At 35.8% G+C, this 108800-nt stretch carries 108 protein-coding genes, 1 tRNA gene and 1 pseudogene; 26 read left to right on the top strand and 84 right to left on the bottom strand.

All coding sequences use genetic code 11. From position 1 onward, the window contains the following. From BCI01S_RS16245 to BCI01S_RS16230, 4 genes are all read right to left on the bottom strand, one after another. Window positions 1–373: putative RNA methyltransferase (locus tag BCI01S_RS16245; RefSeq protein WP_369691033.1), on the bottom strand; the 373-nt coding region annotated here is incomplete at its 3' end. A gap of 431 nt (window positions 374–804) precedes the next feature. Further along, a complete protein-coding gene (gene bglX, locus BCI01S_RS16240) occupies window positions 805–3048 on the bottom strand; it encodes a beta-glucosidase BglX (RefSeq protein ID WP_061800060.1) in 2244 nt (747 codons plus the stop codon). A 16-nt stretch (window positions 3049–3064) separates the two neighbouring features. After that, entirely contained in the window at window positions 3065–4468 is a 1404-nt protein-coding gene (locus BCI01S_RS16235; protein WP_047942829.1) for a sucrose-specific PTS transporter subunit IIBC, read from the bottom strand. A 110-nt stretch (window positions 4469–4578) separates the two neighbouring features. After that, window positions 4579–5415 carry an AraC family transcriptional regulator gene (locus tag BCI01S_RS16230; RefSeq protein WP_047942830.1) on the bottom strand — a complete coding sequence of 279 codons (837 nt, stop codon included), beginning with the start codon at window positions 5413–5415 and terminating at the stop codon, window positions 4579–4581. Between the two features lie 364 nt (window positions 5416–5779). On the opposite strand from BCI01S_RS16230, the gene BCI01S_RS16225 reads away from it, so the two are divergent. Continuing rightward, window positions 5780–6760 carry an aldo/keto reductase gene (locus BCI01S_RS16225; RefSeq protein WP_047942832.1) on the top strand — a complete coding sequence of 327 codons (981 nt, stop codon included), beginning with the start codon at window positions 5780–5782 and terminating at the stop codon, window positions 6758–6760. Window positions 6761–6820: 60 nt separating this feature from the next. Here BCI01S_RS16225 and BCI01S_RS16220 read toward each other — a convergent pair whose 3' ends face one another. From BCI01S_RS16220 to BCI01S_RS16205, 5 genes are all read right to left on the bottom strand, one after another. Beyond that, the gene (locus BCI01S_RS16220) at window positions 6821–7726 is read right to left on the bottom strand and encodes a phosphotransferase (protein WP_047942833.1); all 906 of its coding nucleotides are present in this window, start codon (window positions 7724–7726) and stop codon (window positions 6821–6823) included. Between the two features lie 356 nt (window positions 7727–8082). Beyond that, window positions 8083–8598 carry a hypothetical protein gene (locus BCI01S_RS16215; RefSeq protein ID WP_047942835.1) on the bottom strand — a complete coding sequence of 172 codons (516 nt, stop codon included), beginning with the start codon at window positions 8596–8598 and terminating at the stop codon, window positions 8083–8085. Window positions 8599–8764: 166 nt separating this feature from the next. Further along, entirely contained in the window at window positions 8765–9157 is a 393-nt protein-coding gene (locus BCI01S_RS16210; RefSeq protein WP_047942837.1) for a DUF454 family protein, read from the bottom strand. Between the two features lie 58 nt (window positions 9158–9215). Continuing rightward, window positions 9216–9389 (bottom strand): hypothetical protein, encoded by a 174-nt coding sequence (locus BCI01S_RS25325; RefSeq protein ID WP_156485448.1) that lies wholly within the window; start codon window positions 9387–9389, stop codon window positions 9216–9218. A gap of 223 nt (window positions 9390–9612) precedes the next feature. Then, window positions 9613–10101: a CBO0543 family protein gene (locus tag BCI01S_RS16205; RefSeq protein WP_047942838.1), complete on the bottom strand. Its 489-nt coding sequence runs from the start codon at window positions 10099–10101 to the stop codon at window positions 9613–9615. Window positions 10102–10216: 115 nt separating this feature from the next. Here BCI01S_RS16205 and BCI01S_RS16200 point away from each other — a divergent pair, with 115 nt between their 5' ends. Continuing rightward, a complete protein-coding gene (locus BCI01S_RS16200; RefSeq protein WP_047942839.1) occupies window positions 10217–10510 on the top strand; it encodes a hypothetical protein in 294 nt (97 codons plus the stop codon). A 93-nt stretch (window positions 10511–10603) separates the two neighbouring features. On the opposite strand, the gene BCI01S_RS16195 is transcribed toward BCI01S_RS16200, so the two are convergent. The 8 genes from BCI01S_RS16195 to queG form a co-directional block, all read right to left on the bottom strand. Next, window positions 10604–11005: a hypothetical protein gene (locus BCI01S_RS16195; protein WP_047942841.1), complete on the bottom strand. Its 402-nt coding sequence runs from the start codon at window positions 11003–11005 to the stop codon at window positions 10604–10606. A 634-nt stretch (window positions 11006–11639) separates the two neighbouring features. Further along, complete coding sequence (yhbH, locus tag BCI01S_RS16190; protein WP_047942843.1) at window positions 11640–12815, bottom strand: sporulation protein YhbH; 1176 nt, start codon at window positions 12813–12815, stop codon at window positions 11640–11642. Between the two features lie 259 nt (window positions 12816–13074). Further along, window positions 13075–14970 carry a PrkA family serine protein kinase gene (locus BCI01S_RS16185; RefSeq protein ID WP_047942845.1) on the bottom strand — a complete coding sequence of 632 codons (1896 nt, stop codon included), beginning with the start codon at window positions 14968–14970 and terminating at the stop codon, window positions 13075–13077. A gap of 215 nt (window positions 14971–15185) precedes the next feature. Further along, window positions 15186–15941, bottom strand: coding sequence for an oxygen-insensitive NADPH nitroreductase (gene nfsA / locus BCI01S_RS16180; RefSeq protein ID WP_047942847.1), 756 nt, complete (start codon window positions 15939–15941; stop codon window positions 15186–15188). Window positions 15942–16151: 210 nt separating this feature from the next. Next, entirely contained in the window at window positions 16152–16625 is a 474-nt protein-coding gene (gene trmL, locus BCI01S_RS16175; RefSeq protein WP_047942893.1) for a tRNA (uridine(34)/cytosine(34)/5-carboxymethylaminomethyluridine(34)-2'-O)-methyltransferase TrmL, read from the bottom strand. An 80-nt stretch (window positions 16626–16705) separates the two neighbouring features. Further along, window positions 16706–17584 (bottom strand): amidase domain-containing protein, encoded by an 879-nt coding sequence (locus tag BCI01S_RS16170; RefSeq protein ID WP_047942848.1) that lies wholly within the window; start codon window positions 17582–17584, stop codon window positions 16706–16708. 217 nt (window positions 17585–17801) lie between these two features. Then, the gene (locus tag BCI01S_RS26240; RefSeq protein WP_268874859.1) at window positions 17802–17924 is read right to left on the bottom strand and encodes a hypothetical protein; all 123 of its coding nucleotides are present in this window, start codon (window positions 17922–17924) and stop codon (window positions 17802–17804) included. Between the two features lie 254 nt (window positions 17925–18178). Next, entirely contained in the window at window positions 18179–19312 is a 1134-nt protein-coding gene (gene queG, locus BCI01S_RS16165) for a tRNA epoxyqueuosine(34) reductase QueG (RefSeq protein ID WP_047942849.1), read from the bottom strand. 92 nt (window positions 19313–19404) lie between these two features. Here queG and BCI01S_RS16160 point away from each other — a divergent pair, with 92 nt between their 5' ends. Beyond that, the gene (locus tag BCI01S_RS16160; protein ID WP_047942850.1) at window positions 19405–20070 is read left to right on the top strand and encodes a B3/B4 domain-containing protein; all 666 of its coding nucleotides are present in this window, start codon (window positions 19405–19407) and stop codon (window positions 20068–20070) included. A gap of 117 nt (window positions 20071–20187) precedes the next feature. Here the strand turns inward: BCI01S_RS16160 and BCI01S_RS16155 are convergent. Continuing rightward, window positions 20188–20261: transfer RNA gene (locus BCI01S_RS16155), tRNA-Gly, on the bottom strand. Window positions 20262–20678: 417 nt separating this feature from the next. After that, window positions 20679–22166 (bottom strand): MFS transporter, encoded by a 1488-nt coding sequence (locus BCI01S_RS16150; RefSeq protein ID WP_061800057.1) that lies wholly within the window; start codon window positions 22164–22166, stop codon window positions 20679–20681. A gap of 404 nt (window positions 22167–22570) precedes the next feature. Here BCI01S_RS16150 and BCI01S_RS16145 point away from each other — a divergent pair, with 404 nt between their 5' ends. After that, a complete protein-coding gene (locus BCI01S_RS16145) occupies window positions 22571–23359 on the top strand; it encodes a formate/nitrite transporter family protein (protein WP_047942853.1) in 789 nt (262 codons plus the stop codon). Between the two features lie 245 nt (window positions 23360–23604). On the opposite strand, the gene BCI01S_RS16140 is transcribed toward BCI01S_RS16145, so the two are convergent. Together BCI01S_RS16140 and BCI01S_RS16135 are read right to left on the bottom strand one after the other, a co-directional pair. Continuing rightward, window positions 23605–24027: a NusG domain II-containing protein gene (locus BCI01S_RS16140; RefSeq protein ID WP_047942854.1), complete on the bottom strand. Its 423-nt coding sequence runs from the start codon at window positions 24025–24027 to the stop codon at window positions 23605–23607. A gap of 170 nt (window positions 24028–24197) precedes the next feature. Beyond that, window positions 24198–25340 (bottom strand): zinc-dependent alcohol dehydrogenase, encoded by a 1143-nt coding sequence (locus BCI01S_RS16135; protein ID WP_047942855.1) that lies wholly within the window; start codon window positions 25338–25340, stop codon window positions 24198–24200. 217 nt (window positions 25341–25557) lie between these two features. Here BCI01S_RS16135 and BCI01S_RS26020 point away from each other — a divergent pair. Beyond that, window positions 25558–25903: pseudogene (locus BCI01S_RS26020) on the top strand (IS1595 family transposase); the annotation flags it as partial. A 43-nt stretch (window positions 25904–25946) separates the two neighbouring features. Here BCI01S_RS26020 and BCI01S_RS16125 read toward each other — a convergent pair. The 3 genes from BCI01S_RS16125 to BCI01S_RS16115 all read right to left on the bottom strand — a co-directional run bounded on the left by BCI01S_RS16125 (window position 25947) and on the right by BCI01S_RS16115 (window position 28709). After that, a complete protein-coding gene (locus BCI01S_RS16125) occupies window positions 25947–26522 on the bottom strand; it encodes a nucleotidyltransferase family protein (protein ID WP_047942856.1) in 576 nt (191 codons plus the stop codon). Between the two features lie 215 nt (window positions 26523–26737). After that, window positions 26738–28396, bottom strand: a complete 1659-nt coding sequence (locus tag BCI01S_RS16120; RefSeq protein ID WP_047942857.1) for an ABC1 kinase family protein — start codon at window positions 28394–28396, stop codon at window positions 26738–26740. A gap of 13 nt (window positions 28397–28409) precedes the next feature. Next, the gene (locus BCI01S_RS16115; RefSeq protein WP_047942858.1) at window positions 28410–28709 is read right to left on the bottom strand and encodes a phasin family protein; all 300 of its coding nucleotides are present in this window, start codon (window positions 28707–28709) and stop codon (window positions 28410–28412) included. Window positions 28710–29382: 673 nt separating this feature from the next. Here BCI01S_RS16115 and BCI01S_RS16105 point away from each other — a divergent pair. Then, window positions 29383–29871: a DedA family protein gene (locus BCI01S_RS16105; RefSeq protein WP_047942860.1), complete on the top strand. Its 489-nt coding sequence runs from the start codon at window positions 29383–29385 to the stop codon at window positions 29869–29871. 407 nt (window positions 29872–30278) lie between these two features. Here BCI01S_RS16105 and BCI01S_RS16100 read toward each other — a convergent pair whose 3' ends face one another. Then, complete coding sequence (locus tag BCI01S_RS16100) at window positions 30279–30617, bottom strand: winged helix-turn-helix transcriptional regulator (protein WP_047942861.1); 339 nt, start codon at window positions 30615–30617, stop codon at window positions 30279–30281. Between the two features lie 106 nt (window positions 30618–30723). Here BCI01S_RS16100 and BCI01S_RS16095 point away from each other — a divergent pair, with 106 nt between their 5' ends. Beyond that, on the top strand, window positions 30724–31107 hold the full coding sequence (locus BCI01S_RS16095; protein ID WP_047942862.1) for a RidA family protein: 384 nt from the start codon (window positions 30724–30726) through the stop codon (window positions 31105–31107). A gap of 179 nt (window positions 31108–31286) precedes the next feature. Here BCI01S_RS16095 and BCI01S_RS16090 read toward each other — a convergent pair whose 3' ends face one another. Then, the gene (locus BCI01S_RS16090) at window positions 31287–31646 is read right to left on the bottom strand and encodes a MerR family transcriptional regulator (RefSeq protein WP_047942863.1); all 360 of its coding nucleotides are present in this window, start codon (window positions 31644–31646) and stop codon (window positions 31287–31289) included. A gap of 131 nt (window positions 31647–31777) precedes the next feature. On the opposite strand from BCI01S_RS16090, the gene BCI01S_RS16085 reads away from it, so the two are divergent. Beyond that, a complete protein-coding gene (locus BCI01S_RS16085; protein ID WP_061800050.1) occupies window positions 31778–32620 on the top strand; it encodes an SDR family NAD(P)-dependent oxidoreductase in 843 nt (280 codons plus the stop codon). Window positions 32621–32675: 55 nt separating this feature from the next. On the opposite strand, the gene BCI01S_RS16080 is transcribed toward BCI01S_RS16085, so the two are convergent. From BCI01S_RS16080 to BCI01S_RS16010, 15 genes are all read right to left on the bottom strand, one after another. Further along, window positions 32676–32954: a hypothetical protein gene (locus tag BCI01S_RS16080; RefSeq protein ID WP_061800045.1), complete on the bottom strand. Its 279-nt coding sequence runs from the start codon at window positions 32952–32954 to the stop codon at window positions 32676–32678. A gap of 150 nt (window positions 32955–33104) precedes the next feature. Further along, on the bottom strand, window positions 33105–33311 hold the full coding sequence (locus tag BCI01S_RS16075; RefSeq protein ID WP_047942894.1) for a DUF6980 family protein: 207 nt from the start codon (window positions 33309–33311) through the stop codon (window positions 33105–33107). 27 nt (window positions 33312–33338) lie between these two features. Next, complete coding sequence (locus tag BCI01S_RS16070) at window positions 33339–33947, bottom strand: transglutaminase domain-containing protein (protein WP_061800044.1); 609 nt, start codon at window positions 33945–33947, stop codon at window positions 33339–33341. Window positions 33948–34167: 220 nt separating this feature from the next. Then, window positions 34168–35088 (bottom strand): cysteine synthase A, encoded by a 921-nt coding sequence (gene cysK, locus BCI01S_RS16065; protein WP_061800041.1) that lies wholly within the window; start codon window positions 35086–35088, stop codon window positions 34168–34170. Window positions 35089–35103: 15 nt separating this feature from the next. Next, window positions 35104–35727 carry a lysozyme family protein gene (locus BCI01S_RS16060; RefSeq protein ID WP_053215709.1) on the bottom strand — a complete coding sequence of 208 codons (624 nt, stop codon included), beginning with the start codon at window positions 35725–35727 and terminating at the stop codon, window positions 35104–35106. 202 nt (window positions 35728–35929) lie between these two features. Then, a complete protein-coding gene (locus BCI01S_RS16055) occupies window positions 35930–37168 on the bottom strand; it encodes an MFS transporter (RefSeq protein WP_061800039.1) in 1239 nt (412 codons plus the stop codon). 614 nt (window positions 37169–37782) lie between these two features. Beyond that, entirely contained in the window at window positions 37783–38091 is a 309-nt protein-coding gene (locus BCI01S_RS16050; protein WP_061800037.1) for a hypothetical protein, read from the bottom strand. 72 nt (window positions 38092–38163) lie between these two features. Next, on the bottom strand, window positions 38164–38730 hold the full coding sequence (locus tag BCI01S_RS16045) for an NADPH-dependent FMN reductase (protein ID WP_047942875.1): 567 nt from the start codon (window positions 38728–38730) through the stop codon (window positions 38164–38166). Window positions 38731–38734: 4 nt separating this feature from the next. Continuing rightward, entirely contained in the window at window positions 38735–39799 is a 1065-nt protein-coding gene (locus BCI01S_RS16040; RefSeq protein WP_061800068.1) for an LLM class flavin-dependent oxidoreductase, read from the bottom strand. A 16-nt stretch (window positions 39800–39815) separates the two neighbouring features. After that, a complete protein-coding gene (locus BCI01S_RS16035; protein WP_047942876.1) occupies window positions 39816–40370 on the bottom strand; it encodes a YwhD family protein in 555 nt (184 codons plus the stop codon). 839 nt (window positions 40371–41209) lie between these two features. Continuing rightward, complete coding sequence (locus BCI01S_RS16030; protein WP_061800032.1) at window positions 41210–41734, bottom strand: YceI family protein; 525 nt, start codon at window positions 41732–41734, stop codon at window positions 41210–41212. A gap of 354 nt (window positions 41735–42088) precedes the next feature. Next, a complete protein-coding gene (locus tag BCI01S_RS16025; RefSeq protein ID WP_047942878.1) occupies window positions 42089–44185 on the bottom strand; it encodes a 5'-nucleotidase C-terminal domain-containing protein in 2097 nt (698 codons plus the stop codon). 655 nt (window positions 44186–44840) lie between these two features. Next, window positions 44841–46097, bottom strand: coding sequence for a YeeE/YedE family protein (locus BCI01S_RS16020; RefSeq protein WP_047945032.1), 1257 nt, complete (start codon window positions 46095–46097; stop codon window positions 44841–44843). A gap of 323 nt (window positions 46098–46420) precedes the next feature. After that, window positions 46421–46627 (bottom strand): hypothetical protein, encoded by a 207-nt coding sequence (locus BCI01S_RS16015; RefSeq protein WP_047945033.1) that lies wholly within the window; start codon window positions 46625–46627, stop codon window positions 46421–46423. A 41-nt stretch (window positions 46628–46668) separates the two neighbouring features. Continuing rightward, a complete protein-coding gene (locus BCI01S_RS16010) occupies window positions 46669–47496 on the bottom strand; it encodes a TrmB family transcriptional regulator (protein WP_047945034.1) in 828 nt (275 codons plus the stop codon). Between the two features lie 126 nt (window positions 47497–47622). Between BCI01S_RS16010 and BCI01S_RS16005 the strand changes: the two genes are divergently transcribed. After that, window positions 47623–48537, top strand: a complete 915-nt coding sequence (locus BCI01S_RS16005) for a DMT family transporter (protein ID WP_047945035.1) — start codon at window positions 47623–47625, stop codon at window positions 48535–48537. A gap of 54 nt (window positions 48538–48591) precedes the next feature. Here the strand turns inward: BCI01S_RS16005 and wrbA are convergent, their stop codons facing one another. The 9 genes from wrbA to BCI01S_RS25320 all read right to left on the bottom strand — a co-directional run bounded on the left by wrbA (window position 48592) and on the right by BCI01S_RS25320 (window position 56611). Beyond that, the gene (gene wrbA, locus BCI01S_RS16000) at window positions 48592–49203 is read right to left on the bottom strand and encodes an NAD(P)H:quinone oxidoreductase (RefSeq protein WP_047945041.1); all 612 of its coding nucleotides are present in this window, start codon (window positions 49201–49203) and stop codon (window positions 48592–48594) included. Window positions 49204–49383: 180 nt separating this feature from the next. Then, the gene (locus tag BCI01S_RS15995) at window positions 49384–49995 is read right to left on the bottom strand and encodes an alpha/beta hydrolase (protein WP_047945036.1); all 612 of its coding nucleotides are present in this window, start codon (window positions 49993–49995) and stop codon (window positions 49384–49386) included. Next, entirely contained in the window at window positions 49992–50939 is a 948-nt protein-coding gene (locus BCI01S_RS15990) for a ring-cleaving dioxygenase (protein WP_061800027.1), read from the bottom strand. Before BCI01S_RS15990 ends, BCI01S_RS15995 begins: the two co-directional genes overlap by 4 nt. A 23-nt stretch (window positions 50940–50962) precedes the next feature. After that, a complete protein-coding gene (locus tag BCI01S_RS15985) occupies window positions 50963–51574 on the bottom strand; it encodes a flavin reductase family protein (protein WP_047945038.1) in 612 nt (203 codons plus the stop codon). A gap of 18 nt (window positions 51575–51592) precedes the next feature. After that, window positions 51593–52531, bottom strand: a complete 939-nt coding sequence (locus tag BCI01S_RS15980) for a ring-cleaving dioxygenase (RefSeq protein ID WP_047945039.1) — start codon at window positions 52529–52531, stop codon at window positions 51593–51595. 146 nt (window positions 52532–52677) lie between these two features. Continuing rightward, on the bottom strand, window positions 52678–53133 hold the full coding sequence (locus BCI01S_RS15975; RefSeq protein ID WP_047945040.1) for a MarR family winged helix-turn-helix transcriptional regulator: 456 nt from the start codon (window positions 53131–53133) through the stop codon (window positions 52678–52680). A 700-nt stretch (window positions 53134–53833) separates the two neighbouring features. Further along, window positions 53834–55045, bottom strand: a complete 1212-nt coding sequence (locus BCI01S_RS15970) for a SpoIIE family protein phosphatase (protein WP_061800022.1) — start codon at window positions 55043–55045, stop codon at window positions 53834–53836. Next, the gene (locus BCI01S_RS15965; protein ID WP_061800018.1) at window positions 55042–55875 is read right to left on the bottom strand and encodes an alpha/beta fold hydrolase; all 834 of its coding nucleotides are present in this window, start codon (window positions 55873–55875) and stop codon (window positions 55042–55044) included. Before BCI01S_RS15965 ends, BCI01S_RS15970 begins: the two co-directional genes overlap by 4 nt. A 604-nt stretch (window positions 55876–56479) precedes the next feature. Beyond that, entirely contained in the window at window positions 56480–56611 is a 132-nt protein-coding gene (locus BCI01S_RS25320) for a YuzL family protein (protein ID WP_095259472.1), read from the bottom strand. A gap of 269 nt (window positions 56612–56880) precedes the next feature. Between BCI01S_RS25320 and BCI01S_RS15960 the strand changes: the two genes are divergently transcribed. Continuing rightward, entirely contained in the window at window positions 56881–57141 is a 261-nt protein-coding gene (locus BCI01S_RS15960) for a DUF4190 domain-containing protein (RefSeq protein WP_061800014.1), read from the top strand. A 149-nt stretch (window positions 57142–57290) separates the two neighbouring features. On the opposite strand, the gene BCI01S_RS15955 is transcribed toward BCI01S_RS15960, so the two are convergent. The 5 genes from BCI01S_RS15955 to BCI01S_RS15935 are packed head-to-tail and all read right to left on the bottom strand — an operon-like array spanning window position 57291 to window position 61838. Continuing rightward, entirely contained in the window at window positions 57291–58691 is a 1401-nt protein-coding gene (locus tag BCI01S_RS15955) for a sensor histidine kinase (RefSeq protein ID WP_061800013.1), read from the bottom strand. After that, a complete protein-coding gene (locus tag BCI01S_RS15950; protein ID WP_061800009.1) occupies window positions 58688–59413 on the bottom strand; it encodes a response regulator transcription factor in 726 nt (241 codons plus the stop codon). The genes BCI01S_RS15955 and BCI01S_RS15950 overlap by 4 nt, the downstream gene beginning before the upstream one ends. A gap of 32 nt (window positions 59414–59445) precedes the next feature. Next, entirely contained in the window at window positions 59446–60174 is a 729-nt protein-coding gene (locus BCI01S_RS15945) for an ABC transporter permease (RefSeq protein WP_061800004.1), read from the bottom strand. A 12-nt stretch (window positions 60175–60186) separates the two neighbouring features. Continuing rightward, entirely contained in the window at window positions 60187–60933 is a 747-nt protein-coding gene (locus BCI01S_RS15940) for an ABC transporter permease (RefSeq protein ID WP_047943248.1), read from the bottom strand. Next, window positions 60930–61838 carry an ABC transporter ATP-binding protein gene (locus BCI01S_RS15935; protein ID WP_047943249.1) on the bottom strand — a complete coding sequence of 303 codons (909 nt, stop codon included), beginning with the start codon at window positions 61836–61838 and terminating at the stop codon, window positions 60930–60932. The genes BCI01S_RS15940 and BCI01S_RS15935 overlap by 4 nt, the downstream gene beginning before the upstream one ends. A gap of 200 nt (window positions 61839–62038) precedes the next feature. Here BCI01S_RS15935 and BCI01S_RS15930 point away from each other — a divergent pair, with 200 nt between their 5' ends. The 4 genes from BCI01S_RS15930 to BCI01S_RS15920 all read left to right on the top strand — a co-directional run bounded on the left by BCI01S_RS15930 (window position 62039) and on the right by BCI01S_RS15920 (window position 64200). Then, window positions 62039–62674, top strand: coding sequence for a pentapeptide repeat-containing protein (locus tag BCI01S_RS15930; RefSeq protein WP_047943250.1), 636 nt, complete (start codon window positions 62039–62041; stop codon window positions 62672–62674). A 455-nt stretch (window positions 62675–63129) separates the two neighbouring features. Beyond that, window positions 63130–63429, top strand: coding sequence for a helix-turn-helix domain-containing protein (locus BCI01S_RS26370; protein WP_082810081.1), 300 nt, complete (start codon window positions 63130–63132; stop codon window positions 63427–63429). A 77-nt stretch (window positions 63430–63506) separates the two neighbouring features. Then, the gene (locus BCI01S_RS15925; RefSeq protein WP_061800002.1) at window positions 63507–63923 is read left to right on the top strand and encodes a hypothetical protein; all 417 of its coding nucleotides are present in this window, start codon (window positions 63507–63509) and stop codon (window positions 63921–63923) included. A 31-nt stretch (window positions 63924–63954) separates the two neighbouring features. Further along, complete coding sequence (locus BCI01S_RS15920) at window positions 63955–64200, top strand: ferredoxin family protein (protein WP_047943252.1); 246 nt, start codon at window positions 63955–63957, stop codon at window positions 64198–64200. Window positions 64201–64388: 188 nt separating this feature from the next. Here the strand turns inward: BCI01S_RS15920 and BCI01S_RS15915 are convergent, their stop codons facing one another. The 3 genes from BCI01S_RS15915 to BCI01S_RS15905 all read right to left on the bottom strand — a co-directional run bounded on the left by BCI01S_RS15915 (window position 64389) and on the right by BCI01S_RS15905 (window position 67432). Continuing rightward, complete coding sequence (locus BCI01S_RS15915; protein ID WP_047943253.1) at window positions 64389–64778, bottom strand: hypothetical protein; 390 nt, start codon at window positions 64776–64778, stop codon at window positions 64389–64391. A gap of 363 nt (window positions 64779–65141) precedes the next feature. Next, entirely contained in the window at window positions 65142–66596 is a 1455-nt protein-coding gene (locus BCI01S_RS15910; RefSeq protein WP_047943254.1) for a glycoside hydrolase family 1 protein, read from the bottom strand. A gap of 80 nt (window positions 66597–66676) precedes the next feature. Beyond that, complete coding sequence (locus BCI01S_RS15905; protein WP_061799998.1) at window positions 66677–67432, bottom strand: MurR/RpiR family transcriptional regulator; 756 nt, start codon at window positions 67430–67432, stop codon at window positions 66677–66679. 413 nt (window positions 67433–67845) lie between these two features. Between BCI01S_RS15905 and BCI01S_RS15900 the strand changes: the two genes are divergently transcribed. The 5 genes from BCI01S_RS15900 to BCI01S_RS15885 all read left to right on the top strand — a co-directional run bounded on the left by BCI01S_RS15900 (window position 67846) and on the right by BCI01S_RS15885 (window position 72197). After that, window positions 67846–69141, top strand: a complete 1296-nt coding sequence (locus BCI01S_RS15900; RefSeq protein ID WP_061799994.1) for a radical SAM/SPASM domain-containing protein — start codon at window positions 67846–67848, stop codon at window positions 69139–69141. 57 nt (window positions 69142–69198) lie between these two features. Beyond that, window positions 69199–70857, top strand: coding sequence for an ABC transporter ATP-binding protein (locus BCI01S_RS15895; protein ID WP_061799992.1), 1659 nt, complete (start codon window positions 69199–69201; stop codon window positions 70855–70857). Between the two features lie 202 nt (window positions 70858–71059). Beyond that, window positions 71060–71185, top strand: a complete 126-nt coding sequence (locus BCI01S_RS26015) for a MerR family DNA-binding transcriptional regulator (RefSeq protein WP_309325788.1) — start codon at window positions 71060–71062, stop codon at window positions 71183–71185. After that, complete coding sequence (locus BCI01S_RS15890) at window positions 71166–71396, top strand: MerR family transcriptional regulator (protein ID WP_235844524.1); 231 nt, start codon at window positions 71166–71168, stop codon at window positions 71394–71396. The genes BCI01S_RS26015 and BCI01S_RS15890 overlap by 20 nt, the downstream gene beginning before the upstream one ends. Window positions 71397–71435: 39 nt before the next feature. Continuing rightward, the gene (locus tag BCI01S_RS15885) at window positions 71436–72197 is read left to right on the top strand and encodes an SDR family oxidoreductase (RefSeq protein WP_061799991.1); all 762 of its coding nucleotides are present in this window, start codon (window positions 71436–71438) and stop codon (window positions 72195–72197) included. A gap of 159 nt (window positions 72198–72356) precedes the next feature. On the opposite strand, the gene BCI01S_RS15880 is transcribed toward BCI01S_RS15885, so the two are convergent. From BCI01S_RS15880 to licT, 10 genes are all read right to left on the bottom strand, one after another. Beyond that, entirely contained in the window at window positions 72357–73130 is a 774-nt protein-coding gene (locus tag BCI01S_RS15880; RefSeq protein ID WP_047943257.1) for a DeoR/GlpR family DNA-binding transcription regulator, read from the bottom strand. Between the two features lie 96 nt (window positions 73131–73226). Continuing rightward, window positions 73227–74087: a ketose-bisphosphate aldolase gene (locus tag BCI01S_RS15875; RefSeq protein ID WP_047943258.1), complete on the bottom strand. Its 861-nt coding sequence runs from the start codon at window positions 74085–74087 to the stop codon at window positions 73227–73229. 1 nt (window position 74088) lies between these two features. Continuing rightward, on the bottom strand, window positions 74089–75510 hold the full coding sequence (locus BCI01S_RS15870) for a PTS fructose transporter subunit IIC (RefSeq protein ID WP_061799989.1): 1422 nt from the start codon (window positions 75508–75510) through the stop codon (window positions 74089–74091). After that, complete coding sequence (locus BCI01S_RS15865; protein ID WP_061799987.1) at window positions 75507–75971, bottom strand: PTS sugar transporter subunit IIA; 465 nt, start codon at window positions 75969–75971, stop codon at window positions 75507–75509. The genes BCI01S_RS15870 and BCI01S_RS15865 overlap by 4 nt, the downstream gene beginning before the upstream one ends. Window positions 75972–76337: 366 nt before the next feature. Then, a complete protein-coding gene (locus BCI01S_RS15860) occupies window positions 76338–77561 on the bottom strand; it encodes a Bcr/CflA family multidrug efflux MFS transporter (RefSeq protein WP_047943261.1) in 1224 nt (407 codons plus the stop codon). A 232-nt stretch (window positions 77562–77793) separates the two neighbouring features. Then, a complete protein-coding gene (locus BCI01S_RS15855) occupies window positions 77794–78768 on the bottom strand; it encodes a 5-oxoprolinase subunit C family protein (protein WP_061799985.1) in 975 nt (324 codons plus the stop codon). Next, the gene (pxpB, locus tag BCI01S_RS15850) at window positions 78756–79496 is read right to left on the bottom strand and encodes a 5-oxoprolinase subunit PxpB (RefSeq protein ID WP_235844523.1); all 741 of its coding nucleotides are present in this window, start codon (window positions 79494–79496) and stop codon (window positions 78756–78758) included. Before pxpB ends, BCI01S_RS15855 begins: the two co-directional genes overlap by 13 nt. Window positions 79497–79800: 304 nt before the next feature. Next, window positions 79801–81234, bottom strand: a complete 1434-nt coding sequence (locus BCI01S_RS15845; protein WP_061799984.1) for a 6-phospho-beta-glucosidase — start codon at window positions 81232–81234, stop codon at window positions 79801–79803. A 12-nt stretch (window positions 81235–81246) separates the two neighbouring features. Beyond that, window positions 81247–83124, bottom strand: coding sequence for a beta-glucoside-specific PTS transporter subunit IIABC (locus BCI01S_RS15840; RefSeq protein ID WP_061799982.1), 1878 nt, complete (start codon window positions 83122–83124; stop codon window positions 81247–81249). Window positions 83125–83259: 135 nt separating this feature from the next. Beyond that, window positions 83260–84096 (bottom strand): BglG family transcription antiterminator LicT, encoded by an 837-nt coding sequence (licT, locus tag BCI01S_RS15835; RefSeq protein WP_047943265.1) that lies wholly within the window; start codon window positions 84094–84096, stop codon window positions 83260–83262. A gap of 258 nt (window positions 84097–84354) precedes the next feature. Here licT and BCI01S_RS15830 point away from each other — a divergent pair, with 258 nt between their 5' ends. Further along, window positions 84355–85470 (top strand): NADH-dependent flavin oxidoreductase, encoded by a 1116-nt coding sequence (locus BCI01S_RS15830; protein WP_061799980.1) that lies wholly within the window; start codon window positions 84355–84357, stop codon window positions 85468–85470. A 693-nt stretch (window positions 85471–86163) separates the two neighbouring features. On the opposite strand, the gene BCI01S_RS15825 is transcribed toward BCI01S_RS15830, so the two are convergent. The 5 genes from BCI01S_RS15825 to BCI01S_RS15805 all read right to left on the bottom strand — a co-directional run bounded on the left by BCI01S_RS15825 (window position 86164) and on the right by BCI01S_RS15805 (window position 91833). Further along, window positions 86164–88062, bottom strand: coding sequence for an ABC transporter permease (locus BCI01S_RS15825; RefSeq protein ID WP_061799978.1), 1899 nt, complete (start codon window positions 88060–88062; stop codon window positions 86164–86166). Continuing rightward, on the bottom strand, window positions 88037–88801 hold the full coding sequence (locus BCI01S_RS15820) for an ABC transporter ATP-binding protein (protein ID WP_047943268.1): 765 nt from the start codon (window positions 88799–88801) through the stop codon (window positions 88037–88039). Before BCI01S_RS15820 ends, BCI01S_RS15825 begins: the two co-directional genes overlap by 26 nt. An 82-nt stretch (window positions 88802–88883) precedes the next feature. Beyond that, window positions 88884–89885 (bottom strand): sensor histidine kinase, encoded by a 1002-nt coding sequence (locus BCI01S_RS15815; protein ID WP_047943269.1) that lies wholly within the window; start codon window positions 89883–89885, stop codon window positions 88884–88886. Beyond that, window positions 89882–90586, bottom strand: coding sequence for a response regulator transcription factor (locus BCI01S_RS15810; protein WP_047943270.1), 705 nt, complete (start codon window positions 90584–90586; stop codon window positions 89882–89884). The genes BCI01S_RS15815 and BCI01S_RS15810 overlap by 4 nt, the downstream gene beginning before the upstream one ends. 449 nt (window positions 90587–91035) lie before the next feature. Beyond that, window positions 91036–91833, bottom strand: coding sequence for a helix-turn-helix transcriptional regulator (locus BCI01S_RS15805; RefSeq protein ID WP_309325770.1), 798 nt, complete (start codon window positions 91831–91833; stop codon window positions 91036–91038). Window positions 91834–92020: 187 nt separating this feature from the next. Between BCI01S_RS15805 and BCI01S_RS15800 the strand changes: the two genes are divergently transcribed. After that, entirely contained in the window at window positions 92021–93154 is a 1134-nt protein-coding gene (locus BCI01S_RS15800) for a glycoside hydrolase family 88/105 protein (RefSeq protein WP_268874858.1), read from the top strand. 172 nt (window positions 93155–93326) lie between these two features. On the opposite strand, the gene BCI01S_RS15795 is transcribed toward BCI01S_RS15800, so the two are convergent. Beyond that, on the bottom strand, window positions 93327–94235 hold the full coding sequence (locus BCI01S_RS15795) for an AraC family transcriptional regulator (protein WP_061799977.1): 909 nt from the start codon (window positions 94233–94235) through the stop codon (window positions 93327–93329). Between the two features lie 174 nt (window positions 94236–94409). On the opposite strand from BCI01S_RS15795, the gene BCI01S_RS15790 reads away from it, so the two are divergent. Together BCI01S_RS15790 and BCI01S_RS15785 are read left to right on the top strand one after the other, a co-directional pair. Further along, on the top strand, window positions 94410–94679 hold the full coding sequence (locus BCI01S_RS15790) for an HPr family phosphocarrier protein (protein WP_061799975.1): 270 nt from the start codon (window positions 94410–94412) through the stop codon (window positions 94677–94679). Window positions 94680–94721: 42 nt separating this feature from the next. Further along, window positions 94722–95702 carry an aldo/keto reductase gene (locus tag BCI01S_RS15785; RefSeq protein WP_061799973.1) on the top strand — a complete coding sequence of 327 codons (981 nt, stop codon included), beginning with the start codon at window positions 94722–94724 and terminating at the stop codon, window positions 95700–95702. Between the two features lie 280 nt (window positions 95703–95982). On the opposite strand, the gene BCI01S_RS15780 is transcribed toward BCI01S_RS15785, so the two are convergent. The 3 genes from BCI01S_RS15780 to BCI01S_RS15770 are packed head-to-tail and all read right to left on the bottom strand — an operon-like array spanning window position 95983 to window position 98866. Further along, entirely contained in the window at window positions 95983–96792 is an 810-nt protein-coding gene (locus BCI01S_RS15780; RefSeq protein ID WP_061799971.1) for an ABC transporter ATP-binding protein, read from the bottom strand. A 17-nt stretch (window positions 96793–96809) separates the two neighbouring features. Next, window positions 96810–97865 (bottom strand): FecCD family ABC transporter permease, encoded by a 1056-nt coding sequence (locus tag BCI01S_RS15775; protein WP_061799969.1) that lies wholly within the window; start codon window positions 97863–97865, stop codon window positions 96810–96812. Next, the gene (locus BCI01S_RS15770) at window positions 97862–98866 is read right to left on the bottom strand and encodes a FecCD family ABC transporter permease (protein ID WP_061799967.1); all 1005 of its coding nucleotides are present in this window, start codon (window positions 98864–98866) and stop codon (window positions 97862–97864) included. The genes BCI01S_RS15775 and BCI01S_RS15770 overlap by 4 nt, the downstream gene beginning before the upstream one ends. A gap of 165 nt (window positions 98867–99031) precedes the next feature. On the opposite strand from BCI01S_RS15770, the gene BCI01S_RS15765 reads away from it, so the two are divergent. Then, the gene (locus BCI01S_RS15765; RefSeq protein ID WP_061799966.1) at window positions 99032–100051 is read left to right on the top strand and encodes an ABC transporter substrate-binding protein; all 1020 of its coding nucleotides are present in this window, start codon (window positions 99032–99034) and stop codon (window positions 100049–100051) included. A gap of 499 nt (window positions 100052–100550) precedes the next feature. Further along, window positions 100551–101054: a MepB family protein gene (locus BCI01S_RS15760; RefSeq protein WP_061799964.1), complete on the top strand. Its 504-nt coding sequence runs from the start codon at window positions 100551–100553 to the stop codon at window positions 101052–101054. Window positions 101055–101128: 74 nt separating this feature from the next. Here the strand turns inward: BCI01S_RS15760 and BCI01S_RS15755 are convergent, their stop codons facing one another. The 6 genes from BCI01S_RS15755 to BCI01S_RS15730 all read right to left on the bottom strand — a co-directional run bounded on the left by BCI01S_RS15755 (window position 101129) and on the right by BCI01S_RS15730 (window position 107162). Continuing rightward, a complete protein-coding gene (locus BCI01S_RS15755) occupies window positions 101129–101521 on the bottom strand; it encodes a hypothetical protein (protein WP_061799963.1) in 393 nt (130 codons plus the stop codon). 2 nt (window positions 101522–101523) lie between these two features. After that, window positions 101524–101721 carry a helix-turn-helix transcriptional regulator gene (locus tag BCI01S_RS15750; protein WP_061799961.1) on the bottom strand — a complete coding sequence of 66 codons (198 nt, stop codon included), beginning with the start codon at window positions 101719–101721 and terminating at the stop codon, window positions 101524–101526. Window positions 101722–102036: 315 nt separating this feature from the next. Next, on the bottom strand, window positions 102037–103659 hold the full coding sequence (locus BCI01S_RS15745) for a metal ABC transporter solute-binding protein, Zn/Mn family (protein WP_061799959.1): 1623 nt from the start codon (window positions 103657–103659) through the stop codon (window positions 102037–102039). 108 nt (window positions 103660–103767) lie between these two features. After that, window positions 103768–104730: a ZinT family metal-binding protein gene (locus BCI01S_RS15740; RefSeq protein ID WP_061799954.1), complete on the bottom strand. Its 963-nt coding sequence runs from the start codon at window positions 104728–104730 to the stop codon at window positions 103768–103770. A 143-nt stretch (window positions 104731–104873) separates the two neighbouring features. Further along, window positions 104874–106307, bottom strand: coding sequence for an MDR family MFS transporter (locus BCI01S_RS15735; protein ID WP_061799952.1), 1434 nt, complete (start codon window positions 106305–106307; stop codon window positions 104874–104876). Window positions 106308–106469: 162 nt separating this feature from the next. Continuing rightward, window positions 106470–107162 (bottom strand): TetR/AcrR family transcriptional regulator, encoded by a 693-nt coding sequence (locus BCI01S_RS15730; protein ID WP_061799949.1) that lies wholly within the window; start codon window positions 107160–107162, stop codon window positions 106470–106472. Window positions 107163–107475: 313 nt separating this feature from the next. Between BCI01S_RS15730 and BCI01S_RS15725 the strand changes: the two genes are divergently transcribed. Continuing rightward, window positions 107476–107850 (top strand): DoxX family protein, encoded by a 375-nt coding sequence (locus BCI01S_RS15725; RefSeq protein WP_061799944.1) that lies wholly within the window; start codon window positions 107476–107478, stop codon window positions 107848–107850. A gap of 151 nt (window positions 107851–108001) precedes the next feature. Here the strand turns inward: BCI01S_RS15725 and BCI01S_RS15720 are convergent, their stop codons facing one another. Further along, entirely contained in the window at window positions 108002–108496 is a 495-nt protein-coding gene (locus BCI01S_RS15720) for a MarR family transcriptional regulator (RefSeq protein WP_285850735.1), read from the bottom strand. Window positions 108497–108800: the final 304 nt, after the last annotated feature.

Here is a 108800-nt window from a genome sequence, read left to right as displayed (position 1 = left end):
AAATTTCACAAATATTAGAAAGATGTGAACCTTCGCCACATCCCGTATCAAGAATAGAAATTGTTTCTTTTGTCTTAACAAGATGTTCCATAATAAACTTTGCAATTGCATGGCTTAATGGTGTAAAAAATTCCCCTTGGGTAATAAGTTTTCTTCTTGCTTCAAAAAGAGCTTTGCTGTACTTAGTATTTACTGAGTGAGTCATCAAGTTCAGATATCCTTGCCTTGCAAAATCAAATGTATGGTGATTTAAGCAGATTAAACTTTTAAAATCGATAACCTGCATAGACGATCTACATATTGGACAAGCAAAAATGTTTTCAAAATTACTCACATATTTCGCACTCTTTATTCTTTTATTTTCTTTTAACAAAGAAGTCACCTCATTCATTCGTTTTTAGATAAATGAAAAAGGCATAGACAAATAAACCCTCATCAAATTTTTTTGAAAATTCGAGTTGGATTTTATCCAAGTCTATACCCTTTCTATCTATAGCGAATGAATTGAATAATCATGACACTAGCTCCTTTATCCATGTGCAGCATTAAGCCTCACAGTAAATAATAACGAGTCTTTCGAAAATTGGCAAGACTATAAAGCACATAAGAAAAAGCTATTTCTCATCTATAAGATTACCTTTAGTTTTAGAAGTGAAATTATAAAATAGATAACGAAATGGCTCTTTCTTAATAGCAGTGAATTTATACATAAAAATAAGGAAAGGTGAATTTGAGTACTTCAAATTCACCTTTCTCATTATTATATTCCAGCCTTAGACTCATTGCATTTCTATATAAATTCATTTAGCTTGTTTGAATTAATTCAAAACTTTCTTTTAAAGGTAAATCTTCACTACTAGAACCGATATAAACATCAAATTGACCAGGCTCGCTAGCAAAGCTTAAATCACTTCGATAAATATTCAATTGCTCCTCTGTAATTGTAAATGAGATTGTTTTCACTTCGCCTTTTCTAATAAATACCTTTTTGAAGTCTTTTAGTACCTTTACTGGTCTAGCAGTACTGCCAAACTGGTCTCTTATGTAAAGCTGCACAATCTCATAACCGTCATAATCCCCAGTATTTTCAACCTCAACTGTTATAATTAATTCATCATGGCTATTTTGCCTTATTAACTTTTTATTAAGTGAGACAGAGTTATACTGATAAGTTGTATAAGATAATCCATAGCCAAAAGAGAATAATGGTTTATTAGATTCATCAATATATCGTGAAGCAAAGCGATAAAAAGCATTTTCTGGCAGATCTGGTCTCCCTGTGTTTAACTCATTATAATAGATTGGTATTTGTCCAACACTCCTTGGGAAAGACATCGACAGCTTTCCTGATGGATTACTTATCCCATAGAGAATATTCGCTAAGGCCTTACCTCCCATAATACCAGGAAACCAAGCCTGTATAAGAGCATCTGAGTGTTTTTCTACATCAGTTAAAATTAAAGGACGCCCACTATAAATGATAGTAATTATTTGTTTATTTAATTTTTTTATAGCTTCGAATAATTTTTGTTGAGGTTTAGGTAATGTAATCTCTGTACGTGATCCACCTTCACCACTCTGAAAAATACTTTCACCTAATGCTAGTATTACAATTTCAGAGTCCTTTGCTAAGTTAACAGCTTCTTCTATTAATTCATCATTACTTATTCTTTCATTTGGAATTTTATCTTCAAATTTTCCAAGTAAGTGTGCAGTTTCCTTCTCTATTAAATGTGATCCTCTGCAAAAGGGATTCTTATTATTCCCTACAATCTCGTTTATCCCATCTTTCAGTGTAATAGTGTCATTTATATCGCCTTTTATAGCCCACATACCAAGTGTTGATTTTTCATCGTGATATGGTCCAATAATTGCAGCCTTTTTGCCCTTTTCTAATGGCAAGACACCATTATTCTTTAATAAAACAATCGATTCCTCACTTAACATTAAAGCAGTCTTTTTATGCTCAGAACATAAGATACTAGAGTTTTCTGCTGATCTTTCTTTTAATCCTCTATATGGATCTTCGAATAAGCCCAGATCATTTTTCAAGGATAAAATCCTATAAACTGCTTTATTTAGTAAATCCATCATTTGCTCATTGTTATTAACAATTGCACCTAATTCATTAGCAAAAACCGATGTTTTCATATCAATATCTACTGTTGCTTTTAATGCTAGCTGCGCTGCTTCTTTTGGTCCATTAGCATATCCATGAGTAATTAATTCCTCAACAGCTGCATAATCTGAAATAAGTACTCCCGCGAATTTAAATTCATCTCTTAATATCATTTTATTTAACCACTCGTTACCGGTTGAAGGTACGCCATTTAAAGTATTGAATGCCGTCATAACAAGCTTAACTTTTGCTTTTACTGCCGATAAGTAACTCGGTAAATATACCTCCCGCAATGTATGCTCAGACATATCTACTGCATTGTACTCACGCCCTGCTATAGGAGCTCCATATGCTGCAAAGTGTTTAACACATCCAGCAATTTTATCTTTCGGTATTTTTTGCTCGGAATTACCTTGAAGTCCTTTTATTACTCTTTCTGCAAATAATTCCGCCATAAGCGTATCTTCTCCAGGAGATTCCATAACACGGCCCCATCTTGGATCTCTTACAATATCAACCATAGGAGAAAATGTAACGTGTAATCCTTCTTCATAGGATTCCTTAGCACTAATGGAAGCTGCTTCTTCTATTAAATCAAAGTTCCAACTACAAGTTTGTGCCAATGGAATGGGAAAGATAGTTCTAAATCCATATATAATATCTGCCATAAAAAGCAAAGGGATTTTATGGCCTGAGTTTTCTAAATATTTCTCTTGAATTTTAATTATTTCATGAGCATTAGTAATATTTAAGATTGATCCTGTATGATAAATATTATAATTTTCATTTAATCCTAATTTTTTTATTGGACCAGTTATCGTTTCTTCCGTTTCATTAGTAAAAAAATCTCCAGTTAATTGCACAAGTTGACCGATTTTTTCCTCAACGGACAGAGAATCGATTAAAGCCATAACTTCATTTTTTTGCATCGATACTCCCTCCTTATTATTTTGTTTTTGGGTGATCTTTATATCCAAAAAGATAGGTAAGAATAAATGCCACACCAAACCCGATTAGGGATACTAATAAATATCCAAAAATTTGACTATTCAGAAATAGCAAAGTCCCTGGAATAGCTGTGATAGACATTCCTGTGGCTGATAAGTGCATTAACCCAGCTACAAATCCACCAGCAGCACCCCCTATTAATCCCATAATAAAAGGCTTCCCGTATCTTAATGTAACACCAAAAATAGCTGGCTCAGTAATTCCTAGTAATGCAGACATAGTGGAGGGATATGCAATAGCCTTAGTTTTCACATTTTTTGATTTAACCGCGACTGCAAATGCTGCTCCTGCTTGAGCACAGATCGAAGCAGTACTTATCGGGTTAACCAAATTTTTTCCTGTATCAGCAAGCATTTGGATTTCAATTAAATTAAGAGGATGGTGCAATCCTGTTATAACGATTATTTGATTAATCCCACCATAAATTAAACCACCAATACCAAATGGTAATTCTAAAACATATGTTACTGCATGTAATAATAATAATTCTACTTCATGAAAAACAGGGCCAATTAAGAAAAACGCTAAAACTATCATGATTAATAAAGTGAAGAACGGAGATAAAATTAAATCAAGAGCACTCGGCACTCTTTTTCTAATAAATCCTTCCACCTTTGCTCCCAAAGCCCCAACAATAAATGCAGGAAGAACAGAACCTTGATAGCCTGCAACTTTTATAATTCCGAAAAATTTTAAAGGCTCTGCTACATTTTGTGCAACATCCCATGATGTGGGCAGACTTGGATGTACAAGCATTAGCCCTAACAGAATTCCTAATAATTGCGAACCTCCAAATACTTTGAAAGCAGACCAACAAACTAATACAGGAAGAAATGCAAAAGCAGTATCTGTTAATATTTGAGTAAACTTAATAAAATTATCTGAAATATGGTCTGGCGTTAAACCAAATACTGCGAGGATATCAGGTTGTAAAATCAATCCTCTTACACCCATAAATAACCCAGTAGCTACCAATGCCGGTATAATTGGCACGAATACATCTCCGAACAAACGTATCATTCTTAAAAAGATATTATCATCTTTATCTGAAGCAATCTCTTTCAATTCAGACTTTGTTGTTCCCGATACGCCTTCTTGCAACATCGCATCATAAACATGATTTACTGTACCCGTTCCAAAAATAATTTGATATTGACCAGAAGTAAAGAAGAAACCTTTAGCAAAATCAATATTTTCAATCAATTCATCATCAATTATATCCCTATCTTTTACAATTAATCTTAGCCTAGTAGCACAATGAGCCATCGAAATAATGTTGTCAGTCCCACCAATACCACGTATTACTTCTTGAGCAATATTTTTATAATTTTTATTACTCATTTCTCCCCCTCATTTCTGTTTATTAATTATCAAAAACACGTGTAATTTAGCTAACCACACAAACAAGGATAACAGGAATACGTTTACATTACGTTGCATTTTCTTACTAATTAAGGGTCATTTTTTGACCTTTTATAGTATTTGGGATTAATATTCATGGTTGATCGAAAATAGTTTCTAAATGATTTTACATTTGAAAAACCTGATTCATAGGCAATTTGTGTAATGGTTTTATCTGTTGTATTCATAAGCTCAATTGCTTTTTCTAAACAAAGATTTCTTTTAAAATCTATGAAAGTCTGTCCAGTTATTGTATGAAATAATCGAGAGAGATACGCTTCAGAATATCCACAGGCATTGGCAATTTCTTTTAAGCTAGGATTATCTTTATAGTTATTTTTGAGATGCCTTATTACAATTTCAAGCTGCTTCAATTTTAATTGTTTGCGATTATTATCTTCACATTTCCCATTAGCTCCAGAGGAAAAATTTGTTACCAACAAATATTTTAGATGAAGTATTTTACTCTGTTCCAATAAGTAGTCATATTCGTTCGTCGATACATGGTATTCTATAATTTCAGTTATTATTTTCCTAGTATAGTCTATTACTTGCGCATCATATTTGTTTTCGCAAGTGCTTAAATGAATCGATTTATTTTCTTCTTCAAGAAAATTTCCAGGAAACTGAATGATGCATACATTATTATGAGTTATACTTTGGGTAGAATGTGGGGTATTAGAATTGATTAATAGCAAATCTCCCTTTCCCAGGGTAACAATTTTTCCTTCATACCAGACTTTTAGCTTTCCTTCTACACAATAAATTAGTTCAGGACTATCATGCCAATGCATAGGGATAATTCTTTCTGTATCTTTGGCTTTGAATGAGAAAAATTTTATTGTTTTTTTCTGATTTATTTCAATATATTCATATAGTTCACCCATCAGTAATTTATCCTTTCGCCCCTATTAAATATTTTCCATACATTATAGCAGATTAATAAAATGATGGAATTTAAAATAGTTAGTGCATTAATAAAATTTATTCATAGTTTTTTTATTTAAAATGGAATAAAATATATTTTTTGTTCGTATAGCTCATACCGTTTTTTATAAAAAAATATGTCATTTATAACCTTTATCCTTCTATTCCATAGTACAATTCATTACGAACCATATGGTAATTTTAACTAACCACTTTTCTAAATTATTAACTCCTCCACTAATGTATTCCCTTACAAACTAAATTCATTTCTCTCGCATAATGAATAGCCCCTCTTTTATAATAAAACAAAAGGAGGAGTAGCAAATGGATTATGTTAAATTAGGATCTACTGGTTTAGAAGTCTCTCGTCTTTGTCTTGGTTGTATGAGTTATGGGGAACCCGATCGTGGCGGCCATGCATGGACATTAACAGAAAATGATAGTCGTCCCTTTATCAAAAAGGCATTAGAGCTTGGCATTAACTTTTTTGACACAGCTAACGTCTACTCTGATGGTTCAAGTGAAGAAATAGTAGGAAGGGCATTGCGTGATTTTGCTAATCGTGATGAGGTCGTTCTTGCTACAAAGGTACACGGAAGAATGCGTCCAGGTGCTAATGGAGCTGGTCTTTCCCGCAAAGCAATTATGAGTGAAATTGATAATAGTTTAAAAAGGCTTGGCACCGACTATGTTGACCTCTACCAAATACATAGATGGGATTATGAAACACCTATTGAAGAAACAATGGAAGCATTACATGATGTTGTCAAAGCTGGCAAAGCCCGCTACATTGGTGCATCCTCCATGTTTGCATGGCAATTTTTAAAAGCAAATCATGTAGCAGAGAAAAATGGCTGGACTCGTTTTGTTTCCATGCAAAATTACTTAAATCTGCTCTACCGAGAAGAAGAACGAGAAATGCTGCCCCTCTGTAAAGAAGAAGGTATTGGAGTTATCCCTTGGAGCCCGATGGCACGCGGCCGCTTAACTAGAGATTGGGAAGACACAAGTACGCGTAAAGAAACGGATGCCTTTGCAAGAACATTATACTCCCAAACAGAAGCAGCAGACCGTCAAGTAGTCGAGCGAGTGAAAGCAATAGCAGAAAAACGCGGTGTGCCTCGTGCCCAAGTTGCCCTTGCATGGGTTTTACAAAAAGAGCCTGTTACTGCTCCAATTATTGGTGCAACGAAACTGCATCATCTAGAAGATGCGGTTGCTGCACTTTCTTTACAATTGTCACACGAAGAAATCGCTAGCTTAGAAGAACCATATGTCCCACATCCAGTTCTAGGGTTCAAATAATTTTTTTAACCGGGCGTAACCATTAATGTTCGTCCGGTTATTTTAAAAAAGGGAAAAAAATTAGTTTTCTCCCATTAAAGCGAAAGATAAGCTAATTTTCCCCTCTTGATAAAGTTCCCAATCTTTTTTATCTATACTGTAGATAAGCAAGGTTACTGTCGTAAATATTGCTTTAAACTGAGCGAGTTTCAACGTAGTATCATCTACTTCACCATAGTTAGTAAAAAATTGTTTTCTCCCTTCAGAAGGGCACAGACTGTAGGCAATCGATAAATCCACGGCAGGATGACCAATATGCGTATCTCCCCAATCAATAATTCCCGTTAGTTCCTTTTTTTCATTAATAAGCATATTGCGAATATGGAGATCACCATGTGTAAGGACATGAACAGTTGGGACTGCTATATGGGTTAATTTTTTCGCATAGTCTTCTACTAAATGGAATAAAGCTATATCTTCATGCATACGCAGCTTCTTAATCGAATCGATTAAGCGGGATTTTCTTTTATCAATATGAAGTCGATCAAATTCATCGTATGGAACAAGCTTGAATTGCTCGGTGGAGAAAGAATGCAATTTTTTCAAGAAGCGTGCTAATGGCTTTGCCATCTGAATTCTTTCCTTATTCGTTAAACCTTCTGGAGTATTTCCTGGTAAATGCTCATATCCTATAAAAATTCGCGGAAAGACCCTGCTCGCTGACCCTATATAAACCGGCTTAGGTATGGGGATAGGCAGCTGATCTGCAATAATCCGCAATAGCTCCCATTCACTTGTTAAAAGTTTCACCGCTATTTCTCTTCTTGGGAAGCGAAAAGTATAACAATCGTTAACGAGAAGGATTGTATTATCAAACCCTTCCCCTATTTCTCTAATAGAATACACACTGATTGGAAACTGTTCCTCCACTAATTGAGAAGCTTGCTCCTTTGTTATGGTGTATTCGGGGTCCCATATATTTGGCATTAGACTCCCTCCTTTCTAATCATTTTAATGATAAACAAAAATAAAGCCAACCAAAGAATAAAACTATTCTTTGATCGGCTTCGTCATAGAAGGATAAGAGGACTTAAATGGTCTTCAACCACCATTGCAATAATTGGTAAACGGTAAAGGGTAAACGAGTAATGGGTTAGTGGTCATTGGTTTAGCCAGCACCATGTAAACGTACCTTTGTACACAAAAAGAGAAATCCTTCTATCCTTGAATAGGAGTCTCACCTATTCAAGGCAATAATAGATAAGTAAGTTTGAGTTCCTTTCGCGCCTTTTCAAGATAGGAGCAGCAATTTTGCTGCCTGCCCGTTAAGCATGCTATAAAAATTAAAAATATTTTTCCCCATCAAATTCTAGCTCAATTTGATAGTTTTTACTGTTAATTAAATTGGATAAACGGTTTGCTTTTCGTTCGCATTCTAAGCTTTTTAAACGATAATCCTCTGGTTCAAAGGTGGCTACCTTCATTAGTTGGACTGTTTCACTATAAGAATAGACGTATTCTTCCTTTTCCGCTGCCGCAAACTCTTTATATTTTCGGGCTTTTGCGCGGAGCTGTGTCGCCAGTTCAATTGCTTCCACAATGGTGATATTTGTATTTTCAAAGCTTATTTCGTTTTCGATATTGGCACTATACATTAATTTATCAAGCAATCGATAATCAGTGCGTACTTCTTCTAGCTCTTGCTCAACATCAAGGATTGTTCGTGTTTGCTTCGGAATAGGCTTGCCTGCTTCTACTTGTACAAATGCAACTCTATCCATTTCCTCTTCTAGTTCATGAATTCGCTTAGAAAGGACACTTTTTAATTTAACTGCTTCTGCTTGTGAAATTTTATTCATCTTTACCTCCAATAGGAAATGTTAGTGTGACTGGGGAATTATCTTGAGGCTATTAATTGGAAATTACTAGAATCCTATTTTACTATTAAACAAGTATTTTTTTCAACTATTAACCTATAAGAACAAAAAAAGGATTCCTTAAAAAAGGTCATCCACTGTTTTTTTCTTATTCTTTTATGATTACTTCCGGTTCCTCTTTTTTCGTCTTTATGATAAACATTGAAATGGCTTGAACAATCGCAATACAGCCCAGCATGATTCGAGTATAAAAATGATCTACAAGAATAGCGCTGATAGCTAAGCAGCTATAGCACGTGATAATGATTTTGATTTTCTGCTTTTTCGTCAATGCGCCTTTACGAAATCCTTTCACATAGTCACGATAGAACGTTGTAGAACGAAACCATTTATTAATACGCTCAGAACCCCGTGTATAGAAAAAGGATGTTAATAATAAAAAAGGTGTAGTTGGCAGCAAAGGTAAAAAGGCTCCAATTATTCCTAAAACCAAAAAAACTGTCCCTAGAAAAATATAGATCCATCGATAAACAGGCTTCATCTTTTGCTCCCTTCCTACCCTTTTTAAGCAACATTCCATTTCATAAACGGCCAAATTCCTAACGTCTTTTTCTTTTCACCCCTCTAACAACATCTCTTAAACCAAACAGAAGCATAATTACACCAGAGGATAAAAACTCCACACGGAAGATATCCGTATCAAGTACTCCTGCTGCATAAAGAACAATTCCAATGACATTAATTAACAGAATGATATTTACGATTTTTGTCATTTGCTTTCCTTTCTTAGGATTAACTTCTATCCTAATCACGTACAGTATGTAATTACTATTATTGAATGAAACAATCTACGTTACACTATTCTACTTCGCCATTTTACAATAAAAAGAAGGAAATAACTATGTTTTCTTTTAAAATGGGATAGAAAGATTTAGTCTGTCTCCAATATTTTCCCCTTGTTTGTAAGTACATAAACTTTAGAGAAAGCAAATTAGCTCATTTTGTCAAAAAGTTCTTTTTCCTTAACATTTCGATAACGAATCTTGTTATTAATGACTTAAGAATTATGCTTAGAAAAGAATAGTACCATTTCCACCACTTATTCCATTCAATTAATTTTGTCTTATTTTCAGCCCATAATTCAATAATAAAAAAGGGAAGTGTAAAAAAAATCAATTTATAGAAAATAGCAAAGGGTTTATCTCTCTTCGTTAATTGATTATAGAAAACAGTAAATGTCGGATAAATTAAGAAATCAAATAATATATGTATATTAAATATCGTCGGCAGAAAGCGAACTGGATATCTAATTACTTTATGAGATGTTAAAAGCATATCAAGCAAACCATTGGTAATAGCATTATACACAAACACAATAATCCAATCTCTAATTGGGGGTTTTCTATATAAAATCGGCAGCAGGATCAATAAATTTCCGATAAGTAATCCATTTAAAAATCGTTTCTCCATTTTATATTTCTCCATTAAATACCACCTCAGCATTAATATGTGCTTCCTTGAGCGGTTTATTCGATACTTTTGAATTATGTATTAGTTACAAAGGTAAATGGAATACTAAACCGTAAAGGTGGTCGATGTAATGGATTTCCCAACAATACAAACAAACTTCTGGGATGCTGTCATCGCAGTCCCTGTAGTGATGATTATGACACAATTACTGAAAATGATGATAAAGATACCGAAAAAATATGTTCCGACCATCGCCCTAGCTTTGGGATTATTGATCTCTGTCTTTATTAGTCATAGACATAGTCTTGTTGCTGGTTTGTTTATGGGCTGGTTTTACGGCTATTCAGCCATTGGGTCCTATGCTTCTATGAAAACAACGATTTTAACTTTTCTTGAAAAGAGGAAGAAAAAGGAAGGCAAATGATAAGATACTCAATCGCAACCATATTTAATCGTATACAGTTTATTTGAGGAAGCATGGAAAGTTTCTCTGCCATTCGAATAATTTACTTCTTAGCTATATTTTCACAAATGTAGTGACACTTCTTTTAGAAGCAATGGTTCGGCTTGAAAGATCTTCCCGCCATCTTTTAGGATCCAATTGATATGCACCATATTGATCCTTATACGTTTTCTTCCAAAGATTAATGGTTCTTGCTTCTTCTGGAAAATTTTCAGAGAGCGTTATACCATTTCTTCCTTCTTCATAAATATAGTGTTCCACAACATCCCCTAATTGCATGAAGTCATCAAGAAAGATTATTAATTCTCTATCATCTTCCCCCCATTCATAGATGTATGGTAATGTAAAAGGTAATACCTCTTTATAAGCCTCACCACTTAGAAAAGAGTAATTATTGTCCCCTTCATGAAATTCAGGAATAGCTCGCATTGTAGCAATAAAATAATGACTCGTCATTTTTCCACTTCTTTCTCAAGAATTAATTTAATATCGAGTAAAATCTAATCTTTTTTAATATTTGCTAGTATTGTATTATATCAATTACCAAACGGTAAACTATCTACTTAGGAATAGGGGATGAAAATGAATAGATTTTCTCTTGCTACTATATTAACAATTTTTATTCTGATTTTATTTATGATGGATATGATTACCGATAGACTTTTTGTCATAGCCTTTATCCCTTTGAGTATTTGGATGCTATTTATCGGTGTCTCTGCATTAAAAAAAACATTAAAAAGTAGAAAACACTGTTGAAGAAGATACAAACAAGCTTAAATAAGAAAACGCAAAAATATTCCTTTTTACTCTTTCTTACTAGTCATGCTGTACAAAGAGAGTAGTTTCTCTAAGTTTTAATTTTTGTAAAAGTAAAGACTTGTATCCATCATTAAATTTTGTATCATTTAGGCTTGTTAAACCTACTTAAATACCACTTTGTCAAAAGTATCTAATATTTCACCCTGTATATAAGGGTCAAACGAGAGTGTGCTCTTAAGAAAATAAGTTGTTAAAACACGGACATCCTATTTCATCACACTTGTCCGATCAAAAAAAACACAACCCATTTAATGAGTTGTGCTTCTATTCTTTATGCGTACATCTGTCCCTCTTCCTCTTTCCGGAAGAAACTTGCCATAGCATTAAACACATCGGCTTTTTGTCTTAGTAAGTAGTAGCGGAATCTTTCATCTTGAATATTTTTGTAGGCAGACATGAGCGTACTGTGGCGATTGTATTGGTTCACTTCCCCATAGCCAAACATATTGGATACTTCCATCAGCTCTTCTACTAGCTTGACACATCGAGCATTATCAGACGTTAAATTGTCTCCGTCTGAAAAATGGAAGGGATAAATATTAAATCTGCCTGGGTCATACTTATCATTAATCAATTCCAATGCTTTTCGGTAAACAGAGGAACAAATCGTACCACCGCTTTCTCCTTTAGAAAAGAAATCTTCTTCCGACACAACTTTTGCCTCCGTGTGATGGGCAATAAATTCTATTTCTACTGTTTCATATTTGGTGCGAAGAAATCTCGTCATCCAGAAGAAAAAGCTTCTTGCCATATACTTTTCCCACAAGCCCATCGAGCCGCTCGTATCCATCATCGCAAGGACAACTGCTTTGGACTCTGGTTTTTGCACTTCGTTCCACGTCTTGAATTTTAAATCCTCGGGATAAATGGGATGAAATGCTGGTTTCCCAGACATGGCATTGCGCTTAAATGCTGAGATCATTGTTTTTTTCTTATCAATATTACCCATTAAGCCTACTTTTCTAATATCATTAAATTCAATATTTTCCACAACAATTTGATCTTGTTCTTTTCGTTTTAAATTCGGCAATTCTAATTGCTTAAATAGAGCTTCTTCTAATTCCATTAAAGAGACCTCTGCCTCAAAATAATCTTCTCCTGCTTGATCTCCTGCTCCTTGCCCTTTTCCTGGGCCTTTTTGATTTCCAGAACCATCGCGTGCGACCACATCGCCAACTTGACTGTCTCCATTCCCTTGCCCAATATGTTTGTTTTTATCGTAATTATATCGAATCTTGTATTCATCTAATGAACGAATAGGAATTTTCACTACTTCTCGCCCATTTGACATGACGATGTTTTCTTCTGTAATTAAATCAGGGAGGTTATTTTTAATGGCCTCCTGCACCTTTTCCTGATGTCGCTGTTGATCATCGTGGCCTTTGCGATGGAGGGACCAATTTTCTTGGGATATTACAAACTGATGTTTATTTTGCTTTTCGGTCATTTTACCCCTCCTAAAAAATTTTTTCTACGTTTTGTGCACATATAAAGTCCTCTGCGCATACACTAATTTGGGTATCACTCTATCTAAATAAAGTGATTACTCTATCATATGCAGTTGCCTTAAATAATTTACTAATAATTTCGATAATTTTACTTTTTTTAGAAATAGCTTTAGACATGCTCCATCTATTCACTTATTCTATCTTTAAGCCAAAAGAGGAACAGACGCCTTTTAGCCTGTTCCTCCTTGACCAATTTAATTAACGATTTAATAAGCTTCCTACATAACGCAGCAACTCGTTTGCTGATGTGGAATTATAGCCATGTTCATCGATAAGACGTGCAACCACTTCATTTACTTTCTTCAATTGCTGTTCATCTGGTGTCTTAGTAGATGTAGTAATTTTTACAACATCTTTCAGATCTGCGAATAACTTCTTCTGGATGGCTTCCCGTAAGCGATCATGAGAGTTATAATCAAATCGTTTTCCTTTTCTTGCATAGGCAGAAATGCGAATCAGGATTTCTTCACGGAAAGATTTCTTTGCATTTTCGGAGATACCAATTTGCTCTTCAATCGAACGCATTAGTTTTTCATCTGGATTGATCGGCTCACCAGTTAATGGGTCACGAAGCTTATTTTTATTGCAATAGGCTTCTACATTATCTAAATAGTTATCCATTAACGTTTTAGCTGACTCTTCATACGAATAAACAAATGCCTTTTGTACTTCTTTCTTCGCAATTTCATCATATTCCTTCCGTGCTAAGGAAATGCAATTTAAATACTTTTCTTTTAATTCATTCGTAATAGAAGAATGCTGATCCAAGCCTTCTTTTATGGATAAAAGCACATCTAATGCATTGATGCTTGTAACATCCTTGCGAATAATGGTAGAAGAAATCCGGTTAATCACATAACGCGGGTCAATGCCACTCATTCCTTCATCCCCATATTCATTTTGCAGTTCCTTTAAATCAGCCGAACTAAAGCCTTCTACACTTTCGCCATCATATAGACGCATTTTTTTCACTAGATCAATATCACCTTTTTTAGGCTCCTTTAATCTAGTTAAAATAGTAAAGATAGCGGCTATCTTTAAAGTGTGTGGGGCAATATGAACATCGGCAACATCACTTTCGCGAATCATTTTCTCATAGATTCTTTCCTCTTCTGATGCTTTTAAATTATATGGAACTGGCATGACAATAATCCGGGAATGCAGTGCTTCATTCTTTTTATTGGAAATAAAGGAGCGATATTCCGTTTCATTTGTATGGGCGACAATCAACTCATCAGCAGAAATGAGAGCAAACCTTCCCGCTTTAAAGTTTCCTTCTTGTGTTAAGGATAATAAATGCCATAAGAATTTCTCATCGCATTTTAACATCTCCTGGAACTCCATCATCCCTCGGTTTGCCTTATTCAGCTCGCCATCGAAACGATAGGCTCTTGGATCTGATTCAGATCCATATTCAGCAATTGTCGAGAAATCAATACTTCCCGTTAAGTCAGCAATATCTTGGGATTTCGGATCAGATGGACTAAAGGTTCCTATTCCAGTTCGCTTATCTTCTGAGAAAAATACTCTTTCGACGATTACATCTTCGATTTTTCCATTATATTCTTCCTGAAGTCTCATCATATTAAGTGGTGATAAGTTTCCTTCAATGCGGATTCCATATTCATCATAAAAATCTTTTCTTAGACTATGTGGGATCATATGAAGTGGATCTTCATGCATTGGGCAGCCTTTAATCGCATATACCGCTCCACGATCCGTGTACGTATAGGCTTCTAAGCCTCTTTTTAACATGGTTACCAATGTAGATTTTCCACCACTGACTGGACCCATTAATAATAAAATACGTTTCCTTACATCTAAACGCTTAGCAGCTGGATGGAAATATTCCTCTACTAATCTTTCTAACGGCTCTTCTAAACCAAAGAGCTGATCAGAGAAAAATTTATATTGTTTTTTTCCATTTACTTCATCAATACCTGCATCTTTAATCATGTTATAAACCCTTGAATGCGCGGATTGACCAACCCATGGCTTTTCCTTCAATATTTCTAGGTATTCTTCAAATGTCCCTTCCCACTTCAACAACTCTTCTTCTTGTCTATGCATCTCGATTTTCTTTAATATACTCATATGGACCTCCCCTGTCACTTTATCAGAGACGATTAATATAATCTATGCACCAGCGAATACGAACATGCTTAAAAGAGGGAATAGTTTTTTTAGTGAAGCGAACTAATTGGAGGAAAAACCTTTTCTTTGTAGGAAAAATGCTGTCTTATAATCACTAATTTCTTATTTTACTAATAAAAAACAGCATCGGTATACTTCCGACACTGTTTTTTTGTTTATTTCAAATCAAATTTTTTCTGCTGCACAAACTCCTTCATATACATACGCGATTTATGCTCAAAATGAGCAGCCATTTGCGCAGTCCACGTATCCGATCTTGCTCCATTTGTTCTTTCCTGATAATAAGCTGTGATTTCTTCATTATATTCCTGTAGTCCTTTTTTATATTGTGCATCATCCTGCTCATATTGATCTTCATGATAAATATGATGAAAAGGAGCTCTAGGCTTTTTCTCTGTTTGTTGGTCTGGATAACCTACAACTAAAGCAAATAATGGCAGTACATGATCAGGCGTTTTCAATAGCTGACTTACTTCCACTAAATTATTGCGAATACCACCTATATAACAAATACCAAGTCCTAATGATTCTGCAGCAATGGCCATATTTTGCGAAGCAAGCGCAGCATCAATAAGGCTTACCATAAACTTTTCCGTGCTTTCAATGGAGTCCTGAGCGGCTTCCTTCTTTCCTTCCATTTCAGCAGCAACTGTATGACGATATAAATCAGCACAGAAAATAAATAAATGACCATTATTCTCTACGTATTGCTGATTTCCAGCTAAGGATGCTAGTTTTTTCTTTTTCTCCTTATCCTTTACCCCAATAATACTATATGCTTGTACAAAGCTAGAGGTAGAAGCACTTTGCGCAGCTTCAACAAGGAGACGAATTTGCTCTTGTGTTAACTCCTCATCTGTAAATTTTCTAACAGAATGATGATTGAGTATGGTATCGATTGTTTGATTCATGAGATCTTCTCCTTTGTTTTTTCTTATTGTCTCCCAAAATTACTAATAGTAACTATATCCTATATGATATACCAATAATCTTTCTGACCAAAAGAATTAGCCTGCTTGCTAAACTAGATGCCTTTTCTCACTGTAATTCCCAAAAAATAAACAAGTATACGTAGAATCTTCGTATACTTGTTTCGATTTATCCAGTTTTCTAGTTTCATTTTATTTTAAATGAGCAAAGTTTTGCTGCCTTAAAGCCTCATAAATAAGGACAGCTGCTGTATTCGAAAGATTGTAGGAAAGAATATTGTCCGTCATTGGAATTCTTAACGTTTTATTTACATTATTCTGAATGACTTCTTCAGGGAGACCTGTTGTTTCACTTCCGAAAATAAAATAATGCTCTTTATTTAGCGTACTGAAATCGAAGGAGTCATAGGGAGATTCCCCTGCCTTCGTCACATAGTAAAAAGCTCCACCTTCATTTTTATCGTAAAATTCCTCTAAAGAGTCATAATAATAAATCTTAACAAACTCCCAATAATCTAAGCCGGCTCTCTTTAACGCTTTATCCTCCATAGAAAATCCAAATGGACGAATTAAATGAAGCACCGTGTCTGTTCCCGCACATGTTCTGGCAATATTGCCTGTATTGGAAGGGATTTGTGGTTGGTATAAAACAATATGTATTGCCAAGTTTGTCACCTCTAAACTGTTACTTTCCGTTCCATTATACACTTTGTGAAAAGGAAATGCGAAAGAGATATGTCTCCTTTTTATCCATCGATAATCGTAAAAAATTTGTATTTAATATTCGGTGTATAAGCTGTCGAATCTTCATATTTCCAGTAACGCATGCGACTATTATACGTATGCGCATTTACTAATGGCTCACCATTCGCATCTTTCCCTGTAACAATCGTTGTATGATTATATTTCCCATCACCTTCAAAATCATAGCAAATGACATCTCCAAGTTTTAACTCCATGGCTCTATCCACCCGCTTTGCCCGCAAGCCAGCAGTAGAGGTTTCTAAATATCTTGGGAACGCATTCGCTACGGCCCAGCTATAACTCCAATTATTATTTTGCATCCACCAGCCTTTATTTCGATTAGGATAGCCTCTCATTGGTGCCCCGCCTTCATGCACACACTGAGATATATAATTGGTGCAATCTACTTCAAATTGATGGTATTTCGGATTATAACTATTCCACCATTTTTCTGCATATTGAACAGCCTTTAAACGATTATACTTATAGCGGCTCTCTCTTTCTTTTGTTTCTCCCCATTCTTCCGCTAATGGCACCTCTCGATAGTCTTCTGGATAAGCTGGCAGAATCTCTGTATCTTCAATTATTATCCCCTTGAAAACAACAGCTTTTCGATTTTCCACCTCTTCTTCAATCAAAAAAAGCTCGCCCTGCTTGATAAAATATTGAAAATGAACAGAATACACTAATTCTTCTGTCTCATCCGCCTTTTTTTCCATATCTTCAATTTTCCCTTTCGCCTTCACATGAACAATTTCAGCCTTTCTTTTATGCATACTATTTCTTTTTCTCTCTAATTTTTCATCCACTACTGCTTCCCTATCCTTTGTAACACATTGCTGAATCCTTTTCTCGATTAACTCCATTAATTGTTGTCTCATTCCATCTACTCCCTTCATTAATAACTATGTTAAAGCAGAGTAGAAGTGTACAAAAAAAGAAGGCATTGCTAGCCTTCTTTTTTCATCTCGTATTAATTTGTTAAAATGATAAAGAGTATTTTCTAATGAACGCCTGTTTTCTGCTTGCTCTGTGGATTTTTACGTTCATCTGACTAATGAACACCACTTTTCCTCTTGCTCCACTAGATTTCGGCTTTCATCCAACTGATGAACACCACTTTTCCTCTTGCTCCACGGGATTTCGGCTTTCATCCAACTGATGAACGCCTCTTTTCCTCTTGCTCCACGGGATTTCGGCTTTCATCCGACTGATGAACACCACTTTTCCTCTTGCTCCACGGGATTTCGGCTTTCATCCAACTGATGAACGCCTCTTTTTCTCTTCCTCCACGGGATTTCGGCTTTCATCCAACTGATGAACACCACTTTTTCTCTTGCTCCACGAGATTTCGGCTTTCATCCAACTGATGAACGCCTCTTTTCCTCTTGCTCCACGAGATTTCGGCTTTCATCCAACTGATGAACGCCTCTTTTCCTCTTGCTCCGAAAAATTTCAGCGTTCATTCCTATTAATTATTTTGCCAACCGCTGTAATGCATCATCCATTTCTTTTAATACTTCGTGATCGGCTTCTTGTTGTCTTGCTAATTCTAGGGCTGTCTTTGATTCATCGCCGCCAATTTTCCCAAGTGCCCAAGCGGCTGTTCCTCTTATTACTGGTCTTGGATCTTTTTTCATGACTGTAATTAAATCACTGATTGCTCCTTCTTCTTTAAAATGAGCAAGTGCAATAATCGCATTACGCTGGATCGGCTTCTTCCCACGCCATGAACCAGAAATATGACCATATTTTTCTTTAAATTCTTTATTACTGATAAAAAGAAGTGGTTGAAGCAATGGTTTTGCTATTTCAGGGTCTGGTTCCATTTCTGGATGATTATGAAAATCAATGCCCTTATTTTTCGGACAAACCGTTTGACATGTATCACAGCCATAAATTCGATTTCCAAGCTTTTCTCTAAATTCTTCCGCTAAAAAGCCCTTTGTCTGTGTTTGAAACGCTATACATCTTTGTGCATTTAATTGGCCACCTTGAACAAGAGCACCTGTTGGACATACATCAATGCATTTATTACAAGTTCCACATTGATCCTCCATCGGTGTATCAGGCTCGATTGGAAGATTGGTAATCATCTCCCCTAAGTAAACATACGAACCAAATTCAGGAGTAATGATTGCACAGTTTTTTCCAGACCAACCAATTCCCGCTCGCTGGGCAACTGCTCGGTCTACCAATTCTCCGGTATCGACCATTGACTTACACAAAGCATCTGGAATTCGTTCTTTTATATAATCTTCAAGCTTCTGCAAGCGATCTTTTAAGACAACATGATAATCTGTTCCCCAGGAAGCACGACAAAAAATCCCTCTGCGCTCCCCTTTTTTGCTGACTACTCTTTCCTTCATTTTAGAAGGATAAGCTAATGCAATCGAAATAATGGACTTTGGCTGATGTAATAGAAGGGAGGGATTTACCCGCTTATCAATATCCTTTTCTTCAAAACCAGATTGATAGTTTAACTCCTGTTGGGTTATTAGTCGTACTTTCATTTCTTCAAAGGTGCTCGCACTTGTAAAGCCTATTTTATCGATTCCGATCGTTTTACTATATGCAATGATATCTTTCTTGAATTCACGGTAATCCATAGGACCCCCTCCTTCCTTTTCATTGGTTTTTTATAAAGATTACGCTAAAATATAGAATAACATAGACAACTATTATATTGGAGGTGTATATATTGGATATTTCAATCGCAAAAGAGATTAAAGAACGGATACCCAATTTTAAGATTGGCTACATTTATTACCAAGGTATGCAAGTAATGGACACGCCGCAAATGATTAAAGGGCGGATGCGACTTTTTCAAGAGTCTATTTTTTTTGATTTAGAAGATAGTAATGTAACGGATATCCCTTCTATAAAAGAATGGCGGGAAATCTTTAAAAAGACAGGCAAAGATCCAAATCGTTATCGCCATTCAGCCGAAAGCCTGCTGAGACGCATCAAAAAACAGAATTACTTAGAACCAATTAATAGTAGTATTGATATTAATAACTTCTTTTCCCTTCAATACGGTATTCCGATCGGTATTTATGATTGTGCCAATCTTCAAGGAAAAATAAACATACGTATCGGAAAAGAAGGCGAACAATACGCTGGCCTTAATGGAAGAATAAATTCCATTGAAAATTTGATTGTATCAGAAGATGAACTTGGTCCATTTGGCAGCCCCTTTGTCGATTCAGACAGAGCCCCTGTCCAATCATCTACGAAAAATGCCATTCAGATTATTTATCTCCCACCCTCTATTGCAAATGAAAAAGCCAAACAAATGGTAGAATCTCTACTAAAAATGTTTGTACAAGTTCATGGAGGAGAGGCCTCATTTTCTATTGTGGAATAATATGGTTGGAAGAAGAGCTTTTTATAGAACGCTTCTTCCAACTATTTTTTTCGTAAAATATAAAAAACGCAATGCTTCGTTCTTAATGAAACGAAACACTGCGTTGTGAGCTATGTATGGAGCGGGTGATGGGAATCGAACCCACGACATCAGCTTGGAAGGCTGAGGTTTTACCATTAAACTACACCCGCATTTATTAAGTTTTCTTTACTGTTTTTTAACATGTCCTTAACATGTTTTTTATTATATAATCATCATGTAAAAAAAGCAACCTCTTTTCGACAAATTTTTTAATTTTTCTTCAGCCTCTTTTTCTTACATGATTCTACTGCTTAAAGTTTTCATTGGTTAAGGGAATCTACTTATTTATTCAAACCTTCAAGCTAGGCTCCTAGATCGTCTCTGTCTCGGGGCCTTCCAATTCGTTTCTATGATATGTCATAGGTAGATTCCCTCGCCAAATCTTCTACATCAACATTCTATTCAATATCGAGATAATTATTAATACTTTTTTATTTCTTTACAATTCTTTTACTTTTAGTTGGCAGGGTTGAAAAAAGACCAGTTTACTTTTTATAAGTAAATCCGGCCTTTTAATTTACAACATCTCATTTAGGAAAAATGGATTTTCCCTCTTTCCACGCAAAGCCTGCAATTCCTACTAACAGTGCTCCCATAATGAGTACATAAGTCGTTACAGCCCCAGCTACCCCAAAAGACTGAGATAAATAGCCAAGACCAATAACTGGCAGGCTCACACCAAGATAAGTAATGACAAAGAAAGTAGATACAATATTCCCTTTCGTTTTACTTGGAGCTACTTCATTAACTAGTGCTAGACTTCCTGCATAAGCTGGTCCATTTCCCCCGCCAATCAATACAGCAGAAATCAACAATAAGGTCAGTGATTTCGTATCAATCGTAATAACTAGAAGGATAAGACCCAATGCAAGGAACACATATCCAATTGTCATTAATTTCATTAGTGATAATTGTTTTAATAAAATTTGATTAAAAGCAGCGGCGATTAATCCAAGTGCTACAACTACGCCTGATATCGTTAAACTACTTACAGTTGTAAAGCTAGACAGATTAGATGGAATTAACGACATAAACATACTAATAATCGACCATGCCACAAAAGAAGTAAAAGATGCTAGTAAGAATGGTTTCATTATCTCTTTTGGAACAAATGGCTTCTTCAATTGAACAGGCTTTAAACCTGGTCTAATATTTTCATTTAAGAAAAATAGGAAGATAAAGCAGGGAATGATAAATAATAAATGTACATAATAAGATAATCTCAATGGAATTGGAGCAAAATCACCAAGTAATCCGGAGAGAATGGGGCCGAACGCATTCCCAAGGGTAACAGCAAGAGCACATATTAACGCAGTCTTTTTTGTATTTTTATTCTCATCAAGCTCCGTTAAAGCAGCTACTGCTACCCCATTTAAAATTCCAACAGATAATCCTTGGAATAAGCGACCAATAAGCAGCATTCCCAGACCATTCGCTATGGTGAAGCAAAATGTTCCTATAAGGGAAAAGAAAATTCCCGGGATAAGTACTTTCTTTTTTCCAATCTGATCGGATAATTGCCCCGCAATCACAATTGCTGGAATAACCGTAAAAGCATAAATAGCAAATACAAGGGTAATCATTCCCGGTGTAAGTCCCCATTCTACACGGTAAAGAGAATAAAGGGAGGCAGGAATATTCGTACCGAATAATGTTAAGAACAAGCTGCAGGCAACTAGCCAGTAAGATACTTTCTTGCTTAGTGTTTTTTGCTCTCTTAGGGTCTGAATAGTATTTGTACGTTGAAGCAGTCGTTGCTGAAAAGCAGATTGATGAATGGCATCTGCATCTACCTCTACAACATCCATTAATCCCTGTAATCCTAGGATAAGGTTTTGTACTTGCTTCTCCTCTGCCGAACTAGAAATTTGTATTCTCGTCGTTGCTTCTCGTTTATATTTTTTCGTTTTGATATCTTCAATATTAACATGATGCGTTCCAAATAAACTGGATATACGAGCCAGAACTCCCGGCTGATCGTTTACAAGCATTGAAATGCGATATGCTGAAGTCATGAGCTCTTCACTCCCTTATTAGTTTCCATCTTCTATTTTATGATTGAATAAATATAAAGTCTATACATTTGTAAGAAAATATAACATGAATTCTTCGACAAATTATTCCAAGCTGATATTACGCGTTTTATTCTATTTTCCGATACATGAATCATCTTATATTAACAGTATTTTCAGAAAAATCTTGCATATTTTATGTATATTTTTAATTTAGTATTTCGGGAACTATAATAAGATCGTTAACTTTCGGTAGAAATGTGAACAAATTTCGAATATACATTATTATTGTGATTTTTTTCACATAATTTCATTGACCTCTTATGAAATCAACATGATAATAATAGAGTAAGAAACATTACTACAGTGTTAATCGAAGATAACCTTTTTTCAGGAGGATTAGGAATATGGAAGGCGCATCTCTTTATGAAGTAGAAAAATTAGCCTTAAAAAAATTAAAAATTTATAAACGCAGTAAGTTTCGCTTTTTTATGCGTGCCGTTGTCGCCAGCATGTTTATTGGATTTGGAGTAATTGTTGCATTTAAGACAGGGAATTTCTTCTATGCAGTGGAATCTCCTTTTGCCTATCCTATGGCTGCATTAGTATTCGGCGCAGCTATTATTCTTATCGCCTATGGTGGCGGAGATTTATTTACAGGAAACACCTTTTACTATACTTATGCTGCATTAAGAAAAAAAATCAAGTGGACCGATGTCTTTAAAGTTTGGGGAACTAGCTATGCAGGAAATATAGTCGGAGCAATTTTCTTTGCTGTTTTCATTTTATTAACCGGGCTGTTTAAGTCACCTAGTGTCAATGACTTTTTACTTCACGCTGCAGAAACTAAATTGCAGGCACCCATAAGTGAACTTTTCTTTCGAGGAATTTTATGTAACTGGCTTGTTTGTTTAGCATTCTTTATCCCTATGGCTTTAAAAGAAGATATCGCTAAAATAACGGTAATGATTTTATTCGTTTTCTGTTTTTTTATCTCAGGCTATGAACACAGCATTGCTAATATGGCAACATTCTCTATTTCTTATGTTTTAGATCAAAATCCAGCTGTCACTATCCCAGCCATTATTCGTAACTTAGTGCCCGTAACAATAGGGAATTTAATCGGCGGGGTTGGTTTTATGGGGGTTATGTATTATTACGTTAATAAGCCTTTTATGGAAGACGACGAAAAATAAACATTTTTATTAAAAAGAGCCGATTCTCCATGAGTATCAGAGTGTGGAATCGGTTTTTTATTATTTTTTGGACCATTTCCTTTTTTTATTTGCTGTAAGGAAGTATATTAAAGGCTAATTTTGCGGATATCAGCCAAACTCCATTCTTTATCAGCCAAAATTCACCCTTTTTCAGCCAAACCACAAACACCACAAAAACAAAAGAAAGCGGTGATTGAACACCGCTTTCCACACAAAACAATTAACTAATGCGACAAAATCAATCCATCCTCCTCTGCCTTTTCCGGTTTGTCTGCTACTATTTCGATTAAAACTTTATGGGGCAGACATATAATTGTTTGACCAGGTATGCCTTTCCATCCCATTTTGACGCCAATTTGGTCTGGACTATTATCTTCTTTAATTCTGATTTGTTCATTTTCCACTTCGATTAAATTATATTGTTTTCCTTTTCCTTTTATCATAAATTGTTCATTTTCTGTATGACCTGTTAGTTCTACTTCACGAATGACTTTCCCGTCCTGTGTAATGACTGCCATGACTTTATTCCCTTCTTCTTCCTTCCCTTGGTGCATCGCAAATACGACCATTGGGACAAATGAAATGATTAAGAGGAGAACAACCATAATAATATCAAAAGGCTTAATCATCTTGGAGTATTTTCTCATCGAAAACGTCCCTCTCTGTGTTAGCTGGTTTACACTTTTATTATAAAGGGTTAGATAGTAGAAACATATGGATAGCGTCAAATAGTCGATAAATTGCCATATGTTCGGAAGGGGTTGATAAAGAAGTGAAAAGCCATCGATCATCTTCCTTCGATGGCTTTTTCGAACAATTAAGGTTTAAGGACAACTTTAATTACTTCATCCTGGTGATCATTAAACATTTGATAAGCATTGCTCGCATCATCTAATGCAATGCGATGTGTAATAATTTCCGTTGGATCAATTTTTCCTGTAGTAATCCAATCAAATAACATGGGCATATAGTGTATTACTGGTGCTTGTCCTGTTTTAACTGTAATATTTCGTTCAAAAATATTTCCTAATGGGAACATATTATATTTAGATCCATAAACACCTGTTAAATGCATGGTACCAAACTTACGAACAGCATTCATACCAATTTCGATAGCACTGATTGTTCCGCCCTGAATCTTCAACTTTTGACCAATTGCTTCCATAGGTGTTTTCTTTCCGTCCATGCCTACACAATCGATTACTACATCGGCTCCACCAGAAGTCAGTTCCTTTATATAGTTGCCTGTATCTCCATGATTATCAAAATTAACAATTTCCACTTGGTTCATTTTTTGAGCGTGGTTTAAGCGATATGGAATATTATCAACTGCTATAACGCGCTTTGCCCCCTTCATCCAAGCAAATTTTTGAGTCATTAATCCAACAGGTCCACAACCTAAAACGACGACCGTATCGCCCTCTTTTACGCCTGAATTTTCGACACTCCAATATGCCGTTGGAAGGACGTCAGACATAAATAACAAGGCTTCATCCTCTAATTCACAGGACTCCGGGATAACAAAAGGAACAAAATTCCCGTATGGAACTCGTAACAATTCTGCTTGTCCCCCTTGATAATCTCCATACCGTTCTGTAAAGCCAAAATATGCTCCCGTATCTGCAATGTCCTTATTGGAATTAGCATTATCACATTGGCTTTCCATATCATGCTCGCAATAGTAACAATGTCCGCAAGCAATGTTAAATGGTAGTACAACACGATCTCCTTTTTTTACTCTTGTTACTTCAGGCCCTACTTCTTCCACAATTCCCATAGGTTCATGTCCTATGACATAGTCTTTTTCAGCCGGCAATGCCCCCTGATAAATATGTAAATCAGATCCACAAATAGCCGTGGAGGTAATGCGAACGACGATATCATCCTTTTTTTTAAGCTTCGCATTTTCCACTTCCTTTACTTGTACATCTTTCGTTCCTTGAAATGTAACAGCCTTCATCAGCAAACTCCTCCTGTTTTAGTTGATTGTTTATCTATACCATTTCAAGAAGAAGCTACAAACATCCAAATATTTCCGTTATTTACTGCAGGAATAGATTCGAAGTGCGGTTAATTTTAGGCGTAACTGCCGATAAAAGACTAGATTTGACGGTGACGGTTAGGGTAAAATTGGAAAAATATACTAATTCACTTGATATAGCTACACACCCCAAAGATTTCAAATTTTGAAAGGAATGCTGGAAAGTGATGAACCCTTTTTAACGAGTCTTTAAAAGGATGTAAGCCTTAGACAGAAAAACAAAGAAATGTGGGGGAAGAGACAGACTAGTAACCTTAAAATTGCTGTTGTGGTAGTTCAGAACCGTAGTTGCAGGTTATAATCAAGGCCGAGTGCGAGCGGAAGAAATAGATGCGGTTATAGGGAATGATAGTGAACCAGCTTCTTTGCTATGCGCTGATACTACAACCTATAAGAAATTCGCTCTGATAAAGACATTGAAACACGAGCCTATTAATCTTAGGAAAGAAGGATATGTTAAAAAAGGTATCCACCACCTTAGGTATAAAAAAGCCATTCTATAAAATGAAACGGCATATTTCCTAATTAGTTTTTTAATATGTGTTGGACTTTAATTTTATGCCAAATAGCCTTCCAATTCTTTTTTATAATTCGCTCCTCGTAAATTGCAGCAAGTTCTTTTATTTCAATAAAATAGGGAGTCGGTTTCAGTTCTAAATTAATGACATCATCAGTTCCACAAGGAGAAGTAAGAACCAGTTTATTATCCTTGTCTATCTTTACTCCGAGAGCAGTTGCAGTTTCTGGAAACTTTGAAATAGCATCTTCCGAAGAAGAATAAGGAGGAAGATTATTAATGACGTGCATTCTTGCTTCATTTTTAACAGACCAAGGTATATTAGGCATTATACTTTTCAACTTATTCTCTAATTTCTTTTCAAAATTCTCATCAATTTTTGCGTTATCAAAATAAATAACATCTACGTCTGGAGTCTCAGTTCTTTCCTTAAACCCGTGCAATGTGTCCCAGATTTTTGAACGTACAAATCCAGCACATATCCACCAATCAGGCAAATTCAATGAACTCGCAACCTTTATAATCTCCATCATTTTTTCATCGCTTTGGATTAGCTTTATTATATCTTCTCTATTCTTTAACATCTTAAAGTTATCCCCCTTTTTCACAATCGAACATACATTCTTATTCTAACACAACAAAGCGGGAAGGGATAATATTCCATAAGTTTTTTAAACACATTTAACCCTTAATATCTAAAAAAGCAACAATGTTTACGAAAAGACCATACAAAGGCGTGACCAAAAAAAGTGTCAAAAACTCGAATAGAGAGTTTTTGACACTTTTCATTCTCCTTATTCTAAAACCTGCCTGACCGAAAAATCGAGTAAATAAGCCAAGCAACCATCAACATGGCGATTGAAAAGCCAATTTCAATGATTGGAAATTTCCAGAGAACGGTTTGTACTCCGCTAAGTGCAACGCCAATAATGAGACCGACCATCACGATACTCAATGCCAGCAGCACAATACTAAACGCGATTTGATTACTGAATCGATCAATTTTTTTGATTAATAAATCTAACTGTGGGGAGGTAAATTCCACCTGCACTTTTCCCTTACGAAGAATTCCCATTAACTGTTTGGCGGTAATCGGAATATCTTTTAATGAAGCAAAGTATTCTGGTATTTCCTCTACTATATTTTTCACTATTTTCCACGGCTTGAGCTTATCAAGAAATAGCTTTCTTCCAAATGGCTCCGCCACATCAAATACACTAAAAGTAGGATCAAGTGCTACAACAACTCCCTCCATCGTCATAAGCGCCTTTCCTAAAAGGGTTAATTCGGAAGGAATTCTTATGTTATGACGGAAGGCAATGATAAATAAATCATTAATTGCTTCACCCACACTTACGTCTTTCAGCGGAATATTATAATATTTATCGCGTAACTCTTCCACATCAGCTGTTAATTTTTTTATATCAACATTTTCGGGAATCATGCCTAAATCAGAAATCGCGCGAATGATTCCTTTCGTGCTTTTATTACGAAGAGCCACAACGAAGGAAGCAAAACTCTTTTTCGTATAAGAAGAAAGCTGGCCTACCATCCCAAAATCTAATAAAACGATGCGCCCATCCTGTAGGGCAAGTACATTTCCCGGATGAGGATCGGCATGAAAATGACCAACCTCTAGAATTTGATAGAAAATCGTATAGGCTAATCTTTCTGCAAGCAGTTCGCGATCAATTCCAGCTTCATCTAATCGCTTATGGTCAGATAGCTTTATTCCCTCTATATAATCCATCGTCAATACCTTTTTTGTGGAATAATCCCAGTAAACTGACGGGATGACAACATATCCTATCGATTTATTCTGCTCTAGAAAACGCTCCATATTTCTGGCTTCGATTCCATAGTCTAATTCAATCAGCAGACCTTTTGCAAGTTCATCAACAATTTCGCGAAGGCCATACTGCTTTGCCCAACCCCATGTATTCTCCGCGATTCGGGCCAAATCGGCGATAATTTCTAAGTCTGTTTCGATGATAGCATGAATATTAGGACGTTGTATTTTGACAGCAACCTGCGTCCCGTCTTTAAGGATTGCTTTATGCACTTGCCCAATGGATGCTGCCGCCAATGGAGTTTCAGAAAAATGTTTGAACAGATGATCGACAGAATCACCTAATTCTTCTTCTAAAATCTGAACGGCTTCTCCATATGTAAAGGGAGGTACTTGGTCTTGCAGTTCTTTTAATTCATTAATTATTTCTGGCGGAATTATGTCAGGACGGGTACTGGCAATCTGCCCAAGTTTAATAAAAGTAGTTCCAAGTTCTTCGAGTATTAAGCGGATACGTCTTCCAGTGCTTTTAGGAGGATGTTCTTTATGAAAGAAAAACTTCTCCTCCAATCCGATCTTATTGGAAAAAAAGCCTATTCCGTTACGAGCGAGAATAGACGTTATTTTGCGATATCTTTTCATCTGTCTAATACGTTTACTTACACCCATTTACAAACCTACTTTATTCGTCGAGATTTTTTCTTTCTAATGCCTCTATTCTTTTTTCTAATTTCTTTACATCCTCTAAAGTAGCCAGCTTTAATTCTCCATAAGCAGCATTTACCTTTTCTTTTGCTACTGCTTCAAGCTGACCTTTCATTTCCTCTCCCTTTTGAATCAAATGATTGATTAAATCTTTTGATTCATTTTTGCTTACCTCTCCTTTTTTCACTAATTCTTCAACTGTTTTTTCTACTTGTTCTTTACCTGCAATCGCTAAACCTAAACCTAAGGAAAGTGCTTTTTCAATTGTTGTTCTCATCCTCAAAAAACCTCCTTATATTTTTCTAGCATGCTTCATTTTCCCAGTGACTACTTTTCTATTTGTCATTAAAGTAATGCAAATATGACTCAAAGTCAAATCATTCGAGTGTAATTTCTTTCTTTGTACCAACATACTTATGATATGCTTAATAATGTAAATAATGGTGACTTTTTCATAAGGAGGTGTCAAAATTATGGAGAATAAAAGAAGTCTGTATATCGAACTAGTCTGGGGTTCCATCGGCATGCTGATTATCTCTCTGGTTATTGCCAATGCCCTCTTGTCCTCCGAGCACTCCTTTTCTGTACCTACTCTTATTCTAGGGTTTGCTCTCATAAACAGTTATATCTTTTTCCTAGAAAAAAGAGCGGGACTCAGCCAAAAAGTAATCTGGACACGATCATTGATTCTTGTTTGCTTTATTATTATTTACATCGTTAACAACTCTTCATAAAATGATCTTAAAATTAACTTCTTAGAACTTCTCACTCCCATTTTTCTTTATTTCGCTGTATGATAGGAAAGTCGCATTATTTCTTGACTATTTTGTCATGGAATAGGCACATTTTACTTAACTACTATATACTGTGGATTTCTTTCAAAAGATAAATAAATCTTTTACAGTCATTATTTAGCTAGTTAACGAGAAATAAAGAACGGAGTAATATAGATGAGTACATCCATACATTTCATTTCCCAATTCGGCTACATTGCCATTTTTGTGCTTTTTGCATTAAGCGGTTTAGGCATTCCTGTTCCCGATGAAGCATTGCTAACCTTTGTAGGCTATCTTTCTTCCATTTCCATAATGAATTTTCTAGCTGCAGATATCATTTGCTTTATTGGTGCCCTTAGTGCCATGGTTATCAATTACACATTAGGCAAGAAAATTGGCAAACCCTTTCTGCTTACCCACGGAAAATGGATCAAGCTCACCCCTAGCAAATTAGAACGCGTGGAAAATTGGTTTGATAAATATGGCCCTTGGACAATAGTCATTGCTAATTTCATCCCAGGTGTCAGAAGATTAACGTCTTACTTTTCAGGCATTTCTGGTATGAATCTATCAAAATATATGTTATTTGCCGCAATCGGTTCTTTTCTTTGGTGTTTACTTTTTAATATTATTGGTTACTACATGGGAGTGCTTCCACTTTAAATGGGAACACTCCTTTTTTTTAGGGGAAATTCCAGCTCAAATACTGTATCTTCTAGCTTGCTAATAGTTTATTTCAGCCTAAATAATCAAGACTATGATGAAAGTAGTGGCGGAAATCCAGCTCGGCTACACAAACTGGAGTAAAGTGAAAAGGGACTTTATCCTTAGAATGAACGCAATTTTTACTGGAGTAAGGCGAAATCTAGCTTTCATCCATCGAATGAACACCATATTTCTATAGAGTACGAATAATAAGAACTTTCACCGCCTGCTAGTGAACATGCCCGCACACTAATGAAAACAGCTACCAGTTAGGTAACTGTTTTCTGTTTTCTGTTTTCTAATACAAGAGACTAAAGTTAGCTCATTCTGATTCAAATGAGTTCTGATTATCCTGCCAAAAGAAGTTAAATATTGCGGTTTTTTTCTCCCCATTCACATAACTGTTCTAAAATAGGCAGGATCGATTCTGCTTTATGTGTTAGACTGTATTCCACTTTAGGAGGAATTTGAGGATATTCCTTTCGTATAATCATCCCATCTGCTTCTAAATCTTTAAGCTGCGAACTTAATGTTTTAAAGGTAATTGTTCCTATTCTTCTTTTCATATCATTAAAGCGAACAGGTTGACTTTCTGAAAGGAGATACAGAATTAGCATTTTCCATTTACCTCCAACAACTGACAGTGTATATCCAAAAGGTGTCTCTTGGATATTACCCTTTTCTTTATAATCAGCCATACTCATATTGACACTTTCCTTTCTGATAGTAGCTATCTAAATAGTGCGTACTATTTTTTTCTTTATATTCATTTTATACTTTCCTTAATTCGAGATAAAGGAGAGAAAAAAAATGACTACTATTAAAACCTACAATCACAACCTATGGGACCACGGTATTACCCAAGGATATAGTGTCAACGGTACTATCTACATTTCAGGTCAATTTTCGCACGATAAGGATGGTATGTTCGTTGGCAAGGATAATATTGAGGCACAAACTCGCCAAACATTAGAAAACCTTGATCGAGTTTTGAATGAATTTGGTATTACGAAGTCCAACCTCGCTTATGTGGAAATCTTTCTAACAAATCCGCAGGAGCACACTGAGCCAGTCATCAGTCTGTTCAAAGAATACCTGGAAAAACACAGACCAGCCGGCAGCCTCATCGGTGTAACTTACCTGGCGTTTCCGGAGCAGTTGATTGAAGTCAAGGCTGTCGCACACTCTGATTAAGTAAGTTACAATTTCAAAATAAATAATGTACCTTGTAATGATATTGATTGAAATATCATTACAAGGGCATAGTTATTTTAAATTTCCTATTACTAATGTCACTTACCTTCCACTTTAGTTGTGATAAAATCAAAATCTGTTTGATTTAAGAAATATCCTTAAAAGAATGACATTCGTTTTTATACTTTTCTTTTTAACCATGTTCCTTCTGCTAACTTTTCATCGATAAAATCCAAAACGGTCTGTAATTGGGCCATCTGATTTTTTACTTTTTCCTTTTGCTGAAGCATACCTGCTATCATTTCAGGGGTCATCTTACTTGTTTCCGCAATACCAAGATATAATTTCACTTCTTCTAAACTAAGATTTGCCTTTTTCATACAAGTGATCATTTGAAGCCTATCCATATCAGCTTGCGTAAAGACTCGATGCTTATTCGGCAGCCGTTTAATGTTTGGAAGCAAACCAATTTTTTCATAATATCTGATTGTATCAATACTTAGTCTAGTAAGAGTACTTACCTGTTTAATGGTATACATTCGTTCGTCCTCCTTCTTATAAAGTCATTATAAGATATGGAGTTAACTCCAGGTCAAGGAGAATTCTTTTTATTGACATGGAGTTAACTTCATATTCTATACTTCCTTCATCACCAATAGGAGGTAATAAAATGATTATAGCAGAAAGAAAAACAGCTCTTGTTACGGGGGCGAACAGCGGAATAGGTCTTGAGCTGACTAAGAAATTAATCGAGAATGGGTGGGCAGTTGCAGCTTTAATTCGCTCTGAATTTCCAAAAGAAGAGCAAATGCTGCAGCAAAAAATCCGCGCAGGAGAAATCCGAGTTTATCATGCTGATATAGCTGATTTTAGGCAATTAAAGTCTGCTTTGAAGCTAATAAAAGAGAAAGAAACAAAGCTTGATGCTCTCTTCAATAATGCAGGAGGCAGTTTCTCGAAGCTCGTCTTTTCCCCACAAGGGCGTGAACTGCATTACGAAATTCAGACTGTGGTTCCCTTTATCATTACGATGGAACTACTTGATCTTTTAAAAAAAGGAAAGCCTGCTATTGTTATACAAACTAGTTCAGATGCATTTAAATTTAAAAAATCTTTCGTACCAGAGGAATTGGCAAACCCGCCTAAATTTCAGAAATTGATTGGTCCCTATGCATCGACGAAGTTGGCAATTACTTTGTGGACGCATGCTTTTGCGCAAGAATTAAAGCGAGAGGGTGTGACAATTATCAGTATAGATCCAGGCAATAACAATACAATGCGCAAAGGGAGAAATGGCGGGCTGCCACTAATTATACAACCATTCATCCATTTATTTGGTCCACATCCTAGTGTGGGGGCAGGTCGGTTGTTTGCTGGATTAGAAAAATCTCCGCATGAAGCTGGGCTATATTTTAGAAAAGGAAAGCCTGTGGAATTCAAATTTAAACAGCACGCAGCCCAAGTTTTACTGCAAGTGCAATATGTATATGAAAAGGAATATTTATCACTTTGAAAAAAACAAGGAGGCTGCCAAAACTCTCTTGACAGCCTTTTTTCCTGCAACTGCTTTAGGCAAAATTTCCATTTTGCAGGAGAACTTTATGTAATTTTTCTTGACACTTTTTTTGATAAGAATGCTTATTGAGTTTACTACTATTGAATTTCCCAATACATTGTCGGACATCCTTATCGTGAATAATTAGCCCTCTACACTCTTCATCATTAAGGTAATTTCGGAACCATTGATGTTTTTTTAGATGTTTTACATTTCTGCATACCTCTTCTTCATCAACCTTTAGAAAAGGTATATAAACTGCAAGATTTAATAAGTCGAGTAAAATTCCCAATGCTTTACCTCCCTAATAATTTGTTAATAAATGGTACGCTTATATGGAATAAAAAGTTTCACCTTATGCAATTTTTAGCTGTCCTAATTCTCATTCTTCCAACCGATATTTGGCCAATACGTATTCTGTGCTCCGGTAATTCTGCACAAACTATGCTAATTTTGACCCACACCACGGACAAAATTCAATTTCAATACTTGAAGTACCTCCATCATGTATAATCAATCCGTAGTCATGATCCTTTTCATCGAATAAAATTAATTTATCTGGACAGTCATAGGGATTTTCATGAATATCACACTTGAATGTTGCATGATACCCCATCTCCCCACAGCAATCCATATTCCTCTTTCTCATCTCCTTGTAAACCATTAAACACCTGTACTAAATGCTATCAGGCAAATGATGTTTGTACATTTCTAATGCATCATTATGGCCCTTTAGCACATTTATTGTTTTGGGATTTGGATGAACATAAATAACGGGATAGTCCTTTTCATCCATTTTTTCGTTAATTGTAAAAGCTAACTTTTCTTCCTCTAAGGAAAATTGTGCATCAATGCCAGCTTTGTTTCCACGAGCATCTAATCGTATCCATTTATTTAGAGATTTTAAATAAACGGCATTTAAAGCATGTAGACAATATCCTTTTTCTGGAGAGTCAAACAACATCAATCGCTGATAACAGAAGCCTGTTGGAATATGCTGAGAACGTAATAAAGCTGCTAATAAATTTGCTTTTGCATAACAAATTCCTTCTTTGTACTTCAAAACATCGGATGCCTTACAAGTCACACGTTTCCCTTGAATATCCCAGGAGTGACCTATTTCATCACGGACGAATTCAAAGGCTGCTTTGTTTTTTTCAATTTCTGTTTGAGTTGAATTAAATAGGTCCTCTCTTTTCTCTTTAATGATTGGATTAGAATAATCCACTTCCTTTTGTTCAGATAAGTAATCTGTTAATTGGCCGGACTCACAAATCAATTTCATTAACTCCATCTCCTTTAATCTATGTATAAAAATTTACATATACGTATTATTATACACTTGATTTAAAACAGAGTTAAAGATGTACTATAAAATCGCAACATTATTATGCCAATTGGAGAAAAAGAAAAGACCAAATCACAAATGATCTGGTCAGCTAAGAAGTATTAGTTGGAATATTTTCTCCCCAATAGGAACAGCTTATTCCAATGTTTCCATTCTTTTATGAAAATAAATCTGAAGATAAATAACGTTCTCCTGTATCAGGTGCGATACATAACACTTTAGCAGTTGATGGCAGTTCACTTGCTATTTGCACAGCAAAATGTGCGCTAGATGCACCCGATGCCCCTACAAAGATTCCTTCTTCCGCTGCAAGACGTCTTGCCATGACTTCTGCATCATGATCTTTTATTAATAAGACTTCATCAAAAATGTCTCTGTTCAAGATTTTCGGTATAAATCCTGGGCCTGTTCCTGGAATTTTATGAGGGCCTGGTTTACCTCCTGATAATACTGGAGAACCAAATGGCTCTACTACATATATTTTTATGTCTGTAATCATTTTCTTTAATTCTTCTCCAACACCAGTAACTGTTCCACCTGTGCCAGCTGTCAAAACAAGTGCATCTAGCTTTCCTTCAAACGCTTCAAAAATTTCAACAGCAGTAGTACCTCGATGGGCATCAGCATTTGCTGCATTTTCAAATTGCATGGGAATAAAGCTGTCAGCAATATCTATAGCTAAACGATTGGCTTCATCAATTGCCCCTTGCATTCGTCTGTTACCTGGGGTTAAATATACCTCTGCTCCATATGCCTTTAATATTTGGACACGTTCTTTTGTTGCATTATCTGGCATTGTAATGATACAACGGTATCCCTTTACGGCAGCAACCATGGCAATTCCTATCCCTGTATTACCTGAGGTCGGTTCAATAATGGTGCTTCTTCCCGGGATAAGCTTTCCCTCTTTTTCAGCACGCTCAATCATATTTAAAGCCGCACGATCTTTCACACTTCCCCCTGGATTAAAAGATTCTAATTTGATAAAAACCTCTGCTCCAGTAGTATTAGGTATTTTATTCAATCGTACAGTCGGTGTATTGCCAATTAATTCAAGTACAGAATGGTAAAGCTTCATTTTTCTTTATTCCTCCTATAATTTCCGAGCATATTTTTCAATTATATTACTCATCTCCTCTACCTTGGATGTCACTTTATCTGCATAGGTAAAGTCTCCATAGCAATAGGGATATCTAAAATTTAATTTGTCATTATTACATGTATAAATGTCTGGTGACCGTTCGACCATATATTCTGAGTATGTTTTGGCTGATTCTTCACTATGTTCGACTTGATTATTGCTGACAATGAAATCAATATAACCAGGTCCCATATTATAGCTTTGGATGATTGCTTCTATATCTACTCCTTGCTTTTGCCCATACTTGTACACTTCTGCAAAATGAAATACTCCTTGCTTAATGCTCTCGGATGGATCTTCAATTGCATTTCTTTTCAGCCCTGCTGATTCAGAGGACTGCATGGGATCATTTCCTTTTCCGCGACTTTCTTGATCCATGATAGCAAGTAAAACAGGTGCCAGCTCTTCTGCATTTAATTCATTTTTTTCCAGTTGAGTGGCGATTTCTGGTAAATATTTCAACAATCTTTGTTCTTTATTTTGCTTAATTGTAGTAGAAGCAAATAAATAGCCAAAATATATAACTAATATTAAGACAATAATTGTATTTGTTGTAGTTTTCCTTCTTCTTTTCATCCCTATCCCTCGTTGACGCTTAAATATCAATTAAGCGTTTCGTTTTTGAACGTTGCATTTCCCGATACATTTATCCATTATACAAGAAACAGTGTCGAATTTCATTCCTCGTAAGAGAACTTTTAAATTCTCCCAGCTTTTAAAAGAAAAAAAGACTTAGCTGCGCAAACATACTATGCGCTCACTAAGCCTAACAGTTGAATCAAACTCTTTCAATAGAAGGTTTTCCAGCTTCGATTAATGCTTTGTCTTTTCCTAAGAAAATCGACAGGATCATAATAAAAATTCCTGTTCCTAATAATAACCATTCGACTTTAATAAAATCGGCAAGCGGTCCAAATATTAACATGCCAATTGGCATCATAGAGGTAGAAATCATTCCCATGACACCGAAAACTCTTCCTAAAAATCCTTCTTCTATTTTTTCCTGCAATAAGACGGTGGTTGGTGTATTAAAAATGGGCATTGCCACTCCGAATAGCGCCATAAATACTAAATAGATCCAAAAGAATGGAATCATCCCGAGTGCAAAAGTGCAAACTCCCATAATAATGCTTGCTAGGGTCATTGTTTTCACTTTATTCTCAAATCCACCCCATGCGGCAATGACTCCTCCGCCTACCATCATTCCAATGGAAAAAGCTATTTCAATGGCTGTTAGCCGCCAGACATCATCTCCAAAGCTGCGAGTAACCTGCAAAGGAGTTAAGAATGCTGCTGGTGCCATCAGCACAAAAAAGATGGAAAAATAAATAAAGAATTTTTTCAAAAAGGCATGATTATGGACATACTTCAGTCCTTCTTTAAAATCACTAAAATAACTTGTCGATTGTTCTAGCGATGCCTTTTGATGTGCAGGAATCTTTAAAAAGGCAAGCAAGGTAAAAATAGCAATAGCTGCCGTTATAACATCAATGAAAAAAATCGCTTCGATGGATGCCATCGTCAATAAAGCAGCACTAACCATCGGAGATACAAACATAATTACTGCCTGAATACTCCCATTAACACCATTCACTTTTGTCAGCTTATCTTTTGGCACTATTTGTGGCAAAATCGCCCCAACAGATGGCGTTTGAACACCTGTTCCAAACGCTCGAACTGCTGCCATCACAAAGAGCAGCCAAATGGAATCATATCCCATTAAAAAGAGCAGCGCCAATATTAATGTCGCAAATGCAATTAATCCATCAGATATCATAATCAAGAGTTTCCGGTTATAGCGATCGGCCCATACTCCAGCCACTGGCGACAAAAGAAACGTGGGAAGAAATCCACAAAGGATATATAATGTCATCATTAAACCGGATTCAGTGGTTAACGTTATATGCCACATAATAGCATATTGCACAAGTGATGATCCAAACAAAGATATCGTCTGGCTGCTAAGAAATAATACAATATTCCGATACCAATTTTCTTTATTATTAACTGTACTCATTTATAAACCTCACATTCTAATTTTTTGTCATGTGAATAAGTCTATCTATTAGAGCAGAAAAAAGAGCGAAGACTTGGTATCTCCCCTCTTTATTAACCATTATTAGGTTTCCAATAAACAGACAGACCAATCCCACTTCTTCTCAAAAGAAGACTATCCAAACGTATTTAGTTAACGATGAAATGTGGGAATCTTAGTCTCATTGATGCTGTCACAAGGAAAACCTCCGCTTCATTTATATTCCAATTAATCATAGCATATGCATCGCCTTTGCTACAATTTGCTTACAAAATAAATTTTTTTATTTCTTTATTTATGATTGCTGATTAAATTAGCAAATCATGTCTGCTTTTTGAGATAAGACTTTCTTTTATCAGCCATATTCGGTTTCTTTTCAGCTGAATTTTTCTTTTATCAGCCAAACTTGGGTGGGAATCAACCAAACTTCCTTTTTATCAGCCAAACTTGGGCGGGAATCAGCCAAATTTCCTTTTTATCAGCCAAAACTGCACACTTTTCAGCCAAACTTTTCTTTTTCTTATCAAAAGAATTTTCCTTCTTAATAACAGAAAAGCTAGTACTCTTCAGCCGAAAAGTACTAGCTTTTTTAGATTTTAACTAGAAATGATTATTTTGACAGATTCATTTTCATGCTGCTCTAATAACTCTCTAATATCGATATCATCGATAAAAAAATCATCTACATATTTCGTTCCTCTGTAGTAATGCTGCTTGCCTTCAAAGTAAAAAATATCAGCTGTTCCTTCATATGTATAAGTTTTCCCCTTTGCACAAACAATAGTAAGAATGATTTCTTTCCCATTGTAGCCTCTATAATACTGCGATACAGGGATATTATTAATAACTAATACATCTGAACCGATATCTCGTTGAATGACAACGATTCCTTCTAATTCCTTCATTTCTTCTTCCTCAATTATAAATACTAATTAGACTAAAATATATAAAAAATATCTCACAAACATTTTCACTTATTAAAAATCGTATTGGGCTTCCTTTTTCGCTCGTATTTCCGTATATGTCTCTGTTAATACTATTGTATCTTCCACTAATCGCTCAATGCGGAATAACACATCATCATCTATAATTTCTTTGCGCTGAAAATCTTTTTCCTCAATAAATACATATGTTTGAACAATCTGCGCTTTCATATAAGCCAAAATCGGTTTTAACTGCTGTTCTGCAATTAAATAATGTTTAGAAGAACCTGCCGTTACAATTATACTAACTACTTTATCGCGAAACGCATTTTGCGGCAATAAATCAAAAATGTTTTTCAACGTAGCAGGTATAGATGCTTGGAAAACTGGTGTACCTATAATAATCGCATCTGCTTCCATCAATGTCTTGGTGACAAGCCCTGTGTCCCCTTCATATTCTAAATAGTTTCTCCCATCACTAAATTGGATATCATAATCCGCCAAATCGAGTAACGTTATCTCAATATCGGGATAATTATCCGCAATAGCTTTCATTGTGTAATCCATCGCTGTTCTCGTTTTAGATCCGACCTTTGATCCGGATAATCCAACAATTTTCATAATCTTATGCCTCCGATTTTTTTGTGTATTTTCTAATAGCCGGCAAAATTTCCGTCCCAATGATCTCCACATTTTTCATAACATTTTTAAATGGCATACCACCAAAATCAATTTGGGCAATATAGCGTTGATGATTAAACATTTCATGTTGATAAAGAATTTTTTCTATGATTTGCTGTGGACTTCCGATATTCATAATGTTATGCGGATCTACCCCTTGAGCAAAATGCTGTTTTGGGAAGCCAGCACCATTTGTTTTTTTCATGCCTTCATTAATATGTGGGTACATATCTTTTAAAGCTTGCTGAGATGATTCTGCTGCATAGAAGAAGCCTGCTGTAGCCACTGGTAATTCGACTGGATCAAATCCGCTGTTCCGAGCTGCTTCACGATAAGCATCTACTGTTCGTTTGAATACAGATGCTGGACCGCCTAAATGTGCCATAAACATTGGAGCTCCTGCCATTCCAGCTCTGATTGCACTTGCTGGTGTCCCTCCAACAGCACGCCAAATCGGAATAAAACTTTTTTTAGGTCGTGGTAACACTCTGGCATTTCTTAACGGGGCACGGAATTCTCCATTCCAGTTCACTACTTCCTCTTCATTAATTTTCATTAATAATTCAAATTTCTCTTCAAACAATTCTTCATAATTACGAAGATCGTAACCTAACAATTCAAATAAACCGACTCTTGAAGCACGCCCAGCAATAATTTCAGCACGGCCTTTAGAAATTAAATCAATTGTTGCAAAATCCTCATATACCCTGACCGGATCTGATGTACTTATAATAGTAGAAGAACTAGCTATTTTAATATTTTTCGTAGCTTGTGCAATAGCTGATAACACAACTGAATGCGCTTGTGTAACAAAATATTCTTGATGACTCTCTCCAACACTAAAGAAATCAAGTCCTGCTTGATCTGCTAATTTTGCGTATTCGATAATCTCATGTACACGTTCTTCTGCAGAAATTCGTTCCCCTGTTAGTGGGTTTGGTAAATGATCCCCTAATGTATAGATTCCAAACTCTAATCCTTTGCTTGGATCTAATCCGTATTTTTTCAATTTCTTCACCTTTCTTCTATTCAGCATTATTTAAACTATTCTTTAATTCCTCAGGCGATCTCTCCCAATAATCATTGTTAAAATCAACAAGGAACTTTTTTAACGACTGCTTGGAATCGTAATCCATATTGTCTAACGCAAATCTTCGTTTGATAGCTTTATCAAGGCTATTTACATGCTCTGGCATCGCCTTGTAGCCAAAACGTTTTCTACTTCCTTCTTTCATTTTCTTTGCTACCAAGATTTCGCAAGCACCAGCACCAGAATAATAAGCACCCTCTTCGTTTCTGTCCAACGCAATCCAAATAACCCAATATTTATGCGGATCCAAATCTAGTACTTCTTCTTTTGTCACATTCTTAAAAAATACTTTTTGTTCCACTTTACTCCTGCCATGCATAGCACCTATATCAATAAATACTTCCTGGCTTTCTCGATCAATAATGATTGGCGTTACATTCTCTAAGGAGATAGATCCTACACCATAGCCGCCATCACCTTTTGTCGGATCATTTCGCAAAATATTAAATTGTGCATTTTTTTTGGATGAACCTTCCTTTTTATTGTCCATATTTGAGTTTGTTCCTCCTTTTTATACAAGTCCCTTATGCTTTTTTCTTATTTAGACCAACTAGATAAGGTATTTTCGGAAAACTAACTTACCGCTTCAAAATGACTTGTCTTGATTGCTATATTAAGGGGAATGGCGTTTTATGGCAATTATTCTGTTTGTTGTTACTATAAATAAGGATTTTTGTATGCTCATTTAATTTATAGCTTGCCATCTTTAGAGTGTGGCTATGTATGAAGTTTGGATGGAATACAGTGGTCGGTGAATTTTTGAATTCAGGTGTTTATGAACACCAATTTTCCCTCTTGCTGACGAACTTTTGGCTTTCATCCTCTCCATGAACACCACTTTTCCCTCTTGCTGACGGTTTTTCGGCTTTCATCCTCTCCATGAACACCACTTTTTCCTCTTCCTGACGAACTTTTGGCTTTCATCCTCTTCATGAATACCACTTTTTCCTCTGGATGACGGTTTTTCGGCTTTCATCCTCTTCATGAACACCATTTTTCCCTCTTCCTGACGAACTTTTGGCTTTCATCCTCTCCATGAACACCATTTTTCCCTCTTCCTGACGAACTTTTGGCTTTCAGCCTCTCCCTGAACACCACTTTTCCCTCTTGATGACAGCTTTTTGGCTTTCATCCTCTTCATCAACACCATTTTTCCTCTTGATGACCAGGTTCTTGCTTTCATCCTCTCCATGTCAGCAGGCCCATTATTCTCTTTATATAGAAAGAAGTAAGTTTCTTCCCAAACAGAAGTGCATTTCTTTTTTATCTAAAGAGGACAGTTCTAATGCATCCAATTGGATACATAAGAACCGTCCTCCCTCTGTTTCCTTATGCTGGGTTTACTTCTAATTCTACTTTGATTTTGATATCTTTTCCTACTAGTACGCCGCCTGATTCCAATACTGCGTTCCAAGTAAGTCCGAAGTCTTCACGGTTGATTTTTGCTTCTCCTTCGAAACCGTAAACTTCTACGCCCCATGGGTTTGTGCCTTTTCCACCGTATTCTACGTCAAATGTTACTGGCTTTGTAACACCCTTAATAGTTAAATCACCTGTTACTTTATAGTCATCACCATCTTTTGTAATCGATGTTGATTTAAAATCAATTGTTGGGTATTTTTCTGTGTCGAAGAAATCTGCTGATTTCAAGTGATTATCGCGATCTTCACTATGTGTGTTAATGCTTGCTACGTCAAATTTAAATGCAATGCTAGCTGTTGTTAAATCTGCTAAATCTGCAGCTTCTACGTCTGCTGTGTAAGAATCGAATTGTCCCTTCACTTTTGAAACCATCATATGCTTTACTTCAAATCCTACACTAGAATGTGATTGATCTACTGTCCATTTTGCCATTTTAAAATTCCTCCCATTTTCCTCTTATTATTTACTTTGAATTCAAGATATTTATTAAAAAAATTAGTTTCCCTCAATCTTATTGAATATTAAGGCAAACTTATTAGAGATATCTCTATCAAAAATACTTTGAAATAAATTATCTCTAATTAAAGATAATTTTACACACATCTATTTGTTTTGTCTACACTTTTGTGAAATTTTTTTCGAAATTTTTGAAAGAGGAGTTAAATTAAACTAATTCCAAAATATAGACATAATTTCATTAAATATAATTCAATCATCTATTTTAAAAATTCTCCTCAAAAAAACCCTTCCGCAACTGCGAAAGGGCGTTTTCAACTATTAATTTTATTAAATCTTTGAATATTTAACTTTTCTAAATACCAGGAATCCAATTCCGGCAGCTAATAATATTGCCCCAGCTACAATCATTGTATACATGTTTGTAGCTGTATTTGGAAGAGCATTTCCATCTGCATTGTTGTTTGTTCCTGGTGTTGCACCTTTATCTCCTGGAGTTTCTCCGTTATCTCCCGGGGTTTCTCCATTATCCCCTGGCGTTTCTCCGTTATCTCCCGGGGTTTCTCCATTATCCCCTGGCGTTTCTTCGTTGTCTCCTGGCGTTTCTTCATTATCTCCAGGAGTTTCTTCGTTGTCTCTTGGCGTTTCTTCATTATCTCCAGGAGTTTCTTCGTTATCTCCTGGCGTTTCTTCATTATCTCCAGGAGTTTCTTCGTTATCTCCTGGGATTTCTTCTTCGTCTCCTGGGGTTTCTGGCTCAGCTCCACGTAAATCGACAATTCGGCCTTCAAGAACAGGATTTACCTCTCCACGTAAATCGTCTACCATATAAGAGCATAATTGTTCCCAGTCAACTTCCCCAATGTCCTGTACCCGACCTTCTGCATAAGCATTAGCAAATACTGGATACCCATCACCGCCTTTAGCAGTAAAGTTATTTGTCGTCACAAGGTATCTTTGGTCTGGTTGAATTTCTTGAAATTCCCCATTTATATTTACATACATAGAAACAACTCTGGAACCTGAATCTTTAGTGCTATCATAACTATACTTCATACCAGCTATATGAAGGAAACCTCCATTTTCCGCTGGAGCTTGACTAACACTCTGCTCAAGAATTTGCTTGATTTCTGCACCAGTTAATTCTAACACCACTGGATCGTTTCCGAATGGAAGAACTGCAATGATTTCTCCGATAGTAATTGGACCTTCATTAATTGCTGCTCGAATTCCACCGCCATTTTGAAAGGCAATTACTGTTTTTGGATATTTCTCTTTTGCTTTTGCTAACATGGCATCTGTAACAAGATTACCTAACTCTGTTTCATTAGCACGTACACTTACCGTACTTCCTTCACCTAGACGAGGGTTTGCTAATGCCTTTAGTGCAATTGCTCCTGATTCCTGAGTAGAAAGCTGTGTTATTTTATCTTTATATGGAGCTAATATAGCAGCAGCTTCTGGATCTGCTTCTTTTTGTGAAGCATTTATTAGCTGTCCTTCATGCCCAGAAACAACACCATTCTCATCAAACTCAACCGCTAGTTTTCCCAAATATTGTGCATATTGGTATGCTTGAACGATAAGAGTTGGATCTTTCTCCACACCATTCTCATCTGTTTTAATAACGGTTGGCTCATCTAATTGAGTATGTGAATGTCCACCAACAATTACATCAATTCCATCTACATACTTGGCTAATTGTAAGTCATTTCCGAAATCAGGGTTACTATCATAGCCAATATGAGTCACCGCAATAATTTTGTTAATCCCCATATCTTCAAAAGTCTTAACTGCATTTTCTGCCTTTTTAATATAATCTAAAAATTTTACATTTACCGGACTAGAGATGTTTGCTGTATCTTCTGTTGTCAACCCGAAAATACCAACCTTTTCTCCGTTAATTTCTTTCACTATACCATTGAAAATTTTTCCGTCTTCTGGTGATGCAGAGAATTCATTCTTTTGCAGATCTTTCATAAAATCATCGCCAGAAAAATCAACATTAGCTGCAAGGAATGGAAACTTTGCACCCTTAACAAACTCTGCCAATGATTTATGACCATTCTCATTAGAACCTAAATCAAATTCGTGATTACCAAAGATCATCCCATCCAAATTCATCATGTTTAATAGAGCTAGGTCTGCTTTTCCACGATATTCATTGAAATAGAGTGTGCCGGAAAAAACATCTCCTGCATTAAATACTAATGCATTAGGATCTTCTGCCCGCACTTCTTTAATAGCAGTGATCATATTTGGCAGTAAATCGGCACGAGCATGCGTATCATTCATGTGCATAATCGTTAACTTAAAATGATTATTACTCTCTTCCGCGTATGTACTAGCTGGTGAAATAACAGATACTAATAGTGCTAATGTTGTTATGATGCTAAAAAGAAATGCAAAATGCCTCTTCCTGTTCATTTAAGCAATTACCCCCTAATTAGTTTCGTTGACTTAAAGCAAATAAAAATCAACTTTTCTCCCTTATTGTAGAAATTCTCTATTAACCTATGATGAAACGGTTGTAAATCTCTGTTAATCTAGCTTATCTACTTATTCATAAATTAAATACTTTCTTGAGATAGGTTCTCAACTTACATCCCGTCATTAAATGCCTATAACAGGACAATTGCACCTCCCAACCTTTTTCTATATTACTAGTACCTGTTAAAATCTCATCTTCCATATTCAGGAAAAAAGTAAATTTCCTCTTCGCGATTAATGAAACGGTAGAAGCTTTTATCAGGAATCCTATCTTTACAACTAGTATAGAAAAGATTGTTTGTATTTTCTACATTTTTTTCATTTTTTTAAGAAAACAGACGAAAAAAATACCCAAAAAGGCGAACATTCAATATATTAAATACTTTTCCTGCCAACTTTAGGACTTAAAAAAGATATCCTCTTATATACTAAAATATTCGCACCTTCCCGAAATAAGTGAGACTTGGACATAAAGGAGAAAGACTTGCTCAAATTTCGATAGATTATTATCTTCTATTTAGATGTTTTTTTGAAAAGTTAAGTTTTTTTACAAAAAAAACAGGCATCATCTAAATGATACCTGCTTTTTCTCTTAACAAAATGTATCTTTTGACTTTGGTACAGAAAGTCCAAATAATGGACGAAGATACAAGGCAACAAATGTCCCAGCTAATGCTAATATTCCCCACACATAACCGTGAACACTGAATGATGCAATCCCGCCAAAGTAAGCACCTACGTTACATCCAAATGCTAGACGTGAGCCATAGCCCATTAGTAAGCCGCCAATGATGGAAGCAAGCACATTTCCAAGCGTCACTTTTGAAAATTTAAAGAGACCGCCAGCTGCTGATGCCAAAAAGGCCCCAAGGATAACACCGAAGTTTAGAATCGTTGTAGAATCTGCAAAAATAGAAGCTTCTAAAGCTTGAGCATTTGCCCCTTGCCAGAATCCCCAGCTTGCTACATCCATACCAAAAAATTGTGCCACTTTTGAACCCCATAAAGCAAAGGCAGAGGTGATTCCCCATGGTGTACCGCGTGTCATTAAGGTTAAAGCATTAAGTACAGCTAACACGATCGCTGCTGCGAATAATGGCCATGAACCGCGGAAAATACGTTTCCAGCCAGTTGTTGTTGGAAGAGGAGCCATTTTTGGCGCTTTTCTTTTTCTTTCCACAACTAATGTAATCCATGCAATTACACCAAATAGAATAATGGATACAATCCAAGCTCCACCATAGCCAAGACCAGTTGATGTCGCTAATGAAATTGGTGCAAAAGATGGTAAGTCTTCTGTCCAAAACGACAGATGAGCTGCACCAATTGTGGATCCGATAATGAAGAATAGTAATGTTACAAATGCAACAGAACGTCCGCCGCCTACTGCATACAAGGTACCAGAAGCACATCCGCCCCCTAGCTGCATGCCAATCCCAAACATAAAGGCACCAACGACAAGACTAACACCAACCGGTGATACATAGCCAGTAGCTCCTGTTCCAAAAAAGGAAACGCCGTATGCTAAAATTGGAGCAAATAGCGTTACCGCCACTGCTAACATCAGCATATGAGCGCGTAACGCCTGCCCATTTCCTACTGAAGCAAGTCTGCGAAATGCGGATGTAAAACCAAAACGAGCATGAAATAATGTATATCCTAGTAAGAGACCTAAAACTAATAATATCGGCTGCATACTTTTTTGTGTCATTAATAAATAGACTAGTAGAATCGCTGCTACAATGAGTCCACCAATAATTAAAGGCATCTGTGGAGCCTTTAATCCTTTTGGTTGTTCTTTTTGACTCTTTATCTTTTGAGCCGATTGAACATTTACTGAAGTTGTCACTCCAAAACACCCTTTCCCTATTAATATAGTCGGAATTACTTTTATCATCTTAATGGTATATTCAATTTATGTCAATATAAAATTACCTTTTAAAAAGCTATATTAAACTTTGTTAATTAAAAAAATAACATTCCGACTGTAAATACACCCTAATTTTTAGAAATAGACGTTTATTTTTGTTTTACTACTCTCTTTGAATAAGATGTTCTTTTCCCCTATAGAGGGATTCACTCCGTAGGATTTGCGCTAAATCTCTGCCTGTTTTTCTCGCCATCCCACAGAGTCCTCTCGCTTTCACTTCTATAAAAAAAATACTTTGTCTTTTAAATATAATCAAATATCTTTTGATAGCCAAAGGGTAATATGGACACAATGCTTACACTTATTCCAATGGAAAAACTTGAAAAAATAACAAACTTTCGCAGTGATATTTCATCACTCTTAAAAGCGACAACTAATGCCTTTATTATATAAAAAACGGTAATAAATATAATGGCAGCTGAAAAAAAGCTTATTAAAAACACTTCCATTACTTTCCCTCATTTCCATATAATTGGCATATCAATTTGATTTATTTCACATAATGCTTTTTGAAGTCAGGATAGATGGAAAATTTTCTCCGCAAATCAATAAGGTTCTTCCCAAATGAGTTTTCTAATATATCACGATGTTTCTCCAATATTTCCATTAAGTATAAATCATGGATCATTACTTCTGTAATCGGCATTACAAGTCCAACATGCATGGTCCAAGCTGCACGGCTTTCTTTTCCCAAGGAAATAATCCCAGCTAATACCTCTTGATCATCTCCACTAAAGACTAGCCATCTACCACCGTATTCCTCCGTAATTTCTTGACTCATATCATGGCGATATATATTAGCAAAATCTGATACTATTTCTCCATATGCAATAATCGTGATTGTTACGCCTCGATTTGCAGCCTGCTCTAATTCCATTTCTAGTTCCTTGAAATCCTCTGCCCATATTTCCATCAGTATCCTTTGTTCAGCAGAAGCAATACATTCTTTTACTTTAACCAATATCTCCTTACTTCCAGTGATGTTCCAGATGTTTTCGCGATCACTTGTTGTATTCTCAAATTTTTCCAATAACATTTCCGCCTGTTCAAAATTCTCTTCTGCTTTTAAGCGGCGATTTCGTATCAATTCTTTCGCTGGTACGGGAATGTATTGTGGTGTATTGCCATAGCTGACAAAAATGTCGCCACGATTGACAAGACTTTCCAGTACTTCGTAAATTTTGGAACGCGGCACTCCTGAATTTTTGGCAACGGCGTAGCCCGTTAAGGGAGATTCCGCTAATAAAGCTAGATAAGCCTTTCCCTCATATTCCGTAAAATTTAAATTTCTTAATGTCTCCAAAGTATTGTCTTTCATAGTCCCTCCGAATAGTTGCTACTTTAGTAACTATTATTTTACCAAAAGCTATTGCTTTATCACAAATCATTCTGCTACTATTTTAAGTAGTTACTTTTGTAGCTACTATTTTGAAAAGTGGTGTTGATGATGGAAAAAGGTATTCATATTTATTATTTAGCATGTATTAGTGCTGTGATATTGTGGAGTGGTTCTTTTATTACAACCAAATTAGCTTACGAAACCTTTGCGCCGATTCAGCTTGGAGCTGGAAGAACACTTATAGCAGCCCTTATTATCTGGATCATTCGCAAAATAACAAATTCAACAGAAAAAATCAGAAACAAGGATCGTAAACGACTTTTTTTAAGTGGTTTATTGGGAATTACCCTTTATTTCACCTTAGAGAATATAGGCGTTCAAATGACTTCTGCTTCTAATGCCGCCTTAATTGTTGCGTCCTTTCCTGCCATTACTGCACTGCTTGAATTTTTCCTTTATCGCTCCAAGCCTTCCTTACAAAAGATTTTAGGAATCTTTCTGGCTATTACAGGTGTTGCTATTTTGACACAAATTAAAGTAGATGGAAGCAATCAATCCTTTTGGGGGAATCTTATTCTTCTAGGGGCTGGAATAGTTTGGGCATGCTACAACTTTGTTACAAAAGATATAACGAGGAAATATTCAGCAATGACCATAACATCCTATCAAATGACTGTAGGAACTTTATGCTTTATACCGTTTTTACTTTGGGAAGATGAAGCGTGGAAAATGCCAAATGTGATCAGCATAACCTCTTTGCTCTTTTTAAGCATTGGCTGCTCCGTTGCTGCCTTTATTTTATATAATTATGGATTAAAAAAACTGTCTGCAAGTGCTTCCGTTTCCTTAATGAATCTTGTTCCTGTACTTGGGATAGTCTTCTCCGTTTTTCTTCTAAAGGAAATCGTTACATTGACCCAGGTTATTGGCGGAGCAATTGTCATTATCGGTGTTATTTTAAGCTCCATTCAAAAAGAGGAATTACCTCAACCGCTGCCATCGGAAGCTTCTGTGGAATAACAGCATGCAAAAAAACCAGAAGCTATCTACTTCTGGTTTTCCTATGTTTACAAATTATTGATTTCCTTTTTTAACCCACTCTGCAACGGTAACAGTACGTTTCGCTTGGTGTTTAACTGCACCTTGAACGTCTTCGATCATTTTTCCATCTTGTCCTACTGTTACACTTGTTCCATAAGGGTTTCCACCTGCACCGAAAAGAACTGGATCTGTATATCCTGGTGCAGCAATAATAGCGCCCCAATGCATCATAGAAGTGTATAAGGATAATAATGTTGCTTCTTGTCCACCATGTGGATTTTGCGCAGAAGTCATGGCACTAACTACTTTGTTTACTGTTTTTCCGTTTGCCCATAGACCGCCTTGTAAATCAATGAATTGCTTCATTTGAGAAGGCATTGTACCAAAACGTGTTGGAACACTAAAAATAATCGCATCTGCCCATTCAATATCTTCCGATGATGCAACTGGTACATCTTTTGTTGCATCCACTGTTGCTTTCCAAGCTTCATTGCTGTCAATAACAGATTGTGGCGCTAATTCTTGTACTTTTACCACTTTCACTTCTGCGCCAGCTTCTTTTGCTCCTTCTGCTGCCCATTGTGCTAGTTGATAGTTTGTTCCACCCATACTATAAAAAATTACTGCTACTTTAACATTTGACATATTTTCCATCTCCTTTGATTTTCCAAATAATTTGTTTAAAAATCCCATAAGTACACCTGCTTTATTTTTTTATTGATCTCTTATAAGAATCACCTCCACTGAAATAGTCTTTTCAATGTTAGCTGTTCTTCTTATTCCCCAATTGTAGAAATTTATGATTGATTTTTCTCTTTTTAATGATTAGTTATTCATTAAGGCCGAATACCATTTAGAAGCTGCTTTTACTTCCTCTGCTGTTAGCTGATGGCCTCTGTTTTCCCAATGCATTTCGACATTCGCATTCGCATTAGCAAGCATTGATTGTAGTTCATTTGATTCTTCTTTTGAACAAATTGGATCATTCGTTCCTGCGGTAATAAATACTCCTTTTCCTGTTAAGTCAGGGAGCGTGATTCCTCTTCTTGGAACCATTGGATGATGTAGAATAGCTGCTTTTAATGCATCCTGATAGTGAAATAATAAGCTTGCAGCAATATTGGCACCATTAGAGTAGCCAATTGCCACGATATTGTCTCTATCAAATTCATATTTTTGGGCTGCTTCATCTAGAAATTCATTTAATTCCTTTGTACGAAAAATTAAATCTTCTTCATCAAATACACCTTCTGCTAAACGCTTAAAGAAACGCGGCATGCCGTTCTCTAAAATATTCCCACGGACACTTAGCACTGAAGCTTCATCATCAATCATCCCCGCTAGTGGCAATAAATCTAACTCTGTTCCGCCTGTTCCGTGTAACATCAATAACGTGGGTTTTTTCGGATCTTTTCCCTTATTGAAAATATGTTTCATCCCTTCTCCTCCTCTAAGATTCTAACCTCTACTTTAGGCAAAGCAGCTGTTAACTCATCACGCTTTTCTTCTAACCACTCAGGAAGCATAAGCTTCTCTCCCAGCTGTTCTGTTGGCTCATCCACCGCAAATCCAGGTCCATCAGTAGCTATTTCAAATAGAATGCCGCCTTCTTCATGAAAATATAAGGCTTTAAAATAGTTTCGATCTTTCACTTCCGTTGGATAATACCCTTTTTCTTGAAGCAGCGTTCTCCATTGCTGAAGCTCTGTCTCATCTTTTGCCCGCCAAGCAATATGGTGGACAGTTCCTGCTCCCATGAGACCACGAACAGACGGGGTCAATTTGATATCTATCACATTTCCTATCTGTGCATCTGCAAAGAAACGGAGATACCCTGCATCTTCTCCTACACATTTAAGACCCAATATATGTTCTAATACCTCTGCTGTTTTGTTCGGTTGTGCTGAAAGTAATGTTGCTCCGCCAAAACCTTTAATAGCAGCAGCGGGATGGATCGAACCTAGCTGCCAATTACTTGTTGGTCCTTCGTTTCGTTCCACTAATTCGATTTGCAGACCATCTGGATCGACAAATTGCAAATATTTTTCGTTAAATCTCGCAGCACTTTCCACTTCTACACCATAGGAAAGAAGACGATTTTTCCAAAATGCACTGCTACCTTGTGGAATAACATAACTCGTTACACCAACTTGCCCTTGGCCAATTCTACCTTTCAGCTGTTTTTCCCATGGAAAGAAGGTAATAATTGTTCCCGGTTCCCCTGTTTCATTCCCAAAATAGAGATGATATACTTCTGGGCGATCAAAATTAATTGTCTTTTTTACCAATCGTAGACCAAGGACACCTACATAAAAATCAATATTTCTTTGTGCATCATTTACCATTGCTGAAATATGATGAATTCCTGCTGTTTTTTGCATCTTATCCTCTCCATTTCATGGAACTATTGTGGTCTTACTTTTGTAAACATGTCCCCAATTTTTGCATAGTCATTTCCCGCTAATCTGCTGACAGCTGCTAACCCTCTTGGATCAATTCTGCCATTTTCATACAGGGTAGAATCAATGTGATAATGAACCACTCTTCCAATTAGAAAATCACATCCAGGAAGTGCCTCGGTACCTCCCAATTCTAATGAATGTTCCAATACACATTCCATACGAATCTTAGCTTCCTTTATCCCCGGTACAGAGATGGCGCTGCTATCTATCGGTGTTAATCCTGCTAATTCAATCTCACTTTCACTTGGCGCAAGACTTGCTGCCGTTTGATTGATTTTATCAACATTTTGTTCATCTACAATATGAATGACAAATTCCCTTTTGTTTAAAATGTTCCTTGCCGTATCCTTTGGTTTCCCATTGGAACGCTGAATGGATAACGATATCATTGGCGGATTAGATGATACAATATTAAAGTAGCTGAAAGGAGCCCCATTTAAGACACCCTCTTCCGACAAGCTAGTAACAAAGGCAATAGGTCTAGGAATTATGCTTCCAATTAGAAATTTATAATTCTCTCTTTCTGAAATGGTTTTCGGATCAATGGAATGCATCAAATCATCCTTTACAAATTAGTCGAGATTTCTAACATCAATTGGTATTAATCTGCTATTAAGCTGTTCTCTATATTGTTCATATTGACTTGGCAGCATTAATGTCTCTCCTAGTGTTTCTTTAGATTCATCAATGGCAAATCCTGGAGGATCTGTCGCAATTTCAAAGAGGATTTCACCATGCTCTCTAAAATAGATGGCATTAAAATAATTTCGATCCTTAACAGCTGTTACATGGTATCCATTTTGCGAGACATGTTTTTGCCAGTCTAATTGGTCAAGATCATCCACTGCTCTAAAAGCAATATGATGAACAGTCCCAACACCCATCTCTCCACTTCTGCCTGTAGTTAATTTTAAATCGATGACATTTCCAATATCGCTAAAGGAACGGAAACGTACATATTCTCCTTCTTCGCCAACTTTTTTAAACCCCATCACTTTTTCTAAAAGTTCTGCTGTTTGTGCAGGTTGTTTCGATAAAAGCGTTGCACCGCCAAATCCTTTAATAGCATTTTTAGGTGTCACCTCACCAAACTGCCAGCTATTATTTTTCCCTTCTGCTCTTTCTACTATTTCTAGCAGTAAGCCATGAGGATCAGAAAAAGCTAAGTATTCCTCTCCAAAACGCTCTGTTTTTGTGAAAGAAATATTAAATTTTGCTAACCTTTTTTCCCAAAATGAAAGAGCTCCTTTAGGCACCACATAAGACGTTACGCCGACTTGCCCGTCTCCAATAACTCCTTGACGCGCTCCCGCCCATGGAAAGAAAGTAATAATCGTTCCTGGATTGCCGCCTTCATCTCCAAAATATAAATGATATGTCCCTGGATCATCAAAATTGACAGTCTGTTTCACTAAACGCAATCCTAATACACCTGCATAAAAGTCAACATTCTCTTGCGGGTGGCCTACGATTGCCGTAATATGGTGAATTCCACTTGTGCTCTTCGTCATTCCCGTTCACTCCTATTCCAATTTTCTAGCAAGCTTTATTTAATTACTATTTGTTATAAGCAGAAAAATCATTTATAGAAATTCTCTATTTTGCTCATTACTACGAATTAAAATATTATTAATTCGAGATATAACCTCAAAAAAAATCACATCTCTTGTGCATGAAGCCCTAATTTTTTGAGCTGTTCAATCAGTATTTCTTTTTCTTTATTGTCTAACCCGCCACATATCTCGTTCATAGCTGCTCTATGCTTTGGAAAGACTTTGTCCATAAGCTCGGTTCCCTCTTCTGTTATTACCACATAGGTTATGCGGCGGTCTTTTGGACAAGGTTTTCTTCTGATTAATTTTTTATTCTCTAATTTATCTACAACATAGGTAATGCTGCTGCTTGCAATCAAAACTTTTTCACCAATCTTTTGAATTGGCTGATCCCCTTTGCTATAAATCAATTCCAGCACAGAAAATTCTGTAGGGTTTAACCCGAGACATTTTATATCTTCTTCTACTCGTTTCTTTATCGATTGCAATGCTCTCGACAACACAACGAATACCTTTAGTGATAAATCTTCTTCATATTTACTTACTTCCTTATTATCCATGATAATCTTCCTTTCAATTATCTTGAATTCGAGATAATTATATAATACTTTATTTGTACATGTCAACTACTTTTCATAAAGTGATATACCAAGCGTGTATTAAAGTGGTGTAATCTACATTTGCTTATATAGTCTTACGAATTTCCATTATGCCCATTTCAAAATAGCTTTATAAAGAGCTTGTTGAACTAAGTAAATCTATTGCTTGTCTCTGTACTTTGATTGCATGTTTCCCATAAAAGATCAAAAGGAAAAAATACACAAAAAAGAACCTTAACACTATGTTATAGTTCAGACTGTCGACAAACTCCTAATTCAGTAATTAGGAGTTTGTCTTAGTTTATAAATATAGATTCTTTTAAATAAGAGTTGATTTCCGTTTCAGGGGTTCGCTTTCCTTGGGGCTCGCGCCGAGCCGCTTCGGCCTAAGGCCTGCAGGGTCTCAGACTGTCTCGCAGATCCCACAGGAGTCTCACCCATTCCACTCCAATCAATGCATAATAATTCCATTTGCATTTCCTAAATTCCTTTTGTCAACAAGCTGCACTTTGTTATAGTTCTTTTCTGTTTACTAATTGCATGTTTTATTGGTGGAGCTTATAACAGAAAAATGATATAAAGCATCCTTTTTCCAGATAAAGATGCTTTATTGGATTAGAGTCGAAATAGTTAAATGCTTTTCTCTTACTCTATTACATATCTATTTTAAACCAACTAAAATAAAACACTGATCATCATTATTAAATTTCTCCTCTCCTTCATTTTGAAGAGATTGCAAGACTTTTTCTTTTAACCCTATCAATGGTTCAGATGAATGCTCCATTAACAAGGAACCTAGCCGATGGAAGCCAAGAGGTTCTGAGACGCCATCGGTGTATAAAAGAATTCTGCTGCCTATATCATAATGAAATGTTTCTATTTCATACTGTATCCCCTCAAATGTCCCTAGTGGAGGCGCAGTTGCTCGAAGTTCTGACTGACTCCCTGCAGAATTCTGAAAGATAGCTGGTGGATGTCCACAATTCGTATACTCTATCGTTTTTTTATCGGTATCAATTACAAGATAAATAGCCGTACAATAATGCCAGGATTCCTGATTGTGATGAAATAAAGTATGTAAATGATCATCTAATTCTTTTATCACTTCGTTAGTAGCAGTTCCTTTTGGAATCAACCTTTGGAATAAAGATTGCAAAGACATAGTTATTAGTGCTGATGAAATACCGTGTCCCATTACATCTAATAGAATAATTCCATATCGATGATTATTTATTTTATAACAGCCATAAATATCCCCTGATAATTCCTTCGATGCAGAATAATAGGATTCCATTTCGATGTGATCGGCAGATATTATTTCAGGCAGTGATCTTTCTTGTATTTTCTTTGCTAGATTCAATTCTCTATGTGTATCTTTTTTAAATTGTTCATTCTGCTTATTCACTTCTAAAAGTTTCTTCTGATTTTCTTCCAAATTATGAAGGGCTTTCTCCAATTTTACATTAACAATGCTTATTTCCTTTAATGCATCCTCCATAATTTTTTTGGACATAATTAACTGGTTTTCGTATTCATTTCTTCTCTGTATAGGGATAATTACACAAGTTATAATTTGACTATTCTTATCTTGGCTGAGTGATGCGTTAATCAGAACGGGTATTTCTTCTCCATTCCTATTAGTAAAAGAGAGATACATTTCTTCTACTTGATGCTGAACAGTTACCAATGGAAAGAAATAAAGTTGCATAAATACCTGTGAAGGCTTAGCAAGAATGACATTGATGTGATGTCCAATTAATTGATCTAAACGATAACCAAGTAATTGAACTAATGTATCATTAATAGATAATAGAATGCCCTCTTTCGAAAGCGTAATAAAACCACAAGGAGCTTTGTTTAATTGCTCATTCATAAGGCGGGATCAACAACTTTACTAGGAACTTCTCCCAAATATTCTCGAATTAATTGAATCGTCTCTTCGGGATGACTCATATGCGGGCAGTGTCCAGTTGCTTTCATGTATGTCAGCCTACTTTTCGGAACATGTTGACTCAAATACTCACCTACTATAGTTGGAGCAATTATATCTTCAGAGCATTGCATAATCAGAGAGGGCACGGTAACTTTTGGCAATTCCTCCCGGCTATCCGCAAAGAAACAAGCCTCTGCAAATTTACGAGCAATTACGGGATCAGTAGAACAAAAGCGATTTTCCAACTCCTTTGCAACATCTGGCCGACTAGGATTATTGGTAACGGTTGAAGCAAAAATAGTTGCCCAGCCAATATAATTTTTATCCATCATATCAATTAAGCCTATTAGATCTTCTTTTTCAAAACCTCCAAAATAATCAGGAAGATCATTAAGATAACAAGGAGAAGGACCGACCATAATAAGATGGGAAAAATATTCCGGATGTTGCAGGGATGCTAATAAACCAATCATTCCTGAAACGGAATGACCAACAAATATTGCATTTTTAAGATTTAAGGCTGAACAAACATCTAACAAATCTTGAACATAACCGGAAAGCTCGCTGTATTTATCCGAATCAAATGCCTTTATATCTGATTTTCCCATCCCAACATAATCAAATAAAATAATTTGCTTATCGCTTTCAAACGACTCTGATACATATTTCCACACTGTTTGATCACATCCAAAACCTGGTGCGAAAATCATCGCTTGATCTCCATTTCCTAGAACATTGACATTATTTCGGTTCAGGATACTAGGGTTCATAACAACGCTCCTTTCTTATCCTATCAATTAATTATAAAAAATTTTCAAGCCCTACTCTTTCTAATAAACCATTCATTCAACATTTTTATCCAAACATTACCAACCGATTCCCCATACAGTAAAACGGATAAACAATTAATGGACTCCAAAAAGTCACTTTGGTATTATAAATAACGTCCTTTAAATTAATTATATTCTTTATTTTATCACTGATTCAAAATAAAGAAAGTATACCCACTTAGTTCTAAAAGTTGGTAAAAGAACGAGAAGGAAAAACCGCCTTTTGTTCAAAGCCGATACCCATCTCTAGAATTAGTCATCTAACATAACACTATTGGGGAAGTCACAAACAATTATATATTGAGCTTGAGGGAGCATTTCTGAAGATTCTTTTTGAATGAAGGAAAACAACGAAAGATAACCGCTAGTATGATAGCTGGAACACTTATAAAATAAGGAAGAGAAAAAAAGTTTCTGCTGGAGCTAGAGTATTCCCCTTCATGCTGAGGAGAGCGGGAGAGCTTAAGTTCAAGAAAATAATATTATAATTAAAAGAAAAACAGGTGAATCTTACTCGCCTGTTTTTCTTCTTATATTCTCACGGTTAAGAACGTTTTTGTTTCTTTCTAGAAGAATCTGCCTTTGTTTTTCCTGTTTCCTTTGAAGTTGTTCCTTGACCTTCTGGCTGGCTAGAACCTAAACCAATTGTGGATGGATCTGCTTTTCTGTTTGTCATTCTATTCACCTCCACAGATTAGTTTTCCATGAATAAATGAAGTTATGTGAATCGTTGTAAAGAATGAAAAATAATCATTGTAACTTTAAATGCTGTTCTTCGTATTACTTTATATAAGGATAAAGCAAACAACCGCAGTATAGAAAGAAAACTTCTATCAGTGATAACCACTGATGGATCGACCTTCAAGGATACATCCCATCCCTAACTGACAGATTTTCCGGAGTTTGAGCTGGGCCAAGTAATAAGAGAAAGGAGGAACGACTGTCATGAACAATCAGACAAACACTAATTCAATTATATCGTTAACATTTGGTATTTTATCGGTATTAATTCCCTTCATTGGTCTTATCTTAGGAATTATCAGCATTATTTTTTCAAGAAAAGCAGTAAATGAAATCAATAAAACGGACGAAAATGGGAGAGGCTTTGCGACAGCAGGCTTAATATGGGGCATAGCGGGAATAATTCTCCAACTGTTAGTACTGTTAGGGATTATTGCGTTTTTTTCACTGGCCACTTTTGGATAAACTATATGTTTTTGTGAGGCTCCCCCTTTATGGAGAGCCTTTTTTGCATATACGAATCATATCTATGTTGCGTCGGACAGTACCTATGACATTTTACTAACAACTTTTTAAAAGCGTTTCTGCCATTTCCATTATTTAAAAATATATTTCTAGAAGATAAGATTAATTCTAGTTCCTTCCCCTAACTTGCTTTCTACAAATATCTTTCCGCCATGGGCTTCGACAATCTGCTTAGCAATAGCTAATCCTAAGCCACTTCCTTTATGTGCTTCTCCTGTATTTGTTCCACGATAGTAGCGAGAAAATAAATCCTCTAGTTCTCCTTCTTCAATGCCATTGCCGTTATCCTCTATCCATACTTTAATCGTTTCTTTTTCTTGACCAATAAACACTTGAATATAGGTATCGGGCGGATTATGAACGATGGCATTATAAATTAAATTCATTAACGCACGTTGTATCAAGGTTTTATCACAGCTAAATAAAACTTGCTCGGTTTCCGTTGAAAAATCAAGATTCGTTTCCTCGTATAAAGGATGATTCAAAATTTGAATAATGGACTCCCTTACGATCTCCACCAAATTTGCTTCTGACTTTTTCAAGAGAAAGACATTGCCTTTTAATTTATAGGTTAGGTTCAAATCATCGATTAAATCCTCAATATAGGCTGATTTATTTAAGAGAATATCCACATATCGATTCTTTTCTTTAGCATCTAACTCGTAGTCTTGCAGCAGTTCCGAATAACCTTTAATGGAGGAAAGTGGTGTTTTTATATCATGAGTAATATTCGTAATCCATTCTTCTCTCATCTTTTCTAATTTTCTGCGCTCTGCTTCATTAGATTGAAGTGTATCCGATAATTCATTTAAATTCTCAAATACTGTTTTATAAACACCCTTCACCTGATCTCTTCTCCAAAAGTCCCCTCTCGCAAGCTTTTGAATCCCCTCAATAAGCTGAACAATCGGCTTTGCCAGCCGTCTACTAAAAAAGTAGCCAAATATTAAAGCAATTAACGTTACAACAATTACAATGGAAACAATCACGAGCAAAACATCTCGCAGTAGTGTTTCTGTCCGATAATTGATATAAGCCTTTCCAATAACTTTCTCTGGATACCCTATAATATAGCTCAAATGACGATTTCCTTTTTCTAGCATCCCAACATATATAGTGGAGTTTTCCAGTGCTCCCGTAAATTTATGATAGCGGATTATTTCAGCAGGCGTATAATGGGTAGGCACTTTTTCCGGTTTAAACTTACTGTATATCTCCGTTCCGTTTTCATCTAAAACTTGAATCCAAATTTGTCCCTCTTCGAGATCATCCAGCTTGTTCTTTGCAATAGAAACTTGATCATTTTCATATCGAATATTGTCTACAAAATCCAGTGTATAATAAGTCGGGTTCTGATAGGGGAATATACGTTCCTTTCCCAAATAGCTACTATAGAAGAAAAATACATTAAACAAAAGAAAAACAAAAATGGAAAGCAATAAACTTAATATCATAAAAAAGAGAAACTGCGTTGTAATCTTCCACTTCATCCTTCATTTCCTCTAACTTGCAGCTTATAGCCTAGTCCTTTAACTGTTTTTATCCATTTTGGATTACTCGGATCCTCTTCAATTTTTTCGCGAAGGCGGCGAATATGGACCATAATAGTATTATCTAAACCAATGAAATCTTCTCCCCACACAGCTTCACAGATTTTATTTTTACTAAAAATCTGATTCGGATGTTTGGCCAAATAAACTAATAATTGCAGCTCTTTTGCTTTTAGTGGTATGGAGTTCTCCCCTTTTTTCACTTCTCCAGTATTCGGCGAAATGATGATATCCCCAAACGTAATCTGTTCATCTATATTTTGACTTTGAATCATATATTGACTTCTTCGGAGTTGAGCCTTAATCCGAAACACTAATTCTTTTGTGCTGAAAGGCTTTGTTACATAATCATCGCCACCTATTCCAAGTCCGAGCAGCTTATCAATTTCCTCTGATTTTGCCGATAAAAAAATAATTGGCGCAAAGGTTATCTTACGCATCTTTTGACATACCTCATAGCCTTCCATATCAGGAAGCATAATATCGAGGATAATAATGTCTGGATTAAACGTTTCACTCAGCCTAATTCCCTTTTCACCGGTCGCTGCTTTTTCGATTCGCTTAAAGCCTTCCTTTCGCAATACGGTTTCTAGTAAATTTAAAATATCGACTTCATCATCAACTAATAGTATTTTCTTTTCTGTTAATCCTGTTAATGACATATTATATCCCTTTCTTTTCCACTTCTATATTGCTATAGTACATCTTTTGCCCGAAATCGTAAAAGGCCAATAATAATTGCAAAAAGAAAGATACTTATCGATATAACAAGCATGCTTGTATTTTTTCCACCTACTTCAAATACATCAGTCATCGAAGCAACAATAGGATAATCCCACGGATAAAAAATCCAATACTTCTCTGAATTAGCAACAAACATAGAAGGAAAAGCAAGCCCTGCTCCAATCGCTATAGGTACAGCAAAATGAGTGAAACGATAGCTTAAATAAAAAACAATCCCGATTATCGCGAATGATGAAAGCAATAATAAAGCAAATCTTTTTGCTAACCATAACAATGGAACTGCTTCTAATCCCAGAAAATTAGCTGCTAAAATAATTCCCACAAACAGTAAAACTAAGCTATAGAAAATAATTCCGCCCCCAATAACAAGCTTTGCTAAATATACTTTCACTCTGTCTACTGGTAATGTCAGATAGTACTTCCAACTATTATTACTATGCTCCATTCTTGACATCATCACGAGAACAAGGGTGATAATAAGCGGGAAAATAATCCAGCTGTAAACAGTAGCAGTTCCTTGAAATAAAAAGTCTTTAAAAACATTCCCCTCCCCTTCTGCATGGCCAGATTTGGCAGAATCCCAGCCTTGATAAAGAGCAAGAAAAGTAAAAATCGTAGTTGCTAATAAAATTTTTGACCGCTTTAATTTATATAATTCTACTTTTAATAATGTAAACATTGTTTTCCCCTCCTACAGAACATCTTTTCTTTTAAATTGCCATATTCCAAAACATAAAAATAACAACGTAAAAACGAGAGAATAAGGCAAAAACTCTGCTAATTCCTTATTGACCAGTCCATCTGTAACGTAAGGATACGTATAGGGAAAGAACTTTCCTGCTTCTGGATATTGAAACTTGACAATACCGGATACAATGACTCCAGCAAATCCAATCGCAATAGGAATGATCGTATTCTTAAAATAAGAGCTTAACCAATTATGCAAACTAGCAACAGCTAATATCATCACGATTTGTTTCCCCGCATAAACAAGATAATTGCTCCATTCCACCGCTTCAGGAAAATCCATCATATATCCTACTAAAATAAGGCCGAGCACATTTAGGATTATAAGAGCTATACAGCACAAAAGGCCTGCTAAAAACTTAGAAAAATATACAGTTTCTCGTTTGATAGGTAAGCTAAGAATTTGCTTCCAATTATTTTGGCTTTCTTCCACTTGAAAGATTAAGGAGTAAATGATGCCGATAAACATCGGTAAAAACATGCCCCACCCAAGAACACTATGATTTTCTAACAAAAGAATATCCCATGAATTATAACCAGGACTTGCTGTATCGCGTAAATAGTCATAGCGCTCATTAATATCTAAGAACATCGCCAATGTCGTTCCAGTAGGAATAACTAGTAAAAATAACCACAACCAGCCTTTTTTCTGCTTGTAGCTCTCTAACAAAATCAAGGTTGCAAGTTTCATAACACTGACTCCTTCCCTGTAATAGATAGAAATATTTCCTCTAAGGAGTTCTTTTTCATCATTAATTGATGTACATCATACCCATTCATAATCAGCTCTCGATTTACTTTCGCTGCCTGGTAGTTTGGTTCAAGGTATAAATAGTTCGTATCAGCTTCGAAAGATATCCCAGCATTTTTTAAATAAGCTTCTACCTCTGCCCTCGGCTCCGCCTCTAGTTGAATGACCTCCTTTTGTTTCTCTCGTAAATCATTCATTGAACCTTGAAATAGTAATCTTCCTTTGTTAATAATCCCAACATGGGTTGCCATTAGTTCTATTTCGCTTAAAATATGGCTGGATATCAAAATCGTAATGCCATAATCCTTTGGCAAACTTTTAATTAGTTCCCGAATTTCGATAATGCCAGAGGGGTCCAATCCATTTGTCGGTTCATCAAGAATCAGTAATTCTGGTTTTCCTAACAGAGCTTGAGCTATTCCTAACCGTTGTTTCATGCCCAAAGAAAACTTTTTTACTGCTTTGTTACGAACTTCTGTTAATTTTACAATTTCTAAAACACGCTCTATTTCCTTTTTTTCTGCACCTAAAATTTTTCGCGTTACTTCTAAATTTTCATAAGCAGTTAAATGACCATAATAGGAAGGTGTTTCTACCATGGAGCCAATGCGGCTTAGAATAGCGATGCGGTCATCCTTAATCGACTTATTAAATACCTTCACCTCTCCTTTTGTTTCTTTAATAAGTCCGAGCAGCATTCGAATCGTCGTCGACTTTCCAGCACCATTTGGTCCGAGAAATCCATAAATCCCTCCCTTTGGAACTAATAGGTTTACCTGATCAACGGCTAAAAACTTTCCAAATTTCTTCGTTAAATTGCTTGTTTCAATAATATAATCTGACATAACTTTCTCCTCCATTTCTTTTCTTCCAATTTATTCTAGCCGCTCCATCTTAACTGTTCGTTTTCCATACCTTAACTGAACCTTAAAAAACTATAATTTTTCACCTGCACATAAATAGAACAAAAAATACAGTCTTTAAATTAAAGTTATTTTTTCATATAGTTATCACACGGGAATGCAACAGAAAAGGAGTAGTATAGATGAAAATAGAAGAACCAAAGATACCTGCGAACCTACCATCAAGAAATTTTCACGATATATTGTACGAGGAAGAATTAGAGTTAGAAGGATGCGAAGTGCATCACTCCATGTTTGAAGAAGAAGCATTAAATAAAGTACGGTTATCGAAAATGGTGCTGAAGAATTGTAAGTTTATGCATACTGATTTTTCCGGCATGGAATTAACAGACGTTATTTTTGAAAACTGTGATTTCTCTAATGCGAAGCTCAATAGTTCTTCCATTCACAAATGCCAATTTACTAACTGCAAATTATTGGGGGTAGATTTTACAGACTCACGTTTAAGAAATGTGCAGTTTACTGATTCCTTATTGAGGCTAGCCGCTTTTGGAAGCTCCAAACTAGAGAAAGTTAGATTCCAAGACTCACCTGTTGAATCTGCTGATTTTTATGACTGTCTCTTTAAAAAGATTGAATTTAAGAAATGTACGATGGATGGAGCAAATTTTGAAAGAACTTCCCTTAACGGTGTTGATATTAGTACATCTACCTTCCAATCATTGCTTGTATCTCCAACAGATTTAAAAGGGTGTAAAGTTTCTACCTATCAAGCCATCCAATTTTCCGCTTTATTGGGCTTGGAAATTGTTGATTGATTGCATAAAAAAGCTCTGGCTAGCTGAAATATGACGATTTGCTAGAGCTTTTTCTGTTTATCCCCAAACCTTCACATAATTCTTTCCTTTTTCACCATACTGATAGTCCTAATACACCTTTCTCTGATTTTCTTTCCTTTAAAAATCGAGATTGATTACTACTTCGCTCATCTTGATTTTCAAAGTCAGCATCCACCATTCGCACTCATTTAAGGGTTTGTTTGATTGCATTTCTCCCATCATTTTCTCCAAATTCTCTGGAAGTTCGATGGGATCTTCTACTAGCTTTTCTTCTTCTCTTTCAAAAGGTTCTAAGGGCTTTATTCCAGAAAGCAATGTGATTTATTTAAAGGACAGCCAATTTGTCTATTTATCGCCAAAAAAGTTTTCTTTATGATATATGTGGTAATTTAGTAGAGGACACTAAATTAACGCCTGTTGCATACTCAACATAGATGAAAGTTTTTCATAGAATATTGCTTTATGTAGACAGCCACTACAGTCAAGATTGCGCATTGAAAGTCGCAGCAAAGCATCTGCAATATGATTATGATTATCTTTCCAAACTGTTTATTCATATAACAAATATAACCTTTACCGAATACTTGACCCAGTATCAAATATCACAGGCGTGTTATCAGTTAAAAAATAGGCAGCTGCCGATTGGCAAAATTGCCATAACTGTGGGTTACAATAATTTGCGATCCTTTCATCGCCATTTTAAAAAGATTACTCGCATTTCGCCTAGAAAATAGCGAGAACTCTCGTAAGATGTATAGAAAGCCGATATTATGTCCATTTTATAGATACAATGCTTAAAGGTGGGATTTCCATGGAAAACGCCTCCAAGAGATTGCAAATATTGATAGGCGACACGTTACAAATACTTGATCATATGAAAGTAGATGCTGACAAAGATCCTTTGCTTCAGCAAGTAAAGAATGATTTACAAGAACAGAAGAACAAAATGGATAACTTTCCAAAATTAGACGAAGAAATCATCAACACAGCCATTTCGATGACACAAAGTCTTGATAGATTAAACAATATGGTTCAACAATTGGAAGCTAGCTTAATGGAGGACTATCAAGCATCAACAGGGGGCATTGATGAATATCAGCATATGTCTATTGATGAGCAAAGAGAACAGCCTGAAAGCTATCATGATAAAATTGATTACTTGAGTGCTGTAAAAATCCGCGAAAATATAAATCGAATGAATGAAGTACTACTCAGCATAAGATCTTAATAATATTTAAGTAAAGGGGAGGGGAGATTCCATGCCTTTCGTTATAACTTCACCATGTATGCATGAACAAGCAGGAGATTGTGTAGATGTTTGTCCTGTTGATTGTATCGCAAAGGGAGAAGATCAATTTTATATTGATCCTGATATTTGTATTGACTGTGGTGCATGTGAAGCAGTATGTCCAGTTTCCGCCATTTATCACGAAGAAGAGGTACCACCAGAAGAACAGCCTTATATCCAGAAGGCTATCGATTTTTACAAATCATATGAAGGATAACGAAAAACAAATCAACTTTATTTTTGTTGATTTGTTTTTTATTTTTTTCTTCGTGTTAGGAAAAGTATTGATTGATGCCTTATGCTATCCTTTCCAAAGTATTAAAAACCTTGCCAGAAATCTTCTGACAAGGTTCTTCATTACATCTTAATTTGAGGTCAAGCACCTATCTAACGAGATTAAAGAGATTAAGCTCCCTCTTTCTCCACGTTAGCATCTATATCTTCTTTTAATTTATTTACTTTATCTTCAATTTCAGCTGGAATATACTTCGTTTTATTCAAATATGTTTTACTTAATGTATAATCAGGAACTGCCTTAAAGGCATTTGCTAAAAAGTAAAAATTCACTTGGGCATCACTGCCAAGACCGATTGTTTCATCAATGATTGTTTGATATTCGCCTTTTTCCAATAAAGCAATAAATTTCTTATCTTCATCTGTTAATTCTTTTGCTTTTGTTTCTTGTTTTGCATTCGTTTGTTCTTTTACTGGTTGCTCTTTTTTCTCTTCCGCTGAATTCCCGCATCCTGCAAGCAAGAATAGGAACGCGGCCATAAATAGAGAAAGATATTTCATTTGAACCTCTCCTTATACCCATATAATATAATTACTATTCCATAAACCATAAGTATTATGTAGCCTATATAAACACTTGGGCAAAAACAATGTTGCCCACAGTTCTTAGACTGTTGTGTATTATTAGAAAAATTAGAATATTATTCAACATTTATCCATAATAGCTTCTAAAATCTCCTAATGAAGATGCTTGACTGGAACATTTTAACACATGATTTTCATTATATCAATATATTAAGATTTGTTTATTAATTCTAAAAAATCTATCATTTTTGATAATCATATCGCTCTTCCTTTTCTAAAATAGTCTAAAAAAACAGTGCTGAATCCCAAAAGGGACAGCACTGTTTATCTAGGCATAAATTATAACTCTTCGCCATTTGTCGCAATAACATTTTTGTACCAATCGAATGATTTTTTCTTTGTTCTCTTTAATGTTCCATTGCCATAATCGTCTTGGTCTACATAGATAAAGCCATATCGTTTAGACATTTCAGAGGTGCTGGCAGAAATAAGATCAATACAGCCCCAGCTTGTGTAGCCAATGAGATCTACCCCCTCTTTAATTGCTTCTTTCATCTGCTCGATATGTGCCCGCATATATTCAATACGGTAATCATCATTAATAGAACCATCTTCTTCTACTTTATCATGCGCACCTAATCCATTTTCAACGATAAATAAAGGTACTTGATAACGATCATACATTTTCTTTAGCGTAATACGCAATCCTTTCGGGTCGATTTGCCAGCCCCAATCAGATGATTCTAAGTATGGATTTTTCACTCCAGAGAAGAAGTTACCTTTTTCTTTTTTCTTATCTGGTGCTCCACTTGCCACCATAGACATATAATAGCTAAAAGATAGGAAATCAACAGTATGTTGTAAAAGCAGCTCTTCATCCCCTGGAAGCATTTCAATCTGAATATTATTTTCCTCAAAGTAGTTCAGCATAAAGCTTGGATAGTATCCGCGCACTTGAACATCTGTGAAAAATAAATTCTTCTGATCCTCTTCTAATGCTGCTAATACATCATCTGGATTACATGTTTCCGGATATACTTCCATACGTGCCAGCATACAGCCAATCTGTGCTTCAGGAATAATCTCATGACATGCCTTCACTGCTCTAGAGCTTGCCACAAATTGATGATGTAAAGCTTGATAAATAGCTTGTTCTTTATTCTCTACCTCATCAATTAAAATACCACTACCAATGTAAGGGGATAGCGTTGAGATATTAATTTCATTAAACGTTAACCAGTACTTCACCTTGTCCTTATAGCGATTAAAGACAGTTTCAGCATAATGAACAAAGAAATCTACTAATTGTCTATCTACCCAGCCATTATATTTTTGAACAAGGTTTAGTGGGATTTCATAATGGGACAGCGTCACTAATGGCTCAATTCCATATTTAGCCAACTCATCAAATACTCGATCATAAAAAGCTAAGCCCTCTTCATTTGGCACCAAGTCATCCCCGTTCGGGAAAATACGCGGCCAAGAAATAGACAGACGGAATGTTTTGAAGCCCATCTCTGCAAAAAGAGCAATATCTTCTTTATAGCGATGATAAAAATCAATCCCGCGACGTTTCGGAAAATTGTCCCCGCCTTTGCCAGCTAATAGTGCTTCTAATTCTGCTTTGCTTTTCACATCCATCTCGATATCATCGCCACGTTCTTCCTTTGGAACGAATGTGACCATATCAAAGATCGATAATCCTTTTCCGCCTTCATTATACGCACCTTCTAATTGATTGGCAGCTGTAGCTCCCCCCCATAAAAAACCTTCAGGAAATCCGTTTTTCTTCATTATATATTTCCTCCCTTTTCTAATCTCTACCTATAATGATACGCTTACAAAAAAGAAAAAACTGGTCTCTTTCAGACCAGTTAAAAAGAAGGATATCGTTTTTGATAGTGATAGATAAGAATATCAAACAAACGTAATAAGGTATAACTACTCACAGCACTATTATCAATTTTTCCACATTGTATTATCTCTTCAAATATTTGTTGGTGCTTCTCAGGATCTGAAAAAGTAATTAGTAATTTCTTCCCATTTGCCGCCTTAATTTTTTCTTTGATTGCTAACGCTTCTGTCAGGATGTTTCCTTCAATGGAAATCGTAATAATCATATCTTCTTCTGTCAAATGAGATACTGTTTCCAATTGTTTAAAAAAATTCGTATTGCATTCACATAGCTTTCCAAGCAGAAATAATTGCTTTTGAAGCTCCATCGCTTGAATCTGATGTTTTTCAAATCCTAGTATGACAATTCTTTTAGACTCATGAATCTTTTTTATGATACGGTCTAGTTGTTCCTTAGAAATCCCTTCCATCATCTCGATATTTTCCTTTAGTTTTAATTCAAATGTTTCTGTAGTTAAGCTCTTTTCCCTTTCCTCATACATTCCCCCTTGATAAGCTACACTGCTGCGGAGATTCGAAAAGTTGCGGAAACCAATGCGCTTACAGAAACGATTAATCGTAGATGGGGCTACATTACATACTTCTGCAGCCATTTCTAAAGAATAGCCTTCTATATGATGAATATTTTCCAGGAAACTATTGGCGATGGAATAGTTAATATCCTTTTCTAAAGAATTATTTATATATGCTAAAAGTGTATAAATTAATTGTTCCAAAATTTCCACCTCATGATGAGAGTATCATATTTTTTTAAGAATGGTTAGGGATTTGAAAGAATGATGAGTAAATGTTAGATTCCCACCTTTCAATAAAAGTTCAAAATAATTTATTTTATGTATATTTTATGAATGTTCTTTTTCTATTATTTACTTTTTTTTCTAATTATTCTATATTTGCATTAATATACTAGAAGGGAGGAAATTTTAAATGAAGAAAAAAAACTTTGAGATACCTACTCGTTCTAAAAACTGTAATGGAATTAATTGCGGTTAAATTTATTGACCTTTTTGAAGATTCCCTCACAATTTTTTAGAAATCGTGAGGGAGTTTTACTAATTTATCAGATATATAGATAATTCGCCCCTAATCTAAATTATTATTTCAACTGTAATTTAAGGAGGAAATATTAATGTTTATCTCCAAATATAACATTTATATTAATGAAGATAATCGCATACTTTTTGATTTATTAACTTTTGATATATATGATTTAAATGAAGAATTTTATAATGGTTTCATTAAACTCTATAAAGGTGAAGCTTTGAAACTTTTGCCAGATATTGAAAAATATATTCAGCATAGGAATCCTGTTAATAGTATATTTGATAAATTTACTCCTCGCATTGATAATATTAAGCTTAATGTTTCGCATGGCTGTAATTTGAGATGTTCATATTGTTATGCTGGGCAAGGGAATTATGGTGATAATAGATTATTTATGAAGGAAATAATTGCTGATCGAGTAACAGAATTGATAGATAACTATATTACCAATATTAAATCAATTACCTTTTTTGGAGGAGAACCTACTCTTAATCCTAAGATGATTAAATATTTCTGTGAGAAATATCCTCATCTAACTTTTATGATGCAGACTAATGGCACAAATTTATTAAATCCAACTATTATGAATTTAATCTTAAAGTATAATTTTAAAGTTACTGTCAGTATAGATGGACCAAAAGAAATTCATGATAAGTATAGAAGAGATATTAAAAATAATCCAACGTATGAAAAAATACTAGATAATGTAAAAAAAATCCAAATGACAAATCCTGATAAAATTCTTTCCATTCAAGCAACTTATTCTCCTTCTACTAATCAGCTTTATTCAAAAAAAGAAATTGCTAAACAAATCTATCGTGACTTTGGTATACCAAATATAGCAGTTAATGATGTATGGGAAGTAGGAACGTCTAAATATGTTTATAATATAGTTAGAGAAGAAATTGAAGAAGACTTTGAAGAGTTTCTAAATGAACAATCTTATTTTATGAGAACTAACACTTCTGATATATTATCTTATTTCTTTTCGAAAGAAATAGATTGGTTTCACTTTTGTGAAGCTGGTTTAGAGTTACTATCTATCGATCCAAATGGAAACATTTGGCCATGCCATTTATTTGTTAATACTTCTGAAAAAATCACCAATATAGTTAACGAAGATATAAATTATGTCTGGAAAAGAATTATGAGTTATCCTGAAATATTTCATTCCAAAATGAAAGAACGAAAAGAGTGTGAGTTATGTATTGCTCGCTTCAGATGTGTCATATGTAAAAGAACTAATGAAAATCCATATCAAGAGATTAGTTGTAAGAGTAAAAGGGAAGAAACAAAAATTGTTTTCGATTTAATCGCAAAACACCATGATAGAATAGAGGATATCGTTTCTAAATTAGATAGAATTCATAATATTATTTAATTTTCCTTTAACACCAAAATTCTTTTGTAAAGAATCAACTTAAAAGAAGGTGACTACTTGTCTAAAAATATAAATAAAAAATGGTTAATTATTTTTATCTTTTTACTACCATTTGCAGCATTTGAAAATACCTTTAAAGCATTTGTTTTTAAAGAAGTTTTCGATTATTTTGAAGCCGCAAATAAACTTCCTCTTGTAAATTTAATTATCTTTACTATTGGTGGTTATTTCTTGATTATGATTAGTCAAACATTATATAACTTTACTGTACATCAGATAATTTTTATGAAGATTTCAGCCTTAAAACAAAAAATTTTTAAAGTTTTTATTTATTCAGATAATTTACTTCAAGAGAAGAATACTGCATCTTATGTTTCATTCTTATTAAATGATTTAAAATTAATTCAAACCAACTATTATGACTCCTTATTAAAAATTATTCTAAACCTAATAATTTTTTTCATATCTATTAGTGCTATTTTCTTTCTTAATAGTACAATGGCTATTCTATTAATAGTAGTGTTTATTATTCCTAGTCTTATCCCACAATTATTTAAAAAAAGGATTGTTAATCAAACAGAAGACTGGACAAATAAAAATGAAATTTATACTGGAAAGGTAAAGGATGCTTTTACAGGTATAGACACTATTCGAGGATATGGTATGGAAAAGCGAATGATTGATGATCATATTACATATAATTCTACTGTTGAAAGAAGTTTTGCGACATTAAATAATTGGCGTGTACTTTCAGATAATATTGTAGGTTTTTTTGGGCTTTGTGGCTTTTTCTTTGTTAATCTATATGGAATAATCCTTGCCACTCGAGGGGTTATTACTATTGGAACAGTTCTAGCAATTATTCAGCTTTCTAATACTATTATTGCTCCAGCGCTTGATTCATTGGAAGAGTATAATAAGATATTAACTACCAAAAAAATTCGTGATAGAATTCAAAACTTTATAAAAAGCACACCCGATATACCTGCTAATCATCAAGCAATCTCTTTTAAAGATGCATTAACATGTGAGAATCTCACATACAAAATAGGAGATAAAATGATTCTTTCAGATTTAAACCTTGAAATAAAAAAAGGAAAAAAAATTCTTATTACCGGTCCTTCAGGTTCAGGAAAAAGTACCTTATTGAAAATACTTCAAAAGAGAATTCAAAATTATCAAGGTACTATAAAACTTGATGGCGTAAACTTTCTAGATGTTGATGCAATTTCTTTTTATAAAACAATATCCATGATTAATCAAAAGCCGTTCTTATTTGATGATACGCTTCGAAATAATATAATACTCGGAGAAAATTACAGTGAAACAGATATTATAAATGCCTGTTCTCGGGCTGGACTAACTGAAGTAATTTTTGATAAAGGGCTAGATTATAAAGTTGGAGAAGACGGAAAGAATTTGTCTGGGGGACAGAGACAGCGTATCGAAATAGCACGAGCCTTTCTAAGAAATCGTGAAATTCTCCTTATGGATGAAGCAACATCCTCTTTAGATAGGGAAACTGCTAAGGAAATTGAACAAATAGTCTTACTAGATAAAGAACTAACTGTTGTTTCTGTTTCTCATCATTTTGAAAAAGAAAATTTATCTGTTTATGACGAAATTATTGTTTTGATAGATGGGAATATAGTAGAATTCGGCTCATTCGAACAACTTATGCACAGACCACATTCCTATGTGCATTTCTTAGCATGATTAGGAAGAAAATCAGAAATAAATATTTATTTAATTAAGGAAAAGAGAAAGGGCAATAATAATTTGCTCTTTTTTTATTGATTTGAGGGCCCTTTCATCAGCCTGCTTGACTTAAACCATAGTTTAAACCGTATACTAATATTGTCGACAATGATTGGAGATCTCCGAATGAAATAGCAGTGAAACATCAGCTAAATTTAATATTCCTGAATCAACGATTAGGTATTATGAAAAACAAGGATTACTTCCATCGATAGAACCCAATGAAGCTGGAAGGCAATTATTTTTAGAAAACAAGATGGCACTATTTGAAACCGTTATTTGTTAAAAAAAATACGCATATGTCGATAAAAAGAATTAAACAATATATTGATTGGATTATCGAAGGAGACAGCACCATCCAGCAAAGCCTTGCCATGATAGAAAATCACAAACATGATGTAATCACTGAAATATCGTTAATGAAGGAGTCCCTAAAAGGAATGGAAGAGAAAATTTCTCGGTACTTGAAAAGATCGAGGAAAGAAAATAGGAAGTAATTAAATAGAATATAAAATAAGTGGAAAAGAGGAATCCCAATGAAACTCTCTGATAATACCATTCTCATTACAGGCGGAAATGCCGGAATCGGCTTAGCTTTTGCAGAAAGATTTATGAACGCTGGAAATACGGTGATTGCATGTGGCCGCAGGGAAGATGCACTTCAACAGGCAAAAGAAAAATATCCTAACTTGATTACATATGTGAGCGATCTCTCTGTGGAAGCTGACCGCATCGCATTATTTGAATGGGTAACAGCGAATTATCCAAAGGTGAACGTATTAGTAAACAATGCAGGCATACAACAACGGTTTAATGTGTTAAAAGCGGATGCAAAGAATGATTGGAGCTATTTCAATAAAGAAATTACCATTAATATGGAAGCTGTTATTCATATGTCTATGCTATTTGCACCTTATTTTTCAGAAAAAGAAAATGCGGCCATTATTAATGTAACATCCGGCTTAGCCTTTACGCCGATGGTTATTGCACCCATTTATTCAGCAACCAAAGCAGCGATGCATTCATTCACTGTCAGCTTAAGACACCAGCTTTCCGAGACATCTATAGAAGTAATTGAAGTTGCCCCTCCAGCAGTAAATACCGATTTAGGCGGAGCTGGGTTACATACAGCAGGAGAGCCTTTAAACGAGTTTGCCGATGGAATATTTCAAGGGTTAAAAGAAGGTAAGGTAGAAATAGGCTATGGCAGTTCGGTGAATCGCTTGCGGATGTCTCGTGATGAAGTGGATAAGCATGTGGAGAATATGTATGAGGCGATGAAGAAGACGATTGAGTAAGAATGAATTGGACAAAAAGCTCACCATGTCTTGGTGAGTTTTTTGTCTATCTAGTTAAATCCTCTATTCCGATCAACCAATGTTTACTTGAGTAACTTTATTTTCTCTTCCTAATGTGTTCATCTTTTATAGTTTTTCTGTACAAGAGACTTTTCTTTTTTAATATAAAACGGATATTTTATGTTTTTGTAAATCCTCTAGTTCTATTTTTGATAAGGGTTTGTCTACAATCATATAATCAATATCAGAGCAATTTAAGCTTTGATGTAAGTATTTCTGATTCAATTTATCATGTGTTACCATCAGAACAACTTCTTTTGCCCCTTTTCTGAATGATTGCTTTATTAATGCTTCTCCTTCTGTTGTTTCTGTTGCACCTACAGAAAAATCAAAGCCACGACAAGAAACAAATGCTAGATCAACATTATAAGTGAGGGCATCATGATATGCCTTAGACCCATTAACTGTAAACCGCTTAGGAACAATCGAACCTCCTAGAATATTCACTTTTGCTGATGTGTACTCTGATAATAAACTAGCTGTAATAACTCCATTTGTAATCACTTGTAAGCCTTCAAACTTGTTTAATTGATGAACCAAATGTAATGCTGTACTGCTTGAATCAATAAATAGATTCATATCATTTTGAATCAATTCCTTTGCCAATTTTGCCATTCTTTCTTTCTCTTTATCATCATTAAACTTATCAACTTTCATTAAATAAGGAATATCTATCTTTCGGCGGTCAATAATCACGGCGCCGCCACGAGTTCTACGAATTAATCCTTGATTTTCCAATTCTATTAAATCACGCTTTATCGTTGCCTCACTATAATTTAATAACTCAACCAAATCAGTAGTTTTCATAAAATTTTCTACTTTTAAATGATTAACAATTTTATCTTGTCTTTCCTTTTGTATGGATGTTGTCATTCATATACCTCCTTTCAATAAAGCCATGTTTTACTATTAATCTAGTTAAAATGCATGAAAGGCATGGACATAATCGTCCACACCAATTAATAACATTTAATACAAATCAGCCTTATTTACAGTGTTCAAGATATTTAATTTATGACGTACAACTTCCTTTACCTTCTCATTCGGCCGAATATACACTTGATTTGGTTCATACATGCCTGGATTATCTGCTAAAACTTGATGAACCTCATGAAAAAACACGCTCTTTAAATCAGAAGATAAATTTACCTTCCCTACTCCATATTTAATTGATTCAATGACTTCAGAATCGGGGTTGCCTGAACCACCGTGTAACACAAACGGAATATCTATTCGTTCATTTAATTCTTTTAGTAATGGAATGTTGAGTTTTGGAATAACGTCTTTTGGATAAAGTCCATGGGCGGTTCCAATTGCAACAGCTAAAGTATCAATACCTGTTCGTTTAACAAAATCAACCGCTTGATCTGGTTCAGTATAGATAATTTTATTTGAGCCACCTTCATAGGATCCATTATTTCCAATCGTTCCTAACTCTGCTTCAACTGAAACATTCACCTTATGCGCCAATTCTACCACAGCTCTTGTTATCTTCACATTTTCTTCGTAATCAGATAATGAGGCATCAATCATTACGGACGTATAACCATTTTTGATAGCTCGCATCACATCATCTATATTTCCTCCATGATCCATATGGATTACAACAGGAACTTTACTATATAATGCATATTCTCGAACAGCAGCAATAAACCGGTCTCCTAAATAAGCGATCTCATCTGGATGAATTTCAATAATTACTGGGGCATTCTGGTCTTCTACTTCTTCCATAATAGATTTCAACATATCAAAACTACAAATATTAAACGCTGGTACCGCAAACTGATTTTCCTTTGCCACTTTTAGTAAATCTCTCATTGTATATAACATATTATGCAATCCCTTCTTTGTTTTCCAATTCTCTAGATATGTTTTGTTCCTTTTTAATTGGTGTTTTTTTTAGTAATCCTACCGTGACAGCTGTAACAACTGTACCTGCTACTAACGCAAGAAGATACATTGGTAGATTGTTAATGACGTTTGGAATAAACATAACCCATACTCCACCATGTGGTGCCATTGACGTCACTCCTGAAGCCATTGAAATAGAGGCAGCAACAGCCGATCCAGCCATTAGACTAGGAATCACCCTGATGGGATCAGCGACTGCAAAGGGAATTGCTCCTTCGGTAATATAAGAAGCACCTAAAATCCAACAGGACTTTCCAGAAGTTCTTTCTTCCTCATTAAACTTATGTTTAAATAATATAGTGGCAAGTGCTAATCCAAGTGGAGGTGTCATTCCAGCTATCATACATGCAGCTATTGGAGCATTTACACCTGCAGACATTAATCCAATAGAAAAAGTAGAAATTGATTTATTAATTGGGCCTCCCATATCTGCGGCCATCATTAATCCTATTAATAATCCAAACACAAGTCCTGAAGTTTCTCCTAATCCGTTTAAAAAGCTAGTTAATGTATTTAATAACCAAGAAATAGGTGTATCAATTAAAAACACCATAGATAGACCGACAACTGTAATTGCTACTAGTGGGACAACAATGAGCTGATAGATAGCCTGAAACGATTTTTTTACATGGATTTTATTTGCTATTTTATCCGTAATATATCCCGCTAATATTCCACCAATCATTCCACCTAAAAAACCCGAACCTCCAGCTGAAGCTAATGTACCCGCTACTAATCCTGGTGCAAATCCTGCTCTTCCTGCAAATGAAACTGCGATTCCTGCTGCTAAGGCTGGGACCATGAGTGCAAAAGCAGTATCGCCACCTATTTTGGACAAAGCACCAGCCATTACATTGTATTGGTCACTGTTAGGATCCGATGCTTCAATACCAAAAGCAAAGCTTATTGCTATTAGAATTCCCCCAGCAATTACAAAGGGGAGCATATAGTTAACACCATTCATGAAATGGTTATACACACTCTTCTTATTCTGGAAATTCTGTGAGGTATTCTGGTTACTTTCTTGTTGATGAATATAAGTTCCCTTTCCATTAATAGCTTCTTCAATAACAAGATGAGGTTCCTTAATAGCTCTTGCTGTAGAAACTTTTTTTACTTTTTTTCCAACAAATCGATCCAATTCTACTATCTTATCAATAGCAAGTATTACTACATCTGCCTCTTCTATTTCAGCGGCCGAAAGCACATTCTCTGTCTTTACACCTTGTGTCTCGAATTTCGTTGCATAACCTTTTTCTAATGCGGTTCTTTGCAGTTTTTCTGCAGCCATATAGGTATGGGCAATTCCAGTTGGACAAGATGTGATGCCTACAATTTTCATAATGAGCTCCCACCTTTATTCATTAATAAGCTTTGTATATCACTTGCATTGCTTGCTTGTTTTAATTCTAATTTAAAGTCATCATTCATTAGTTGTCTTGCTAAATAGCTAAGTATATCTAAATGAATATCACTTGCTTTTTCAGGCACCGCTAACATAAAAACACAATCAACTTGTGAACCATCTAGCGCAATATAATCTACTATTTTTCCTGTATGAGCGAAAACGATCACAGGACTTTTTACTGTTTTACTTTTTGCATGTGGTATGCCAAATCCATCTTCCATTCCAGTTGGAGACTCTTTCTCTCTTTTTTCTAAATCTTTTATAAAACGTTTCTTACTTGATATATAACCACTTTTTTCAAGAATAGTAGCTAGACGGGAAAACAAATCCTTTTTCAATTGAATCGTCGAATCAAACAAAATACAATTCGTATCTATCATGGATGAGATATCCATTGTCCTTCCTCCTTCGCTATAAGTAAGCGCTTACCTTTCAGAAATGATTCTATCACCATGCACCAATTAGTTCAATGAAATGAACGAAAGTTGACATTATGGCTTTTTTATATAGAAAATAGTCATTTAAATGATTTTTTTCGTTCATTTTTTCTTCAAGATGATCATCTACTCAACTACATTTTTTTAAAATTAACGAATCTAAATAAACAATAAAATCGTGCCTTGCTAATGGTGTGATGAAACTTATTTAAAACGGAAAACAGCAATCAAGAAATTCCGATACAATTGTCACAGCCTCATCTCATTCACTGCACAAAAAACAGGCACCTTCTATTTGAAGGTGCCTGTTTGCAGCAAAACATACTAATTATGCGTAATATGCTTAGGTGTATTCATCTTTACCGATGATTTACGAACCAATATATAATAAGACAAGAATGCTAGTAAGCTTGATGCGAAAATGATAACTCCCATCGGCACAGCGGTATGTTCTCCGCCGATTCCTACTAGTGGTGCTGTTAAAGAGCCTAATAAGAAAGGTAATAGTCCTAGTAAGGCAGATGCACTTCCCGCCATATGCCCTTTTGTTTCCATTGCCAATGAAAAAGACGAGGTTCCAATAATACTAATGGAGGTAACGAAAAGGAAAATAGGAATTGCTACCGCCACTAATGGTGCATGCACTAAAATAGCAATTACTAATAAAATCGATGCAGACATGGAAAGAGCTAAACCACTCTTCAAGAATGTTTTCTCTGAAAATCTCGATAAGCGGCCAACAATTTGTGTTCCAATAATTAAACCAATTCCATTTAAGCCAAACAATAAACTAAATACTTGTGGGGAAACGCCATAAATATTTTGATAGACAAAGGAAATACCAGATACGTAGGCAAAGATCCCTGCCGTTGTGAAACCTTGTGTAAAGGCATAGCCGGCAAATTCACGGTCTTTCAGTAAAGAACCGAAATTCGAGACTACTTTTTTAATATTGCTTGGTACACGCTTTTCCACTGGTAATGTTTCTTCCAATTTAAAAGCAACGACTAATGTCAAAATAATTCCAACACAGGTTAATACAAGAAAAACTACTTTCCAACTCGCAAAAGAAAGAATAGCTCCGCCTATAATTGGTGCTACAATTGGACCAAGGTTTCCGATTAACATTAATGTTGCGAAAAACTTCGTCAGCTCTCTTCCACTATAAAGATCGCGAACGACTGCTCTTGAAATAACAAGGCCTCCTGCTGCAGCGAAGCCTTGGATAAAGCGAGCACCTATCAGCATATAAATATTTGGTGCAATTGCACATATTAACGAAGATAGTAAATATAAGCCAAGAAATGTAAGCAACGGTTTACGACGTCCTTGAACATCACTCATTGGTCCAATAATTAACTGCCCGAAAGCAAGCCCTAACAAGCATGTTGTCAAACTAACTTGAACTAAGGATGCATTCGTATGAAACTCCTCAACGATTGTTGGAAATGCCGGCAGATATGTGTCTATTGTAAATGGACCTAATAGGGAAAGAGATCCCAATAGAAAAGCAATTTGTAATCGTTTCGTTTTGGTTAATGAATTCAACTTTTCATCGCCTTTCCATATGAAATATTTATTATTTATTTGAATAATGACCTGAAAAAAATGCTTCTTTCAAAGAAGGAAGCATACTTTCATATTGTATTATGAAACGTGGAATATTTCACTAATAAAGCTCACTTTTTTTAAATAAGTATTTTTTATATAAAGAACTGTCATTTATTCATATGAAGGATGGTGTATTTTATATCTAAAAATTATCTTCTTGCCCAATTTTTCAAATTGCTGTTTTCCGGCTTAAATGTAGATTATTTGCAGCTAATATAGATAACCATCTCATTTGCCTTTTCCATTCTTCTTGAGCTTGTAATATTGATATAGGTTGAAATTTAATAGCATCACCAGGCTTTTTCTGAGCTACCAGGGGAATATCTGTGCCTATGACCATACCGATTTTTGTATAACCGCCAGACATTTGGCAATCTGCCATCAAAATAATGGGCTTACCATTTGCCGGGACTTGGATTGTTCCTGGTGCTGCAAATTCACTAAGTATATCTGCAGACTTCTTATGTACTAGCGAATCTCCATTAAGACGGTATCCCATTCGATCTGATTGATTAGTCACTTGATAAAATCCTTTTACAAATATCTCCTTCGACTCTTCTTCAAATTCCCTATCATGCGGCCCCCACACAAATCTAACCACTTCATTTGAAAAATTCGGAATATAACAGCCAGGAATTCTCCGATTTTTCACCTCATTCATCCACTTAGGATGGAACGGTCCTATTGGAATATAATCATTACTTTGAAGAGCTCTTCCTTCTATTCCTCCATATCTTCCGCGAATAAAAGTTGCTTTACTTCCCATTACTTCTGGAACATCTATCCCGCCAAGGATAGCAAGATAGCTGCGACAGCCATTTTTCCCTTTTCCAAACTTCAAAATAGCTCCATCTTCGATATGGATAGCTCTCCACATAGGGATTGCTTTTCCATTTAATGCTGGCGATAAATCTGCTCCAGTAACCGCTATAATCCCTTCTCCTTTGAAAAGTATTTCTGGTCCTAATAATGTTATTTCTAAAGCAGCATAGTCAGGTGGATTTCCGACGATAATATTAGCCAGCTTCAAGGAAAGAGGATCCATCGCACCAGAAACTGAAACACCAAATGACTGATAAGACGGTCTCCCTAAATCTTGGATGGTTGTTAATAAGCCTGGTTTTAAACACTTTATATATTCCATAATTGATTCCACTCTTTTTGTACTTGGCTGTTCCAATTTTGGGCGACTTCAGCTGAAATAGGCTCATATTTAACATAATCTCCTGCTTTGATAAGGTTAGGAGGATTCTTTGTCCCATCAAAAATATCCATTGGTGTCCATCCGACTAAGTGCCAACCTCCTGGAGATTCGACTGTGTAAATAGAAGTCATTTTGTCAGCGATAGCAACCGCACCTTTGGGGACTTTAACTCTTGGATTAGATTTTCTAGGAACAGCCATTCGTTTATCTAGATTTCCCATATATGGCAAGCCTGCAATAAATCCAATCATATAGACATAATAGGCATTTGAAGTTATTATTTCGATGATTTCCTCTTCACTTAAAGCCAATTTCTTTGCTAACTCAGGTAAATCAAGACCATACTGTTCATCAAAAACGACTGGAATATGAACCGTCCGTGATTCTTTCTCTCGTCCGCTAACTTCTGTAAAATCAATATCGCTAAGCTTATCTTTTAGTTGCTCAAAATTTATTAGCAGCGGATCATATAATATCGAGAAATTGCACATACCCTTAACAATATCTTTAACACCGCGAATGTTTAAAGACTTGATCACTTCAGCCACATGCTGCACCATCTGGTTGTTTTCGATTGATAAAAATCCCTCAAACTGGACGATTAAAATTTGTTCTCCCATTGGCAGAAATTCTATCTTTCTTTTGGTTTTCGGGGGTATTAGTTTCAATGAACTCACCTCTTGTCACTAAGCTTATACTCTAAATGAATCTCTCCTCATTTTCTATTAACTTTATATGGGATATGATAAACTTCTATTTATTGTTTGTAAATAACAACTGTGTTAATTTTTAAAATATTCAAATAAAAATGCAAGAAGATTGCTGATTTAGGTTCCCTTTCCCCGTTTACTCGTCATATGAGTATGATGAATGGAAAATCATCTATTTTACTTATGACTCTCCTCCTGCTCCCTCCCTTCTAAAAAAAGAATGCGTACAAGAAATTCTTGCACGCATTGTAAACTATCATTATTATTCGTTGGTTAAGTCTTCCCCGTTGGAAGCTATTACTTTTTTATACCAATGAAACGATTTTTTCTTTGCTCTATTTAAAGTGCCATTTCCTTCATTATCGCGGTCCACGTAGATAAAACCATAGCGTTTTTTCATTTCGCCAGTTCCTGCTGATACCAAATCAATGCATCCCCAGCTTGTGTAGCCAAGCAGATCGACACCATCTTCGTCGACTGCTTCCTTCATCGCTTGAATATGTGCAGCAAGATACTCAATGCGATAATCGTCTTCTACATACCCAGATTCATCTGGTGTATCGACTGCACCAAGACCATTTTCTACAATAAATAAAGGTTTTTGGTAACGATCATATAAATCATTCATCGTGATGCGTAAGCCTAATGGGTCAATCTGCCATCCCCATTCGCTAGATTGAAGATAGGGGTTTTTAACAGTAGGGAACAGATTGCCCGCTGTCTTTTCCACATCAGAGTCTTCAGCTGCCGCAACACGAGAAGCATAATAAGAGAAGGAGATAAAATCAACCGTGTGATTTTTCAAAACCTCTAAATCTTCTGCAGTCATTTCTACCTCAATGCCTTTTCTCTCTAATTCTTTGAGTGCATAAGCAGGGTAGGCACCTTTTGATTGAACATCAATGAAAAAGTAATTGCCTCTATCCTTTTGCTTTCCTTCCCAAACATCTTCTGGTCGGCAGCTATAAGGATAGTAACTTGCAGCTGCCAGCATACATCCTATCTTATTCTCCGGATCAATTTCATGGGCGATTTTTGTTGCTTCCGCACTAGCTACCAATTCATGATGGGCAGCTTGGTATTTTATTTGCTCCTCATTTTCTCCTTCTTCAAAGCATAGTCCTGCGCCAAGAAATGGAGCATGCAGAATCATATTAATTTCATTAAAAGTAAGCCAGTATTTAACAAGCCCTTTATAGCGAGTAAATAATACAGTGCATAAACGTTTATAAAAATCAATCAGCTTTCGATTTCTCCATCCGCCATACTCCTCAATTAAATGCATCGGGCAATCAAAGTGAGTAATTGTCACTAACGGTTCGATTCCATATTTATGACATTCATTAAATAGATCTTCATAAAACTGTAGTCCCTCTTCATTTGGCTCCGTTTCATCCCCTTTTGGAAAAATGCGGCTCCACGCAATCGATAATCGATAGGTTTTAAAGCCCATTTCCCCGAACAAAGCAATATCTTCTTTATAACGATGATACATATCAATTGCTTCTTTCGCAGGATAAAAATAACCTTCCTCAAAAGAATACATCTTCTTTTTACCCGTAATAATACTTCTGCGATCAGGACCAGTTGGAATAACGTCCACATTTGCTAGACCTCTGCCACCTTCATTAAATCCGCCTTCACATTGATTCGCTGCGGTCGCACCGCCCCATAAAAAATCTTTTCTAAATCCCATTGTTTGTTCCTCCTATTTCATTACTTTTATTACTTCTTCACCAAAGTGAATGGGACCTTCATTTGCAATTAGAATATCTCCTACTTCTGCTGAATTTGTAATAACAACAGGTGTAATTACCTTATATCCTTTTGCTTTGATTCCCTCTAAATCAAATTGAATCAATTTGTCTCCTATTTGAATTTCTTGTCCTTTCTCAACAAAATATTCATATCCTTCTCCATTCAATTGAACCGTATCGATCCCTACATGAATCAATAGCTCCACTCCGTCTTCACTAGTAATACCAATAGCATGTTTTGATTCAAATGTCGCACTAACTATTCCATTCACAGGGGAAAGCACAGTCCCTTCGGCTGGTTCAATGGCTACACCCTGTCCTAATATTTCCTCAGAAAACATGCCATCATCTACATATTTTAAGCTGTGTAAATTTCCTTGCAGCGGAGATACGATTGTTGCACCACCGATACTCAAATTAGGTGTTTCCTTTGTTGTTGATTCGTCAGCTTCCTCTTTTTCTTCTGCAACAGGGTCTTTGTATAAAATTAATGTCGCAATAAATGTTACTACAATACTAATAGCTGCGCCAATACATGCATAATAGAAGAAACTTAGTGTATTATCTCCAATATAACTAGGTAATGTTAATAGACCAGGTGAACCGCCAGAAAAGTTACGGACTCTACAAATACCCATGAATAGCCCGCCTGCTGCTCCACCAATCATAGCAGCATATAAAGGTGTCTTAAAGCGTAAGTTTACTCCATATAAAGCTGGTTCTGTAATACCAAACAAACCAGTTAGACCAGCAGAATAAGCTAATTGTTTAATTGTACTATCTTTTGACTTAACACCAACCCCAATAGCCGCAGCCCCTTGACTCACGTTCGATGCAAGCATACCTGGATAAATCACGGTATCATAACCAGTTGTCATACGATTGTTAATTCCAATTGGCACCAGACCATAGTGCGTACCAGTTGCCACAAGTAATGGACTAAATGTACCAACCAATAATGGCACGATCCATGGACTTACAGATTCTAATGCGGTGATTCCGTTTGAGATAGCATCACTGATTAAATAACCAATTGGTCCTAATACTACTAAACTTGCTGTTCCTACTATAAAAATGGTAATCATTGGTTTACTAAAGAACTTAATAGCTTTCGGTGAAACTTTATCTGCAAGTGGTTCAATATAAGACATAAACCAAACGGAAAGAATAATCGGGATAACAGAAGAAGAATAGGAAACGGCCGAAATAGGAAGTCCCATTAGTTTAATGGCTTCTCCGCCTTCTTTCGCGATATTTACCATTGCCACAAAGTTAGGATGCAGCAAGATTCCCCCTACCATCATCGCCAAAAATGGGTTGGCTTTGAACTTTTGAGCAGATGAGACAGCTAGTAAGATAGGTAAAAAATAGAAAGCTGCATCTGCCATGAAATTAATAATCTGATAACTTTGGCTTTCTGTTGTTAAAACTTTAAACACTACTAATATAGAAAGTACTGCTTTTAGCATCCCTGCCGCTGTAATCGCTGGCAGAATCGGGGTGAAGATTCCTGTTATCGTATCGATGACCTTTGCAAAAGCAGAACGCTTATCTTCTCCCTCACTCTTAGCTTCATCATTAGCAATATTAGTTTGTGAAATAATTTCTTTATAGACATTTCCAACATCACTTCCAATAATGACTTGGTATTGTCCACCTTTATTAACTACTCCCATTATTCCTGGCGTACTTTTCAATGTTTTTTCGTCTGGTTTCTGATCGTCCTTTAAATTAAATCGTAACCGTGTAGCACAGTGAGTTAAACTTTTAACATTTTCCTCACCACCAACTTTATCGATAATCACTTTAGCCAAATCTTGATAATTCATTTGGTTTGCCCTCCATTATTTTTATAAGCTAAAAAATATTTGTTGTAGTTTAAAAGGAATAAAAAAATACCTAAATGAAACCTCACAAACAGTTAGAGGTTCATTTAGGTATAGCCTGCATTATCAGTAACAATCCTAATCACTAGTTATTCTTTTTATATGAATCGTCAGGTAGATTAACTCATCTTCTTCTAATTCTCTTCCAAATTCTTTCTTAATGTACTCTCTAATTTTCAGAGCACAAGCATACTCATCTGTATACTTTTCCTTCAGCATGAAAATAAAACTAGACGTTCCGGCATCATCCAATTTAACCCCACTAAACATTCGTTGAAAGAAAAATTTCAAGTGGGTGATAAATCGTTCATAATTTAAGGAATACTCGTCTAAATCAATTTTGAAGTGATACTTTACAATATTAAGAATATTCTGGATAACCTTTGCCATTTCTGATACTTTGCTTACTTGACCCATATCAAGCTCCGCATTCACAATATGCAAGGCGATAAATCCAGCCTCATCCTCCGGCAAGTCAACACCGAGTCTGTTTTTTACAATCGATAACGCTTCTTTCCCAATTAAGAATTCATGATTATAAAATCTTTTAATCTCCCAAAGAAGAGCATTCTTAATTTCCATGCCATTCTCATAGCGCTCAATTGCATAACTGATATGATCGGTTAATGTTAAGAAGATATTTTCGCTTAATTTTTTTCCAAGCGATACTTTTGCAAAGCTGATGATTTCATTTGCCACTTGAATATGTTCCATCGGAATAGAAGAAAGCATTTGAGTTAATTTATTGACGCTCCACTCTTTTGAACTGAGATACATATTCTCAATCTTCGATTCATCAATAGCATCACCTGCTTTTTTCTTAAAGCCAAGCCCTTTACCCATAATGACAACTTCTTGATTATCATCATTCCTAGACAATACGATATTATTATTAATTACTTTCCATACGTTCATAAGATAGTCCCTATTCTTTTATTTTCTTTCACTACAACAAAAAATAGGTATAGCCCACAATAAAGCGGTAACAATCCTTTAAAATCAGTCTATCATAGGTAATTTCTACTGTCAATTTGATATTTTTTAAAATCTTGAGACAAGCTGCCTTTGTTTATTCCTAAAATAAAACGGAAAAACTATGTAAGCATAAAAATTTATCCAAAGTATTTGTTGCTATATAATGACACTAATACTTTTAAAAGGAGAAAATAATAGATGAATAACAATGAGCTTTTATCTTCTTTTACACTACCTAATGGTGTAACCCTTAAAAATCGAGTCGTTATGGCTCCCATGACTAATTTCTCTTCTAATCAAGATGGAACAGTCACAGCAGAAGAAGTTGATTATTATGCACATCGATCAGCTGGAGTTAGCATGGTTATTACTGCTTGTACAAATGTTGCGCGTAATGGTCAAGGATTTCCTGGGGAATTTGCTGCCTATAGTGACGAATTTATTCCTAGCTTAACAAAATTAGCTTCTAGTATTAAAGAACAAGGCGCAAAAGCAGTTCTGCAAATTTTCCACGGTGGACGAATGTGCCCTCCTGACTTAGTAAATGGAGATGTCGTGAGTGCTAGTAATATTCCTGCTGAAGGAGAAGGAAATGCTATTCCAAGAGAATTATCAGAAGCTGAAGTCGAAGCTATTATCGATGCTTTCGGAGAAACAACTCGCCGTGCTATTGAAGCTGGTTATGATGGAGTAGAGATTCATGGAGCAAATGGATATCTTATTCAACAATTTTTCTCTCCTCATTCTAACCGCCGTGAAGATCGCTTTGGTGGAAGCCTTGAAAAACGAATGACTTTTCCTTTAGCCATTATTGATAAGGTTAAAAGTATAGTCGAAAAACATGCTGCCTCTCCTTTCATTGTTGGTTATCGTTTTTCTCCTGAGGAGCCTGAAACACCTGGAATTACCATGGACGATACCCTTGCTCTAGTGGATAAACTTGCCGATAAAGGACTGGATTACTTACATGTATCTCTTCAGGATTTCCATTCAACACCAAGAAGAGGAGTAGAGGATATATCCAAAACTCGTATTGCCTATTTACTTGAAACCATCCATAATCGTGTACCGTTAATTGGCGTTGGCTCTATTTATACTGCAGAGGATGCTCAAAAAGCATTACAAACAGGAGTATCTTTGCTGGCATTAGGTAGAGGCCTTATTATCGAACCACATTGGGTACAAAAGCTAGCGGAAGGAAAAGAAGATACAATTGCTACAACACTGAATAAAGAAAAACAAAAAGAACTCGTCATTCCAGATCCACTCTGGAATGCTATTATCAATGCACCCGGCTGGTTCCCTGGTGTATAAAAAAGAATGCAGCTTTATCAAAAGCACCTGCTAAGCAGGTGCTTTTGATGTCTATTTTTTGGAAATCACAGTAAACATTTCAACCATTCTATGAGAAATAAAATTTTAGGGACTTCTCCCCTAAAATGACAGGAATATTTATTCAGTTAAGGTGGGGATATTATTTTCAAATTGATAGATTTTCAAAATGTTTTTTCTCCACAGCCTCCAAATTCCGTCTCTAATCATTCCATAGAAAAATCTTGGATTTTACTAACATTGTTGAAAGATTATAAAGTTACTCAAAATACTTATTACCCACTATCAAAATAATCCCCGGTATACCTACTATTATTCTGCCAAGCATAAAATCAAAATAACTAAAAGCTGCAAATAAGAAGAGTAGAATCCCAATTGTGATGGGGAAATTAAATTTCCATTCCGTGCGATCCTTCCATTTAAGCCTGTAATAAAAACAGAAAAAGCTGCCAACAAGGAAATAAGCTTCGATTATAGTCACTCCTAAGGCCTGAAGCCAACCACCATCCTCTTTTTTTAGCTATTTATATCAAAGATAAACAACTTCTTTTTATCCCTATATGGAATATACTACCACATCATAAATGATAATAATTAGATAAATCTTCAAAAATCCACAGTCCTTTTCTTTATATAAAAACAACTCCCTTTTCAGGGAGCTGCCTAATATATCCATTAAAGAATAATTCTCTTCACTTGTTTTACATAAAAATAGCGAACGATTAAGAAATAAAGAATCTGTATGAAAGCAAAGCTTCCTAATACCAATGCTGCCTCTCTTGTAATATTAAAATCAAACATATTGGATAGGGCAATAAGTGCGACAGAACCATGAATTAAAGCAACTATAATCGGTGAGAAAAATAAAAGAGCTATTTGTCTGGTAACGACTCTTTTCAACTCCGTCTCCATTAATCCAATTTTGGCAATCGATTGGAATTTGCGCTTTTCTTCCTCTAAATCAGTAAATAATCGGAAATAAAGGAAGCTTCCTGCAGAAACGAAGAATACAATCCCAATAAACAAGCCAATAAACAGAATAGGTCCAAACGCTTTATTGATTTGGTATATGGCATAATCGACAGAAAAAGCTTTATAGGATAATTCCTCATCCAATTGTTCCCCAACTGCAAGGACTTTGTCTTCTTGTCCTTCTTTCGCTTGCCATACAACACTTAGCTTGCTTTTTATTGGTTCATCCAGCTGATCATAAATTTTATCATTTACTACATAATAAGCCGTTATTTCTGTTAAAACAGACGCATCTATTACTCGAGAAGGCGTTAATTCTCGGTCGCCTTTTAAAGGAATGGCCGTTTCCAATAGCTTTTTGCTAGGTTTCTGTCCGCCTTCCTTTAAGACAGCATCACTTTGTTCTACAACAATGGCTTCATCTTCCTTTGGATGAATTTTCGTCTCTCCAATTAGCTCGGCAAAACGATTGTAATCAGATGCTCGCGCAATTAACACGTTCTTCTTTTCCCCAGCTAGTTTGTAATAATTCAATTGAGTCTCTTCACTGCTCACATCAAGCTTTTCATTTTCTATTAACGTATTCATTTTACTCTTATCTTTGGCAATTACTTCTTCACTGTCCTCTTCCAATGGAGAATAAGTAAAAGTATAGCGATTTATTTCTTTTATTCCTTTTGTTATATAGGATTGGAAACCATATAGTGTTCCAATGGCGCTAAAAGCCACTGTTGATATAATCGCCACCAAGAAAAAGGTTCTTGCATTATCTTTCATGCGAAAAGATAAATCGGAAAACAAGAGCATATTTGTTTTTTTCCAAAAAATAGACTTATTCCTTTTTATCTTGCGGATAAAATACACACTCAGTTGAGTAAATAAGAGATAGGTTCCGAGTGTTACTAAGAGAACAACTGGAACCAGCGCGTAAACAACCAATATTCCCTCTACAGAAATTGCAATAACATATCCTACAAGTAAGAGCAATCCTGCTAAAATCGATAGAAATAATGAAGCTTTCGGTTCTCCTTTTGACTTTTTATCCCCTTTGATTAAGTCAATCAACTTATTAGTACGAAGAATAAAGGAAACAAAGATAGAAATAAAGAAAAAGAGAATCAGAAAACTAATAAAAGTCACCACAATTGCCAATGTAGGGAAATAAAAATGGAGTGATTCTGTAATAATTAATACATTCTCAGCAATCAAAAGAATTACCTTCGCAAATACTAAGCCTGCGAGAATCCCACTCACTGTGGCAAAAAAGCCGATTAGAATATTTTCTAGAAAAACCAAAAGACGAATCTGCCGGTTAGATGCCCCAAGCATCATTAATAAGCCAAATTCCTTCTTTCTTGATTGTAAGAAAGAGCTCATAGAATATAAAACAAAAAAGAAAGAAAAGATATAAATAATTCCGCCAGCAACACCCATACCAAATAGTGCATTACTATTCATGTCGGGACCAGAAAAGGCTGGATGGAAAGCAAAGATAGCAAAGGTGAAGAATACCATCACTGTAAACATGCTGCTGAGAAAATAAGCGATATACAGCCGTTTATTACGAAGTACGTTATTAAACGCGAACTGACGAAAAGTCATTGCCGTCGCCTCCCATCAACGAAAGCATATCGATTATTTTTTGGAAGAATGCTTGTCTACTATCTCCTCGATGTATTTCAGAATGTAGCTTTCCATCGCGAATAAAGACTACTCTATCAGAATAACTAGCCGCTTGGGGATCATGTGTTACCATTAATAAACTTGTCTGTTTCCTTTCATTAATCGAGACAAGCATATTCATCACATCTTTTGCTGCTTTTGAATCTAGATTTCCTGTGGGCTCATCTGCTAATAATAGCTTTGGTTCATGAATCATTGCTCTGGCAATAGCAACCCGCTGCGCCTGCCCACCTGAGATTTCATATGTGCGTTTATTCAGAATCGCTGTAATCCCCAATTCCTTAGCAATTTCTTCTGCTTTCCTCTTCATTTCCTTAACAGGAGAGCCATCCAATGTTAATGGTAAAACGATATTTTCTTCCACTGTTAAAGTATGCAATAAATTAAAGTCCTGAAAGATAAAGCCTAATTCATTTCTGCGAAACTTAGCTAGTGCGTTTTTCTTTAGCTTATGAGGCATTTTCCCTTCTATTTCCACAGCACCTGTAGTTGGTCCATCATTCGTAGAAATGATATTAAGCAGCGTTGTTTTTCCACTTCCAGACGGCCCCATAATCACCACAAATTCACCTTTGTCAATTTCAAAATTAATATCAGTAAGGGCACGGTAAGCTATCTTTCCTTCGTAAACCTTACTTACGTTTGTAAGTTTAAGCATAATCCTTCTCCTCTCTAACAATTCTAGTAAAAGTATAGCCTGTAAAGGATATGGCATACTATCGATTATGCTTTCAGCAATCTTACATTGATGTAAGGTTTTGTGTATCAGAAAAAATAATCCTTATCGTTGTACCTATTCCGACCTTTGACTCCAATTCCAGACGATGCTCTAATCTCTCTGCCACTTCTTTTACTAAATAAAGCCCCATACCGGTAGATTCTCGATATTTGCGACCATTTTCTCCTGTATAGAATTTATTAAAAATACGCTTCTGATCTACAATTGGTATACCAACACCAAAATCTTGCACCTCCAGAACAGCTTCTCCTGATTGTTCATATAAAGAAATAATGAGATGATTTGCTTTCCCTGCCGAATATTTCACAGCATTATGAACAAGTTGTGTCAGGAGAAAGAATAGCCACTTTTCATCTGTCTCTACAGTAATGCCTTGCTTTTCTTCTTTAAATTGCGGATACACTTCATTGCGAATATAAAAACGCTTATTTTCTTGATTCACCTCATGTATTAACTTAGAAAGAACGACAGGCTTAATTTGAAAATCTTCTGCAATGGTGCGAAGTCTCGCCATATAAAGAACGGTATTCAGTCCGTTTCGCATCCGGTCTGTCTCTTCCCGGATACTCGATGATTCTGGCTCATCAAGCGTTTGTGCTGTCAGCTCAATAATCGAGAGAGGTGTCTTCATTTGATGGACCCAGCGATCCATAAAGAGGAGATGCTCATCTTGCCTGTCCTCTGCTTTTTGAATTTCTTCTTGATATAAACGATACTGTACCATTAGCAACTGATCGAGAGCCTCCGAAATTGGTTTTGCTTCCGTCGTATCTAAAGAACCATCTAATGTTCCGATTGAATGTTCAAGCCTTTGATAAAATTTTCTTCTACTCACATATTGATATAGTAAAAATACTGTTAAAAATACGATTGATAAGAAAATAGCATATAGACAGACTCTAATTCCTCGGTAACCATCCAGCCAAAATATAAACGGAATCAAAAGACATTGGATGAGCTGTATGATAATAAATAAAAAATGCTCGCGAATAAATAGCTTCATGCTTGTTCCTCTTTCCAAGTCGGCCGCAAGCGATATCCCGCTCCCCTTACTGTTTCTACTGCCTCCTCAATCCCTAGCTCTTGAAATTTTTTCCGAACACGCGTGATATTCACATTCAATGTATTCTCGTCGACATATGCTTCATCATCCCAAAGCTTTGCTAATAAATCTTGCCGGCCAGCAACACGTGGGTAGCGATCAAGTAAGCTTTCGATAATGTCTGTTTCTTTTTTCGTTAATTGCGTTACTTTGTCTTTAAATCGTAATTCAAACCGTTCTGGATATAAGCTCAAATCCCCTTCACGAAGCACTCTTTCCTCATGTTTTAAGGAATATTCCCCATATGCTCGGCGGAGCTGGCTTCTAATTTTCGCCATCACAATATCAGGATGAAATGGCTTTGTAATAAAATCATCCCCACCATTTTCAATTGCCATTACTTGATCCATTTCGCCCGTTCTTGCTGAAATGAAAATGACCGGGCAAAGGGATTCTTTGCGAATTTGCCGGCACCAATAGTAACCATCGAAGCTTGGAAGGTTAATGTCTAATAGAATAAGGTCTGGTTTTTCCCTTCTAAATGTCTCCATTATGGTTTCAAAATCGATGGCTGTAATTACTTCATATTGATATTTCTTTATGTAGGCGCTGAGATGTTCTGCGATTTTTACATCGTCTTCGATAATCATGATTTTTTGCATTGTTAGTTTCTCCTAGGACTTGATGATTTAGTTTAAGTTTAATTTAAGAGGAGATTCTGTTCAAGATTAGGTTTTGTAGAAGGGAAGGGAGAAAATTCTCCTTTAGCAAAAAAAGAAGCAAAAGGACTTCTGCCTCCCTGCCTCAAAGCTGATACGCTGAAATCCTCCTGCACCATCGACAATCGCTGCTTCATATTGTTTCTGCACCTATGTCCTCCGTTATTCTTTTTAATCTGTCTTCCTCGCCAAAGGTTTTCGAGCTTTTTCCTCCGATTGCATGATTCATTATTTGCACATCCTTTGTGAAATAACCTTGAAGGAACTCTCCCAAGCCTCCTTGATAGTTGTTATCTTCCAATTTCTGGATAGTCGAATCCGTCGCAAGAAAAATTCTAATTTATTTAGCCTCATAAAATGTCTCCCTTCCTTCGATGGTATCATCGCCTTTCCTATCTCTTCATTTTTCTATAATACAATGGAACATACCCAGTCACTTCCTTAAATACCCTGCCAAAATGGGTAACACTTCCAAAGCCAACTTTTTTGGATATTAAGTTTACTTTCATTGAAGAACTCTCCAATAGCTTCTTCGCCTCTTTAATCCGCACACTGTTCAAGTACTCTACAAAGGTAAACCCTGTTGCCTCTTTAAAAAAACGACTTAAGTAGTATGGACTAATATAGAATTTCTCTGCCACTGATTGAAGCGAAAGTTTATTCATATAATGGCTGTTGAGATAACGTACAACCTCCGAGATTCTCTCATGCATCGGGCTCGGCGATTCTAATGGCTGCGTGTTATTCTGTTTAATATGCCGGCAGCAAATAATAAGCATCTGTAGGACCAATGTTTGGATATATATTTCATAGCCTGGTCTTTGCTCTTGAATCTCTTCAATAACCTTTTGCGAAAGACTATCTATGGCAAGTAACTCATTCAGCGGGCACCTAACAATAAGGTAATCATTCTCAAACAAGGGTTGATAAATATCTAGATAAGAAGGACTTATTTGCGCAAGATGTTTTTCATGAATATTAACTATAAACCGCTCATGTTTTGGCTTTTCTGTATTTGTTGTCCGATGGAGGATATTAGGAGAAATAATAACAATATCTCCTTGGTGAATTACTATAGTACGATCCTTAATAAAAAATTCCCGTTTGCCAGAGATTAAATAGTAGATTTCCAATGTACTATGGAAATGATTAGCTGGCATATGATGGCTTAATGCTTTTCGCTGGGACACTATGAATGTCTCCCCCGCATTATTAAATAAAATATCTCTCAGTTTATTCCCCTCCCCTTTTTCCCTTATTATCTTTATTATACGTACCCAAAATTGCAAGATATAAGAAGTTTTTGGATTTTCTCGCAAAAATAGTACATAATTCTGTGCTACCCTAGTCTTATATTTAGGAAGGAGGAATATCAGGTTGACATTCTCTGAATCTAGCACTTATGTGAAGGCTAATGAAACTTTAACCCCTATCCAATGGGCGGAGAAGGCTTGTGAAACAATAATGACTAAATTTGAAGCTGAACAACTTCCACCAGAACGATTTCATTATCATCAAGGAGTCTTTTTATCTGGGATGGAGAAATGCTGGAAAGAAACGAAAAAGGATAAGTATTTTACTTATATTAAGAAATGGGTCGACAGCCATGTTCGCGAAGATGGAAGCGTCACCAAATTAAAAACAGATGAACTGGATGATATGCAGCCAGGTGTGCTTCTTTTCAATCTTTATGAACAAACAGGCGATGAACGATACAAAAAAGCACTTTATCATATTGTTCCCTTATTAAAGACCTTAAAGTGCAATCCCTCTGGCGGTTTCTGGCATAAGGAACATTATCCAAATCAAATGTGGCTGGACGGTTTGTATATGGGAGGCCCAATTGCCGTCCAGTTTGCAAAAGCCTTCGGAGAAACAGAATATGCTGACATGATCACACACCAAGCACTATTACTGGAGAAACATACGAAGGATCCAGAAACTGGCTTGTTATATCATGGCTGGGATGAAACCAAAGCTGCCGAATGGGCAGATCCCATTACTGGAGCCGCTCCAGAATTTTGGGGCAGAGCAATTGGCTGGGTCCCTGCAGCTCTCTTGGAAATATTGGAATACCTCCCTGAAGACCATAAAGATAAAAAAGCATTAACAAGTATGCTTCAAGACCTGTTAATTGCTTTAACCAAATACCAAGATTCGAACAGCGGTTTATGGTATCAAGTAATTGATAAAGGACATTTATCCGACAACTGGCTGGAAAACTCTTGCTCTTCCCTGTTTGTTCATGCCATCGCTAAAGCAGTCCGTTTAGGCTATCTAGAAGACAAGTATTTGCCATTTGCTCAGAAAGGCTATCAAGGTGTGATTGATACATTAAAATATGATACGAATGGAAATCTAATCATTGGTAATATCTGCATTGGTACAGGAATCGGGGACTATCAACACTATATTGTCCGTCCTACTAGCGAGAACGATTTACATGGCGCAGGTGCTTTTATTCTCATGTGTGTCGAAATGAACCATGCTTTAGGTCAGCAAGCGAGTTAAAGCTACATTCCAACAAGATAAAGTGGAGGGGCGATTTTTCAGCCTAAAAAAAGCAAACTCTATCGATTGCCCCTTCTACTTAATGATAAATATAAATTCTCTTCCCCTATCCTTCTGTCCTGTTTTCTCGGATACTTTGTATAGAAAGAAGCAAAAGCATAGAGCACCCGATTTATCTTTTATCTGATTTCTCTCTCATTCGATTAGCATCCTCCCTTGGTGGAAGACCAAACATACGAGAATAATCTCGACTAAATTGCGATGGACTTTCATAGCCTACCCTAAATGCGATATTAGCAATATCTGACGAATCAGCTAATAATAAGCGCCTAGCTTCCTGGAGTCTCAATTGTTTTTTGAAATAATTAGGGCTCATGGCTGTAACCTCTTTGAAGTGCCTATGGAGAGAAGCATTACTCATATTAGCTATTTTTGCAAGTTCCTCAATTTTAATAGAGCGAGTATAATTGTTGATAATATATTCAATAACATTTCTTATTCGCTTACCTTTGCTGCCCTCTATAGCCATTTGTTCTAAAGATTCTCCGTGCGGACCATGTAAAATCCAATAGAGAATTTCCTTTGTAAATAACGGTGCTAGTACGGGGATATGTTCCGGTTTTTCTAGCAATCTAGCTAACCTAATAACAGCATCCAAAAGAAATGGCTCTATCTTGCTGACATACATAGCACGCTTGGTATTTTTCTTCATGCCCATTTGAATATCAGCTTCACTCAATACTTCTACGATTTGATGAGGTGTAAATTCAAGCTTAAGAGCCAAATAAGGAGTGTCAGAAGAGGCTTTTACTACTCTTCCGGTAACCGGCAAGTCAGCTGATGCAACAATGTAGTTGCCATAACCATACCTAAAGCGTTCCTTTGATAATAATACTTCCTTCTCCCCTTGAACGATAAGGCAAAAGGATGTTTCGTTTACTCTGGCAATTGGTTCGGAAGTAATTGATTCACGGATTAGGAAGAGTGAGTGGATAGCAGTTGAATGAACCCCATCCTCTTCTGAATAACGTTCAATGAGTTCGGCAAGTTCTTGCAGATGTAAGTTGATTTTTCTAGACATATGGGATTCTCCAGCATTTTTGATAGTCACATTCTATCTTATATTTGTCGATTGTGTAAATGATTTTGATAGGATTAAGCAAAAACTTGAAAGGATTAAGATAACGTTTACGCTTTCATCTGTTGCATAATAGACATAGCCTAATATATTCAAAAAGAGCTAGGAGTAAATGTCATGATTGAAAAACAATATCACTTTAGCGCTAGTATTGGATTGGCTCGTCTAGCAAGTACATTAGTACGTATTTCTAATAAACATCTATCAAAAGTAGTTGTTGAATACAAAGGGATTACAGTTGAATTGGATTATACACTTGAGTCAATCATGGATGTTATGTCCCTTGATATTAGACCTGGTGATCTATTCCACATAAGGTTCGTGGGAATAGATGAAGTTCAGGCTCTGCAATTAATTGAGGATCAATTTGGTAGGATGAATTTATAAATAGCAAGATAGAAATAACTTCAAACAGCGAGGGGGATTAACATGGAATACACAAAACTCGGTAATACAGGCTTAGATATATCGCGATTATGTTTAGGTTGTATGGGCTTTGGGGATGCGAACAAATGGATCCACCAATGGGTACTTAGTGAAAAGGAGTCTCGTTCTATTATCAATAAAGCACTTGAGTTGGGGATTAATTTTTTCGATACAGCAAATGTGTATTCTCAAGGGACAAGTGAAGAATATCTAGGGAGAGCTCTAAAGGAATACGCGAATCGTGATGAAGTGGTAATAGCAACGAAAATATATGGGCAAATCCATGAAGGACCAAATGGATCCGGACTTTCACGAAAAGCAATTATGAGTGAAATTGATAAAAGTCTTCACAGGTTGGAAACAGATTACGTAGACCTTTATATTATTCATCGCTGGGATTACCATACTCCTATTGAAGAAACAATGGAAGCATTACATGATATTGTAAAGGCTGGTAAGGTAAGATATATTGGGGCATCTGCTATGTTTGCATGGCAATTTCAAAAGGCACTACACGTAGCAGAAAAGAATGGCTGGACTAAATTTGTCTCCATGCAGAATCATTTAAACCTTATTTACCGCGAAGAAGAACGAGAAATGCTCCCACTTTGTAAGGAGGAAAGAATCGGTGTAACACCATACAGTCCACTAGCATCAGGGAGATTGACGCGTGATTGGTCGCAAACAACGTACCGTTCAGAAACAGATCAAATTCAAAAATCTAAATACGACGCAACTGCGGATACTGATCGATTAGTGGTAGAGCGAGTTGCAGAACTTGCAAAAAAATATGGTGTTCCCCGTACTCAGATTGCGCTTGCTTGGTTGCTGCAAAAAGAAACGGTATCGTCCCCTATCATTGGAGCAACTAAAATATCTCATCTGGTAGATGCCGTTGGTGCCCTAACCATTAAGTTAACAGCGAATGAGGCTGCATTTCTAGAAGAGCCATATATACCACATTTAATAGTTGGACATAGTTAATGAGTGATTTCATTTGAAGCATATTCTTTAAATAAAAGAGACAAATTCGGACAGCTTACAGAAGTAAATTGATTTTTGGTTTTAAATCACTACCTTATAGATTAGGAAATAATCTTATATTTATTTCTTCGTCAGAATGTTCCCTTCAGCCTAATAATTAATAATAACTTAATTAAGAAAAGAAACATACATTAGCCCTCCTGTTATGAAGGGCTTATATAATGTAGTAATTGAAAATGGGCCCCTACTATGCAAAATTGTCAATTGGTTGATGGAGCCATTAATAATCATGCAATTTTTTTATATTGCGACCTTTGCCATGAGGGATACATAATGGCGTCCCAAAGAGAGGATCTTCAGTCACTTCACATTCTAGGTTAAAAACGTCTTTAACCATCTTTGCTGTAATTACTTCTTCCGGTTTTCCCTGTACATAAACAGATCTATCCTTAATTGCAATTAGATTATTGGCATAGCGACAGGCTAGATTTAAGTCATGAAGAACCATTACAATCGTACGGTTTTCTTTTTCATTTAATTCGAATAATAAGTCCAGAACCTCGATTTGGTGGGTCATATCCAGGTAGGTTGTCGGTTCATCCAGCAAGATAATGTTGGTATTTTGTGCAAGGGTCATTGCAACCCAGGCACGTTGTCTTTGTCCTCCAGATAACGAATCAACCAGACGATCGCTCAGTGCAGACATACCCGTTGCCTCAAGAGCGTTATGAACGATTTGTTCATCTTCCTCCGACCATTGTCTGTACCATTTTTGATATGGATAACGGCCTTGTTTTACTAATTGCAAAACCGTTAACCCTTCTGGAGCAACAGGGCCTTGCGGAAGAATTGCTAATTGCTTGGCGATTTCTTTGGTGGACAGCTCAGAAATTTTTTGTGCTTCAATTAAAATGGATCCAGACTGTGGTTTTAATAAACGAGCTAATGAACGTAACAGTGTTGATTTTCCACAGCCATTACTGCCAATAAACACAGTGATTTCTCCTTTAGGAATCTTCATATATAAATCATCTATAATGACTGTATCTCCATAAGATATGGTCAAGGAATTTGTCTCTAAAAGAACCATTGTTTAACTTCTCCTTCCTATACTTTTCGCTGCTTATATAAAAGAAAAATGAAATAGGGCGCTCCAATAGCAGCAGTAAATATTCCCGCAGGAACTTCAATCGGAAGGAATAAAGTTCGACCGATTGTATCTGCTATGAGGACTAGAATTGTGCCAATTAAAGCAGATAAAGGCAATAGCGCACCAAAAGAAGAACCAACTAATTTTCTAGCTATATGAGGTGCCATCAGCCCAACAAAGCCAATTCCACCTGCAAACGCTACAGCTGTGCCAATTAAAGCTGTACTAATCAGCAATAAAAAAAGGCGCTGCTGCTGTACTTTAGAACCTAAGCCAATTACTATTTCTTCTCCGAAATCTTGAATGTTTAAAGTCCTTACCATAATAAAAGATAGTATCAATAATAGAAGAATAATAGGTGCAGCAATCTGAATCTTTTTCCAATCGGCAGTACTGACAGAACCAGTAAGCCAAATATTTGCTTGACTAGCCTGATAAATAGGCCCTAAGATCATGAACAAGTTGGTCAATGCCTTTGTTAACGACCATAAACCAATTCCAACTAGGACGAGACGTACAGGTGAAACACCTTTTTTCCATGCAAGTACATATAGTAGAAACGCTACAAAAGATGCCCCGATAAAAGCTGCTAAAGGCATCCACTTAATGCTTATCGTTAATGAGTGATTCATGTCACTAAATAAAGCCAAAAATAGGACAATAGCTACTGAGGCACCACCTGTAATTCCAATAATATCAGGAGAAGCTAAAGGGTTTCGTACAACTGCTTGTATTATAGCCCCAGCAACTGCCAAACTCATTCCCACTAATATAGCTAAGAGAATTCGCGGCATTCGGAACGACCGGACAATTAAAGTGTCAAAATCCGAACCATGCCCAGATAAAATAGTTATGATCTGCCAAGGAGAAATGTAATCTTCCCCAATACCTGCACTTATGAAAAAAGCTACTAGCAGAATGATAAGGAATATTGATGTAAGGAATAATGCTCTACGATCCACTAAAAAGGAAATCTTGTCATTGGCCGTTCTAAACGATAAATATTTCTTCATGAAGACTTTCCTCCATTTCGTGCTATGTATATAAAGAAAGGGGTGCCAATGATGGCAGTCATTATTCCAACAGGTACTTCTTGGGGCATAAGGATTAATCGAGCACCAATATCGGCCAACAATAACAAGATTCCTCCTGTAATGCTGCAAAAGGGTAGTATCCAGCGGTAGTCATTACCAACCAGCCATTTTACTATATGAGGAACAACTATACCAATAAAGCCAATGGGACCAGCTACTGCAACCGCCGAGCCCGAAAGCAGGATAACCGAGATGCCAATCAGCAATTTGACGGTACCTGTACGCTGGCCAAGTCCTCTTGCTACATCTTCTCCCATGCTATAAACATTCATTTTATTAGAAATTAAAAAAGCTAGCAAAGTTCCGATAATCATATAAGGTAGAACAGAAAATAAAATCTCCAAGCTTCTTCCTTGGACGGAACCAGCCATCCAAAATAAAACTTCTTCTAAGGCAGATTCATTCATGACTAAAAATCCATGAGCAAACGATGAAAACATGGCTGCCATGGCTGCGCCGGCTAGTGTTAATTTTATTGGTGTCAGTCCTTCATTACCTAAAGATCCTAGAAAATAAACAATTAATCCAGCGGCGGCTGCACCTAAAAAGGCAAGCCAAGCAAATGCTTGTAATGAATTAATAGAAAAAAAGAAAAGTCCTATAATGACAAAAAAACTGGCTCCTGAATTAATGCCCAGTATATCCGGAGAAGCCAAGGGATTTTTAGTCAGTGCCTGTAATAAAGCCCCTGTAATCGCTAAACTGCTGCCAACGATAGTTCCAATTAATGCTCTAGGAAGGCGAACTTCTTTAATAATAATATGCTCATTCGAACCATTGAACTGCTGAAAAGCTTGTATGGCTGTCTTAAAGCTCGTATCGGCGTAACCTAGTACAATACTAAAAATGAAAATAGTACATAATAATAGTAAACCAATAATAAGCCCAATGATTCTCCTTCTGTTATTCAATAGTAACATGTAGTTTTCCCTCTCTAATAGTTTCTATTTTTAGTTTAGGAGAAGTCATAGGGACTGTCAATGACTATGAGAATCATTTTCAATTAATGATTGACATATTTTTCATTATAAAATATTATCTAATTGTTATTGAAAATCATTATCAAATAAAAAGGGGAGGCAAATATGCTTACATATTTTCAACAAAAACGATTTACTCCAATGCTGGTATCATTATTGGTAATTATATTTGTTGTGCTGGCAGGATGCGGAAATAACGAAAAAGAAGTATCAGGAAATAAAGAAACCTCCAGCGATACAAACACATCGGATAATAAACCTTATACAATTGAACATGCAATGGGAAAAACGGAAATTAAAGGGACACCAAAGCGTGTTGTCGTATTGACGAATGAAGGAACAGAAGCACTTCTGGCTTTAGGGATTAAACCAGTTGGGGCCGTACAATCATGGCTGGGAAATCCATGGTACGATCACATCAAAAAAGATATGGATGGTGTGGAAGTAGTTGGAGTAGAACACGAAGTAAATTTAGAAAAAATCGCTTCATTAAAACCAGATCTAATTATTGGAACAAAGATACGCCAAGAAGCTATCTATGACAAACTACGTGCTATCGCTCCAACTGTTTTTTCCGAAACTTTAAGAGGTGATTGGAAGGATAACTTTGAATTATATGCAAAAGCACTGAACAAAGAAGAAGAAGGAAAAAAAGTGCTTAGCGCATTTGCAGACCATGTTGCAGAAGTAAAAGCAAAATTAGGGGATAAAGTAAATCAAGAAGTTTCTGTGGTCCGATTTATGGCTGGAACTTCCCGGATATATTATACGGACTCTTTTTCAGGTGTAATTTTGGATGAATTAGGATTCAAACGTGCGGAACAGCAAAAATCGCTTTTCACTGCAGATAATCAGCTTGGTAATCTTGCTATTGAAGTAGGAAAAGAGGCTATCCCGAAAATGGATGCAGATATCCTTTTCTACTTTACCTATGCTCCACAAGATGACCAAAAAGCCTTAGATACGGCAAAAGAATGGACAAGCGACTCCCTATGGAAGAACCTAGATGTCGTCAAAAAAGGAAATGCTTATGAAGTAAGCGATGCAGTATGGAATACAGCAGGCGGTGTTATCGCAGCCAATCAAATGCTAGATGAACTGGAAGAGATCATGCTAAATAAATAACTACCCTGAAGAAAGACGCGATAAGTCACCCCACTAAAGCCCGACAATTATACGGAGATACTAACGTGATTTCGTATAATTGATTGGGCTTTATTAGGTTTTAATGAAGAATTGATGTAATCCCCCTCAGCCTTGCAAAACAGATGAAAAAACTAAAAAATGCCTCTTCCTTTATTCGATTATTAATGAGAAAATCTATTTTTCTCTGACTCTTCAAATGCCGATATTAGACTCTTTCTAAACAGATCTTAAATAAATATTTCTAAAAAGCATTGAGGCAACAGAAGCTTTCTTTAAATAGAAGGGAAAGCTTTTCATATTTTTAAAAGGACAGCTTACAAATATATGTAAGTTAATATATACAAAAGAGAATAGATGTTCCATTAAGTTATTCAACATGATATAATTCAACTTCTAATATTAGGAAATTCAGGATAATAAAGCTAAGGGAAAAATGACAAAAAAGATTGTAACAATAAATATATGGGGGAAACACATTGTGAATGAATTTTATAAAGCATTATCCTTTGTAAAAGAAAATTTTTATGAACCAAATCATTTTATTATAAAATCTATCCAAGAAGAAGCTCAAAATTCTGAGTATGGGGCAGGAAGATTTCAGCTGAATGCAAAATCGGTTAGATTTAGAGTGGCAAAGACTACCCCCAATAAGATAGGTCAGTTTGTTGCCTTCTGGGAAAAAGATGATGCTAATAAAAACCAAGCCTTTTCATGTGACAAAGCAACCGATTTATTGGTAATCAATACATTTTCTAGTAGAAATAGATTAGGACAATTTGTTTTTCCAAAGGAAGTACTCCTGAAACATAATATTCTTAAAACGGCTACTACTAAAGGAAAAATGGCCATAAGAGTTTACCCTCTATGGGATAAACCCACTAATAAACAAGCTATTAAGACGCAAAAGTGGCAATTAGAGTATTTTATTGAAATTAACAATCCTAATATTTCCCACTCGGATTTGCTGAAATTATATTGCTAAAGGGTAGTATTTTAGGATAAAAAAGGACAAAACTATATTAGAATGCAGACTAACATATAATCCAAACCAATTACCTATATTATTTTTGAATAAATGACCATAGTACTAGGAATAGTGATTACCATGATACAAAAAAGGATAATCAGCACCTGCGTTGCATCTAATGTCAAGAATCCTAAAGAGCCTGTTGCTAGAAATAAAACTAATAACGATAAAAAAAGTACAAAGTAGTTTATTGTCATTGCCTTCCCCACTATTTCTTTTGCTCGCTCATCTTTAGGGAAGATATGTGGTGATAAATAAGCTAGAAGCAATTGATTGATACCGAGTGCTAGAATCATTATTGCATTAGGAAATTCGCCTGCTATAATATCCTGATAGTTCAGATAGCCCCCCATTGAGACTCCTATTAACCCGGAGAAAATGTAGATGATTTGATTTTCTTTAGCACTTTTTTTACTTGCCATTCTTAATCCTCCTCATAGATAAAAATATCCTCAATGCTGCAATTGAAAACTCGTGAAACCTTGAAGGCCAAATTAATCGAGGGATTGTAACGACCTTTTTCTAATGAAATAATCGTTTGTCTTGATACATCTAATAATTCAGCTAATTCATCTTGCGTATAATTGTACTTAGTACGCAAGATTTTAATATTATTTTTCATATAATCACCGCCATATGTAAAGTAAACTTTACGTAAAGTTTACTTTACATAAAATTTGATGATACGTCAAGTCCACTTTACTTTTTTAATAGGCCTTTTCTTTCGATACTCGATAATTGAAGGATAATTATCTTACTATTAAAACAAGACATTCTTTTTTATATTATAAAGTAGTAGAATATGAGTAATATTACTTCAACTATCGAGTGTTTTAAGTGAACAAAAAATAAAAAAACGCCTCTACCTTGAGACGTTTTACTATTTACATTTTTCTCCATATTAACGAGCAGTCTATTTAACTTGACTCAACTTCTATTACTTAACACTTAACTGTAATGCTTTCAGATTTTCGCGCATTGCATCTAGATAACCTAAGTCCTTTTCTTTCAGTTCCTTAGATAAAACCTCTAAATCATACAAAACAGCTGTCTTTGTCCCTGTTTCATTAGCAACTGTTTTTGCAATTGCCGAGTTTGCTCCATGTTGATAATAGATTACTGGAACATTATGTTCCTTAACAAGCGTTCCGATCTCTGCCATACGAGAGGGGCTTGGTTCTACTTCTGTAGATAAGCCGCCAATGGCAATTTGTTCTAGATGATAGCGCTTTGCAAGATATCCAAATGCTTGGTGCTGTACGACAAAAGCTCGGTTCTTGGCATCTTTTAAAGTAGTTTCATATTCTTTATCCAATGCTTGAAGTTCTTTAATGAAAGCTGCTGTATTTTTATCATAGCTGTCTTTTCCATCTGGATCAGCCTTAATCAATGCATCACGAATAATCTTCACTTGCTCTTGGGCTAACACTGGATCTAACCAAATATGTGGATCGTGATTGTTATGATCATTAATAAAAACAGTTACAGGCTCGGATTCGGCAAATGTATGATGCTCCTCGTCAAATAGTGTGGCTTTCACCTCAAAGCTTTCCCCAGTTGTTTTGTATTCAAACTGGTCACTTCCTTGACCAGTTACAACTTCCCAGTCCTCCTCTTCACTGCCGCGTGTATACCAATGCCAGTGATCGTAATCCGTCTCTTCTTTAAGCTCGGCAACAAGTGATACAACATCTCCTGTATGATAATGATCCGCTAATCCAACAATTTCAATTTTTTCTGCACTTGCATCACCTTCATGGTCGTGATCTTTGTCAGCTTCATGACCATGGTCATGGCCTTCTTCTCCATCAGCATGCTCATGACTAGCTTCCTCCCCATAATCGTGGCCATGATTATTAACAACTATTTCTATCGGGGCTGACACAGCAAATTCATTATGATCATCATCATATAAAACTGCTCGCACCTCGAAACTTTCGTCTGCTGCTTCATATTTAAACTTAGGTCCGCCTTGATTCGGAACAGTTACCCATTCTTTGTCCGCACTCTCTCTCGTATACCAATGCCAGTGGTCATAGTCTACTTTTTCCGCTAACCTGGCTGTTAATTCAATCATGTCACCACTGTGATAGTTGTCCGCTTTTCCTTGGATTGTTATTTTTTCATCACTTTCCTGATTTGCTTCTCCATCGGTATCTTCATGATCGTGTTCATGACGATGACCTGATTGATTCGTATCCTCTACATCTAGTCCATCCGCCGTCCGTGCTATTACAAGATTATCGTTATCTATCGATTTTAATAAGCTGTTTACCCAATACTCCATTTCTTCGCTACTATAGACGAAAACATCTGCTTTATTAACCTTTGCTACGTCTTTAGCACTTGGTTCATAGTGATGGGCATCTTGCCCATCTGAGACCATTAACGACACATTTGCCCGATCTCCTGCCACTTGCTGAGTAAATTCATACATTGGGTAAAAGGATGTCACAACTGAAATTTTATCATTCGAACTACTTTCTCCCTTTTGGCACCCTAAAAGAACTACACTCATTATTACACCTAGAAAAATAGCTAGTAACCAATTCTTTTTCATCTTATTCTTCCTTTCATTTCCCTAAACAAAGCGTAATGATTACGATTTAAAAACTAGTATTTTCTCATTCTATTTAAATCAAATAAACTTCGTTACTTTTAATAAATATTAATGTGCTAACATGTCCCGGACTAACCCATCAGCATCTAATTCAGATGGATAATACGTTGGCCAATTCGTCACTTCTTCTAACAGTTTCTCTCGGTCGTCTCCCCAATATAGATGGTAATGGGCGGAATCAACTGGAAAAATATTATGGTCACTAAATTGGATATATCGAGGCATCTCCTTGGATCCATCTACTAATTTAAAAATAAAGCGTACACCTCTATTTCCTTTTTCATAGGTGAGTATTTCATAACCATCTGATTTATACTCTCCTGAATATTCTTTATCCTTTTCGAAAAAGGTCACAACATTATCCTTAATGGTAATGCGATCTACATCTGTTTTATAGCCTACTGTATAGTACTCCTTATATTCTTCTTTTGTCATATCGCCATTTTCCGCTTTATGTGCAAACACTTCATCTAAATCTCCAGAAAGAAGATACGGATAAACAGACTGCCAATCTCCTTCCCAATCAGATAGTTCGCGATCCTTTACTTGGTTATCATCAAAATACCCTTGATATATTTTTTTACTTGCTTCATCATGTCCATGATGATCATCAATGACAATTTGAGCTGGCACTGATTGGGCAACTGCCTTATCATCACTATCGAATAAGCCTGCTTTTATTTCTAAACCATTAACTGTCGCCTCACCTGTAAATGTTGCTGTTTCTTGACCAGAAACAACTTTCCATTCATCATTGGCACTTTCTCGACTATACCAATGCCAATGATCAGCATCTGTTTCTTTATCTAATACCGCTGTTAACTCAATCTTATCTCCAGTATGATAGTGATCAGCAATTCCTTCCACTTTTATACTTTCCGGAGCTTCATGCACAAGCTGTGCTGCATCTTTTTCCTCTTTATTCGCTTTCTCTTCTTTAGTTCCTTGACACGCGGCTAAGAACACACTTAATAATAATAAGCACGAAACGCTAAATAGCAGTTTTTTCATTTTTCCCCTCTTCTCTATGTATTTTATAAATCGTAATCATTACGTTTTATAACCTACCATTTACACCACTTTTATGTCAAGGGTTTTTGGGTATTTATCTATTTAATTAGAGGGACAAGGGGACAAACCCCTTGTCCCTGCACTCATTGTTTAAGTGCAGGTTCTTTTTTATACATTCTTTTATGTGTTAAGAACAAACTTGGAATAAAGATTAATACAAGGACAATAGCTGATACTAAAAATCCAGCATGGTAACCTTTTAAATCATTCATAATTGTTGGCTGCACTCCTAGTGCTACAGTGGCGACAACGGTTGCGATAATAGCTGTACCAAAGCTTGAGCCAAGATTTTCAATAATATTAATACCGACACTCGCTTCTGGAAGTTGATTGCTGTTGAGATCCGTATAAGCGTCACTTGTCAATGGAAGCATGATTCCCCCAAAGCTGGTACCACGAATAAATAATATGGTTGAAATCCAAATCATGCTTGTTTGGTCTGTGATAAAGATAAGTGGAATAGAACTGATAAGTGACAGAGCAAGACTGACCATGACTACGTATTTCGCACCAATTTTATCAATCATTATTCCGATTATTGGTCTTGTAACAAGCATTCCAACTCCTTGTGGAATTAATGCAAGTGCTGATTCGAATACCGAGAAATGCCGAATGTTTTGAAAATACAACGGAAGTATTAACATGGGTCCCATGATGGCAATGTTGGCTAAAAATAAACCGACACTGGATACTAAGAAATTTTTGTGTGAAAACAAATTTAATGGAAGCACACATTGATTTTTCCTGATTCGATTATAACCAACATAAATAATTGCTAAAACAAGACCAATTCCCATCCACACAATTGTTTCGCTATTGTTGAATGATGCATGGTTCGCAGCTTGCGTAATTCCGTAGATTAGTGCTGCACTCATTACAGACAAATCGATGATCCCAAAAACATCGAGTTTACTATCTTTGTTGAATGGATTATAGTCTGGAATATATTTCATCATAAGCGGTACAGCAATCAAGACAATGAACACATTGATGAAGAAAATCCAATGCCATGATTTACCATGAACAATGAAACCTCCGATGACGGGTCCTAAAATGGGACCTAATATCATTGGTGTGCTTACTATCGCCATCACTCTCCCCAATTTTTCTGGCCCTGCTGTTTTAACCAAGAGCGTTGACATAAGTGTGGTAATAATACCAGCGCTAAACCCTTGAAGCAAGCGGAAGAAAATGAAAACTGAAATATTCCAACTAATTCCGGCAAGAACAGAAATGACCCCAAAAGCGATAACTGCACCAATGAGAATTTTCTTTCCGTTATATTTGTTCATTAACCATCCAGATACTGGAACTGCCATTGCAAGGGCTAAAACATAACCTGTGATGGACCATTGAACAATATTTAATGTAGTATGGAAATCTTTAAGTAGTGTATCGACGGCGATATTCACCATGGTGGAATCAAGCATTGGTGCAATTGCTCCAATGGCAAGAGCCCAGGCAGCCGCCAGCATTTCTTTTGGTAATCCTGATTGTCTAACTTTATCTTTTGACATATTATTCTCCTTTCAGAGACTTTAGTTTCCTCGTCAACAAAATATAACATCATTTTTGTTTCCTTGTCAACAATACCTATAAAAAAACAGCCCTTTTATATAATTGGGCTGTCTGTTCATTTATTATTGTAACTTTTGACATTTTTTTCTTTTGTTTCTTCCTTACTGTTCACTAGTGCTGTTTTTAATAATTAACTGTTCAATTCCAGATATAATAATGTAAAGTCCATTCTCAAACATACGGTCAGAGCCTATTTCTTCGAACAAATCATTATTATACAGCCTCTTTAATACTTTTAAACCATTATCAGGAAAATGCTCAAAGGGTCGTTTAAACAATGTTTGAGCATCATTTGGACCGAATTCTTCCAATATTAATAGTTGTGTTTTCCTTTGTTCATACTTGTCTAATTCAAAAAAGATGACGTAATTTAATAGACACATAATAGAAGAAAATTTATCTTCGTCTTCCATTGGCAAGTCATCGACCACTTGAAGTAATTCATTAATTAATATCATGTAATCAGGCTCAGTTGGAATGGTTCTCATTATTAATTGAGCCGAGCAAGGGTATTTACTCAAGGTATCTTTTATACCGATAGCAAAATGAGTCAATTTTTCCTTCCAATCTCCGTCCAATTTTGTGGAAAGTATAGACTCCTTCGCAATTTCATTGGCAAGTGATTGGAAAATACTCTGTTTGTTTTTAAAATACCAGTAAATAGATGGGGCTTGAATATTTAATTCAACCGCTAACTTTCTCATACTAAATTCCTCGATACCTACTTTATCCAACAATCTCCAAGAAGCATCGATAATATTTTCTTTTGTGATTTTTGTTTTTTTTCCTTTCACTTAATAGCAACTCCATTTCTAATAAATCAATCATACAAAAATATACTGTAATTGTCTAACACTGTTAAATAAATGTTTACACCTTATAAAATCAATGTTATAGTATCTAACGGTGTTAGATTTAATTCGAATTTAGTCTATTCAAATCGATTCTATCCTTTTTTGTCCGTTAATTCCTATTTATTTTTATAAGGACTGGCTACGAATTGAAGCAAGTATCGTACCTACAGATTCCACCTAAAAGGATATGGCTATAACCAACGTAAATTATAACGTTCTTACATCTATTAATAATCAAAAGGAGATATTAAATATGCATATTGTCACGATTATTTTGCAATCATTTTTAATATTTATGTTTTTAATGGCAGGTTCTAGAAAATTGACAGGCGATAAAACAGCTATCGAAGAATTTAAATCATTGAGACTGCCACAATGGTTTCGGGTGTTCACAGGCGGCTATGAATTAGTAGCAGCAGCAGCTTTAATTATCGGTTATTGGGATGGAAGCTGGATCGCAACAGGTTCACTTCTGACTGTCATTTTTGCTATAATCGGAACTTTGGCAATGCTACGTGTTAAAGAGCCATTTAAAAACATGATAATGATTATAGTGATAGCTATTTTTGCCCTTATCTTATTTTTAAGCAATGCCTCGAATCTTGCAAATTTCCCTGGATTTAACTAATAGAGAGTTCATTCTCACAAGAAACCAGAGGTAAATAGTGGTGGTCTATTAGACTACTGCTATTTTTGTATTGGAATTATTTAGCGATGAAAAAAGGCAGACCTTTCTCACTCGAGTCGGTCTGCCTATAATATCATTATTCTTATCCGAACTAATTAATTGTTAGATTTTGTTTCTTTATTTCCGTATCCAAATGCTTACTGTATTTTTCCACCAGACTAAGCATATGGTCAAATTGTTCCTCCGTTATTTGTTCAAAAATAACTTTATCTCGTTCATAAAACTCATTATGCAGCTCTTCATGTATTTTGAATATTTTTTTCCCTTGTTCTGTGAGCCTAAAGTAGATTTCCTTTTTATTCTCCGGTTTCTGATAACTTTCGATAAGGCCTTTTTTAATAAGTTTTTTCGTTAATTTACTGATAGCACCTCTAGTCATATAAAGGGACTCCGCAAGATTTGTCACATTGGGATTTGTAATTTTTTCAATGGATTCCATACAATGCACTTCAGAAGGCAAGTGTCCCTCAAGGCTTTTCATCATTTTGCTCTTATTAAGCCAGACCATTTTATTAAATAAGTCCCTGACATTCATTATGAGTTCTTCTTCTTTGGTCACGGTTTGTCCTCCCACCTGTTGGTACATCAATGATATTATACTGTTATTTTGTTTCTCTTTCAACAATACCATCAAGAGACAAGGGGGACAAACCCCTTGTCTCTGCTTCCCTACCTAAATTGTCTAATGGTACAACTACATAGGTGCGGGTGGTATACACTCTTTTCCTGTATAAGAAGGAAAGGAGGTGACATACAAATGGATTTCGTTTTGGACTTACTCAAAGATGTAGCTAAAATCTTTTTTACTACTCTTGCTGCGGGCTATGCAAATCGCTTTGCATGCAAAAAGAAGCACAAACGAAAACCCACCCCGCGCCGTCGGAAGCATA

This window comes from Niallia circulans NBRC 13626 (assembly GCF_001591585.1).
Classification (GTDB): Bacteria; Bacillota; Bacilli; order Bacillales; family Cytobacillaceae; genus Niallia; species Niallia circulans.
This window is presented reverse-complemented; position numbering and strand designations above follow the sequence as displayed.

Coding starts and splice junctions, on each gene's coding strand:
- BCI01S_RS15990 (WP_061800027.1), bottom strand. CDS start 50,939: ATGCAAAAAACAGCAGGAATTCATCATATTTCAGCAATGGTAAATGAT.
- BCI01S_RS15735 (WP_061799952.1), bottom strand. CDS start 106,307: ATGTCAAAAGATAAAGTTAGACAATCAGGATTACCAAAAGAAATGCTG.
- BCI01S_RS15825 (WP_061799978.1), bottom strand. CDS start 88,062: ATGACTTTTCGTCAGTTCGCGTTTAATAACGTACTTCGTAATAAACGG.
- BCI01S_RS15940 (WP_047943248.1), bottom strand. CDS start 60,933: ATGAAACTTGCAACCTTGATTTTGTTAGAGAGCTACAAGCAGAAAAAA.
- BCI01S_RS26370 (WP_082810081.1), top strand. CDS start 63,130: ATGAAAGTTTTTCATAGAATATTGCTTTATGTAGACAGCCACTACAGT.
- BCI01S_RS16075 (WP_047942894.1), bottom strand. CDS start 33,311: ATGAGAAAGAGGAATATGGATTGCTGTGGGGAGATGGGGTATCATGCA.
- BCI01S_RS15785 (WP_061799973.1), top strand. CDS start 94,722: ATGGAATACACAAAACTCGGTAATACAGGCTTAGATATATCGCGATTA.
- BCI01S_RS16090 (WP_047942863.1), bottom strand. CDS start 31,646: ATGTATACCATTAAACAGGTAAGTACTCTTACTAGACTAAGTATTGAT.
- BCI01S_RS15960 (WP_061800014.1), top strand. CDS start 56,881: ATGAACAATCAGACAAACACTAATTCAATTATATCGTTAACATTTGGT.
- BCI01S_RS15945 (WP_061800004.1), bottom strand. CDS start 60,174: ATGTTTACATTATTAAAAGTAGAATTATATAAATTAAAGCGGTCAAAA.
- BCI01S_RS15970 (WP_061800022.1), bottom strand. CDS start 55,045: ATGAATGAGCAATTAAACAAAGCTCCTTGTGGTTTTATTACGCTTTCG.
- BCI01S_RS15795 (WP_061799977.1), bottom strand. CDS start 94,235: ATGTCTAGAAAAATCAACTTACATCTGCAAGAACTTGCCGAACTCATT.
- BCI01S_RS15820 (WP_047943268.1), bottom strand. CDS start 88,801: ATGCTTAAACTTACAAACGTAAGTAAGGTTTACGAAGGAAAGATAGCT.
- BCI01S_RS16170 (WP_047942848.1), bottom strand. CDS start 17,584: ATGAGACAACAATTAATGGAGTTAATCGAGAAAAGGATTCAGCAATGT.
- BCI01S_RS15840 (WP_061799982.1), bottom strand. CDS start 83,124: ATGAATTATCAAGATTTGGCTAAAGTGATTATCGATAAAGTTGGTGGT.
- BCI01S_RS16095 (WP_047942862.1), top strand. CDS start 30,724: ATGACTACTATTAAAACCTACAATCACAACCTATGGGACCACGGTATT.
- BCI01S_RS15720 (WP_285850735.1), bottom strand. CDS start 108,496: ATGTACCAACAGGTGGGAGGACAAACCGTGACCAAAGAAGAAGAACTC.
- BCI01S_RS15975 (WP_047945040.1), bottom strand. CDS start 53,133: ATGGATAATAAGGAAGTAAGTAAATATGAAGAAGATTTATCACTAAAG.
- BCI01S_RS16225 (WP_047942832.1), top strand. CDS start 5,780: ATGGATTATGTTAAATTAGGATCTACTGGTTTAGAAGTCTCTCGTCTT.
- yhbH (WP_047942843.1), bottom strand. CDS start 12,815: ATGACCGAAAAGCAAAATAAACATCAGTTTGTAATATCCCAAGAAAAT.
- BCI01S_RS15950 (WP_061800009.1), bottom strand. CDS start 59,413: ATGTCATTAACAGGATTAACAGAAAAGAAAATACTATTAGTTGATGAT.
- BCI01S_RS15755 (WP_061799963.1), bottom strand. CDS start 101,521: ATGGCAAGTAAAAAAAGTGCTAAAGAAAATCAAATCATCTACATTTTC.
- bglX (WP_061800060.1), bottom strand. CDS start 3,048: ATGCAAAAAAATGAAGTTATGGCTTTAATCGATTCTCTGTCCGTTGAG.
- BCI01S_RS16035 (WP_047942876.1), bottom strand. CDS start 40,370: ATGGACAATAAAAAGGAAGGTTCATCCAAAAAAAATGCACAATTTAAT.
- BCI01S_RS15955 (WP_061800013.1), bottom strand. CDS start 58,691: ATGAAGTGGAAGATTACAACGCAGTTTCTCTTTTTTATGATATTAAGT.
- BCI01S_RS16150 (WP_061800057.1), bottom strand. CDS start 22,166: ATGACTTCAGCATATCGCATTTCAATGCTTGTAAACGATCAGCCGGGA.
- BCI01S_RS16105 (WP_047942860.1), top strand. CDS start 29,383: ATGAGTACATCCATACATTTCATTTCCCAATTCGGCTACATTGCCATT.
- BCI01S_RS15780 (WP_061799971.1), bottom strand. CDS start 96,792: ATGGTTCTTTTAGAGACAAATTCCTTGACCATATCTTATGGAGATACA.
- queG (WP_047942849.1), bottom strand. CDS start 19,312: ATGGATTACCGTGAATTCAAGAAAGATATCATTGCATATAGTAAAACG.
- BCI01S_RS15985 (WP_047945038.1), bottom strand. CDS start 51,574: ATGCATTCCATTGATCCGAAAACCATTTCAGAAAGAGAGAATTATAAA.
- BCI01S_RS15775 (WP_061799969.1), bottom strand. CDS start 97,865: ATGAAGAAATATTTATCGTTTAGAACGGCCAATGACAAGATTTCCTTT.
- BCI01S_RS15845 (WP_061799984.1), bottom strand. CDS start 81,234: ATGGGATTTAGAAAAGATTTTTTATGGGGCGGTGCGACCGCAGCGAAT.
- BCI01S_RS15885 (WP_061799991.1), top strand. CDS start 71,436: ATGAAACTCTCTGATAATACCATTCTCATTACAGGCGGAAATGCCGGA.
- BCI01S_RS16235 (WP_047942829.1), bottom strand. CDS start 4,468: ATGAGTAATAAAAATTATAAAAATATTGCTCAAGAAGTAATACGTGGT.
- BCI01S_RS15930 (WP_047943250.1), top strand. CDS start 62,039: ATGAAAATAGAAGAACCAAAGATACCTGCGAACCTACCATCAAGAAAT.
- BCI01S_RS16205 (WP_047942838.1), bottom strand. CDS start 10,101: ATGGAGAAATATAAAATGGAGAAACGATTTTTAAATGGATTACTTATC.
- BCI01S_RS16210 (WP_047942837.1), bottom strand. CDS start 9,157: ATGAAGCCTGTTTATCGATGGATCTATATTTTTCTAGGGACAGTTTTT.
- BCI01S_RS15765 (WP_061799966.1), top strand. CDS start 99,032: ATGCTTACATATTTTCAACAAAAACGATTTACTCCAATGCTGGTATCA.
- BCI01S_RS15855 (WP_061799985.1), bottom strand. CDS start 78,768: ATGGAATATATAAAGTGTTTAAAACCAGGCTTATTAACAACCATCCAA.
- BCI01S_RS25320 (WP_095259472.1), bottom strand. CDS start 56,611: ATGACAAACAGAAAAGCAGATCCATCCACAATTGGTTTAGGTTCTAGC.
- BCI01S_RS15925 (WP_061800002.1), top strand. CDS start 63,507: ATGGAAAACGCCTCCAAGAGATTGCAAATATTGATAGGCGACACGTTA.
- BCI01S_RS15750 (WP_061799961.1), bottom strand. CDS start 101,721: ATGAAAAATAATATTAAAATCTTGCGTACTAAGTACAATTATACGCAA.
- BCI01S_RS16230 (WP_047942830.1), bottom strand. CDS start 5,415: ATGGGTGAACTATATGAATATATTGAAATAAATCAGAAAAAAACAATA.
- BCI01S_RS15810 (WP_047943270.1), bottom strand. CDS start 90,586: ATGCAAAAAATCATGATTATCGAAGACGATGTAAAAATCGCAGAACAT.
- BCI01S_RS15865 (WP_061799987.1), bottom strand. CDS start 75,971: ATGGATATCTCATCCATGATAGATACGAATTGTATTTTGTTTGATTCG.
- cysK (WP_061800041.1), bottom strand. CDS start 35,088: ATGAAGCTTTACCATTCTGTACTTGAATTAATTGGCAATACACCGACT.
- BCI01S_RS15740 (WP_061799954.1), bottom strand. CDS start 104,730: ATGAAAAAACTGCTATTTAGCGTTTCGTGCTTATTATTATTAAGTGTG.
- wrbA (WP_047945041.1), bottom strand. CDS start 49,203: ATGTCAAATGTTAAAGTAGCAGTAATTTTTTATAGTATGGGTGGAACA.
- BCI01S_RS15880 (WP_047943257.1), bottom strand. CDS start 73,130: ATGACAACATCCATACAAAAGGAAAGACAAGATAAAATTGTTAATCAT.
- BCI01S_RS16015 (WP_047945033.1), bottom strand. CDS start 46,627: ATGGAAGTGTTTTTAATAAGCTTTTTTTCAGCTGCCATTATATTTATT.
- BCI01S_RS16185 (WP_047942845.1), bottom strand. CDS start 14,970: ATGAGTATATTAAAGAAAATCGAGATGCATAGACAAGAAGAAGAGTTG.
- nfsA (WP_047942847.1), bottom strand. CDS start 15,941: ATGAATCAAACAATCGATACCATACTCAATCATCATTCTGTTAGAAAA.
- BCI01S_RS15910 (WP_047943254.1), bottom strand. CDS start 66,596: ATGAAGAAAAACGGATTTCCTGAAGGTTTTTTATGGGGGGGAGCTACA.
- BCI01S_RS16135 (WP_047942855.1), bottom strand. CDS start 25,340: ATGAAGGCTGTTACATTTCAAGGAACGAAAGATGTACAAGTAAAGGAA.
- BCI01S_RS15725 (WP_061799944.1), top strand. CDS start 107,476: ATGCATATTGTCACGATTATTTTGCAATCATTTTTAATATTTATGTTT.
- BCI01S_RS15920 (WP_047943252.1), top strand. CDS start 63,955: ATGCCTTTCGTTATAACTTCACCATGTATGCATGAACAAGCAGGAGAT.
- BCI01S_RS16050 (WP_061800037.1), bottom strand. CDS start 38,091: ATGAAGGAATTAGAAGGAATCGTTGTCATTCAACGAGATATCGGTTCA.
- BCI01S_RS16145 (WP_047942853.1), top strand. CDS start 22,571: ATGGAAGGCGCATCTCTTTATGAAGTAGAAAAATTAGCCTTAAAAAAA.
- BCI01S_RS16025 (WP_047942878.1), bottom strand. CDS start 44,185: ATGAACAGGAAGAGGCATTTTGCATTTCTTTTTAGCATCATAACAACA.
- BCI01S_RS15870 (WP_061799989.1), bottom strand. CDS start 75,510: ATGAAAATTGTAGGCATCACATCTTGTCCAACTGGAATTGCCCATACC.
- BCI01S_RS16220 (WP_047942833.1), bottom strand. CDS start 7,726: ATGCCAAATATATGGGACCCCGAATACACCATAACAAAGGAGCAAGCT.
- BCI01S_RS15790 (WP_061799975.1), top strand. CDS start 94,410: ATGATTGAAAAACAATATCACTTTAGCGCTAGTATTGGATTGGCTCGT.
- BCI01S_RS15815 (WP_047943269.1), bottom strand. CDS start 89,885: ATGAAGCTATTTATTCGCGAGCATTTTTTATTTATTATCATACAGCTC.
- BCI01S_RS15770 (WP_061799967.1), bottom strand. CDS start 98,866: ATGTTACTATTGAATAACAGAAGGAGAATCATTGGGCTTATTATTGGT.
- BCI01S_RS16010 (WP_047945034.1), bottom strand. CDS start 47,496: ATGAAAGACAATACTTTGGAGACATTAAGAAATTTAAATTTTACGGAA.
- BCI01S_RS15995 (WP_047945036.1), bottom strand. CDS start 49,995: ATGAAACATATTTTCAATAAGGGAAAAGATCCGAAAAAACCCACGTTA.
- BCI01S_RS15935 (WP_047943249.1), bottom strand. CDS start 61,838: ATGTCAGATTATATTATTGAAACAAGCAATTTAACGAAGAAATTTGGA.
- BCI01S_RS16030 (WP_061800032.1), bottom strand. CDS start 41,734: ATGGCAAAATGGACAGTAGATCAATCACATTCTAGTGTAGGATTTGAA.
- BCI01S_RS16200 (WP_047942839.1), top strand. CDS start 10,217: ATGGATTTCCCAACAATACAAACAAACTTCTGGGATGCTGTCATCGCA.
- BCI01S_RS15965 (WP_061800018.1), bottom strand. CDS start 55,875: ATGAACCCTAGTATCCTGAACCGAAATAATGTCAATGTTCTAGGAAAT.
- BCI01S_RS16100 (WP_047942861.1), bottom strand. CDS start 30,617: ATGAGTATGGCTGATTATAAAGAAAAGGGTAATATCCAAGAGACACCT.
- BCI01S_RS25325 (WP_156485448.1), bottom strand. CDS start 9,389: ATGACAAAAATCGTAAATATCATTCTGTTAATTAATGTCATTGGAATT.
- BCI01S_RS15875 (WP_047943258.1), bottom strand. CDS start 74,087: ATGTTATATACAATGAGAGATTTACTAAAAGTGGCAAAGGAAAATCAG.
- BCI01S_RS16005 (WP_047945035.1), top strand. CDS start 47,623: ATGATGGAAAAAGGTATTCATATTTATTATTTAGCATGTATTAGTGCT.
- BCI01S_RS16045 (WP_047942875.1), bottom strand. CDS start 38,730: ATGAAAATTGTTGGATTATCCGGATCAAAGGTCGGATCTAAAACGAGA.
- BCI01S_RS15745 (WP_061799959.1), bottom strand. CDS start 103,659: ATGAAAAAGAATTGGTTACTAGCTATTTTTCTAGGTGTAATAATGAGT.
- BCI01S_RS15980 (WP_047945039.1), bottom strand. CDS start 52,531: ATGACGAAGAGCACAAGTGGAATTCACCATATTACGGCAATCGTAGGC.
- BCI01S_RS16060 (WP_053215709.1), bottom strand. CDS start 35,727: ATGAAAAGAAGAAGGAAAACTACAACAAATACAATTATTGTCTTAATA.
- BCI01S_RS15915 (WP_047943253.1), bottom strand. CDS start 64,778: ATGAAATATCTTTCTCTATTTATGGCCGCGTTCCTATTCTTGCTTGCA.
- BCI01S_RS16070 (WP_061800044.1), bottom strand. CDS start 33,947: ATGAAATTGATTTGTGAGTCCGGCCAATTAACAGATTACTTATCTGAA.
- BCI01S_RS15900 (WP_061799994.1), top strand. CDS start 67,846: ATGTTTATCTCCAAATATAACATTTATATTAATGAAGATAATCGCATA.
- BCI01S_RS16125 (WP_047942856.1), bottom strand. CDS start 26,522: ATGTTAAAGAATAGAGAAGATATAATAAAGCTAATCCAAAGCGATGAA.
- BCI01S_RS16055 (WP_061800039.1), bottom strand. CDS start 37,168: ATGAGTACAGTTAATAATAAAGAAAATTGGTATCGGAATATTGTATTA.
- BCI01S_RS16115 (WP_047942858.1), bottom strand. CDS start 28,709: ATGAGAACAACAATTGAAAAAGCACTTTCCTTAGGTTTAGGTTTAGCG.
- BCI01S_RS16085 (WP_061800050.1), top strand. CDS start 31,778: ATGATTATAGCAGAAAGAAAAACAGCTCTTGTTACGGGGGCGAACAGC.
- licT (WP_047943265.1), bottom strand. CDS start 84,096: ATGAACGTATGGAAAGTAATTAATAATAATATCGTATTGTCTAGGAAT.
- BCI01S_RS16120 (WP_047942857.1), bottom strand. CDS start 28,396: ATGGGTGTAAGTAAACGTATTAGACAGATGAAAAGATATCGCAAAATA.
- BCI01S_RS15830 (WP_061799980.1), top strand. CDS start 84,355: ATGAATAACAATGAGCTTTTATCTTCTTTTACACTACCTAATGGTGTA.
- BCI01S_RS16140 (WP_047942854.1), bottom strand. CDS start 24,027: ATGAGAAAATACTCCAAGATGATTAAGCCTTTTGATATTATTATGGTT.
- BCI01S_RS16195 (WP_047942841.1), bottom strand. CDS start 11,005: ATGACGAGTCATTATTTTATTGCTACAATGCGAGCTATTCCTGAATTT.
- BCI01S_RS16215 (WP_047942835.1), bottom strand. CDS start 8,598: ATGAATAAAATTTCACAAGCAGAAGCAGTTAAATTAAAAAGTGTCCTT.